Here is a 115343-nt window from a genome sequence, read left to right as displayed (position 1 = left end):
CCATGCCGCTCGGGGAATGGTCCGCGATCCACCGCGCCGCCACCGGCCTGCCGGCGGCCGATCTGCCGCCCAGCCTCGTCGGCAGCAGCGGCCCCTCGCACCCCGTCTACGTTGCGGCCCTGCTCGCCCCCTTTACCCTGCTCTCCGCACAAGCGCCGCGCTTCGTCACCCTCATGGTCGGCCTTGCCGGCCTCGTCGCGGTCCACCGCCTCTGCCGCCTCGCGGCCGGGCCCCGGGCCGCCATCCTCACCACCCTCGTCGCGGCCCTCACGGTGCCGCTCATGCCCTACCTCCACCTCTTCTACATGGAGGCCTGGATCTTCGCCCTCGCCGCCTTCGCCTGGTGGCGGGTGCAGCCCGCGGGCGCGGGCCTCCGAGCGGACCTGCTGACCGCGATCGTCATCACCGCCATCCCCTTTGCCCATATGCGCGGCTCGGTCGTCGCCGCCGCCCTCTACGCCTTCCTCCTCTGGCCGGCGGTGCGCGCGGGGGAATGGCGGCGCGCGGCCCTTCTCCTCCTGCCCGGCATCGCCGGTCTGGCGCTGCTGGTCGCCCTGAACCTCGCCATCCACGGCAGCATCACCGGCCCGGTGAACAGCGCCCGCCCGCCCCTTCCCTGGGCCTGGGCGGAAGTGCTGCCGATGCAGCTCTTCAATGTCCGCCACGGCCTGCTCGCCTATGCCCCAATCTGGATCCTCGGCATGGCGGGCCTGGCCGCCGGCGCCTGGAAGGACGCCCCCCTCGCCCGCCAGGGCCTCGCCCTCCTGCTGGTCGCCGCCGTCACCGGCGTCGGCGTGAACCCCGGGGAGGGCTGGCCCGCCCGCTTCTGGGTCCTCTCCATGCCGATGCTCGCGGTAGGCCTCGCCCACTGGATCGGGAAGGAGAGGGGGATCGCCATGCGCCTCCCCGGCGCCCTCCTCCTGCTCCTCACTGCCATCAACACCGTCCTGTTCTTCGCCGGCCCCAACAACTTCCTGGAAAACCGGCAGACCACGATGAGCTACGGCGTGGTCTTCGACCGCGTCCTCCCCCTTCACTTCGGCCTCCTCCTCCCGGTGGAGCTGGACGACCCCACCCAGCGCGCCGCCCTCGCCCGCCTGCTCCTCGGCTTCGGCGCCCTGTTCCTCCTCGGCATCGGCGCGATGCTGCGGCCGGGCTGGCGCTTCGCCCTGCCCATGACTCTCGTCATCCTCGGCGGCGTGGACCTCGCCCGCGTCACGAACCTCCCGCGGGAGGCCTTCACCCTGGAAACCGGAAACGGCGCCGCCCGCGTTACCCTGCCCACCCCCCGCCCCCTGGTCGCCCTGCAATTCGGCGACGGCCGGGAGATGTGGTCCTACGAGACTGACAACCGCCTGGACCTGCAGGTCACCCGCGCGGATGGAACGGTGATCCGCCAGTCCCACCTCGTCGCGCGGCAGGTGCTGCCCCTGCGTTGCCTCGGCAGCATTGCAGCCATCACCGTCACCAGCCCCACGGGGCTGGACGTGGCGGGCGCCGCGGCCTACCGCCTGCGCCTCTACGCCCCCGCCTCCGCGGTGGAACGCCTGGCGACGCGCTTCCGGATCGGCTGCGGCGACCGCCCCGAGGAGATCCAGCCATGATCCCGCGACCGCCCCATGCCGGCATCATCGCCGCCCTGGACACGGGCAGCCCGCAGCGGGCGGAAGCCCTGGCGGAGGCGCTGGCGCCCCATGTCGGCTGCCTCAAGCTCGGCCTGGAATACTTCGTCGCCAACGGTCCCGCCGCCATTGCCCGCATCGCGGCCAGGGCGCCGATCTTCCTGGACCTGAAGTTCCACGACATCCCCAACACCGTCGCCGGTGCCGTCCGATCCGCCTGCGCCCTCCGCCCGGCCATGCTCACGATCCATGCCGCCGGAGGCCCCGCCATGGTGGAAGCCGCCCGCCGCGCCGCGGAGGAAGCCGGCCCGGACCGTCCCGCGATCCTCGCCGTCACTGTCCTCACCAGCACCGATGCCGCCACCCTCGCCAGCACCGGCATCTCCGGCGGCCCCGCCCAGCAGGTCCTCCGCCTCGCCCGCCTGGCCCTCGATGCCGGCGCCGACGGCCTCGTCTGCTCCCCCCGCGAGGTCCCGATGATCCGCGCCGCCCACGGCGCAGGCCCCCTGCTCGTCGTCCCGGGCATCCGCCCCGCCGGCAGCGCCGCGGACGACCAGTCCCGCATCGCCACCCCCGAGGAAACGGCGGATGCCGGCGCCGACTGGCTGGTGATCGGCCGCCCCATCACCGCCGCCCCGGACCCCGCAGCCGCCGCCGCCGCCATCGCGGGATCCCTGCGCCGATGACCCTCGCCAAGATCTGCGGCCTGAACGACGCCGCTGGCCTCGACGCCGCCATCGCCGGCGGCGCCGACATGATCGGCCTCAACTTCTTCCCCCCTTCCCCGCGCTTCCTCTCGCCCGAGGCCGCCGCCGCCCTCTCCGCCCAGATGCCCGCGCAGGAGGACGGCGCGCCCCTCCGCGTCGGCCTCTTCGTGGACGCCACCGACGACGCCATCGCCGCCGTCCTGGCCGCCACGGAGCTGGACATGCTCCAGCTCCACGGCGCCGAAACCCCGGAACGCGCCGCCGCCCTGCGCCAGCGCTTTGCCCTGCCCGTCATGAAGGTCCTGGGCATCGCCACCCCCGCCGACCTCGACGCGCTGGACGCCTTCGCCCCCGTCGCCGACGCCTTCCTGCTGGACGCCAAGCCCCCGCCCGGCGCTACCCTGCCCGGCGGCAACGCGGTCCGTTTCGACTGGTCCCTGCTCGCCGGCCGCCCCATTCCCCGCCCCTGGCTCCTCGCCGGCGGCCTGACGCCGGAGAACGTGGCGGAGGCCGTGCGCGCCACGGGCGCGCCGGGCGTCGACGTCTCCTCCGGCGTGGAGCGGGCGCGCGGCGTGAAGGACCCGGCCCGCATCGCCGACTTCCTGCGCGCAGCGCGTGGGGCGTGATGATCGCCCTTGCCCTCGGGAGGCTCCGCCTACCGAACCCTCCGCTGGGAGAAGAAGGAATTCTTCCCCCAGGCCCCCATCATCTTTTTCTATCACTCGGTCTCCGTGGGGCATGGCCCGCGCCGAGGCTCATGGAGGCTCGGCGAACCGACAGATCCGCATTCCCCGGCAGTCTCCCAAAAGAAGATGAGGGGTGGGGTTCCAGGGGAGGGGAGAATTCCTTCTCCCCTCCCCTGGGGCAGCCCGCGTGAAGCCCGCCCACATCGCCCTCGCGCTTCTGACCACCGCGCTCTGGGGCTTCAACTTCGTCATGATCCGGATCGCGCTGGATTCCGGCATGCCGCCGCTGCTGATGGCGGCGCTGCGCTTCGTGATCGCCGCCATTCCCGTGCTGTGGCTACCCCGGCCGGCGATCTCCACGGGGCGGCTGCTGGCGATCGGGGCCTTCCTCTTCGTCGGGCAATTCGCGCTGCTCTTCACGGGGATGGCGGCGGGAATGCCGCCGGGGCTGGCCTCCGTCACCCAGCAGTCCCAGGCCTTCATGACCGGGCTGATCGCGGCGGCGTTGCTACGGGAGAGGCCGACGCCGCGCGCCATCGCCGGGATGGCGGTGGCCTTCGCCGGGCTGGTGCTGATCGGGACGACGGTGGGCGGCAACGGGGTGACGGCGCTCGGGCTGGGGCTCTGTCTCGGCAGCGCGGCGTGCTGGGCGATGGGGAACGTGCTGCTCCGCGGCGCCGGGCGGACCGGGGATGCGCTGGCGCTGATGTCCTGGATGGCCCTGGTGCCGATCCTGCCCCTGCTGGCCATGTCCCTGGCGCTGGAGGGGCCGGGCACGGTGGCCCATGCGCTGACCCACCTGCGATGGGGCGGGGTGGCGGGGGTGCTCTACGTGGCGGTCGCCGCCACCTCCATCGGCTACGGCATCTGGGGGTTCCTGATGGCCCGCTATCCCGCCACCACGGTCGCGCCCTTCGCGCTGCTGGTGCCGATCACCGGCGCCGCTTCGGCGGCGCTGGTGGTGGGGGAGAGCTTCGGGACGGCGCGGCTGGCGGGGATGGCGCTGGTGCTGGCGGGATTGGGAATTGGGGTGCTGCGATGGCGGCGTGACCCCGCCCCCGCCTCAGGCTAAGACCCTCCTCGCCCGCGCCTTTCGGGCCAACCACGCACGGGAGACTGCCGCCGTGAACAAGCCCCTCCCCAACGCCTCCCGCCCCAACTCCCTGCGGAGTGGCCCGGACGCCCGCGGCCGCTTCGGCGATTTCGGCGGCCGCTTCGTGGCCGAGACGCTGATGCCGAACATCACGGAGGTGCAGGAAGCCTACGACGCGGCGCGGAAGGACCCGGAATTCGACCGGGAGTGGCGGCGGCTGCTGAAGGACTATGTGGGCCGCCCCTCCCCGCTCTGGTTCGCGGAGCGGCTGACGAACCACCTGGGCGGCGCGAAGGTCTACCTGAAGCGCGAGGAGCTGAACCACACCGGCGCGCACAAGATCAACGCGGTGCTGGCGCAGATCATGCTCGCCCGCCGCATGGGCAAGACCCGCATCATCGCGGAGACCGGTGCGGGCCAGCACGGCGTGGCCACCGCCACGGCCTGCGCCCTGTTCGACCTGCCCTGCACCGTCTTCATGGGCGCGACGGACGTGGAACGGCAAAAGCCCAACGTGTTCCGCATGAAGCTGCTGGGCGCGGAGGTGAACGCCGTGACCTCCGGCTCCGCCACGCTGAAGGACGCGATGAACGAGGCCCTGCGCTACTGGGTCGCGAACGTGCAGGACACCTACTACTGCATCGGCACCGTCGCCGGCCCTGCGCCCTACCCGCAAATGGTGCGGGACTTCCAGTCCGTGATCGGGGACGAGACGCGGGAGCAGTGCCTGGCGATCGAGGGGCGCCTGCCGGACGTGGTGGTCTGCGCCGTCGGCGGCGGGTCGTCGGCCATGGGCATCTTCCACCCCTTCCTCGACGATTCCGAGGTAAAGCTGGTGGGCGTGGAAGCCGCCGGGCACGGGATCGAGTCCGGCGCCCATGCCGCGGCCATCAACGGCGGATCGCCGGGCGTGCTGCACGGGAACAAGACCTACCTGCTGCAGGACCGGCACGGGCAGATCACGGAGGCCCACTCCATCTCCGCCGGCCTGGACTACCCGGGCATCGGCCCCGAGCATTCCTGGCTGCACGAGATCGGGCGCGTGGAGTACACGGCGGCCACCGACAGCGAGGCGCTGGAGGCCTTCCAGCTCTGCTCCAAGCTGGAGGGGATCATCCCCGCCCTGGAATCCGCCCATGGCCTGGCCGAGGTGATCAAGCGCGCCCCGACCATGCCGAAGGAGAGCATCATCGTCCTCAACCTCTCCGGCCGCGGCGACAAGGACATCTTCACGGTGGCCCACCACATGGGGGTGGAGATCTGATGGGCGAGACACTCCCCACCGCGGAGGGCTGCATCGAGCCGGTGCCGGGCGGCCGCATCGCCCGGCGCTTCGCCAAGCTGCGCGCCGAGGGCCGCGGCGCGCTCATGCCCTTCCTGGAAGCCTACGACCCCGATCCCGCGACGAGCATGGCCATCCTGCGCGGCATGCCCGGCGCGGGGGCGGACCTGATCGAGATCGGCGTGCCCTTCACCGATCCCGCCGCCGATGGCCCGACCGTGCAGAAGGCCGGGCAGCGCGCGCTGAAGGCCGGCGGCACGCTCGCCGGCGCGCTCGCCATGGTCAGGGACTTCCGGCGCGACGACGAGAGCACGCCGCTGGTGCTGATGGGCTACCTGAACCCCATCCTCGCCTATGGCCCGGAGCGCTTCTGCGAGGATTGCCGCTGCTCCGGCGTGGACGGCCTCATCATCGTGGACATGCCACCGGAGGAGGCGGACGAGGTGCAGCCCTTCGCGCAAGGGCTGGACATGATCCGCCTGGTGGCGCCCACCACGCTGGAATCACGCCTTCCCACCGTGCTCGATGGCGCCAGCGGCTTCATTTACTACGTTGCCATCACCGGCATCACCGGCACGCGCTCCGCCGACGCGGCGGACCTCGCCGCCGCCATCCCCCGCATCCGGGCGGCGACCGACCTGCCCGTCGCGATCGGCTTCGGCGTGCGCACCCCGCAGCAGGCCGCGGAAGCGGTGCAGGTGGCGGACGGCGCCGTCGTCGCCTCCTCCCTCATCGAGATCCTCGTCGGAACGCTGGACGAGGAGGGCCGCGCCACCCCCGGCACGGTGCGCGCCGTGCTGGACGGGGTACGGGCCCTGGCGGAAGGCGTGCGCGGCGCGCGGGACTAGCCGCCGCCCTAGATCTCCGTGCGGCGGAGCAGGTAGTCCAGCCCGCCCACGCGGAACCAGCGGTAGCCGTAGGGCTCCATCAGGATGCGGTGGTGCTTCCCGTCCGCCGGCTGGCTGTGATCCTCCGAGAGGAGGTTGATCAGCAGGCTGTCATGCGACCCTGAGGCGCCGGGATCGACCTCGATCTCCTGCGGCTCCGCGCTCAGGTTGTGCACCGCCAGCACGGAGTTGCCGCGCCAGTCGTAGCGGATGGCCAGGATGTCGTCCCGGCCCGTGGGCACCACCTCGAAGTCGCCCCACCCGATCTCCGGGATCTCCTTGCGCATCCGGATCACGCGCTCCGTCCAGTTGAGGAGGGAGGAGGGATCGCGGCGCTGGGCCGCGACGTTCACGTGCTCGTAGCCGTAGGGCCCGCCGGAGATGACGGGGTTGGGCGGCTCGTCGTGCTTGGTGAAGCCGCCATGCGGCTCGGTGGACCACTGCATCGGCGTGCGCGCGCATTCCCGCTCCGGCAACGAAAGGTCGTCCCCCATGCCGATCTCGTCGCCGTAGCGGATCACCGGCGTGCCGGGCAGGGTGAGCATCAGGCTCGTCGCCAGCTCGTAGCGGCGCCGGTCCCCGTGCAGCATCGGCGCGAGGCGGCGGCGGATGCCGCGGTCGTAGAGCTGCATGGACTTGTCCGGCCCGAAGGCGGCGAACACGGCCTGGCGCTGCCGCTCCGTCAGCCGCCCGAGGTCCAGCTCATCATGGTTACGCAGGAACAGGCCCCATTGCGCGCTGGCCGGGCGCCCGCGCGTGGCCTCCAGCGCCTTGGCCAGCGGGCGGGAATCCCCCGCGGCCAGGGCGTAGAACAGGTTCTGGTTGACTTGGAAGTTGAACATCATCTGCATGCGGTCGCCGTCATCCCCGAAGTACTCCATGTCGGTCTTCGGCAGCACGTTGGCTTCGGCGAGGATGATGGCGTCGCCCTTGCGCCACTGCAGGAACTCCCGCAGGTCGCGCAGCATGTCGTAGCGCTCCACGGGCTTCACGACATCCGCGCCCTTCTTCGCGATCACGAAGGGCACCGCATCCATGCGGAAGCCGGAGACGCCGAGCTGCAGCCAGAAGCCCATGATCTTCAGGATCTCGGCCTGCACATGGGGGTTCTCGGTGTTGAGGTCCGGCTGGAACTCGTAGAAGCGATGGAAGTAGTAGAGCTTCGCCTCCGCGTCGCGCGTCCAGGTCGTCTTCTGCACGCCGGGAAAGACGATCCCCTCCTCCGCATTCGCCGGCCGCTTGTCCGACCACACGTACCAGTCCCGGTACTTGGAGTGCGGATCGCGCCGCGCCTCCTGGAACCACGGGTGCTGGTCCGAGGTGTGGTTGACGACGAGGTCGATGATCACCCGCATCCCGCGCTGATGGCAGCCATGGGTGAACTCCACGAAGTCGCCGAGCGTGCCGTAGCGCGGATCGACGCCGTAGTAGTCCGAGATGTCGTAGCCATTGTCTTTCTGCGGGGAAGGCTGGAACGGCATGAGCCAGATGCAGGTGGCGCCCAGGCCCTGGATGTAGTCCAGCCGCCGCGTGAGCCCCTCGAAGTCGCCGACGCCGTCGCCATTGGCGTCCATGTAACTCTCGACAGAGAGGCAGTAGACCACCGCGTTCTTGTACCAGAGGTCACTGATCATCCGCGCCGCCCTGCCTGCCAGGGTCGGAAACCGCCTCTCCGCTCCGTGGTTTCCGCGCGCGTTCCGTCCCGGGAAGCGGGAAGGCCCCCTCACCGGCCGCGGAGGCATGAGGAAGGTTCCACATAAAAACGTGCATCCTTCCTAGGATGGTACCTATATGAGGGCCTGCTCGCCGGGGTACCCGCATTGGACGCACTGCGCCTGCTGATCGAACTGGCCGGGGAGGCCGCGCTCCTCCTCTTCGGCCTGCACCTCGTCCAGCGGGGCGTGCAGCGCGCCTTCGGGCCGAATCTCCGCCGCGCGGTCCGCGTCGCCCTCGGCTCCCGCCTCCGCGCTTTCCTCGCCGGGCTCGGCGTCACCGCGGCCCTGCAGAGCAGCACCGCCGCCGCCCTCATGGTGGGCGGGCTGGCGGCCACGGGCACGCTCGGGCTGGAACCGGCGCTGGCCGCGATGCTCGGCGCCAATGTCGGCACCGCCCTCATCGTCCAGCTTCTCTCCTTCGACGTGCGGGCGGTCTTCCCCGCCCTCCTCCTCCTGGGCTGGGCCGCCTATCGCCGCCCCGGCACCCGCCAGCGTGAGGCCGGGCGCGCCGTCTTCGGCCTCGGCCTCATGCTCGCCGCGCTGCACCTGATGCTGGACAGCATGGCCCCCCTCCAGACCTCCCCCGTCTTCCGGGAGGCGCTGCACCTCCTCGCCGGCTATCCCGTGCTGAACCTCGTCGCCGCCGCGATGCTTGCCTGGGCCATGCACTCCTCCGTCGCGGCGGTCCTGCTCGTCGGCTCGCTCGCCGGCGCCGGGGTGCTCGGTCCCCAGGCCGCGGTCGCCATGGTGGTGGGCGCCAATCTCGGCAGCGCCGTCACCCCCGTCCTCGCCGCCCGGAACGGCGCGCAGGACCTCTCGCGCCTCCGGATGCCGCTCGGCAACCTCGTGAACCGCCTGGCCGGCGCCCTCCTCGCCCTCGCCCTGCTCGCGCCCCTCACCGAAGCCCTGGGCGCGCTGGACCCGGCCCCTGCCCGGCTGGTCGCCAATGCCCATCTCGGCTTCAACCTGGTCCTCGCGATCGTCACCCTGCCGCTTCTCGGGCCCTTCGCCCGCCTGCTCACCCGCCTGCTGCCGGCGCCACCCGCCGCCGCGGACGCCGCCGCCCCCCGCTACCTGGACCCGGACGCCGTCTCCACCCCTGCCGTCGCCCTCGCCAACGCCTCGCGCGAGGTGCTCCGCATCGCGGACGAGGTGGAGGCGATGCTGCGCGATGCCGCCGCCGCCCTCCGCCGCGGCGACGTGGACCGCGCCCGCGCCACCGCCCGCCGCGACGACGTGGTGGACGGCCTCCACCGTGCCGTCCACGCCTACCTCGCCAACCTCCCGCGCGAATCCCTCACCGCCGCCGAGGCCACCCGGCTGGAGGAGATCCACAGCGCCGCCATCATCCTGGAGCATGTGGGCGACATGGTGGAGCGCGGCCTGGCCCGCCACGCCACCCGGGCCGCCCGCCGCGGCACCGCCCTGCCGCCCGCCCTGGCCGGGGAGCTCGCGGCGCTGCACGGCCGCGCCATCGCCCAGCTCCGCCTGGCCATCGCGGTCTTCATGGGCGGGGATCCTGCCGCCGCCCGGCAGCTCGTGCTGGACAAGGAGGCCTGGCGCGAGGCCGAGCGGGAGGCCGCCAGCCGCCTCGGCCATTGCGCGGACGATGCCTCCGCGGCCACCGCCCGCCTTGCCCTGGACGTCACCCGCGACCTCAAGGGCATCGCCGGCCACCTCGCCGCCATCGCCCACCCGCTGCTGGAGCGCGAGGGCCTGCTCCGCGTCAGCCGCCTCCGCTCCGTCCCCGCCGCCTGACGGAACAGAGGGCCGCCGGCATCCCGGCAGCCCCCTTCGATTCATCCCGCCCCGGGGCGGAAGCCTTACTGGTGCTGGCCGGCGCCGCCCGTCGCGCCGCTCGCCTCCAGCAGGTTCAGCGCGGCCCTCCCCGCATCACGCGTCGTCACCGGGTGGCGCGGCCCCAGCAGGCCCCGCTCGGCGGAATCATAGGCGCCATAGGCGGAGGCACCCTCCTTGGGGGAGGAGCCCTCGGCGGCCATCGCCCCATGGGCCAGCCCGGCCCCGGCCAGCACGGCAGCGAGGCCGAGGGCCCGGAACGTCTTGAAAGCGAACATGATACATATTCCGTGTGAATGCCGGCGGCGTTTATTGCCGTCCGATGGCAGCCTTATGTTCCGGCGCCCCGGCCTCTCCAGCCCGGTTTGACGAATAGCTACCATTCACCCCATGGATGCTATACGCCTTGACACCCGCCCAGCCAGAGTCGCCCCATGTCGCAGCGCAGCATCGAAACCGGTCTCCGCAAGTTCGACCTGAACCTCCTGCCGGTCTTCTGGACGCTGATGAAGACCCGCAGCGTCACCCGCACGGGGGAGGCCCTGTTCCTCTCCCAGCCCGCCACCTCCGCCGCCCTCGCCCGCCTCCGCGCCTCCTTCAAGGACGACCTCTTCGTCCGCCAGGGCCGCACCCTGGAACCCACTCCGAAGGCGGAGGCGCTGATGGAGCAGCTCGGCCCCCTGATGCAGGGCGTGGCCGGCGCACTCGGCGAATCCATCCCCTTCAATCCCGCGACGGACGCCCGCACCTTCCGCATCGGCATGGCCGAGGACGTGGCCATGGCCGTGATGCCCGCCCTGCCCGCCATCCGGGAGGCCGCCCCGCACTGCCGCCTCATCAGCCGCGCCGCCAGCTACCGCACCATTCCCGAGATGTTCGCCACCCGCGAGATCAGCCTCTTCATCGGCCATGTGGAGGAACTGCCCGCCAGCTCGAAGCAGCGCGTCATCCGCCGCACCGGCTGGGTGGTGCTGCGCGACTCCGCCTCTCCCGGCCCGGTGGACCTCGACACCTACTGCGCCCGCCCGCACCTGCTGGTCACGCCGCGCGGCGACCTCACCGGCATCGCGGACGAGATCCTGGCGGGCATGGGCCGCCAGCGCGAGGTGGTGCTGGGCCTGCCGGACTACGCCCTCATTCCCCGCGCCCTGCTCGGCACGAACCTGCTCTGCCTCGTCAGCGAGGCGGTCTTCGACGCCCTCTCGATCCTGGACGACAAGCGCCGGCTGGCGGCCGACCCGCCGCCCTTCCCCTGCCCGGAATCCGTCACCTACATGGCCTGGCGCGGCGCCGTGGACCACGATCCCGGCGAGATGTGGCTTCGCGCCCAGCTCATTCAGGCGCTCACGCAGCACGAGCCGAAGGGCATGGCCCCGCCGCTCCGCCCCTCCTGAGGGGTGGCGCGGTTGATCGGCGTGCCGCGTGGCCGGTAAGGCGGCGGCATGACCAGGAGCCGCCCATGCGCCGCCTTCTCCTCCTCGCCCTGCTGACGACCCATGCCGTCGCCGGGGGGGCGGCCACGCCGGAAGCCGGGAACGGGGCCGGCGACCGCCTCATCCCCCTCGTCTCGCCCCCCGCCCCGAACGGCGCCGCCCCCACCCAGGCCTGCACCGCCGACAGGCGCTGGTGCGTCCTCCTGACCGAACCCGACGAGGGCGGCGCGGTCCGGCCCTTGGTTCGCGCCGGCAACGCGGCCCGGACGGCACCGCCCCCACCGGCCGAGGACTCGTCCTCCGAGGAGACCTTCGGCGTCTGGCCCGCGCTCCTCCCGCTGAAGGATGGCGGCTTCCTGGCCGGGGTCGAGGTGCGGACGGGCACCTCCTATTCCGGCGGCGGGGGAAGCGCGACGGAGCTGCGCCTGTTCCACCTCTCCGCGAACGGGACGGCCGGGACCGAGCCCGTGCTCACCGCGCCGCTGGGGGCATCCCTGATGATCCGGGCCTGCTTCAGCGAGAGCGACATGCGCAGGCGCCGGGGCGCGTGCCACGACGAGTACGGCTTCTCCGGCCGAATCGCGCTGGCGCCCGGTGCCGCGGCCGAACGCCCGGCCCTGACCTACAGGACGGAGGCCTGGGCCTTCCCGCGCGGCGTCTCCCGCTCCGGCGACTCCACGACGATGAGGCCGCTGGGGCGGGGCGACCTCGTGCGGCAGCGCGACGCGCGCTGCAGCTTCACCCGGCGGTTCCGCTTCGATGCCGCGGCGGGCGCCTACCGCCCCGAGGCGCCGCTGCCCGACTGCTCCGACTACACCGTTCCCTGAGGGCGGGCGGCGGCGGGCCGTCCTACCCCGCCACCTTCTCCTGCGCCGGCCCGCGCCGCTCCCGGAAGAAGGAGAGGCGCCGCTCCGCCGCCCAGTCCACCAGCTCGAAGCGCCCGTCGGCGTGCTCCACCAGCGCGGTGCAGCTCTCCACCCAGTCGCCGTCATTCATGTAGGTCACGCCGCCGATGTCGCGCATCTCGGCGTGGTGGATGTGGCCGCAGACCACGCCGTCGAAGCCGCGGCGCCGCGCCTCGTGCGCCAGGGCCTCCTCGAAGCGGTCGATCGCCTTCACCGCCCCCTTCACCTGCCGCTTCAGCCACATGGAGAGCGACCAGTAGGGATAGCCGAAGCGCCGCCGCGCCAGGTTGAACAGCCGGTTCATCTCCAGCGCCGCGTCATAGGCCCAGTCGCCCATCAGCGCGATGAACTTGGCGTAGCGGACCACGCTGTCGAAGGCATCGCCGTGGATCACCAGCAGCCGCCGCCCGTCCGGCGTCACGTGCTCCGCCTCGGCCGCCAGCCGCACGCCGGCGATCTCCAGCCCCAGCCAGTCGCGGAAGGCCTCGTCGTGGTTGCCGGGGATGTAGACCACCTCCGTGCCGTGCCGCGCCATGCGCAGAACCAGCCGGATCACCTCGTCGTGGTGCGGGTCCCAGAACCAGGACTTCCGCAGCCGCCACCCGTCCACGATGTCGCCGACGAGGTAGAGCCGCTCGCATTCCAGCCCGCGGAGGAAGTCCGCCAGGAAATCCGCCCGGCATCCCCGCGTGCCCAGGTGCACGTCCGAGAGGAACACGCTGCGATACCGCCGCGCCGTCTCGCTCTGGTGCATCGGGCCCTCATCGTTCCGCACGCCCCGGCCTTACCCGCCGCGCCGGGGCGTTCCCGTGACGGCGGCGTGACCGTCCTGCGAAAGCGTCATCCGGGTGCCGGGAAAGCGGGGCGCGGCGGAAACCCGTCACGCCCCCATTCACCCATCCGGCACCGGTGCGCCCGCAACGGCGTCACGAACCGGGCAGCCCCGGGCCGCGCCAAGGTCGTTCCGGCCGGGTCTGGTCCCTGCCGGATGCCCGCAGCAACCGCCCTCCCACCGGCTCCTGGCCATGGCCACGGCCCCGCCTTCCCGGCAGATTGCCGCATCGCAGGAAAAAGGCCGGAACGACCCGATGCAGGAACCGCCGGGGCAGGCACCCCGCCCCATCACCCCGCGGCACCGCGCCCTCCGCCCTCTTGCCATCCCTCTCGCTGCCCTTCTCGCGGGGCCTTTCGCATCCCGAGGCGCGACCGCCCAGCCCGTCATCCTGCCGCCCGTGGAGGTCACGGAAACCGCCCCCGCCCCCGCCGCCAGCGCGCTGGAGATCCCCCGCGCCCACCTCCTCGCCCGCCCCGTCGCCCGCACGGGCGAGGTGCTGGAGGCAGCGCCCGGCCTGATCGTCACGCAGCACAGCGGGGAGGGAAAGGCGAACCAGTACTTCCTCCGCGGCTTCAACCTGGACCACGGCACCGACCTCGCCATCAGCCTCGACGGCATGCCCGTGAACATGCCGACCCACGCCCACGGCCAGGGCTACGCCGACACCAACTTCCTCATCCCCGAGCTGCTGGACGGAATGCAGGTCCGCAAGGGCCCCTACTTCGCCGATGACGGCGACTTCGCCACCGCCGGCGCCCTCCGCCTCGGCCTGGTGAACACCCTCCGCCCCTTCGCGCAGGTCACGGGCGGCAGCTTCGGCTACTGGCGCGGCCTCGCGGCCGGTTCCGTCAACCTCGGCGCCGGCAACCTCCTCGCCGCGGTCGAGGCCACCGCCTACGACGGTCCCTGGGACCGCCCGGACGCCCTGCGCCGCCGCAACGCCCTGCTCCGCTACAGCGAGGGCACGGAGCGGGAGGGCTTCTCCCTCACCGCCATGACCTATTCCGGCCGCTGGCACGCCACGGACCAGATCCCCGCCCGCGCCGTGTCCGAGGGGCTGATCTCCCGCTTCGGCACGCTGGACCCCACCGATGGCGGCAGGGCCGAGCGCCACAGCCTCTCCGCCCGCTGGGCCACCACCGGCCCCTACGGCACCACCCGCGCCAGCGCCTACGGCATCCGCTCCACCCTCGACCTCTACAACAACTTCACCTTCCTCCTCGACGACCCGGAGAACGGGGACGGGTTCCTTCAGCGCGACCGCCGCTGGACCTATGGCGGGGAGGTCTCGCACAGCCTTCCCTGGCAGGCCTTCGGCCGCCCCGCCGAGACCCGCATCGGGCTGCAGGCGCGGGGGGACAGCATCCGCCTCGGCCTCCTCCACACCACCGCGCGCGAGATCCTCTCCACCACCCGCGCGGACCGCGTGACACAGGGAACGGCCGGCCTCTTCACCGACACCACGATCCGCCCCCTCCCCTGGCTCCGCCTGACGGGCGGCCTGCGCGCCGACTGGGCCGGCGGCACCGTCCGGGCCGACACGCCGGAGAATTCCGGCGGCACGGGCGCCTGGATCGCCAGCCCCAAGGCAGGCCTCGTCCTCGGCCCCTGGTGGCAAACGGAACTCTTCCTCAACGCCGGCAGCGGCTTCCACAGCAACGACCTGCGCGGCACCACCATCACCGTGGATCCCGCGGACCGCGCCACGCCCCTCCCGCGCGTCCCCCTCCTCGTCCGCGCCAGGGGCGCCGAGATCGGCCTGGCCACCCGCGCCATCCCCGGCCTGGAGAGCCGCCTCGCCCTCTTCGTCCTCGACCTCGCCTCCGAGATTCTCTTCGTGGGCGACGCCGGCACCACGGAACCCAGCCGCCCCAGCCGCCGCACCGGCGTGGAGTGGACGAACGACTGGCGCCCCCGCCCCTGGCTGAACCTGGACCTCGACCTCGCCGCCACCCGCGCCCGCTTCACGGACCGTGCGCCAGAAGGGGCACCGGAGGGCCGCCGCATCCCCGGCGCCCCGGACCTCGTCCTCTCCGCCGGCCTCACCCTCGGCGAGGAGTTGGGATGGTTCGGCACCGCCCGCCTCCGCCTTTTCGGCCCCCGCCCGCTGGTGGAGGACAACAGCGCCCGCTCCAGCCCCACCGCCCTCGTCAACGCCCGCCTCGGCTACCGCTTCGCCCGCGGCCTCACCGCCTCGCTGGACGCCCTCAACCTCCTCGACACCAAGGCGAGCGGGATCGACTACTTCTACCCCTCCCGTCTGCCCGGAGAGCCGGCGGGGGGCATCGCCGACCGCCACTTCCACCCCGTGGAACCCCGCGCCTTCCGCGTCACCCTCGCCGCAAGCCTCTAAGGCCAAACCCACCCCCACCCCTCGGCGTTTCCCCATCCCAAACGGGAGAACCCGACCATGTCCGACGTCTTTCCCACCGGCACCGACAACACCATCCGCCCGGAAAGCCCCCACCGCCTCATCTCCGCCGACAAGGTGGAGGGCACCGCCGTCTACGACCGCGCCGGAGAGCGTCTCGGCACGGTCGAGGACCTGATGATCGACAAGGTCTCCGGCCGCGTCGCCTTCGCGGTGATGTCCTTCGGCGGCTTCCTCGGCCTCGGCGAGAACCACCACCCCCTCCCCTGGTCCGTCCTCACCTACGACACGACCAAGGGCGGCTACGTGGTGGACCTGACCCGCGAGCAACTGGAGGGCGCGCCCGCCTACGCCGCGACGGAGAACATGGACATCTCCGACACCAACAGCCGCCGCGTCTACGACTATTATAAGGCCCAGCCCTTCTGGCTCGAGGTGTCGTAACGCCCCCGCGCCCCTTCCCCCGCCCCGCAATCCCAAGCAAAACGCGGGGACCACGGGCGGAAGGGAAAGGGCGCATGGCCTCTATCGGCATCCTCGGAATCACCGGCCGCATGGGCCGCCTCCTCGTCGAGGAGGTGGCCGCGGCCGGCGCCGCCCTCGCCGGCGGCACCGCCCGCCGCGGCGACCAGTGGCCCACGGATCCCGCCGCCCTCGCCCGCACCGCCGATGTCCTCATCGACTTCACCACCGCGGACGCCGCCATCCCCCACATCGCCGCCGCCGAGGCCGCCCGGAAGCCCCTGATCCTCGGCACCTCCGGCCTCAACGCCGCGCAGGAAGCCCGTCTGGCCGAGGCCGCGCGCCACATCCCGATCGTCTACGCCGCTAACTTCTCCCCCGGCGTGAACCTGCTGCTCGCCGCCGCCGAGCGCCTTGCCTCCGCCCTCCCCGCCGAGGCCTACGACGCGGAGATCACCGAAACCCACCACCGCCAGAAGGTGGACGCCCCCTCCGGCACCGCCCTCGCCCTCGGCCACGCCGTGGCCAAGGGCCGCAGCACCACCCTGGAGGCCGCCGGCATCGAATCCGGCCGCGACGGCCACACCGGCCCCCGCAAGACCGGCGCCATCGGCTTCGCCTCCCTCCGCGCCGGCCAGGTGGTGGGCGAACACACCCTCCTCTTCGCCGCGGGCACGGAGCACATCGCCCTCACCCACCGCTCCTTCGACCGCCGCGTCTACGCCACCGGCGCCGTCCGCGCCGCCCTCTGGGCCCTCGGTAAGTCCCCCGGCCTCTACGGCATGGGCCACGTCCTCGGCATGGCCTGACGCAGGGCATGGCAGAAGCGATGGAAGCGGCGGCCCGCTTCGCCGCCCGCTTCCCCACGCTCTTCCACGTCACGGACCCGGAGGCCCTGCCCGGCATCGCCACGAACGGCCTGCTCTCAGCGGCGGCCCTCGTCGCCCTCTACGAAGTCCGGGAACCCGACCGCCCCGCCTTGCTCGAGCACAACCGCGGCCGCGGCAACTTCACCCGTCTGCACCGCGAAGGCCTCCCCGGCGCCACCCTCCGCGACCAGTGGATGCCCGACGCCCCCCTCGCCCAAACCCTCCACGGCACCTACGCGAACGACCCCACGGCCTGGCGCCGCCACATCAACGCCCATGTCTTCTTCTGGCTCAACAAACCGCAGGCCGAACGCCTCGCCCGCGTGAACCGCGCCCGCGCGCAGACACTCCTCGCCTTCGACACGGCCCGCCTCCTGGCAGCCCACGCCGACCACGCCTTCACCACGCCCATCAACACCGGCATCGCCCAGGGCCTCTACGGCCGCCCCGGCTCTCCGCGTGACGAGCACACCTTCCAGCCCATCGCGTCCTACCCACGGCCGGACCGCCGCGCCCCGAAGGAACTCGCCATCCGGGACGGCATCCCGGACGCCATGGCCTATCTCATTCAATCCTGAAAGGGCCGGAAGAGCACCGCCCCCCCGGCCCCGAACTCAACTCACATCCCGCCGCGCCCGAACAGCAGGTAAACGATCAGCACGATCACCAGCAGCCCGAGGATGCCGCCAAACCCGCCACCCCCGTAATACCCGCTCCGATACCCGTAATACCCGCCCCCGCCGAACAGCAAGAACAGCACGATGATGATCAGGATCAGCGTCATCGGCCCATCTCCATTTTTCCTGGCGCAGGACGCGCCGCAGTTCCTCAACGCAGGAACTCACCTTTCGTACCGCCACCCCCTTGCACTTCGCACATCGCCCACCACCCGGCATCCAAAGCCCCGCAAGGCGCGTTTCCCAACCGCCCCGCCGGCCCATCCCCCCCGGCCCAACCTCCGGCCCAAAGGAGCCCCACGATGCCCGCGCCCACCCGCCGCGCCCTGACCACACGCCTCCTCCCCGCCGCGGCCGCGGCCCTCGCCGCCCCCACAATCCTCCGCCCCACCCCCGCGCAGGCCGCCACCGCCGCCGAGATCACCGCCGAGGTCAACGCCGCCCTCGTCTCCCTCCGGGAGCGCGCCGAAACCCGCAACCTCTTCGCCCAGGCCCGCGCCACCCTCATCTTCCCCCGCATCATCCAGGGCGGCTTCGTCGTCGGCGGCCAGTACGGCGAAGGCGCCGCCCTCCGCGGCAACACCATCCAGGGCTACTACAACATCGCCGGCGCCTCCTTCGGCCTCCTCATCGGCGCCCAGGCCGCCGGCCTCGCCATGTTCTTCATGACCGACGAAGCCCTCGGCGCCCTCATGCGCGCCGACGGCTGGGAAATCGGCACCGGCCCCTCCGTCGTGGTGCTGGACCGCGGAGACCAGGTGAACTTCACCGCCACCACCCTCCGCGAACCCGTCTACGCCATCACCTTCAACCAACAGGGCCTCATGGCCTCCATCTCCCTCAACGGCACCAAGATCTCCCGCATCAACCCGTCCTAAGTCCTGACGGGGCCGGCCTAGGGAGCGCCGCCCCCTAGATCCCCCGCCGGGGGGTGGACGCACCCCCCGGACCCCGCGATCTAATAGCGGGATGCCCGACACCATCCTCGTCCCCGCCGAAACCCTCCACCGCCAGCTCACCGCGGTCTTCGCGGCCTGGGGAATGAGCGGGGAGCACGCCAACACCGCCGCCATGATCATGGTGGACACCGATCTGACGGGCATCGACTCCCACGGCGTCGGCATGCTCCCCCACTACCAGCGCCTCTTCCGCGAAGGCCGCCTGGACCCGAAGGCCACCCCCACGATCGCGCGGGACCACGGCCCCGGCGTCCTCATCGACGGCCACGCCGCCATCGGCCACGTCCCCGCCCACCTCGCCACCACCACCGCGATCGAGAAGGCCCGGGAATTCGGCATCGGCGTCGCCGCCGTCACCAACTCCAACCACTACGGCGCCGCCGGCTGGTACGCCCGCCTCGCCGCCGAACAGGGAATGATCGCCCTCTCCCTCACCAACTCCTCCCACCTCATGGTCCCCCTCCGCGGCACCCAACCCGCGCTCGGCACCAACCCCATCGCCTTCTCCGCCCCCACGCGCGACCCCGCCCGCCCCGTCCTGCTGGACATGGCCACCACCACCGTCGCCTACGGAAAAATCTCCATCGCCCGCCGCGCCGGAAAACCCCTCCCCCCCGGCTGGGCCCTGGATGAGAACGGCGAGCCGGAACTGGACAGCGCCCGCGCCTCGGACGCCCGTCGCCTCGCCCCCCTCGGCGGCACCCGCGAACAGGGCGCCCACAAGGGCTACGGCCTGGCCCTGATGGTCGAGATCCTCTGCGCCACCCTCACCGGCGCCGGCTCCGCCCAACTCCACACCGGCCACTTCTTCCTCGTCCTGAACCCCACCGCCTTCCGGGACCGGGAAGGCTTCCAAGCCGACCTGGACGACCTCCTCACCCGCCTGCGCGACAACCCGCCCGCCGACCCCGCCGCCCCCGTCCTCATCCCCGGCGACCCCGAGCACGACACCACAGTCGAGCGGCGGCGGGACGGGATTCCGATGGTGCAGACGCTGGTGGAGGAGGTGCGGGTGGTGTGCGAGGAGAGTGGGGCAGCGTTTTTGCTTTGATCATCTTAAGAACCTTGGAGCATAAAAGACCCTTAATCCGGAAGGCCGCCGGAGAAATACGGCGCAAGATTTGCAAATTCACAATTTTCAGCAGCCGAGATATTCATGATCAGAAGCGTTACACTCACTAACTTCAAACGCTTTAGCTCGTCTACATTCAATTTATCTCCTCAAGGCATCTCCTTTCTTGCCGGAGCGAACAATTCGGGAAAATCAACCCTTCTGCAAGCCATCGCAGTGTGGGAGTTCTGTCGCTCTGTCTTGGAAATCGAACGAGGAAGAGATAGCTTACTATCCGGTTATAGAGGACAAGGATTGGGACTTTCAGATGATGAGTTTTCTCCAATTGCAGTTGCTAGCCTGAAGCACCTCTGGACTAATCTCAAAGCTCAACTTCCAGGCAGTGATGGCTACTCTCTCTCAATCGAAAGCCACTGGCTTGATGGTACAGGCAATGACAAGCATCTGAAATTAGCCCTAGCACTCACAAACGACCGCCTCTTCATCAAGCAGACATCATCCAACTTAGCAGCATCTGATGCTTTACCTATGGTCGCATATTTGCCGCCATTTGCTGGAATTGGAAGTAGAGAGAACCAGATGTCGGGAGCCGAGCGGCGGGCCATGATCGGCCGCGGCTTGGCCGGGGGAATTATTAGGAACTTATTGCATGACATGTTTCAGGACAATGAGAAAGAGCGTGCTCGACTGAAATCGGGACGAACCAAGATTAAGAATTCCGACCTGGAGAGGCTTCGAAACGAAGATCCGTGGGAGATTCTTCAATCAACGATGGCTCGCGTCTTCGGCGTGCAGTTTGTCGTAGAACCCTTTAACTCTCTTTATCACAGCTATATTAAAGTGATGTGTGCAAAAGGCAAAATGGACGGAAAGGCGTTCAAGAGGTTTCCTAATTACAACGCCCGGGATTTGATGGCGGAAGGGAGCGGCTTATTGCAATGGTTGAGTGTGTATGCACTCGCCCTTAGTCCTACCGTCAACACATTACTTCTAGACGAACCTGACGCGCACCTTCATCCATCTTTGCAGGCCCAATTGGTGGAAGCGTTAGAAGGTATTGTGCAATCTTCTGGCAAACAGATACTTATGGCGACACACAGTACCGAGATACTGAGGTGGGCTGAGCATTCCAAGGTTTTTGCATTCAAAGGCGCCTCCGCTAAATATCTAGAGGACGAGCGCAATAAAATTCCTTTGTTCCTCGGTCTTGGAAGCGACTACGCGCCCAAGATTGATCCTCTCAGGCAATCTAAGAGGATGCTGATCGTTGAGAATCATAGTGATGCCAACATGCTAAAGGCGTGGGCTACCCAGCTAGGTGTCGAGTGGCCCAAGAAGCTAGTTGTCTGGCCATGGACAGGCGGCAGTAGCGAACGGAAGCAACTATTTCTTCAGTTGAAGCATGAGATTCCGGACCTTATTGCAGTTAGTATCCGAGATAGAGATGATCACGAGCTCGGTCAGGTAGATCCAGTCAGTCTTCGAGACAAATCCGTCGCGGATTCGGAGATTAACCTTCATTTGAAGGTTTGGAGGCGCAGACACATCGAGAACTATGTTCTTTGCCCAGCTGCGATCGCACGCGCATCAAGCAGAGATATGGCTGACATTATTTCCTTCATGGCGGACAATGCGCTAATTGTGCCTGCAAACTTTGCAGCACGAGATGTTGCAGAGGCTATGCTTGACGCACGTGGAAAAGAGTTAACTCAAGTAGGCCCTAACTGCATCAAAACAAAATTTGGATGTAGTCCCTTGAGCATCGCGAAAGCAATGATGCCCGACGAAATCCCTGACGATGTGAAGGGTATCATCGAGTTGCTGAAAACCCTCTGCGAACAGTAGGAATAAAAGGCTTGACTGTTGGGGCATATTTTCCTTAGAAAGGGTCGTCGACTAGGAGCCCCCGCATGCCCCACTCCCGCCCCTGGTCCCCCCTCACCGACGCCGAGTGGTCCGCCCTCTCCCCCCACCTCCCCCTCACGGGCGCGGGCCGCCCCATCCCCAACCCCCGCGCCCGGCTGGACGCCATCTTCCAGCTCGTCACCACAACCCTCCCCTGGTGCCACTCCGGCTCCACGGCCGCCCCGGCCGATACCCTCCACCGCCAGTTCCGCCGCTGGGCCCGCGCGGGCGTCTGGTCCCGCCTCCTCCGCCTCGCCGCCCGCAAGCGCGCGCCCAAACCCCTCCGCGCCCTGCTGGATTGGCTCTGCGCCGCCCACCGTCGCACCTACCGCCTGCTCGGCATCCCCGTCCTCACCCTCGCCCGCCGCCTGAACCTCCCCCGCGCCCTCCCCGGCCCCTCCTGGCTCCTGCCGGATCCCTCCCTCGCCGCCCTCGTCCACCGCGCGGTGCGTCACTTCCTCACCACACCCCTCACCCGCGCCGCCGTCCCATACCTCCGCAACCTCCGCGCCCTCCTCCGCACCGCGGCAGGCCGCCGCCGCATCCCTGCCTGTCTCCAACCGTCATAGTCGGTCTTCTTGACCCCCCCTCTCGCGCCTGCGAAACCCGCCCGCCGCCGGAATCCCCCGGAATCGGCTTCCACTCACGCGACAAGAGGCCGAACCAAGCCATGCGCGACACGGGCGAATACCTTTTCACATCCGAATCGGTCTCCGAAGGCCACCCAGACAAGGTGGCGGACCGCATCTCGGACACGGTGCTCGACACCTTCCTGGAAGCCGATCCCTACGCCCGCGTGGCCTGTGAGACGCTGGTCACCACCAACCGCATCGTCATCGCCGGCGAAACCCGCGGCCCCGGCGACATCACGGCCGAACTCCTGGCCCACAAGGCCCGCCTCGCCGTGCACGACATCGGCTACGACCAGGAAGGCTTCTCCTGGAAGAACGCGGACGTCTCCGTCTACCTCCACGCCCAGTCCGCCCACATCGCCCAGGGCGTCGATGCCGCCGGGAACAAGGATGAAGGCGCCGGCGACCAGGGCATCATGTTCGGCTACGCCTGCCGTGAGACGCCGGATCTCATGCCGGCCCCCCTCTACTACGCCCACCTGATCCTCCGCCGCATCAGCGAAGGCCGCCGCAACCAGGACATCGCCGCGAAGGGCCTCCTGCCCGACGCCAAGTCCCAGGTCACGCTGAAGTACGTCGATGGCAAGCCCGTCGGCGCCACCTCCGTCGTCGTCTCCACCCAGCATGAGGATGGGATGACGCAGGACGACGTGAAGCGCCTCGTCCTCCCCTTCATCGAGACCTCGCTCCCCCCGGGCTGGATGCCCTCGGCCGACGAGATCTACGTCAACCCCACCGGCACCTTCGTCATCGGCGGGCCTGACGGCGATTGCGGCCTCACCGGCCGCAAGATCATCGTGGACACCTACGGCGGCGCGGCCCCCCACGGCGGCGGCGCCTTCTCCGGCAAGGACCCCACGAAGGTGGACCGCTCCGCCGCCTATGCCGCCCGCTACGTCGCCAAGAACGTCGTCGCCGCCGGCCTGGCCGATCGCTGCACCATGCAGGTCAGCTACGCCATCGGCGTCGCCAAGCCCCTCTCCGTCTACTTCGACCTCCACGGCACCGGGCATGACGTGGATGAGGCCAAGCTGGTCCAGGTCGTCTCCGACCTGGTGAACCTCTCCCCCCGCGGCATCCGCGAGCATCTGCACCTCAACCGCCCGATCTACGTCCCCACCTCCTCCTACGGCCATTTCGGCCGCACCCCGGACGCGGAGAAGGGCACCTTCACCTGGGAGCGTACCGACCTCGCGGCGGAGCTGAAGCGCGCCTTCAACCGCTGAGACGGCCTGGGGGTTAACGAATCGGTTGCCATTTTGTTCCCCCTAGCCTAGCTTCCCTCCCACGGGATCCCCCAGCCCGTCCGGCCCCCCAGCCGGCACAAAGGGCCCGCCTCGAACCCCCTTCGAGGCGGGCCCTTTCTCTTTCAACCGCGCATCCGTCCCTCGCCCCCCCCCTCGCGGGACCGCCCCGGCCTTTTGTCCGAAACCCGAATTCCCAGCGGCCGGGTTCTGCCCTAACTCCCGCCGCAATGGCCTACGACACCACCCGCCCCTCGCCCCCCGCTGAGGGCATCCCGGACCGCCTCTACGGCCGCCGCCGCGGCCACCCGCTGCGCCCCCGCCAGCAACGCCTGCTGGAGGAAACCCTCCCCCGCATCACCCTCCCCGCGCCGGAAGCCCCGCGCGAAGCCTTCCCCGGCCTGACCGGCCCCCTCTGGCTTGAAGTCGGCTTCGGCGGCGGTGAGCACGCCCTCGAGCTCGCCCGCACCAACCCCGGCACTGCCCTCATCGCCTCGGAAGTCTTCGAGAACGGCCTCTGCTCCCTCCTTACCCACCTCGTGCCCGAGGGTGAGGAAGCCACCGCCCCCCTGCCGCCGAACCTCCGCCTCTGGCCAAAGGACGCCCGCCACCTCCTCCAGGCCCTGCCGGACGGCGCGCTGGATCGCCTCTACCTCATGTTCCCCGACCCCTGGCCGAAGTCCCGCCACGCCAAGCGCCGCTTCGTCCACCCCGCTCTGCTCCTCCTGCTCGCGCAGAAGCTGAAGCCCGGCGCCGAATGGCGAATCGCCAGCGACGACCCCACCTACCAGGCCTGGGTGGACGAGGTGATGGCGGATCAGCCCCACTTCACCCTCGCCGCCCACCACGATGCCCCGCCGGCCGACTGGCCCCGCACCCGCTACGAGGCCAAGGCCCTGCGCGAAGGCCGCCACCCCCGCTACTGGATCTGGCAGCGCCGCTGAGCCGCAGCCCACGAAGATGCTTGCCCCGTCCCTTTCGCGGCCCTATATCCCCTCGCAACAAGACAATCCGCCTTTTGGGGGGTGGCCTTAACGGGCCGCCTTTTTTGTTTTTGAGCGACGACACACCACAGCACGAAGGGCTCGAAGCCCGGATCGCCGCCGCGATCACCCCCGCCCTCGGCCAGATGGGCTACGAGATCGTGCGCGTGCAGGTCCAGGGCAAGGAACGCCCGACGGTCCAGATCATGGCCGACCGCGCCGATGGCAGCCTCATCAACGTCGAGGACTGCGAGGCCATCTCCCACACCGTCAGCGCCGTGCTGGACGTGGACGACCCCTTCCCCGGCGAGTGGAACCTTGAAGTCTCCTCCGCCGGCATCGACCGCCCGCTGACCCGCACGAAGGACTGGGTCCGCTTCGCCAGCCAGGTCGCGACGGTGGAGCTGAACATGCCGCAGGAGGGCCGCCGCCGCTTCCGCGGCCGCATCCTGGCGGCCGACGAGAACGAGGTCCGCCTCAAGCTCGACGAGGGCGGAGAGATCACCCTGCCGCGCGGCAACATCCGCCGCGCGAAGCTGGTGCTGACGGACGAGCTGATCGCCGCCACCGCCCAGCCCGAACCTGACGACGCAGAAGGCGAGCCGGCCCCGAAGAAGGCCCCCCGCCGCTGGCGTCCCCCTTCCGAGAGGAACTGAAGACCATGGCCGTCGATGTCGCGATCGCCCGCCCCGAGCTTCTCCAGGTGGCCGATGCGGTCGCCCGGGAGAAGATGATCGAGCGCGAGGAAGTGCTCGAGGCGATGGAACAGGCCATGTCCAAGGCCGGCCGCGCCAAGTACGGCCAGGAAAAGGACATCCGCGCCACCATCGACCGCCGCAACGGCGAGGTCCGCCTCTCCCGCTGGACCGAGGTGGTGGAGCAGGAGCCGGTCGAGAACGAGGACACGCAGATCCCCCACCGGATCGCGGAGAAGATCAAGCCCGGCATCTCCGTCGGCGAGTTCATCGTCGATCCCCTGCCCCCGATCGACTTCGGCCGCATCGCAGCGCAGACCGCCAAGCAGGTGATCGTGCAGCGCGTGCGCGAGGTGGAGCGCAAGAAGCAGTTCGACGAGTACAAGGACCGCGTCGGCGAGATCATCAACGGCGTGGTGAAGCGCACCGAGTACGGCAACCTCATGGTCGATCTCGGCCGCGCCGAGGCCCTGCTGCGCCGCGACGAGACCATCCCGCGCGAGGCCTTCCGCAACGGCGACCGCGTGCGCGCCTACATCTACGACGTGCGCGAGGAGCAGCGCGGGCCGCAGATCTTCCTCTCCCGCACCCATCCCGGCTTTCTGGCGAAGCTCTTCGCCCAGGAGGTGCCGGAGATCTATGACGGCATCATCGAGATCAAGGCGGTGGCCCGCGACCCCGGCAGCCGCGCCAAGATGGCCGTGATCTCCCGCGACAGCTCCATCGACCCCGTCGGCGCCTGCGTCGGCATGCGCGGGTCCCGCGTGCAGGCCGTGGTGGCGGAGCTGCAGGGCGAGAAGATCGACATCATTCCCTGGTCCAACGACCAGCCGACCTTCATCGTGAACTCCCTCGCCCCCGCCGAGGTGACGAAGGTGGTGCTGGACGACGAGGGCCGCCGCGTCGAGGTCGTGGTGCCGGACGACCAGCTCAGCCTCGCCATCGGCCGCCGCGGCCAGAACGTGCGCCTGGCCTCCCAGCTCACCCGCTACGACGTGGACATCCTGACGGAGGCCGAGGAGAGCGAGCGGCGCCAGGCCGATTTTGGCAAGCGCACCTCCCTCTTCGTCGAGGGGCTGGACGTGGACGACATGATCGCCAGCCTGCTGGTCACCGAAGGCTTCTCCACGCTCGAGGAGATCCTGGAGACGGACGACGAGGAGCTCGCGGAGATCGAGGGCTTCGACGAGAACGTGGCCGCTGAGCTGAAGCGCCGCGCCCAGGCCAGTCTGGACCGCCGCGACGAGGAGCTGGACACGAAGCGCCGCGAGATGGGCGTGGACGACAAGGTCGGCGAGACCGGCGGCTTCACCCCCGCCATGATGGTTTCGCTCGGCGAAAAGGGCGTGAAGACGCTCGACGACCTCGGCGACCTGGCCGCGGACGAGCTGATCGAGATCCTCGGCACGGATAGCGTGGACGAGGAAACGGCGAACGCCATCATCATGGCCGCCCGCCAGCGCGCCGGCTGGTTTGGCGAAGAGGAGCAGGCCGCGGCCGAGGCCGCCGCCGCCGAAGCCGCCGCGGCAGCCGCGGCCGCCTATGAGGAGACCGGCGACGAGCTGACGGAGGAGGCCGGCGAGGAGCTGGCCGAGGAGTCCACGGACGAGGCCGGCGAGCAGCCGGCGGCCGAGGATGGCGCCGGGACGGATGCCAAGGACGAGGGGGAGAACGGCGACGCCCGCGCCTGATCCTGAATCCCGGCGAACCGCCGATGGCGGTTCTGCCGAGGGGCCGCAGTGCGCCCCCGGCCAGCCCGAGGCCGTGACCGGCCCTGCCGGTCCGCCCGAGGCAAAGGCCGGCGAGCCCGGCCTGTCCGAGGGTATGACCGGTTCCGCCGGTCAACCCGACCCTGAGGAGAAGGGACCCCGACGTCGCTGCGTGGCGACCCGGGAGTCCCTGCCGAAGGAGGCGATGATCCGTTTCGTGCTCGGCCCGGACCGCGTCCTGGTGCCGGACCTCTCCGGGCGCATGCCCGGGCGGGGAATGTGGTTGAGCGCGCGCGGCGATGTGCTAGAACGCGCCCTGACCCGCGGGGCCTTCATGAAGGCGGCTCGCGGCCCGGTTCACCCCATCCCCGACCTTCGTGACACGATCGTCGACGGACTTCGGCGGCGCATCCGGGACGCGGTCGGGCTCGCGCGGCGCGCGGGCCAGGCCGTGGTGGGCTTCCAGCAGGCGCGCGAATGGCTGCAAAACGGCCGCGCCGCCCTGCTGGTTGAAGCGTCGGATGGAAGCGCCCCGGAGCGGGCGAGGCTGGTCGGGCATCACGGTGTCCCGGTCGTCTCGGTGCTTGGGGCGGCGGAGCTGGGTTCGGTGTTCGGTCGCGATCACGCGGTGCATGTGGCGGTGGCGCCTGGCCGGCTGGCCGAGGGCATCCTGGCCGAGGCCGGGCGGCTCTCCGGCATGCTGTCCACGGCGCCCGCGCCGGATGCGCCCGGTGGGCGCGGCGGCCGGAAGCAGGGCAGGGATGCGGGGCGCAAGGCTGGTGCCGGCGCCCCTTCATTGCCAAATGAGGCCTCGCCAGATTCGGCGGAGAAGGCAGGGCCCCGCGGGGCCGGCCAGGATGGGGCACCCCGGCGGGGTGCTGACAGGAAGGCGCCCCAGGGGGGCGCTGGAGGCCCGGCGCCCCGGAAGGGCGGCAGGCAGGGAACGCGCCCTCGGCGCGGAGGGGAGCCGGCCGTGCCAGTGACGCAAGAGCGATGAGCCGCTAGTCGGCCGGATGGCGAAGGGGCGAGAGGGAGTGATCCCCGCCGCCCCGGGGGACGCGCGGATGGCGCGGCCCGGGATCTCGCGCCCCTTCAGGCGCGATAAGGACATGACGGGTCGCGAGAAGCGGCCGGCACCGGAGGCCGGAGGGGATCATACCCACGGCGGGTGCGCTGGAGATCAGTGTGGCGGATAGCAAGCTCGATACGGACGGCCAGGGCAAAGACCCGGGCGCAGGCGGAAACATGAGCGACGACAACGGACAGGACCAGAACAAGGGGCGCCTCTCGCTGCGTCCCGGCGGACGGATGGAACTCGGCAAGACCGAGCAGGCTGGCAGCGTGCGCCAGTCCTTCAGCCATGGCCGCAGCAAGACCGTGCAGGTCGAAGTGGTGAAGAAGCGCGCCGGTGGCCCGGGTGGGGCCCCTGCCCCGGCCGCGGGCCCCGCCAAGCCTTCCGGCCCGCAGGCCGGTGGCCCGCGTGCGGGCGGCCCGCCGCGCGCCGGTGGCCCCCGTGCCTCCGGCCCCGCGCCCACGCCCGGCCGTCCCCTGACCCAGGGCGAGCAGGCCAACCGCCTGCGCGTGCTGGAGGAGATGCGCCGCCAGGAGGCGGATCGCCAGCGCCAGGAGCGCGAGCAGCAGGCGCTGATGGTGCGCTCCGCCGCCGAGGAGGCCGCGCGCCGCGAGGCCGACAACCGCGCCGCGGCGGAGGATGCCGAGCGCGCCGAGGCCGCGTCCCGCCGCGAGGCGGAGGCCGCCGCGCGCCGTGAGGCCGAGGCTGCCCGTGCGGCCGAGGCCCAGCGCCCCGAAGCTCCGCGTCCCGAGCCTGAGCGCACGGTCGAGGCGCCCCGCCCGGCCCAGCCCGCACCCCGGACGGAGACCGCTCCCCCGGCGCCGCGCCCCGAGCCGGCCCCCGTGGCCGCCCGCCCGGCGCCCGCGCCGCGCGAGGAGGCTCCTCGCCCGGCCCCGTCCGTTCGCCCCTCCTATGACCGGAGTGCCGACCGCGCCGGCTATGCCCCGCGCCCGGCCGCTGCGCCTGGCGGCGATCGCGGCGGTGAGCGCGGCTACGTCATGCGCACGCCGAGCGGCCCCGGTGGGGATCGCGGTGGCGACCGCGCCGGCTACGCCCCGCGTCCGGCCGGTGGTCCCGGCGGCGATCGTGGTGGTGAGCGCGGCTATGTCATGCGCACGCCGAGCGGCCCCGGTGGGGATCGCGGCGGCGACCGTGGCGGCTACGCCCCGCGTCCGGCCGGTGGTCCCGGCGGCGATCGTGGTGGTGAGCGCGGCTATGTCATGCGCACGCCGAGCGGCCCCGGTGGGGATCGCGGCGGCGACCGTGGCGGCTACGCGCCGCGCCCCAGCGGTCCCGGTGGGGATCGCGGCGGCTACGCGCCGCGCCCGGCCGGTGGCCCTGGCGGCTATGGCCCGCGCGCGGGCGGCCCGGGTGGTGGTGGTGGCTATGGCGACCGCTCCGGCGGGCCCGGTGCCCCGCTCGCGGCCCGTCGTCCCGGCCCCGTGCCGAGCGGCGTCGGCGCGCCTGGTGGCGGCAAGCTCTCCCTGCGTCCTCGCCCCGGCGAGGGTCCGGCCCCCGGCTCGCTGGAGGATGAGAACCGTCGTCCGCCGCCGCGCCGCCTGGGCGGTGCTGCCCCGGCCGGTGCGCGCAAGCCGGTTCCCGCCCCCGCGAAGAAGGGCATGGGCCCGGTCGACCGCCGGCGCGAGGGCCGCATCGACGTGGCCGCGGCGATCGAGGGTGACGACGATCGTGGGCGTTCCCTCGCCTCCGTCCGCCGCGCCCGCGAGCGCGAGCGGCGGCAGGCCGAGCTCGCCCGCCTGCGCTCCGGCCAGGAGCGCGTGGTGCGCGACGTGGTCATCCCCGACCTCATCACCGTGCAGGAGCTGGCCAACCGTATGGCGGCCCGCGCCGGCGAGGTGGTGAAGGCGCTGTTCCGCATGGGCGTGATGGCGACCATCACCCAGTCCATCGACGCCGACACGGCGGAGCTGGTGGCGACCGAGTTCGGTCACCGCGTGCGCCGTGTCTCCGAGAGCGACGTGGAGCAGGGCCTCGAGGGCGAGGTGGACACCGAGGAGAACCTCGAGCCGCGTCCCCCCGTGGTCACCATCATGGGCCACGTGGACCACGGCAAGACGAGCCTTCTCGACGCGCTGCGGAAGACGGACGTTGCGGGCCGCGAGGCGGGTGGCATCACCCAGCACATCGGCGCCTACATGATCCAGATCCCGTCGGGCGACCGCGTGACCTTCATCGACACCCCGGGCCACGAGGCCTTCACGGCCATGCGCGCCCGCGGTGCCTCGGTGACGGACATGGTGGTGCTGGTGGTGGCGGCGGACGACGGCGTGATGCCGCAGACGATCGAGGCCATCAAGCACGCCCAGGCGGCCAATGTTCCGATGATCGTGGCCGTCAACAAGATCGACAAGCCGGGGGTGAACCTCGACCGCGTGCGCAACGAGTTGCTGCAGCACGAGGTCGTGGTGGAGTCCCTGGGTGGCGACACGCAGGAAATCCAGGTTTCCGCGCTGAAGGGCACGAACCTCGACAAGCTGCTGGAGGCCATCATCCTCCAGGCCGAGGTGCTGGACCTGAAGGCCAACCCGAACCGGGCGGCCGAGGGGACGGTCATCGAGAGCAAGCTGGACAAGGGCCGTGGCCCCGTGGCGACGGTGCTGGTCCAGAAGGGCACGCTGAACCAGGGCGATATCGTGGTGGCCGGCGCCGAATGGGGCCGGGTGCGCGCGATCATCGACGACATGGGCATCCCGCTGACCGGCGCCGAGCCCTCCGAGCCGGTGGAGATCCTCGGCCTGACGGGCGTTCCGTCGGCCGGCGAGACCTTCGTCGCGGTGGAGGACGAGACCCGGGCGCGCGAGATCACCGAGTTCCGTCAGCGCAAGGCGCGCGAGAAGGTGGCCGCGGCCGCCGGCGCCGCCCGCGGCACGCTGAACGACATGCTGGCCCGCATCCAGGCGGGTGAGCAGAAGGAGGTGGCGGTCGTCGTCAAGGCCGACGTGCAGGGTTCCTCCGAGGCGCTCGGCGTCACCCTCGGCAAGCTGTCCCGCGAGGAGGTGCGCGTCCGCGTGCTCCACTCCGCGGTCGGCCAGATCACCGAGAGCGACATCCAGCTCGCCAAGGCGTCCAACGCCGTGGTCGTCGCCTTCAACGTCCGGGCCACCACCCAGGCGCGCGAGATGGCGAACCGGGACGGCGTGGAGATCCGCTACTACTCGATCATCTACGAGGTGGCCGACGACATCGAGAAGCTGGTCAAGGGCAAGCTCGCCCCCATCCAGCGCGAGAAATTCCTGGGCTACGCGCAGATCCTGCAGGTGTTCGAGGTCAAGCGCCTCGGCAACATCGCCGGCTGCCGCGTGACGGAGGGCGTGGTGAAGCGCGGTGCGGGCGTCCGCCTGCTGCGCGACGGCGTCGTCATCCACCAGGGCACCCTCTCCACGCTGCGTCGCTTCAAGGACGACGCGCGCGAGGTCGCCAACGGCTACGAGTGCGGCATGTCCTTCTACAACTACAACGACATCCGCGTCGGCGATCAGATCGAGTGCTACGAGACGGAGACGGTGGCGGCGGACTGATCCGCCTCCCCTTCCTCCGGGTTTGACGATCCCGCCGCGCCCCGTGAAAGCGGGGCGCGGCGGATGCTTTTAGGGTACGGGAAACATGGCCAGGGATGCCAAGAACCAGGGGGGCGCCGGCGCCCCCTCTCAGCGGATGCTCCGCGTGGCGGAGGAGGTGCGGCACGCGCTCGCGGCCGTCTTCGCGCGCGGGGACGTCAGCGACCCCGATCTCGCGGATTCGCGGGTGACGGTGACGGAGGTTCGGGCATCCCCCGACCTCAAGCACATGACGGTCTTCGTCTCCCGCCTCGGCACCGCGGCCGATCCGGCGCTGTTGAAGCTGCTGAGGGACAACCAGCCGGAACTGCGCAAGCAGGTGGCACGGTCCGTGCGTCTGAAGTTCGCCCCGCAGCTGCACTTCCAGGCGGACACCGCGCTCGACTACGCCATGCAGATCGATGCGGTGATGCGCCGGCCGGAGGTGGCGAGGGACCTTGCTCCGCCCGCGGCGGCGCGCCCCGAAGCCGACCAGGACGACGACGAGACGTGAACGAGCCGCACCTGCCGCCCGAGATGGCGCCGATGATCCGCACCATCGCCATGCCCGGGGATACCAACCCGGCGGGCGACATCTTCGGTGGCTGGCTGATGGGGCAGATGGACCTGGCGGCGGGGAATGCCGCCGCCCGCCGGGCGCGCGGGCGCTGCGCGACGGTGGCGGTGGAGGCGATGACCTTCCACAAGGCGGTTCATGTGGGGGATGAGGTGAGCCTCTATGCCCGCATCCTCTCCGTCGGGCGCACCTCGATCCGTATCCAGGTGGAGGCCTGGCGGCGGGAGCGGCATTCCGACCTGCGGGAGCGGGTGACGGAGGCCGCCTTCACCTTCGTGGCGCTGGACGAGACCGGGCGCCCGCGCCCCGTGCCGGCCGAGGGAAGCTGAGGGACCCGGCGTGGGGCTGTTCCTCTATGTCCTGGTCAGGGACGCCCCCTTCTGGCTTCCGAGCTTCCTGGCCTGGTACTTCATCATTCGCGGCGGGGCCGCCCGGCGCCGCTGGGCCGCGGTCCTCTGGGTGCCGGCCGTCCTTCTCGTCTCCCTCGGTCCCTGGGCGGCGGGGCGGGACGCCGAAGACCTGATCGTCATGGTCCTCGTCGCCTGCGCGCTGGGCGGGCTGATGGGATTCTGGCAGCGGCGCATCAACCCGCTCTGATCCCGGGCGAACCATGGCCCGCATCGGCCGTTCCCCCGGGATGGAACGCCGTATCGCCTGGGTCTGCCAGTGGCTCGACCCCTCCCTGCCCGTCAAGGAGCAGGCCGCGCTGAACCTGCGCGACACCACCGTGACCTACCTGTCCAAGCTGCCGCAGAAGGATGCGATCGCGAAGCTGATCGGCCTTGTGCAGACGAATGGCGAGACGCTGCTGGCCCAGATCTCCCGCACCGCCCGCCTGCCGCCCGGCCAGCGCGCCATGCGGATGGGCAGCAACGTGCTGCCGGTCTACAGCCACCCGGCCGTGCGGCCCCTCTACGACGATCCCGCCCTGAAGCGGGTGGTGGAGACCAGCCTGGCCCCCGCCGCCCGCGCCGCACGGGACGGGGGCGTGCGCCTCTCCATGCACCCCGGGCAATACACGGTCTTGGCGACGGAGAAGGACCACACCCGCACCGCCGCCGTGGCGGATATCGAGTACCACACGGATGTCATGCGCCATCTTGGCCAAGCCGGTGGCTGGCACCCGAACGGCGCCCACATCAACGTCCATGCCGGCGGCCGCGCGGCAGGGATCGAGGCCTTCCGCTCCGGCCTTTCCCTCCTCTCCGAGGACGCGCGCAACCTGCTGACGGTGGAGAACGAGGAAACCGCCTACGGGCTGGACGACCTGTTGCCGCTGGCCGACAGCCTGCCGATCGTGCTGGACCTGCACCACCACTGGGTCGTTACCGGCGAGTACCTGGAGCCGGAGGACCCGCGCATCGCCCGAGTGATCGAATCCTGGCGCGGCGTGCGGCCGATCATGCACATCAGCGCCCCCAAGCCCGACCTGATTCCCGGCCAGGACCCGGAGGTGCTGCCGGACCGAGCGGCCCTCATCGCCGCGGGGATCTCCGCCCGCGACCTGCGCGCCCACTCCGCCCGGCTGTGGAACCGGCCCCACGCGGCCTGGGCGGCGCGGCACCTGGCCTGGGGGGATATCGAGGTGGAGGCGAAGGAGAAGAATTTGGCGAGCGCGGCGTTCGCGGAGGTCTGCTTTCCCGTGGTGGCGGCCTGAGCGGCCCCAGGGGGAAGACTTCCTTCTTCCCCCTGGCTGGGGACAAACGGTCCGCGCCGGATCAGAGCTCCGTCGTCGCGACCGGCATCCCGCCCACGGGCTGCCGGGGCGGGCCTTCCTGGGCGGTCAGGGCGCGGTCCAGGTAGTGGGCGGCGCTGATGAGGGCGAGGTGGGTGAAGGCCTGGGGGAAGTTGCCGAGGTGCTCTCCGGCGGGGCCGAGTTCCTCGGCGTAGAGGCCGAGGTGGTTGGCGTAGCCGAGCATCTTCTCGAAGAGGAAGCGGGCCATCTTCACGTCGCCGGCGCGGGCCAGGCACTCCACGTACCAGAAGGAGCACATGTTGAAGCTGCCCTCGACGCCGTCGAGGCCGTCGATGCCCGCATCCTCGTAGCGGCGGACGAGGCTGTCATCGACCAAGCGCTCGCCGACGGCTTTGAGGGTGGAGAGCCAGCGCGGGTCGGTGGGGCTGATGAAGCGCATCAGCGGCATGAGAAGGCAGGCGGCGTCCAGGCACTCGCCGTGCTTGCTCTGCACGAAAGCGCCGATGCGCTCGTTCCAGAAGTTGGCGTGGATGTCCTCGTAGATGGCGTCGCGCACGGCGAGCCATTCGGCCACGGGCGCGGGCAGCGAGCGTTTGAGGGAGAGGCGGATGGCGCGGTCCAGGGCGACCCAGCACATGAGGCGGGAGTGGAGGAAGTGGCGGCGGCCGCCGCGCACCTCCCAGATGCCCTCGTCCGGCTGCTCCCAGTTCGCGGCCACCCAGTTCATGGAGCGGGTGATGCCCTGCCAGGCCTCGTGGGAGATCTGCTCCCCGTGCTCGTCGGAGAGGTAGGCGGCGTCCATCAGTTCGCCGTAGATGTCGAGCTGCAGCTGGCCTTCCGCCCCGTTGCCGATGCGGACGGGGCTGGAATTCGCGTAGCCGGACAGGTGCGGGAGGACCGTCTCGGTCAGCTCGCGGTGGCCGTCCAGGCCGTACATCAGCTCCAGCTTTCCGTCCGTGCACTCCTTCTCCCGCGCGGCGAGCCAGCGCATGAAGGCATTGGCCTCCGCCGTGTGGCCCAGGCGCAGGAAGGCGTAGACGGTGAAGGCGGCGTCGCGGATCCAGGTGAAGCGGTAGTCCCAGTTGCGAACCCCGCCGATCGTCTCGGGCAGGCCGAAGGTGGGGGCGGCGACGATGGAGCCGTGCTCGGCCGAGGTCATCAGCTTCAGCGCGAGGGCGGAGCGGTTCACCGTGTCGCGCCAGCGGCCGCGATAGGTGGAGCGGGCGGTCCATTCCCGCCAGGAATCCGCGGTGTGCTTGAAGCACTCCGCCACCTCCGACGGGTCGGCGGGGCAGGCGTTGCCGTGGGCGGCGTCCTCCAGCACGAAGGCGGCGGATTCGTTCGGGGCGAGGGTGAACTCGGCGATGGCGTCGCCGCCCTCGATCCGCAGCGGCACGGTGGCGCGCAGTCGCAGCACCTGGGCCGGGCCGCGGAAGACGATCGTGCCGTCCTCCTCCTGCACGGTCTGCTCGGCACGGGCATAATCCAGGCGCGGGGCGCAGCGCATGCGGAAGTCGCGGGGGGTGCGGATGGCCTTGGCGCGCCGCACCAGGCGCTGGGTGGGGCCGAGAGCCATATAGTCCGAGATCTCGGCCACCCCCTCCCCCGAGAGGAAGCGGGTGAGGAGCACGTTGGTGTCGGGCAGATAGAGCTGGCGGTGGCGGGCGCCGTTCAGCACGGGGGCCAGGGCGAAACTCCCGCCCTTCTCGTCATCGAGGAGGGAGGCGAAGACGCTCGGGCTGTCGAAGCGGGGCCAGCAAAGGAAATCGACGGTGCCGTCCAGTCCGATCAGGGCGGCGGTTCGGAGGTCGCCGACGATGCCGTGGTTCTCGATCGGCTGACCCATCCAGGACCCTCTCCGCTCACATGCGTTAATCGCGTCGGCTGTGAACAGTGGAGGGCCGGCCCCGTTTGCCCCGGGACCGCTTCACGCTTCCGGGTGCGACCCTCAGCCGTTGTCGACGAAGCCGGGGTAGAGGCTCATCCCGCCATCAACGAAGAGGGTGGTGCCGGTGACGTACTCGGCCTCGTCGGAGAGGAGCCAGGTGACGGCGCGGGCCACGTCCGCCGGCTCGCCGATGCGGCCATAGGGGATCAGGCGCAGCAGCTTCTCCAGCGCCTCGTCCGTGCCCCAGGCCTCCTTGTTGATGGGGGTGCGGATGGCGCCGGGGGCGACGGCGTTCACCCGGATGCGCTCCGGCGCCAGTTCCTGCGCCAGGGTCTGCATCATCATGTGGATGCCGCCCTTGGAGGCCGCGTAGTTCACATGGCCGGCCCAGGGGATGATCTCGTGGACGGAGGACATGCAGACGATGCTGGCGCGGGCATGGCCGGGGCGGTCCGGGCCGGCGCGGAAGGCGCGCACCGCTTCCCGGCAGCAGAGGAACTGGCCGGTGAGGTTCACGGCGATCACGGCCTGCCAGTCCTTCAGCGTCATCTCGCCGAGCTTGGCATCCTTCTGGATGCCGGAATTGGACACCAGCAGGTCGAGGCCGCCGAACTCGGCCACGGTTTCGTTCACCAGCCGGACCGCTTCCGCCTCCTCCGACACGTCGGCGCCGATGGCGACCGCCTTGCCGCCGGCGGCGCGGATCTCCTCAACCAGCTTTTCCGCCGGTTCCCGGCTGGAATGGTAGTTCACGGCCACGGCTGCCCCGGCCTCCGCGAGAGTGCGCGCCACGGCGAATCCGATGCCGGAGGAAGCCCCCGTGACGAGGGCACGCCGGCCGGCAAGAAGGGGGCGGATCGCGGGTTCGGACATCGGCACCTCGGCTGGTCGGGCAGGCTGGCCCGGCGAGGGGAACGCCCCCGGAAGCCCGGGGTTGACCGGGTGCAGTGCAACCGGGTGTTCCCCCGCCGCGCTGGCGGCAGCCGAACACATGCCGAACTCCGCCGGCGGGAAAGCGCGCCAAATCAGGGGAGTGATCCGAGTCGCGCGAACGAATCGCTGACGCGCGTTCACGGGCCCCGCGCCACAACATATTGTAGGGTCCCCCGCCCGGTCCCTACAAACCGATTCATGGTTTGTTCCCCCATCGCCGGGACCTGATCGGGCATCACGGCAGCCCCGCGCCCGTTTCGCCTTCCGTCCGGCGCCCGCCCGCGCTATCCGCCCCGGCCATGGCCTCCCTCCCCATCCGACGCGCCCTCCTCTCCGTCTCCGACAAGACGGGGTTGGTGGAGTTCGCCCGCACCCTCGCCGCCCAGGGGGCGGAGATCCTCTCCACCGGCGGCACGGCCAAGGCGCTGCGGGAGGCCGGGATCGCCGTGAAGGAGCTCTCCGACCACACCGGCTTCCCGGAGATCCTGGACGGGCGGGTGAAAACTCTCGTGCCGGGCGTGCATGGCGGGCTGCTGTTCCGGCGGGACGTGCCGGAGCACGTGGCGCAGGTGGAGAGGCACGGGATCGCGCCGATCGACCTGGTCCTCGTGAACCTCTACCCCTTCGAGGCCACGGTCGCGCGCGGCGCCAGCTACGAAGACTGCGTCGAGAACATCGACATCGGCGGGCCGGCGATGATCCGCAGCGCCGCCAAGAACCACGCCCATGTGGCCGTGCTGACCGAGCCGGAGCAGCTGGTGACGGTGGGGCAGGAGATCGCGGAGACGGGCGGGACGAGCCTGGAAACCCGCAGGACCTTGGCCGCCGCGGCCTATGCCCGCACGGCGGCCTATGACGCCGCCATTTCCCGTTGGTTCGCCGGGCAGCTGGAGCAGGACTTCCCGCCGCGCCTCTCCATCCCCGGGATGCTGAAGCAGACGCTTCGCTACGGCGAGAATCCCCACCAGAAGGCCGCCTTCTACGTGGACGGCACGCACCGCCCGGGCATCGCGACCGCCGAGCAGGTGCAGGGCAAGGAGCTATCCTACAACAACCTCAACGACACGGACGCGGCCTTCGAGGCGGTGGCGGAGTTCGAGGAGCCGGCCATCGTCATCGTCAAGCACGCCAATCCCTGCGGCGTGGCGGTGGCGGGCGACCTGAACGCGGCCTGGGACGCGGCGCTGCGCTGCGACCCCGTCTCCGCCTTCGGCGGAATCATCGCGGCCAACCGCCCCCTGACCGCCGAGGCCGCGGAGCGCATTACCGCCCTGTTCACCGAGGTGGTGATCGCGCCGGACGCGGATGACGCGGCGCGCGCCATCTTCGCCCGGAAAAAGAACCTGCGCCTGCTGCTGACGGGCGGCCTACCCGATGTCTCCGCACCGGGGATGGTCTTCCGCAGCGTCGGCGGCGGCTTCCTGGCGCAGGGCCGGGACAATGGCCGGGTGGCCGCGGCCGGGCTGAAGGTGGTGACGAAGCGCCAGCCGACCGCGCAGGAGATGCAGGACCTGATCTTCGCCTTCCGGGTCTGCAAGCACGTGAAGTCGAACGCCATCGTCTATGCCAAGGGCGGCGCGACCGTGGGCATCGGCGCGGGGCAGATGAGCCGGGTGGACAGCGCCCGCATCGCCGCCTGGAAGTCCGCCGAGGCCGCGAAGGCCGCCGGGCTGGACACGCCGCTGGCGCAGGGCTCCGTCGTGGCCTCCGACGCCTTCTTCCCCTTCGCGGACGGGTTGCAGGCCGCGGCGGCAGCGGGCGCGACGGCCGTGATCCAGCCCGGCGGCTCCATGCGCGACAACGAGGTGATCGCGGCCGCCGACGAGGCGGGGCTGGCGATGGTCCTCACGGGGATGCGGCACTTCCGGCACTGAAGGGTGTCCGGGGAAGACACCGCCCTTCCCCGTGCCCCAGACCGCCAGGGAACCGGGTTCCCTGGACCCTCCATCCGTTCAAGCGCCCTCGGCGTGAGGGGCCCTTCTCGGGGCCCCTCACGCCGAGGGCATTCTTTTACAGACGGGAGGTGCAGGGACCTCAGGTTCCTGCCGGATGGGGCACGGGGGAAGGCAGGGCCTTCCCCCGAAAGCACTCTCAGCGCCGCGGAGGCCGCCGCGGCCCGCGGGCGACGGGGATCGCCTGCATCGGCTCGACGCGGATGTGGGCGTCCTCGCCGCCGGGGCGGCGGACATTGGCCGCGAAGTGGGCGGCGGCGTAGGGGGCGATCTCCACCTGGCTCTCGCTGCCCTGGATGCGGATACGGCCGATCTCCGCGCGGGAGACGTCGCCGCGCTTGCAGAGGAAGGGGAGCATCCAGCGCGGATCCGCCTGGCCGTCGCGGCCGACGGAAACGCGGAACCACACGCCCTCGGAGGAGGACGAGGGCGGGCCGCCGGCGCCACGGGGGGCGTCGTACTCGCCCGGGGCGCGGCGGGGGCGGTCGGTGACCGAGGTGAGTTCTTCCGGCGCCGGGAGAGGGGCGCGGAGGAGCTTCACGAGGGCGGCGGCGAGGGCCAGGGGATCGACGCCCGTCGGGGCGGCGTCGGACTGGCTCCAGGCCGCCGTGTCGTCCTTCGGGGTGCCCTGGAGGCCGGTGAGGGTGCGGGCGATGGCCAGATCCTCCTCGGCGATCTCCTCACCCAGGATTTCGGTGGCTCGGGCGGCGATGCGCTCGGCGTCCCGGGCGCGCACCTGCTCGGCGGAGGGGGCGGGACCCCACTCGGCCTGGACGCGGGCGGCCTGGATCAGGCGCTCCGCGATGCGGCGGCGGGAGGGGGGGACGATGAGGAGGCTGGTGCCCTTGCGCCCGGCCCGGCCGGTGCGGCCGGAACGGTGGAGGAGGGTTTCCGGATCGCGCGGGAGCTCGGCATGGATCACCAGGCCCAGCTCGGGCAGGTCGATACCGCGGGCGGCCACGTCCGTGGCCACGCAGATGCGGGCCTTGCCGTCGCGCAGGGATTGCAGGGCCCGCGTGCGCTCGGCCTGGGACAGCTCGCCAGAGAGGGCCACCGTCTCGAAGCCGCGCTCCGTCAGGTTCCCGTGGAACCGGTTCACCGCCGCGCGGGTGGAGCAGAACACCATGGAGATCGGCGAATCCTCCAGGCGGAGGGCGTTCACCACGGCCCGCTCCACGTCGCCGGGGGAGACGAGGGCGGCGCGGTAAGTGATGTCGCCGTGCGGCTCGTCCTTCGAGGACACCTCGAGGCGCACCGCGTCGCGCTGGAACTCCTTCGCCATGCGGGCGATGGGCGCGGGGACGGTGGCGGAGAAGAGGAGGGTGCGGCGCTCGGCCGGCAGGGCGCCGAGGATGGCCTCCAGCTCCTCGCGGAAGCCGAGGTCCAGCATCTCGTCCGCCTCGTCCAGCACCACGACGCGGACGGCGTCGGTGCGGAGGTTGTTGCGCTCGATGTGGTCACGCACGCGGCCGGGGGTGCCCACCGCGATATGGGCGCCGTTCTGGAGCGCGCGGCGCTCCGCCACCGGGTCCATTCCGCCGACGCAGGAGACGACGCGGCCGCCGGAGGGGCCGTAGAGCCAGGTCAGCTCCGTCTTCACCTGCAGGGCGAGTTCACGGGTGGGGGCGACGATGAGGGCGAGGGGCGCGCCGGGCGCGGGAAGGCGGGTCCCCTCCCCCAGCAGGTCGGTCGCCATGGCGAGGCCATAGGCGACGGTCTTGCCGGAGCCGGTGCGGGCGGAGACGAGAAGGTCGCGCCCGGCCGTCTCCTCCGCCAGGACGGCGGCCTGGACGGGGGTGGCGGTGGCGTAGCCGCGGGTGGCCAGGGCATCGCGCAGGGGCGCGGGAAGGGCGTCGAAGGGCATAGGAGAAGGGCGTCCGATGGTTTGGGGCGCCTGGACGCGGCAGCCCTCCTCCGTGGAGGGGCGTGGCGCGGGGAAGCGGCGCGAAGGGGGTGAGGCTGCGGCCTCACGACACGCCGCATATCGGCGCTGGACCGGCCTGCCGCAACCGGTGGCTTCGCATCCCAGCCCTGCGCCGCGGCGGCGCGGCTACCCCGCGATGGTGATCTCCGTCTCCAGCAGCGCCCCGGCTTCCAGCAGGATGTCCTCGCGGTACCGGCCGGCGACGAGCTGGACGCCGAGGGGGGCGGGGCCGGAGAGGTCGGTTGTGACGGTCAGGCCGGGCAGGCTCATCAGGGGCAGGCCCACCTGGGGGAGGAGACCCTCGATCACCCGGTCGAAGGCCTCGGGCGATTCCAGGTCCAGCAGGTCGGGGAAGGGCGGCTCGGCGGAGACGGGCATGAGGGCCACGGGGTAGCGCTCCAGGAAGAGGCTCCATTCCCGCAGGAAGCCGGCGCGGGCCTGGAGGGCATCCTGGAAGGCGTTCATGTCGGGCTCGGGGCAGAGGCGCTCCATCTGGGCGAAGACGAAATTGGCGTCGGGGTCGTTCTCCTCGGCCAAGGCCTTCTTGAGGCCGCGGCGGCTCTCGGCCAGCCAGAGCAGGGCCTGGAGGCGGGCGGGCTCCCGCATGGGCGGGACCGGGGTCTCAGCGACCGTCCAGCCGGCGTCCTGGAGCTTGCGGCCGGCGGCGCGCAGGGCCTCCTCCACCGCCGGCGTGGTGGCCATGCCTTCCGGGCGCACGCAGAGGGCGGCGCGCTTTGGAAAGGGTGCGCCCTGCAGGGGGGCGGGCACCCACCAGGGGTCTCGGGCATCCGGGGCGGCCATGGCCTGGAGCGCCAGGCGGATATCGGCGATGGAGCGGGCGAGCGGACCGGAGACGGCCATGAGCTGGGCGCCGATCGCGCGCTCCGGGCCGGCCGGGTTCCAGGCGGGGATGCGGCCGATGGTCGGGCGCAGCCCGTGGATGCCGCAGGCATAGGCGGGGTAGCGGACGGAACCGCCGATGTCTGTCCCGTGCCCGATAGCGCCGATCCCCGCCGCGGTGGCGGAGGCCGCGCCGCCGGAGGAGCCGCCGGGGGTGAGGGCGGGATTCCGGGAGTTCCGCGTGTGCCCGTGCAGCGAGTTGCGGGTGAACCAGTGCAGCGAGAAGGCGGGGGTGTTGGTGCGGCCGATGATGACGGCGCCCGCCTTGCGCAGGTTGGAGACCACGGGGTTGTCCGCCCCTGCGATCAGGTCCTTCTGGATCCGCAGGCCGTTGGTGGTGGCGTGGCCTTTCTGGTCCACGTTCACCTTCGTGGTCACGGGCACGCCGGCCAGGGGGCCGGGGTCCTCGCCGCGCGCGATGGCGGCGTCCACGGCGCGGGCAGCGGCCAGGGCCTCCTCCGGCATGAACTGCACCACGGCGTTGATGGCGGGGTTGGCGGCGTCCAGCCGGGCCAGGGCGTCACGCGCCGCCTCCTCCGCCGAGAGGTCGCGGGCGCGGATGCGGGATGCCAGCTCGCTCGCGGAGAGGCGCCAGGAATCGGTCATGCCCGGCATTCCAGACCGAGTGGGCGGGCTTGTCCAATCGTCGACCCCGGCAAGGCACCTCACGTCTTCGCGCCATACCGCAGCGCAGCAATTCCCTCTAAGGGCTGGCGGATGGACCGATCCGCGCAGGGCGTGCTGCTCGCCTTCCTCGCCTATGCCGCCTACGCGGTCAGCGACGCCTCCGTGAAGCTGCTGCACGGCTCGATCAGCGCCTATGAGGCGGTGTTCTTCGGCGCCCTCCTGGGCGCCGCCGCCCTTCCCTTCATCCGCGATCCCGGCGAGGGGCTGGTTGGCGTGTTTCGCGCGCGGAACCGCGCCATGTGGTTCCTGCGCGCCGCGACGGCCTTCACCGGCAGCCTCGGCAGCGTGACGGCCTTCACGCACCTCTCGATGGCCGAGGCCTTCTCCCTTCTGTTCCTGATGCCGACCTTCGTGACAATCCTCTCCGTGCTCTTCCTGGGGGAGGAGGTGAGGTGGCGCCGCTGGGGAGCGGTGCTGCTGGGCTTCGTGGGCGTGCTGGTGGTGCTGCGGCCCGGCTTCCGCGAGCTGAACGTCGGCCATCTCGGCGCCGTGGTCGGCGGGCTCTCCGGCGCCGTGACCGTCGTCATGCTGCGTGCCCTGGGGAGGTCGGAGACGCGGCTCTCCCTCTACGGCGCCGGCCTCATCGGCCCCATCGTCGGCGCAGGGCTGCTGATGCTGCCGGAATTCACCCTGCCCACGCCGATGCAGTGGCTCTGGCTCCTGGGCTACGGCCTGCTGATGGCGCTGGCCAACGTCATGGTGATGATGGCGTCCAACCGCATCCAGGCGAGCCTGGTGGCGCCCGCGCAGTACAGCCAGATGATCTGGGCGATTCTGTTCGGCTACACGATCTTCGGCGACGGGCTGGACGCGATGATGGGCCTCGGCGTCGCCATCATCATTCTCTCCGGCGTCTTCACCTTCATGCGGGAGCGTGTTCGTCGGCCGCGCGGATGGCGGCGGGCGCCGCCGGTGCATCCGCAGTGATGGGGTGCGGGTGGCCCCAGGGAGGCGCCGCCTCCCTGGACCCTCCGCCAGGGGCCTGAGGCCCCTGGACCCCCGTCCGGCTGCCGCCGTCGCCGTCCTGACACGGTGTTTCTGCTTGGGGGTCTGATCCTGCCCTTGCAGTCGCCTGAGGTCATCGACCTCAGGCGCACCGCCGGTAGCGTTCAGACCAACTTGAAAAAGAAGATGAAGGAGAGGGGTCCGGGGAGAGGAAGAGTTCCTTCTTCCTCTCCCTGGCCACAGACCGCCCTATCCGCGCATGGCCAGGGCGGTGACGGGATCGTCGCTGGTGAAGACGTCCACGCCGAGCTCGAGGACGCGGCGGATATCCTCGCGCTCCTTCAGCCCCCAGGCGCCGGGGGAGAGGCCCGCGCCGCGCACCGCCTCCAGCACGCCGGTGTCGAGGATGGAGTGGTGCAGGCCCAGGCCTTGCGCGCCCCGGCCGCGTGCGACGCCGAGCGCGCCCTTCAGGCCGATGTCGTGCCAGGTGGGCAGGGCGCAGAGCCAGATGGCCTCGCCGGTGAAGCCGGCCTCGCGCAGCGCGGTGATCGTCTCGGCCTGGAAGGCGGTGATCACGGTGCCGTCCAGCATCCCGGCCTCGGCCAGCACGGCGAGGACGCGCGGCGCGATGCCGGGGTAGAGGCGGCGCTCCGCGTCCGCCTTGATATCCAGGCGCAGGCGGACCGGCGTGCCGCGGAAGATCGCGGCCACCTCGGCGAGGGTCGGGATCGTCTCCCCGTGCGCGCCGCGAATGCGGATGGCGCGCAGCTCCGCCAGGGTGCGGGCGCGGACGGGGCCGCGGGCTTCCGTCGTGCGGTCCAGCAGGGCGTCGTGGACCACCACGCAGGCGTCGTCGGCGGAGAGGTGGACGTCGAACTCCACCTGATCGACCGCGAGCTTCGCCGTCTCGCGGAAGGCGGTCGGGCTGTTCTCCGGCCAGATGTAGCTGCCGCCGCGGTGGGAGGCGATGAGGGGACGGGCCGGCACGGGCCTCAGACCTCCATGTCCGCCGTCTTCAGCAGGGTGGCGAAGGCGAGCTGCATGTCGTGCAAGGTCTGCCCCGGCTCCACGTCCACCCACTCATCCAGCGTGTGCGCGCCCGCGCCGGCGCCGGCGCTGAGCGCGATGCCGGGGATGCCCATGGAGATGGGGATGCTGGCATCGGTGGAGCTGGCCACGGTCTTGGGCGCGAAGCCCAGGGCCTTCGCGGCGGCGGTGGCGTTCGCGACGAGGGCGCTGTCGCGGTCGATGGCGCCGGCGGGGCGGTCCCCGATCTTCTTCCACTCCACGGTGACCGCGCCCTTGGCGGTGCTGCGGGCTGCGTTCTCCGCGTCCACGGCCTTGCCGACGACCGACTTGAAGGCGGCGTCGATGCGGGCGAGCTCCTGCGCGGAATCCGAGCGCAGGTCCACTTCCAGCCAGACCTCGTTCGGGATGGAGTTCACGGAGGTGCCGCCGCCGATCACGCTGGCGCTGAAGGTGGTGCGCGGCGAGGCGGGGACCGGAAGGCGGGAGAGGCCGGCCATCGCCTCGGCGAGGGCGAAGGAGGGGCTGACGATCCCGAAATCCATGAAGCTGTGCCCGCCCGGCCCGCGGAAGGTGACGCGGTAGCGGAGCGAGCCCGTGGCGCCGGAGACGACGGTGCCCATGCCCATCGGCCCTTCCACGGAGATGAAGGCGGCGATGCGCCCGGCGTAGCGGCCGTGCTGGAACAGGAAGCGGATGCCGCGCAGGTCGCCCAGCCCTTCCTCGCCGACATTGCCGACGAAGAGGATGTCGTGCCGGGTCTGGATACCGGCGGCGTCCATGGCGCGGAGGAAGGCGAGGTTCATCGCCAGGCTGCGCGTGTCGTCGCCGATGCCGGGAGCGTAGAGGCGGGTGCCTTCACGCCGCACCTTCAGGTCCGTGCCGGGGGGGAAGACCGTGTCGAGATGCGCGGCGACAACGATGAGCTGTCCGTTGCCGAGGCCGCGGCGCAGGCCCATCACGTTGCCCTCCGCGTCCGTCTCGCACTCCTCCAGCCCGGCTTCCCGCAGCATCTCCAGGTAGGCGCGGCCGCGCTCCTCCTCCCCGAAGAAGGGGGCGGGGATTTCAGTGAGGCGGATGGTCTCCTCGACGAAGCGCGCGTGGTTCGCCGCCAGGTGGCGCAGCGCCTCCTGGTAGGCGGGGCTCTTCATCACGCTCTCGACCATCAGCCGTATCCCCTTGCGGAACGGCATGCCATGCGACGCGCGGGCGGGGATGTCCAGAGAGGGCCCGGCGGTTATGGCAGGCGGAGGATTAGGCATAGGACGCGCGGCCCGGCGCGGCGCTAGCCTCCCGTCCCGGCCCGCCCGCAAGAGGCGGCACGAGGAGCGCCTTGCATGACCACCCTCACCCGCCGCCTGCTGCTCGGCGCGCTGTCCGCCCCGGCCCTCCTCCGCGCCGCGCGGGCGGAGGGCGTAGAGATCCACGTCCTCTCCTCCGGCAGCTTCACCGCGGCCTATCAGCGCCTGGGCCCGGAGTTCGAGCGGCGGAGGGGGCACCGGCTGGTCAGTGCCTATGGCGCCTCCTTCGGCCCGGCGCCGGACGCGCTGCCGCAGCGGCTTGCGCGCGGGGATGCGGCGGATGTCGTGCTGGCGCTGGGGGACGCGCTGGAGGCGCTGGCGGCCGCGGGCCATGTGGACCTTTCCACCCGCAGGGACCTCGCCGAGACGCGCGTGGCCTTCGCCGTGCGGGCCGGAACGCCGAGGCCCGACATGTCCAGCGTGGAGGCCCTGCGCGCCGCCCTGCTCGCGGCGCCGAGCATCGCCTATTCCCCCAGCGGTTCCGGCCTGTTCTTCGAGCGCGAGCTGGTGCAGCGCCTGGGCATCGCGGACCGGGTACTGCCGAAGTCCCGCCGCTGGTTCCCCGACCGCATCGGCGCGGTTGTGGCGCGGGGCGACGCGGCGCTGGGGCTGCAGCAGATCTCCGAGCTCATGCCCATCCCCGGGATCGAGATCATCCGCATTCCCGAGGAGGTTCAGAAGGTCTCCCTTGCCGCCGCGGCCCTGACGGTACGCGCCCGGCAGCCCGAGGCCGCGCGGGAGCTGATCGCCTTCCTTGGCGCGCCGGAGGCGGCGGAGGCGATCGCGGCGACGGGGCTGGATCCGATCCGGCGTTAAGGCGCGGCGTCGAGGCCTGCCCAGACCGGGTCCTTCAGCTTACCGACGAAGGCGGCGTGACGCTCCATCTCCTCCGCCGTGTTGACGATGGGGCGCGGCGTGCGGGCGACCGGCCCGGCGGTGGCGGCCAAGCCGCTGCGGGAGCCGCCGAGGGTGGTGGCCAGCGCCAGCCCGGGCTGCTTGCCGCCCATCAGCTCCAGGTAGACCTGGCCGAGGAGCTGCACGTCCAACAGGGCGTTGTGGGTGGTGCGGGCGGAGAGGTCGATGCCGAAGCGGCGGCAGAGGGCGTCCAGGCTGTTGGGCAGGCCGGGAAAGCGCTTCTTCGCCATCTCCAGCGTGTCCACCATGCGGCTGCGCGGGATGCGCGGGGTTCCGCAGCGGTCGAACTCGTAGTCCAGGAACTTGAAGTCGAAGGGGGCGTTGTGGGCGATAACGGGATCGTCGCCCAAAAACTCCAGCAGCTCCGGCAGGATGGCGGCGAAGAGGGGCTTGTCCGCCAGCATGGAGGCGGTGAAGCCGTGCACCTTCGAGGCCTCGGGCGGCACGTCGCGCTCGGGGTTGATCAGGCGGTGGAAGTGCCGCCCGGTCGGCATGAGATTCACCACCTCGATCGCCGCCACCTCCAGCACGCGGTCGCCGGTTGCGGGGTCGAGGCCAGTGGTCTCGGTATCGAGGATGAGGGCGCGGGACATACGGTGGATATAGCTCCGCCGGGCCGCGCAACCCAGGGGAAGCGGTGGGGGAGGGCCGCGAAGCCCTCCCCCGTTCCGGTCAGGCCGCGGCCTTGATGGCGGCCTTCTTCACGTCCTCGCTGACGGCGCCGGCGAAGGTCTCGAAGTTCTTCTCGAACAGGCCCTGCAGCTTCTTCGCCGTCGCGTCGTAGGCCGCCTTGTCGGCCCAGCTGCCGCGGGGGTTCAGCACCTCGGCGGGCACGCCCTCGAGCGCCTTCGGGATGGAGAGGCCGAAGAAGGGCTCCGTCTCGAACTCGACCTTCGCCAGGCTGCCGTCCAGCGCGGCGCGCAGCAGGGCGCGGGTGTGCTTGATCGACATGCGGTGGCCGGTGCCGTAGGCGCCGCCGGTCCAGCCAGTGTTCACCAGCCACACCTGGGCGCCGTCGCGCTCGATCAGCTCGGCGAGCATCTTGCCGTAGACCTCGGGGTGGCGCGGCAGGAAGGGGGCGCCGAAGCAGGTGGAGAAGGTCGCCTGCGGCTCCTTGCCCAGGCCCTTCTCCGTGCCCGCCACCTTCGCGGTGTAGCCGGACATGAAGTGGTACATGGCCTGCGCCGGGGTCAGCTTGCTGATCGGGGGCAGCACGCCGAAGGCGTCGGCCGTCAGCATCACCACGTTCTTCGGCAGGCCAGCCTGGCCGCCCGGGACCGTGTTCGGGATGAACTCGATCGGGTAGCAGGAGCGGGTGTTCTCGGTGAGGGAGCCGTTCTCGAGGTCGAGGTTGCCGCGCTCGTCGCCGATCACGTTCTCCAGCACCGCGCCGAAGCGGTGGGAGGCGTCCCAGATCTGCGGCTCGGCCTCCTTGGAGAGCTTGATGACCTTGGCGTAGCAGCCGCCCTCGAAGTTGAAGACGCCCGTCTTCGTCCAGCCGTGCTCGTCATCGCCGATCAGCGCGCGCTCGGGGTCGGAGGAGAGGGTGGTCTTGCCGGTGCCGGACAGGCCGAAGAACAGCGCCGTGTCGCCCGCCTTGCCCACGTTGGCGGAGCAGTGCATCGGCAGCACGCCCTGCGCGGGCAGCAGCCAGTTCATCACGGTGAAGATGCTCTTCTTGATCTCGCCGGCGTAGCTGGTGCCGGCGATCGCGATGATCTTCTTGGCGAAGGAGAGGGCGATGAGGGTGGTGGAGTTCGGGCGGCCGCCGTGCTCGGGCTTCGCGTCCATCTCGGGCGCGTGCAGGATCACGTAGTCCGGCTCGAAGCCGGCCAGCTCCTCCACCGGAGGGCGGATGAACATGTTGCGGGCAAACAGGGCGTGCCAGGCATTCGTCGTCACCAGCCGCACCTTGATGCGGTAGGCAGGGTCGGCGCCGGCGTAGAGATCCTCGGTGAAGAGTTCGGGCTGCTTGCCGAGATAGGAGCGGACCTCGGCGGTGAAGGCCTCGAACTTCGCGGGGTCGAGCTTCTGGTTGACCTTGCCCCACCAGATCTCCTTCGTCGCCTCCGGGTCATCGGCCACGAACTTGTCGGCCACGGACCGGCCGGTGTGCACGCCCGTCACGCCCATGAAGGCGCCGTCGGCGGAGAGGCGGCCCTCGCCGCGCCGCATGGCGTGCTGCACCAGACCCGGGGCGGTCAGGTTGGCGTGGATCGCGGCCGTGGCCGTGACGCCGGTGCCGGACAGGGCCCGGGAATGGCTGATCTCGTTCATTGCTAAGTACGTGCCTCTGGATGGCCCGGTTCTCCTCTCGCCGGAGAACCGCGTGGAACTGGGCGTATAATCGCGCAGCTCCGGCGCAAAATTAAGGCCGGATGCAGACCCCGGCAAAAATAACCGTCCAGTTACTTAGCAAGCGCAGCATCACGGAAGTGTGAGACCGCTTACGCCTCCCCTGGCTCCGGCCGCAGGGCCTCGGCTTTGAGCCGGTGCGCCCGGCCGAAACCGAGGACGAGCAGCGCGCCCCCAGGGCTCATCCGCCACAGCCCGAAATCCGCGAAGCCGGCATAGGGCTCGGCATAGGGGTGGCGGGCCAGCCAGACGTCCTTCAGCTCCCGATCCTCCACCGGCTCTGCCAGCCCCGTCACGCTCACCCGCGGCGTCGTCTGCGGGTTCGGGCCGTCCGGCGCGCCCTGGAACAGCAGGGCGCAGCGGCCGTCGCGGCGCAGCTGGCGCGTGTGCTCGGACAGGGCGGAGAGGAAAAGCAGCACCGACCCGTCCGGCGCCACGGCGGGGGTGACGAGGGAGGCGAAGGGCTGTCCGCCCTCCCCCACGGTCGCCAGGGTGGCGGCGGCGGCGGCGCGCATCAGGCGGCGCGCCTCCAGGGCCGGATCGGCATCCGCCTCTCCCGGTTCTTCCCCCGCCATGGCATCTTCACTCCATCCGGCCGCCACAATCGGCTGCCATCTTCCCGCGTCGCCGCCGCGACCAGGCCTTCAGGGACGCCCGATGCCCCATACCATCGCCCTCGTCGACGACGACCGCAACATCCTCACCTCCGTCTCCATGACGCTGGAGCAGGAGGGCTTCACCGTCCGCACCTACACCGACGGGGAGAGCGCGCTGCAGGGCCTGATGGCGCGCCCCGTCGATCTCGCCGTGCTGGACATCAAGATGCCCCGGATGGACGGGATGGAGCTGCTGCAGCGCCTGCGCCAGCGCAGCGGCATGCCCGTGATCTTCCTCACCTCGAAGGATGACGAGCTGGACGAGCTGATGGGCCTGCGCCTTGGCGCGGACGACTACATCACCAAGCCCTTCTCCCAGCGCCTGCTGCTGGAGCGCATCCGCACCCTGCTGCGCCGGAACGAGGCGAGCCGGGCGGAGGGGTCGGGCACCCCCCAGGGCGGCGTGATCGCCCGTGGCGACCTGGTGCTGGACGAGACGAAGCACACCTGCACCTGGAAGGGAAAGCCGGTGCAGCTGACCGTGACCGAGTTCCTGCTGGTGAAGGCGCTGGCCGTGCGCCCGGGCATGGTGAAGAACCGCGACCAGCTGATCGACGCCGCCTATGGCGAGAACATCTACGTGGACGACCGGACCATCGACAGCCACGTGAAGCGCGTGCGCAAGAAGTTCCGCGCGGTGGATGAGGGCTTCGGACAGATCGAAACGCTCTACGGCATCGGGTATCGCTACAAGGAAGCGTGAGAATCCATCCAGGCCGTGGATAGCCGAAATCCATCCCCTGCGTTGGAGTTCCCGTCCGGCCGGGCGCATCTAGGGGTCAACGCGGGGCGGCACATTGCCGCTCCATCGACCCAGGACATGACGCCATGACGACCATCCGCAACATCGCCCTTGCCGCCGCCCTCATCGGCGGCGCCCTGGCCTCCGCCCCCGCCTTCGCCGATCAGGACCGCGTGCCCGAGGGCGCCACCGCCTCCGGCCGCTGGGTGGGGGCCGACAGCCGCACGCCGCTGGCCAGCAACCTCGCCACTGCCCAGCAGAACGCGCTCGAGGCGAGCGGCGCCACGGGCGGCGCCGGCCAGCACAGCTGAGCCGTCGCTCCGCACCGCGGAGCGTGAGGAAAGGGCCGCCGGAGAGATCCGGCGGCCCTTTTTTCGTGCGGAATTTTCCGTGGGCGCCCCGGGAATGCCACGCCCCGGCCTCACCCTCGGCCATGGAACTGTCGTAGGCTACGCCCCATGCCGGACGCGAGCGGCCCGATCCTGACCGATATCCACCCCGCCGTTCCGCTGGAGCGGCGCGGGCGGAACCGGCGCGTGTCGCCGCTGCTGCGGCGCATCCTGCTGGTGAACATGCTGCCGCCCTTCCTGCTGGCTGCCACCCTTCTCTACCTGGACCAGTACCAGGACGGGCTCCTGGCCGCGGAGGTCCAGGGCCTCCGGACCCAGGCCCGCATCTACGCCAACGGCATCGCCGAGGCCGGGGTGCGGATCCAGGATGACCGCGCGACCCTGGTGCCGGACACCGCCCGCCCCCTGCTGCGTCGCCTGACGGAGCCGAGCCCGGGCACCCAGGCGAAGCTTTTCGACAACAACGGGCTGCTGGTGGCCGACAGCCGCGTGCGGGAAGGACCGGGCGGCGCCATCGTTACCGAGCCCCTGCCCCCGCCGGAGCAGCCGGGCCCGGTGGCCGGGCTGATCGGCCGCGTCTACGAGAGGGTGCTGGGCTGGTTCCCCCGCCCCCGCGTGCGGGGCCCCGCCGTGGTGGTGGACGAGAGCGCGGACGCCCCCTCCTTCGACTGGCAGCCCGACCTCGGCCCGGACCGGCGGGAGGAGCTGCGCCTGGCGCTGGAGGGCGGGGTGAACCCCTATGTCCGCCGCACCGCGGACGGCCGCCTTCTGGTCTCGGTCGCCGAGCCCGCGCGCCGCGCCAACCAGCCCGTGGGCATCGTGCTGCTGACCCGCGAGGCACGGGAGGTGGATGAGCGGGTGATGGAGATCCGCGGCTCCGTCCTCGCCCTTTTCGCCATGGCGCTGGCTCTGACCGTCGCCCTCTCGGTCTATCTCGCCCGCACGCTCGCCTCGCCGATGCTGGAACTCGCGGCCTCCGCCGCCTCCATGCGGCAGGGCAAGGGGCGCGGCGGGTCGGTGCCCGCGCCGCTGATGGGGCGGCAGGACGAGATCGGCACGCTGGCCCGCGCGCTGCAATCCGGCGCTAATGCCCTCTGGGCGCGGGTGGACGCGAATGAGGGCTTCGCGGCCGATGTGGCGCACGAGCTGCGCAACCCCCTCACCTCCGTCCGCTCCGCCATCGAGACGCTGCGCCGCGTGGAGAACCCGGAGCAGCAGAAGCGCCTCCTCGCCATCATCGCGGAGGACGCGGTGCGGATGGACCGCCTGATCGGCGACATCGCCGACAGCTCCCGCGTCGATGCGGAACTGTCTCGCTCCGTCGCCGAGCCCGTGGATGTCGGCCCCATCCTCGCCACGCTGGTGGAACTGCACGGCGCCACCCGCGGCGAGGGCGATCCCGCGATGGAGATCGACGCGCCCGCCCACCTCGTCGTGCGCGGGGTGGAGGGGCGGCTGGTGCAGGTGTTCCGCAACCTGCTGGGCAACGCCCTCTCCTTCTCCCCCCGGAACGGCGCCGTCCGGGTCCGTGCCAGGACCACGGGGGCCATGGCGGAGATCGCGATCGAGGACGAGGGCCCCGGCATCCCGGAAGCCAAGCTCGAAGGCATCTTCGACCGCTTCTACACGGAGCGCCCGAGCGGCGAGCGCTTCGGCCAGCACTCGGGCCTCGGCCTCTCCATCTCCCGCCAGATCGTCGAAGGGCTGGGCGGCCGCATCTCGGCCGAGAACCGGCGGAACCCGGATGGGTCGGTCGCCGGCGCGCGCTTCGTCGTGCGGCTGCCGGTGGCCTGAGGGTCCTTGCGGGTTCGGGGTCCTGCCCTCGTCCTTCGGTGACGGCCTGTCCCGGGGAGAGGAAGAAAGAATTCTTCCTCTCCCCGGCCCCCTCTCCATCATCTTTTTCTTCGAGTTGGTCTTGCTGGACTGACAGTGCGCCTCGGCTCGTGGAGCCGAGGCGACGGCAAAGGCAGGATCAGTTCCGATCGCAGGAGGACGGTAGCTCAAGTCAGTCTCGCGGCAGCCCGATGCAGGTCCAGGGTTGGACCTATAGGTCCAACCAGCCTCCTGCCTCGGGACAAACGCTTCGCGTTTGCCCGGGGGGATCCAGGAGGCGGCGCCCCCTGATCCCGGGCAGCCGGCGCCGCGCACAAACGCCCCGCTCGGCGACCGGAAATACAGCGTTGCAATTCAGCCAGTGATCCCCGGGGGCGGAGCGCCGTTTGGAGCGGGAGCGCTCGGCCGATGGGGCGGGTCGGTTCCGCGGGAGAGGGTTTGGGCGTGGTGGCGGATGGTTCGGTGAAGGGGGCGGGAACCGGGGCGGGCGGGGGTGCCGCGCCACTGCTGGCGGCCTGTGCCCTGACGGCGCTGGCGGGATGGGTGGATGCGCTGGTCGTGCTGCGCGGGGGCGAGATCCTGCCGGTCTACATGACCGGGAACTCGGCGCGGGTGGCGGAGTCCCTGGCGGACGGGGCCTGGGCCAAGGCCTGGCCGCTGGGTGCCGTGATCCTGGCTTTCCTGGCGAGTTCCACCCTGGCGGCGCGGCTTGCCCGGGCCGGGAAGGCGCCGCGCCCGGCCCCTGCCCTGCTGCTGACCGGTGGGATGCTGCTGCTGGGGCTGCTGCTCGGGCTCGGCACGCCGGAGGGGCGTTGGCCGCTGGCGGTGCTTCTCGCGGTCGCCGCGGGGATGGGGGCGGTGAATCAGGTCTTCTCCGGCGATCCTGGGGTGACCTTCATCACCGGCGCGCTGGTCCGCACGGCCCGCGCCCTGGCGGCCGGCGAGATGGCGCGGGCCGGCCGGGATATCCTGCGCTGGGCGTCGCTGCTCCTGGGGGCGGCGGTTTCCGCGCTGACCCATGGCCTTGCCGGCCCTTATTCGCTGGCCCTGCCGGCCGCCGCGACCCTGCTGGCGGGCGCCGTACTGGCGCTGCGCCCGAACCCGACCACCGAGGAGCAACCGGCTTGAGCGACACCGAGCACCCGATCCGCCCCACCGGCCCCGGCACGCCGGAGGGCCCGGCCCTGCCCGCGGCCGCGCCCGCCGCGCTTCCCCCGCCCTCCTCCATCGACCGCGGCGGGGTGGAGGACGGGGCCGTGGTCTTCGAGAACTGGAGGGGCGAGGCGGACAAGCCGGCGCCGCCGCCGCCCGCGCCGATGCCGCCCGGGAAGCGCGTGGGCTTCGCGATCATGGGGCTGGGCCGCCTGACGCTGGAGGAGGTCCTGCCGGCCTTCGCGGCGTGCAAGGCGGCGCGCCCCGTCGCCCTCGTCTCCGGCAGCCCGGAGAAGGCGCGGGTGGTGGCCGCGCAGTACGGCATCGCGGCGGAGAGCGTGTACGGCTACCACGAGGTGGAGCGCCTCTCGGAGAACCCTGAGGTGCAGGCGGTCTATGTCGTGACGCCCAACGGGCTGCACCGCGACCACGTGCTGGCCGTGGCGAAGGCGGGCAAGCACGTGCTCTGCGAGAAGCCGATGGCCAATACCTCCGCCGAGGCGCGGGAGATGGTGGAGGCGTGCCGCGCGGCGGGCGTGCGGCTGATGATCGCCTATCGCTGCCAGTACGAGCCCTTCAACCGCGAGCTGGTTCGCCTCGTCCGCTCCGGCGAGCTCGGCCGCCCGCGGATCCTGGAGGCGACGAACACCCAGGTGCAGGGGCCGGCCGACCAGTGGCGGCTGAAGGCGCCGCTGGCGGGCGGCGGGGCGCTGCCGGATATCGGCCTCTACTGCCTCAACGGCGTGCGCGCCGTGCTGGGCGAGGAGCCTGTGGAGGTCTTCGCGCGGATCGTGAACCCCGAGGGCGACGGGCGCTACGGCGACATCGACGAGACGACGGTGTTCATGCTGCGCTTTCCATCGGGTGCCATCGCCAACTGCGCCACGAGCTACGGCGCGCACGAGAGCAAGGATCTTCGAGTCCGGCTGGAGCGCGGCTGGATCGACCTGGAGAACGCCTTCGCCTATCGCGGTCAGCGGATGCGGGTCGCGCGCCGCAAGGGCGACAACGAGGCGGTGGAGGAGATGCGGCTGGGCGCGAAGGACCAGTTCGCGCTGGAGATCGACCACTTCGCCGAGTGCATCCTGGAGGGCCGCGAGCCCCGCACGCCGGGCGAGGAGGGCGTGCAGGACCAGCTGCTGATGGAGGCGATCTACCGGTCCGCGCGCGAGGGCGTGCCGGTGGCGATCCCGCCCGTGAAAGGGATCGACGCCTTCCGTGGCCGGGAAACCGGCTGAGGGCGGGCATGCCGGCCGGTCAGGCGCGGACGGCGTTCGCCCGGCCGGCACGGGATCCCCTGAACCGCCCCGGCCACGACGCGTTGACGGCCTGCGGCAGCATCGGGACAGGTCATGCAACAACCGGAGCAGCTCACCACCAGCAAGCTGCAGAGCATGGTCGAGGGCTTCTTCTGGGTCCTGCCCAATATCGGGATCGGCCTGGCCGTGATGGCGGGGTTCTGGATCGGCGGGCTGGCCGCGCGGCGGGCCGTGCTCTTCGCCTTCGCGCGCCGGCGCCGCACGGATCTGGGCCAGCTGCTGGGTGGCTTCGCCCGCTGGTCCCTGATCTTCACGGGCTTCCTCGTCTTCGCGACGATCGTCTTCCCCTCGATCAAGCCCTCGGACCTGCTCGCCACACTCGGCGTGGGGTCGCTCGCGGTCGGGCTGGCCTTCCGCGACATCCTGCAGAACTGGTTTTCCGGGGTGATGATCCTGTACAGCCAGCCCTTCCGCGCGGGGGACCAGATCGTCTCCGGCGCGCATGAGGGAACGGTGGAGCAGGTCGAGGCCCGCGCCACCATCATCAAGACCTATGACGGGCAGCGCGTGCTGATCCCCAACAGCAACCTCTACACGCGCAGCATCATCGTGCGGACGCATTTCCCCACCCGCCGCAGCGAGGCCGACGTGACCATCGGCTACAACGAGGATCCCGACGCCGTGGCGGAGGCCGCCGTGCGCGCCCTCTCGGCCGTCGACGGCATCGCGAAGGACCCGCCGCCCGATGCCTGCGCCTGGGAGTTCAGCGAGGCGGGCGTGACGCTGCGCGTACGCTGGTGGACGGACAGCGTACGGAACAAGGTCGTGACCGGGCAGGGGCGCGCCATCGCGGCGATCCGCAGGGCGCTGCGGGATGCCGGGGTAGAACTGGCCTTCCCCACGCGCATCGTGATGCTCCAGGACGGGACCGGCGAAGATCCCCGCCGAGGCGCGGAGGAACCGGCCCCGGGGCGTGCGAACGGCGCAGCGCGGGACGGCGCTTGAGGCCCGGCGACACAAGTGGCCCGCAGGAAGTTAGGGCCCGTCCTGGACCTGTCCGGGACCAGGGAGCTCCGCCCCCTGGAACCCCCGCCAAGGGCCTGAGGCCCTTGGAACCCCGTCTGGCTGCCGCGGAACTGACCTGAGCTGTTGCCCTCTACGACGAGCCGAAACGCGCCGTCAGCGGAGCAGGACCAATTCCTGGAAGAAGATGATGGTGAGGAGGTCGGGGAGAGGAAGAATTCCTGCTTCCTCTCCCAGGGACAGATCGTCAGGCCAGGCCGATATCCTTCAGCACCGCCGTCGTGGACTCCACGTCCTTCTTCAGGAATTCCTCGAAGGCCGGGCCGTCCACGTAGGCGTCGTCCCATTCCCGCGTCTTCAGCAGCTCCTTCCAGGCCGGCAGGGCATGCAGGTCGGCCGCGAAGCGCTGGTGCGTCTCCCGCACCTGCTGGCTGATGCCCGGCGGCGCGAAGAGCCCGCGCCAGTTGCCCAGCACGATGTCGATCCCGCTCTCCTTCAGGGTCGGGATGTTCGGGTCGATCCGCTGCTCGCTGGTGGTGGCCAGGGCCCGCATCCGCCCCGCCTTGATCTGCTCGGCGAACTCGGAGAGGCCGGAGATGCCCGCCTTGACCTGCCCGCCGAGGATCGCCGCCTGGGCCGGCCCGCCGCCGGCGAAGCCGACATAGGAGGCCTCGCGCGCGTTGCCTCCGACCGACTTGATCAGCAGCCCCAGCAGGATGTGGTCGATGCCGCCGGCCGAGCCGCCGCCGACGGAGACCGCCCGCGGGCCGGCCTTCAGCGCGTCCATCAGGCCCTTGATGTCGCGGATGTCGGAATTGGCGGGCACGACGATGACGCTCGCCTCGTCCGTCAGCTTCGCGATCGGCGTCACGTCCTTGATGCCGACGGGGCTCTTGTTGGTGATGGTGGAGCCGACCATGACGGCCCCTGCCACCATCAGCGCGTCCGGCCGCCCGCGGCGCTGGCCGACGAAGCGCGGCAGGCCCACGGCGCCGCCGGCACCGCCCACGTTCTCGAACTGCATGGAGCCGACGAGGCCGGCGGCGCGCGCCACCTGCTCGATAGCGCGGCCCAGCCCGTCCCAGCCGCCGCCGGGTGCGGCGGGGATGAACATGCTGGGGTTGCCGTAGCGGGGCGCGCCCTGGGCACGGGCCGTGGCGCCGGGAAAGGCGGCCAGGGCAGGCAGGGTGGCGGCCCCGGCCAGAAGGCCGCGGCGGGTGGTCGTGTGGATCATCGGGTCGGTCCTCCCATGGACTCGTGGCCCCGATCCTAGACCGGACTGCGCGCCGCGCAGAATCCGCCCGGCCGGGTTTTCTGCCCTGTCCGCCCTGCTCGCGTCGGCGTGAAGCCACCGGCGGCCAGAACGGCGAACGGGCATGCCACCTGTGTCTTTCCTGCAATTGCGCCGTGGCTTTCGGGCGACGATCCTGGCGATGCGGCGGAGTGGGATCGGGGTTGCGGATGCGGGGGAACTTGGCGGGGCCCTGGATTGGGCCACGGGCAGTCGTGCTGGCGGGGCTGGCCCTGACGGCGCTCCTCGCCGCCTCGCCCGCCGGCGCCCAGCCCCGCCCCGCCGCCGAGCGGGAGGCGGTGGTCGCGAACGAGACGGGCCTAGCGGTGCGCGAGCTCTACCTTGCGCCGATGACGGAGACGGATCCGGGCCAGGACCGGCTGGGGGCGGATACGCTGCCCTCCGGCGGCAGCCTGCGCCTTCGCCTCGGCCGGAATCAGCCCTGCGCCTGGCAGCTCCGCGCCGTGCTGGCGGATGAGAGCGTGGAGGAGCGGCGCAACCTCGATCTCTGTCGCTCCAGCCGCGTGCTCCTCGGCGACGCCTCCGCGTCGGCGCGGGAAGTGACGGTCAACAACGACACCGACCTCGACCTGCGGGAGCTCTACGCCGCCCTTCCCGGCGCGGCGGGGCGCGGGCCGGACCGGCTCGGGGCGGAGCTCATCCCGGCCGGGCGCACCTACCGCCTGCGCCTGGGCCGGCGGCGGGACTGCGTGTTCGACATCACGGCCGTCATGGCGGACGGCTCCACCGTCGCCCGTCCCCGGGTGGATGCCTGCCGCAACGCGCGCGTCAGCCTCTCCGACCCCGGGCTGGTCTGGCGCGACGTGACGGTGACCAATCGCGCCGGCCGCGCGCTGCAGGCGTTGCACGTGGTCCCGGCCGGGCGGGGCGGCGAGCTGGGGGCCGACGAGGGCTGGGGCGTGGACCGCATGGGCACGGAAACGGCGCCCGACGGCAGCACCTTCCGCCTGCGCCTCCGCCTGCCGGGCTGCGAGGCCGACCTGCGCGCCACCTATGAGGACGGGGCGGCGGAGGCGAAGCGCGGCGTGAATGTCTGCACGGGCCCCGTGACCTTCGACGGCAGCGGCATCCCCCGCCCCCCGGAGCGCCAGCTCACCCTCGTGAACCGCCACCTCGCCAAGATCGACGAGATCTACGTCTCCTCCTCCGCCGAGGGCGACTGGGGGCCTGAGCGCCTGCCCGACGGGCTGAACCGCGGGGACCGCCAGACCCTCTCCGTGCCCGTGGATTGCGTGGCCGACCTCCGCATCGTCTTCCCCTCCGGCGGGGCGGAGGAGCGGCGCGAGGTCAACATCTGCGAGAACCCCTCCATCACCCTCCGCCCGGGCTGGGCCGCCACCGCCGGGCTTGAGGACGGCGAGGAGGCGGATGCCGCCCCCCGCCCCGGCAGCGTGCGGCTGCGGAACACCTCCCGCCTGCCGATCGTGGAGCTCTACATCGACGCCCCCGGCGCCCCGCGCGGGGAGGACCGGCTGGGCGCCACCGTGCTCGGCGCCAACGAGACGCTGGACGTCGCCCCGCCCGAGGGCGCGGCCTGCCCCGCCCGCCTGACCGCCGTGTTCCGTGACGGGCAGGAGGCGACGCGCGACCCGCTGGACCTCTGCGCCGGGATCGAGGTGCCCCTGCCATGACCTTCCGCCTTCTCCCCGCCGGCCTTCTCGCCGGCCTGATGCTGCTGGCCGCCCCGGCCGCCATCACAAGTGCCCGGGCACAGGAGGCGGCCATCCCCGCCGCCCTGGGCGGCGCCTGGTTCCAGGGCGGCTGCGCCGCGCCGACAGCCATGCTCGCCCTCTCCGCCCGCGGCGCCGCCCGCATCCCGGCCGGGGAGACCGGCCGGTTGCTGCGCTTCACCGAGGCCCGCGCGCTGCCCTCCGGCTGGACCATGGCCACCGCCCGCGGCCCGGAGGCCCCGCGCCTGATGCTTCGCGCGGCGAAGGTCGAGGGCGGGGACGGGCTGGAGACTGCCGAGCCCGCCAACAAGACCCGCGACGACCGCCTGCCCGGCGATGCCCCCGTCACCGCCTGGCACCGCTGCCCGGCCACCCCCCTGCCCTTCGCGGCCCAGGGCGAGGGCCTGGCCTTCCTCGGCGCCATCGAGGTGCTGGAGGCCGCCTGCGGCCCCGGCACCGGGGGCGTGGCGGATTGCGCCGCCGCCCTCATCCGCGTCGGCGACGTCTCGGGCGACAAGCTCCTCGGCCCGGCGGAGCTGGCGCGGCTGTTCCGCGGCGCCTCCTGGCTCCTCTCCCTGCAAGCGGAGGTCTCGCCGGAGCTGTCGGGACTGGCAGGCGCCGCGGGGGCGCTGGGCGCCGTGGCGGGCGCGCGGCTGATGGTGGAGAGCCTGGACTATGACGGCGACGGCCGCCTCTCCGCCCGAGAACTGGTGCAGGACCGCGCCGTTCTCGCCACCGGCGGCGAGGCCCGTGGCCGCCCGCTGGCGCTGGAACGCCTCTCCGAGGGCGTGGCGCTGATGCGCGGGATCGTCGAGGGGCTCATGGGCGGGGAGGAGTAGGCGGCGCCGGAGATTTCCGGCCCCGCGAAGCCCCGGCCGGGCCGGCCTGCGTAGAGGGATATCCCGGGCAGGGGATGCTTCACGCCGCCCCATCCGTCCGCTAAGGGGAGCGCATGTTCGTTACCGGCCCCCGATGATCTATTCCGAGATCGCTGTCCTGGTCCCCTGCCACAACGAAGAGGTGGCCATCGCGGGCGTTGTTGCCGGCTTCCGGGAGGCTCTCCCCGGGGCAGTGGTCTATGTCTACGACAACAACTCGACCGACGGCACGCGGGAGGCGGCAGCCGCGGCTGGCGCCGTCGTGCGGGGCGAGCCCCTGCAGGGCAAGGGCAACGTGGTCCGGCGCATGTTCGCCGACATCGAGGCCGAGGTGTACGTGCTCGTGGATGGCGACGGCACCTATGAGCCCGGTGCGGCCCCCGCCATGGTCCAGGCCCTCCTCAGTGAACGCCTGGACATGGTCACGGGGGTTCGCGTGACCGACGCGCAGGCCGCCTACCGCCCCGGCCACCGGCTCGGCAACCAGGTGCTGACCGGCGTGGTGCGGCAGGTCTTCGGCAACCGCGTCAGCGATATGCTCTCGGGTTACCGCTGCTTCTCCCGCCGCTTCGTCAAATCCTTCCCCGCGCTCGCCAAGGGCTTCGAGACCGAGACCGAATTCACCGTCCACGCCCTCGAGCTGCGGATGCCGGTCGCCGAGGTCCGCACCGCCTATAGCGAGCGCCCGGAAGGCTCGACCTCCAAGCTGCGGACCTACCATGACGGGTTCCGGATCCTGCGCATGATCCTCGCCCTCGTGCAGCGCGAGCGTCCCCGGCTCTTCTTCGGCATCGTCGCGACTGTTCTCGCCCTGGTTTCCGCCGCCCTCTTCATCCCGGTCCTGGAAACCTACGTGGAGACCGGCCTCGTGCCGCGCCTTCCGACCTTCGTCGCATCCACGCTGGCGATCATGCTCTCCTTCCTCTCCCTCGTCTGCGGCCTCATCCTCGACACCGTCACCCGCGGCCGCATCGAGGCCAAGCGCATCGCCTACCTCGCCCACCCGGCGCCGGGTGAAAGGGCGAAGAGCGTCTGACGCGGCCCCGGCGGGGGCCCGACCATCGAGGGGCCTGACGTGAGCGCCCTGCCGTTCACGATGCGCCCCGGTTCCATAGCTGGCCGCAGGGGTAGCGCTCTCCGCTCATGACTCCCGATACCCGATCCGACCATCAGGCCGCCGCGCCCGGCACCACCCTCCGGGTCGCCGCCGTTGCGCTCGTGACGGCGGTGGGCCTTCTCATCGCCTTCTGGCCCCAGTTCTCCAGCGGCTTCGCCTATTTCACCGGCGATCGGCTGGACGGCATCATCGCCGCGGCCGTGCATGAGCACTGGTACGCCTTCTTCTCCGGCCAGGCGGGCGCCTGGAACAAGACCTTCTATTTCCATCCCTGGCCGAACACCCTGGCCCTGAACGACGGCTACCTGCTGCATGGCATGCTGCACGCCGCCCTGCGCGCCACCGGCCTGCCGCCGCTCCTCTCGGCCGATATCGCCGGCATCATCCTTAAGGCGATGCTCGCCCCCGCCGCCTATCTCCTGGCGCGTCGCCACCTCTCCATGTCCGTCGCGCCGTCGCTGCTGGCTGGGCTGCTGACGCTCGGGGCCGGCAACCTCGCCATGGCGACCGGCCATGCCCAGTTCTTCGCGGCCGGGCCCGCGCTGGTCGCCGCCCTCCTCACGCTGGAAGCCTGCCGCGCCCTGCGCGAAGGCCGCGCCCGCCATGCCCTGGCCACCGGCATTCCCGCCGCGGTGATCGCGGGCCTGCTGCTGCTCACCTCCTTCTACGTCGCCTATGTGCTGCTGCTCGCCATCCCCCTCACCCTCGGCTGGGACCTGGTGCTGCGCGCCCTGGCGCGGCAGCCCGTCCTGCCGCAGGGCCGCGCCTGGATCGTGCCCCTGCTCGTCATCGGAGCCGTGGGCGTCGTTTCCCTCATCCCCGCCCTGATCCTCTACCTGCCGCAGATCCGCAGCGGCCTGCACGACATCGGCGCCGCCCGTGCCCATGCCATGACGCCGATCGGCCTCCTGGATCCGGGCATCCGCAGCATCCTCTGGTCCTGGGCCAATCCTGGCCCCACCACCACGCCCGACGGCCCGCACGGCTACGGCCCCCTGGTGCTGCTGGCCGCGTTCCTCGGCACGGTCACGGCGGTCATCCGTGCCTTTCGCCCCGGCCCCGGGCAGGCCTCGGCCCGCCTGATCGCCGCACTCGGCCTCGTTGCCCTCGGGCTGATGGTGCTGATCACCGCATGGCCCAAGGTCTGGCTCTGGTCCCTGGTCTGGCGCGTGGTGCCGGGCATGGGGGCCTTCCGCGTCACCTCACGCTGGTCCCTGCTGCTTGCCCCGGCCGTGATGCTGGTCGCGGCCTGGTGGGTGGCCTCCCTGCGCGCCCGCTTCGGCCGCCTCCTGCCCGCTCTGCTCGGCCTTCTTCTCGTCGTCGAGCAGATCGTCCCCTTGCATGTCGGCGCCAACCGGCGGGAGGAGGAGGCACGCCTCGCCGCCATCCCCAGCCCGCCCGCCGATTGCCGCGTCTTCATCGCCACCCGCCCGCGGGAGGGCGTGACGGACAGCTTCATCCTCAAGATCTACAGCCACAACGTGGATGCGATGATAGCGGCCAACGTGCTGCGCCTGCCCACCATCAACGGCTTCTCCACCTTCAACCCGCCGGGCTGGGATCTGGCCGACACGAGCGGCCGCCGTTACGCCGATCGCGCCCGGGCCGAGGCCGAGCGGCACAATCTCAACCCCTGCGGCCTGAACTTCGAGACGCTGCGCTGGAGCCCGACCGGCGATCCCTTCCGGGATGTCCCGCCCCCGCCGCCGCCGGCGCTGCGCCTGCAGCGCGGCGTCTCCCTGACGGTCACGGGCGCCAATACCGAGCTTGCCGAGACGCTGATCGACGGCTGGTCCGTGATCGAGAGCAATGGCGTTTGGTCCCTCGGTCCCCGCGCGCGCATTCTGCTTCCCCTGCAAGACGGCGTGACGGAGGGCAGGTTGCGCCTTACCGGCCGGGGCTTCGCCCGCGGCGCAGCGGATCAGGGCGTGCGGCCCGTCCTCCTCTCCGGCCCGCAGAACCCGGTCCGGGTGCCCGTGCAGGAGGACATCTCCATCGACATCCCCTTCACCGCCGCGGATCTGCGGGAAGGCGCGCTGGACGTGACCCTGGAAATCGAGAACCCGACCGCGCCCGCCGAGCCCGGCCAGCGCGGGGACCAGCGTCCGCTCGGTCTCTTCCTCAAGAGCATCATGGTCCAGTGACCGGCTAGGTGCGGCCCGGTGCTGCGGAGGCTTGCCCGTCCCGGGATGGGCATCCTGGGAGGGCCGCGCCCCGGCACGATCTGCCTTCCGGCCTCAAGGACCTGAGCCTGGGCATTCCGCTCCAGGCTCAGCCTTGCGCCCTGGGGGCCTAGTCGATCCGCGCGCCGGAGGCCTTCACGATCCCCGGCCAGCGGGCTGCCTCGGCCTTCACCAGCGCCGCGAACTCATCCCGGCTGCCCGTGGCCAGGTCGAAGCCCTGGGCGCGCAGGTTGTCCGCCACCTCCGGAGTGGCCATCGCCTTGCGGGTCTCGGCGTGCAGGCGCTCCAGCACCGGCTCGGGTGTGCCGGCGGGGGCGAGGAGGCCCTGCCAGGTCACCACCTCGAAGCCGGGATAGCCGCTTTCGGCCACGGTCGGCACATCGGGGAGGGAGGCGGCGCGGGCGGAGCCGGTGACGGCGAGCGCCCGGATGCGGCCGCCGCGGATGTGCTCGATGGCGGCGGGCAGGGTGACGAGGAGGCTGTCGATGTGCCCGGCCACCAGGTCCACCACGGCGGGGCCGCCGCCGCGATAGGGGACGTGGGTGGAGTTGAAGCCGAGGGTCTGGCCGAGGAGGATGCCGCCGAGATGGCCGATGCTGCCATTGCCCTGGCTGGCGAGGGTGAGCTTGCCCTCCGCCTCCTGCGCCAGCCGGCGGTAGTCGGCGAGGCTCCTCGCCTCCAGCCCGTTCTTCACCACCAGCACCTGCGGGGCGCGGACCAGCTCGGCGATCGGGGCGAAATCCTTGACGGGATCGAAGCCGAGCTTCGGGTAGAGCGCGGGGTTGATGGCCAGCGGGTCGGAGCCGACGAGGATCGTCAGCCCGTCCGGCCGGGCGCGGGCCACCAGCTCGAAGGCGATGTTGCTGCCAGCGCCGGTGTGGTTCTCCACCACCACGGGCTGGCCGAGCGGACCGGTCAGGGCACGGGCGACGCTGCGGCCGAGGATGTCCAGGCTGCCGCCGGGGGCCACGGGGACGATGACTCGCAGGGCGCGGTCCGGCCAGGGGGCGGCGGGGGCCTCGCTGGCCTGCGCGAAGGCCGGGCGGGCGACGGCTGGGCGCGCCAGGGCCAGGGGGGTGGGAAGCGCCGTCGCCAGGGCGAGGAAATGGCGGCGGGAGAGGTCGCGCATCGGTCGTGGCACCAGGAGCAAAGACAGGGGGAGATGTTTTTTCTCCGACAAGGCTCAAAATTCCGCAACTGAAAGATTTATTTGCTATGATTGGTCCTTGCCGCGGAAGGATTTGGCATGTGGCGGACATCCCGGAGTTGGACTCCACCGACCGTGCGATTCTCCGCCTGATTCAGCGGGACGCGGCCCTCTCCCTGGCCGCCATCGCGGAGTCGGTGGGCCTCACCCCGACCCCGTGCTGGAAGCGCATCCGGCGGATGGAGGCGGCGGGCGTCATCACCGGCCGTGCCACCCTGCTGGACCCGGCCAGGGTGGGATTGCCGCTCTCCGTCTTCGTGTCTCTGGAGATTGGGGACCATTCGGCCGGCTGGATCGAGGCCTTCGCGCGCAGCGTCTCCGCCATGCCGGAGGTGCTGGAGTGCTGGCGGATGGGCGGGGACGTGGACTACCTGCTGCGCGTGGCCGTGGCGGACATGGCGGCCTACGACGCCTTCTACCGCCGCCTGACCGCGGAGGTGCCGGGACTGCGCAACGTGACCAGCCGCTTCGCGATGGAACGGGTGAAGTCCACCACCGCCCTGCCTCTGTAACGGCCCTTGCCGTGTTGATGCCCCCGGTTGCCTGCCGCATAACGGCCCCGTGACACGCGCAGCATCCCAACCCGTCCTGATCGCGCCCTCTCTCCTGGCCGCGGACTTCACGCGCCTGGCGGAGGAGGTGGCCGCCATCGAGGCTGCCGGCGCCGACTGGCTTCACCTCGACATCATGGACGGCCACTTCGTGCCGAACATCTCCTTCGGACCGGCGATCGTGAAGGCGCTGCGGCCCCTGACACGCATGCCCTTCGACGTTCACCTGATGATCTCGCCCGCCGATCCGTATCTGGCCGCCTTCGCGGAGGCCGGGGCCGACCTGATCTCCCTGCACCCGGAGGCGGGGCCGCACCTGCACCGCTCCCTCCAGACCATCCGGGGGCTGGGGAAGAAGGCGGGGGTGGTGCTGAATCCCGGGACACCGGTGGAGGCCGTGGCGCCGGTGCTGGACCTGCTGGACCTGATCCTCGTGATGTCCGTGAACCCCGGCTTCGGCGGGCAGTCCTTCATCGAGAGCCAGGTGGAGAAGATCGCGGCGCTGCGGACCATGATCGACCGCTCCGGCCGCGACATCCGGCTACAGGTGGATGGCGGGGTGACGACCAAGACCGCCCCGATGTGCATCGCGGCGGGGGCGGACGTGCTGGTGGCCGGCACCGCCGTGTTCGGCGCCGCCGACCGTGCGGCCGCCATCACCGCCATTCGCGGCACGGCCGGCGCCGTCCGCAACTCTGAGGATGCCTGGGCATGAGCGGCTGGCTGCGCGGCGCGCGCCGCACCATCTCCGGCCTCAAGCCCATCCGCGTGCCGGATGCCCCGTCCCGCGCCTTCCGCGACCTCTGGCCGGGCGACGTGACCCGGGCGGGCAAGCTCATGGAGGGCGAGCTGGACGTGGCGGGCACGGTGCGGCCGCTGCCCGACGATCCCTCCGCCTTCGGCCCCGGCGCGGGCAGCCCGGCCTGGCGCGCGGCGCTGCACGGCTTCGCCTGGCTGCGCGACCTGCGCGCCCTGGGCACGGATGCCGCCCGGATGCACGCGCGGGACATCAGCCGCCTTTGGCTGGAATCCGGCACCACGGACCCCGTGGCCTCCGCGCCGGAGGTGGTGGGGGCGCGGCTCTCCGCCTGGCTGGGCCACTGGGACTTCCTGGCCGCGACCGCGGAGGACGGGCTGCGGCGTGCCCTGATGGCGCGGCTGGCCGCCGATGCGCGCGGGTTGGTGGCCGGCCTGCCGGCCGAGGCGCGGCACCGCGGGGCGCTGGTGGCCCTCAAGGGCGCCCTGGCAGCGGCGGTGGCGCTGGAGGAGGAGCCCTGGCTCACCCGCTGCCTCAAGCTGCTGCCCGCCGAGATCGACCGCCAGATCCTGCCGGACGGCGCCCAGGTGGAGCGCAGCCCCGGCATCCTGCTGCTGGCGCTGCAGGACCTGATCGAGATCCGCAACCTCCTCCACGGCGCTGGGATCGAGGCGCCGCCGCACCTCGCCCATGCCCTGGACCGCGCCGCCCCGGCGCTGCGCCTGTTCCGCCACGGCGATGGCGGCCTGGCCGCCTTCAACGGCACGCGGGAGGAGGCGGCGAGCCTGCTGGACCTCGTGCTGACCCAGGCGCAGGCGCGCGGCCGGGCGCCGCTGATCCTCGGCGATGCCGGGTTCCAGCGCCTGCAGGCCGGGCGGACGCTGGTGATCGCGGATTGTGGCACCCCGCCCCCGCGCAACGGCGCGGCGGCCCCGGGCGGCCTGCCGCGCGGCGCGGACCGGCTGCACCATGCCGGCACCCTGTCCTTCGAGATGTCGATCGGGCGCGACCGCCTGATTATCAACTGCGGCGCGGCCCCGGCGGCCGAGGGCGCCTGGCGCGACGCGCTGCGCGCCACGGCCGCCCATTCCACGCTGACCCTAGCCGACACCAACAGCAGCGAGCTGACCGAGGACGGCCTGGGCCGCCGCCCCGAGAACGTGGAGGCCGAGCGCCACGAGGCCAGCGGCGCCCAGTGGCTGGAAGCCACCCATGACGGCTGGAAGAAGGGCTTCAACGCCATCCACCGCCGCCGCCTCTATCTGGCGGAATCCGGCGACGACCTGCGCGGCGAGGACATCGTGGAGGCGGAGGACCTGCCCGCCTTCACCGTGCGCTTCCACCTGCACCCCGCCGTGACGGCAACCCTGGCGGAGGATGGCGGCTCGGTGCTGCTGCGCCTTCCCTCCGGCAACGCCTGGCGCCTGCGCGCGCGGGGCGGGCGCGTCTCGGTGGAGGACAGCGTGCAGGTCTTCGGCGAGGCGCAAGCGACGACCCAGGTGGCGGTCGCCGCCGAGGCCGGGTCCGGGCAGGTGCAGTGGGCCATCGGGCGGGTGGCGGCGACGGAGGGGTAATCCCCAGGAGAATCCGCCCCCTGGCCCCCTGGGCCAACGCAAAGCGCTTGTCCCGAGCCAAGGGCCTGCGGCCCTTGATACCTCGTCTGGCGGCCGCGGGACTGGTTTGAGCCGCCAGCCCTCCACGACAGGGTTCGATCCTGGCCTTGCCGGCGCCTTGGCTCGGTGAGCCGAGGCGCACCGTCGGCCGGGCGACTCCACCCCGAAGAAAGAGATGATGGCGAGGGGTCCGGGGAGAGGAAGAATTCTTTCTTCCTCTCCCCGGGGCAGACCGAACCGCCAATCACCGACACCACAGGACAACCCGCGCCCTCTCTCCACGTTTCCAACCCCGCGAGCCGCCGCATGGCGCCGCGGCCCAGCGGGTCTTCCCCAGGGATTTCGAGGAGAGAGACTATGGACAGCGATCGGATCATCGGCGCCGGCAAGCAGGCGGCGGGCGAGGTGCAGGAAGGTGTGGGCAGCCTGATCGGCGACAACCGCACCCAGGCCCAGGGCAAGGCGAACCAGGCCAAGGGCGAGGTTCAGAACCAGGTCGGCCAGCTCGAGGACTACATCCGCGACCAGCCGCTGACGGCCGCCGCGATCGCGGTGGGCTTCGGCTGGCTGCTGGGCCGCCTGCGGATCATCTGACCGCGGCGAGGCCTCGGCTTTCCAAGGCGGCGCGTCGGTCCCCGTGGCCGGCGCGCCGTTTCGTTTGCGGGACGGCGCGTAACGGATCATGGCGGGATCTTCGGGAAGGGTTTCCCTTCCCCATCTCCGCCGGATGATGCTTTTGCCACGCCGGGTTCTGATCGGCCTTTCCCTCGGTGCCCTGGCGCAGCCGGCCCTCTCCCAACCGGCCGGGAGCGCGCTCGGGGATGTGCTTCGGGCAGCTGCCGCCGGCCTGCCGCGGCTGCACAGCGTGACGGTCTCGCAGCAGGGCCGGATCCTCGCGGAGATGCATCTGCGCGGGCCGGCGCTGGACGTTCCGCACAAGATCAAGTCCGCTTCCAAGACCCTGCTCGCGGCGCTGGTGGGGATCGCCATCGCGCGCGGCGTGCTGCGCGGGGTGGACCAGCCGGTGCTGCCGCTGCTCGGCCCGCCCCCGCGCGGGCTCGACCCGCGGGTGGAAGGCATCACCATCGGCCACCTGCTGACCATGCGGGCGGGGCTGGAGCGGACCTCCGGCGCGAACTATGGCGGCTGGGCGGCGGCGCGCGATCCGGTGGCCTATGCGCTGACCCGGCCCTTCGTGGACGAGCCGGGCGGGGAGATGCAGTACTCCACCGGCTCCACCCACATCCTCGGCGCGGCGCTGGCCCGCGCGGCGGGGCGGCCGCTGCTGGATCTGGCGCGGGACTGGCTAGGGGAGCCGCTGGGCATCGCCGTTCCGCCCTGGCCGCGCGACCCGCAGGGCCGTTACTACGGCGGCAACGACATGCGCCTGACGCCCCGCGCCCTGCTGCGCTTCGGCGAGTGCTGTCGCCTGGGCGGGTCCTGGAACGGGGCGCAGGTGGTGCCCGCGGCCTGGCTGGCGGAGAGCTGGGTGCCCCGCACCCGGTCCGCCTGGAGCGGGCAGTCCTACGGCTATGGCTGGTGGATCGCGGCGGCGCGCGGGATGCCCGTGTATTTTGCCTGGGGCTATGGCGGGCAGATGCTCTACCTCGTGCCGGGCCTGGCGCTGAGCGCCGTGATGATGTCGGACCCCGCCGCGCCGCGGGACCCCGAGCATATGGCGGGGCTGCACGCGCTGTTGACGGAGACGATCATGCCGGCCCTGGGCGCCGCGGGCTGAGCCCCTTGGCCGACGCCCCCGGCCTGCCCCAGGATCGCCCGCCCCGGCCGGAGTCCGCGCATGATCACCATCCACCACCTGAACAACTCGCGCTCCCAGAGGGTGCTCTGGCTGCTGGAGGAGCTGGAGGTTCCCTACGAGATCCGGCGCTACCAGCGCGATCCCGCCACCATGCTGGCACCGCCGGAGCTGCGGGCGGTGCATCCGCTGGGCAAGTCGCCGGTGCTGACGGAGGACGGGCTGACGCTCGCCGAGACAGGGGCGATCGTGGAGTACATCCTGAAGCGCCATGGCGGAGGGCGCCTGGTACCGGCGGAGGATTCCCCGCATTTCTGGGCCTATCGCCACTGGATGCATCACGCGGAGGGCTCGGCCATGCCGCCGCTGGTGATGGCGCTGCTGTTCAACGCCATGGGCAAGCGCGCGCCGCCGGAGGCGCAGCCGATGGCGGAGAAGCTGGCCCAGGGCATGAAGGGCGCCATGGTGGAGCCGAACCTGGAGCGGCTGAAGGATTACTGGAACGCGGCCCTGGCGGAAACGGGCTGGTTCGCGGGGCCGGAGATGACGGCGGCCGACATCATGATGAGCTTCCCGCTTGAGGCCGCCTCCTCCCGCTCCCCCTTCGGCGACCGGCCGCATCCCCCGGCCTTCCTGGCGCGCATCCATGAGCGCCCGGCCTATCGGCGGGGGGTGGAGAAGGGCGGGGAATACGCCTACGCCCGATAGGGCTGCCGCTTGATCCGGATCGACGGGGCGGTGAAGCGGGACCCGGTGCGGCGCTGGGCCCTGCCGGACCGTGCCTTCTTCGCCGCCGGGGCCTGCCACATCCTGGCCCATGCCTTCCTCGATCGGCATGGCCGGCCGGGGATGCGGGCGCTGTGGATCAGGCCGGCGCCGGGCTTCACCATGAACCACATCGTGGTGGATGGCGGCGCCTGGATCTTCGACTGGCGGGGCTATGCCCGGCGGGATGCCTTCCTGGCCCATACCTGGCGCAAGGCGCGGCGCTGGTGGCCGGGCTGGGACGCTGCACTGGTGGAACTGCTGCGCGAGGTGCTTGTCTCGGAACCGCTGTCCCGCACCCATGAGGGGCTCTGGCTGCGGGAGCCCGGGGATTTCCTGCACGACGCCGGCATGCGGGCCAGGGCCTATCTGGACCGGTTTCCGGCGCCGCCTTCGGAGGCGTGAACAGGCCCGCGCAAGTAACGCTTCCCGCCCGGCCCCGCCGACCCCAAAATAAGCGGATGGCCTCCCCGCTTCCCGTCCCGCACGACACGCCGGACCCCGACTTCGCCGACCTTCTCGCCCGGCGCCCGCACCTGAAAGCGCACGCGCTGGACGGGCTGGTGATGGATGACGTGCCCCTGGCGCAGATCGCGCGGCAGGTCGGCACCCCCACCTGGGTCTATTCCGCGGCCACGCTGCGCCGCCGTTACGGCACCCTGCGGGATGCGCTGGAGGGGGCAGGGCTGACCGCCTCCGTCCACTTCGCGGCGAAGGCGAATGACAGCCTGGCCGTGCTGCGCGTGCTGGGCGCCGAGGGCGCCGGCGCCGATGTGGTGAGCGAGGGCGAGCTTCTCGCCGCCCGCGCCGCCGGCATTCCCGCCCGACGGATCGTCTTCTCCGGCGTCGGCAAGACGGAGCGGGAGATCGCGCTGGCCCTGCGCGAGGGCATCCTGCAGATCAACGCCGAGAGCGCGGAGGAGATCGAGCGCATCTCCTCCGTCGCGGACGCCATGGGCCTGACCGCCCCCGTCTCGCTCCGCATCAACCCGGACGTGGATGCGCGCACCCACGCGAAGATCTCCACCGGGCTGGCCGAGAACAAGTTCGGCATTCCCTACACCGACGCCCCGGCCCTTTATGCCCGCATGGCCTCCCTGCCCGGCATCCGGCCGGTGGGGCTGGCCGTGCATATCGGCAGCCAGATCACCGAGGGCATGGCGGGCTTCCGCGCCGCCTATGCCCGCGTGGCGGAGATGGCGCAGGCGCTGATGGGCCGCGGCCTGCCGGTGGAGCGGCTGGATTGCGGCGGGGGCCTCGGCATCTCCTACCGGGACGAGGCGCCGCCCTCCCCGGCCGCGCTGGCGGGGGCGATCAAGGCGACCCTCGGCCCGCTGGGCCTGCCCGTGATGCTGGAGCCGGGGCGCTGGATCGCGGCGCCGGCCGGCGTGCTGCTGGCCTCCGTGGTGCTGCAGAAGCGCGGGGCAAACCGGCGCTTCGTGATCCTGGATGCCGCCATGAACGACCTGGTGCGTCCGGCCATGTACGAGGCCTGGCACGGCATCCTGCCCGTGGCGCCGGACGCGCTGCACGCCCCCGCCTCCCCCGCCGACGTGGTGGGGCCGGTCTGCGAGACGGGCGACACCTTCGCGCGCGGGCGGGCCCTGCCGGACCTGCCGCCGGGGGCGCTGGTGGCCTTCCTCGACGCCGGGGCCTACGGCGCGACCATGTCCTCCACCTACAACGCCCGGCCCCTCGCGGCGGAGGTGCTGGTAGACGGGCACCGATGGGCCGTGACCCGGCCGCGCCAGCCGCTTGAGGCGTTGTTGGCGCATCAGGTCGTGCCGGACTGGCTGGGGACCACGGCTTGAGCGGGCCTGGCCCCCGCCAGACCGACATCAAGTCCCCCGGCAGGGCAGGGGCGGGCGGCCCCGTGCCGCGCCGCCTCGGCCGCCTCCGCGCCAGGGCAAGGCTCGCCCTGCTCTGGGAATCCCTCTGGCCCCGCGCCTGGCCGGCGCTGGGGGTGACGGGGGTCTTCCTCGTCCTCGCCCTCTCGGGCTTCTTCCTTCTTCTCTCGCCGCTGGCGCATCTGGTGCTGCTGGCGGTGCTGATCGCGGCGCTGGTGCTGGCGCTGATGCGCGGTGCGCGCGGCTTCGCTCGCCCTGGCGACGAGGCGGCCGACCGGCGGCTGGAGCGCAGTTCCGGCCTCGCCCACCGCCCCCTCACGGCGCTGCTGGACCGGCCCGCCGGGGGCGATGCCGCCGCACAGGCCCTCTGGCGCGCCCATCAGGCGCGGGAGGCGGCGCGGATCCGCTCCTTGCGCGTCGGCCTTCCCCGCCCGGGGCTGGCTGCACGCGATCCCCGCGCCCTGCGGACGGGCCTAGCCATTGCCCTCCTCGCCTCGGTCGTGGTGGCGGGGGCGGAGGCGCCGGAACGGCTGCGGCGTGCCCTCTGGCCCGCAGGCCCGGTCGCCGCCCCGCCGCTGGCCGCGAAGCTGGAGGCCTGGGTGACGCCGCCCGCCTATACCGGTGCCCCGCCGGTCTTCCTCGATCCCGCGGGTGGCAGCGTGACGGTGCCGGCGGGCAGCCGCCTGCGCGCCGTGCTCTCCGGCGGCCCCGCGGTCGGCACGGCGCCGGAGCTGCTGCGGGACGGCACGCCGATCGCCGCCTTCCAGCCGCTCGGCCCCGGCAGCCACAGCACGGAGGCGGTGCTGGACGCGGGCGGCCGGCTGATCATCCGCCAGGGCGGGGGAGAGGTGGCGGGCTGGACCGTGGCGGTGCAGGCGGATGCTCCGCCGCGCATCGCCTTCGCCGAGCCCCCGGCGGCGGCCGCGCGGGGCCTGGCCACGCGCATCCCCTTCCGCGCCGAGGACGACTGGGGCGTGGCCTCCGCCGTCGCCGAGATCCGCCTTGCCGCCCGGCCGGAGGCGCCGCCCCTTTCCATCGACCTTCCCCTGCCGCCCGGCGCGCCGAAGGCGCCCCGCGGCGTGGCGCAGCCCGACCTTTCCGCCCATCCCTGGGCCGGGCTGGCCGTGCGCCTGCGGCTCGTGGCGCGCGACGGCGCCGGGCAGGAGGGGCGGTCCGAGGAGGCCGCGCTGACCCTGCCAGAGCGGAGCTTCAACCACCCGGTGGCGCGCGGGCTGGTGCTGCTCCGCAAGGGCCTCTCGCTCGACCCCAATGCGCGCGGGCGGGCCATGGAGGGACTGGACCGGCTCTCCGAGCAGCCCCAGGCCTTCGAGAACGACACCGCTACGGCCCTGGCCCTGCGCTCCGCCCGCGGCAGGCTGGAGGACGCGCGGCCGGAGGCGGTGGGCGAGGCCCAGCAGACGATGTGGGACACCGCACTGGCCCTGGAGGAGGGCCGCGCAGACCGCACCTCCCGCGCCCTGGCCGAGACCCGCGAGCGCCTGCGCGAGGCCCTGCGCGAGCGCGAGCGGCAGGAGCGCGAGCGTGCGGAGAGCCAGCGGCAGGAGCAGGAGGCCCGGCGGGAGGCCGAGCGGCAGGAGGAAGCCCGGCGGCAGGCCGAGGCCAATTCCCGGAACGAGAACCAGCCTCCGGGCGAGAACCGGGATCAGGCGGCCCGCCAGCAGGAGCAGCAGCAGGCGCAGCGCGAGGCCGAGGCCCAGCAGCGGGAGGCCGCGCGCGACGCCCAGCGCCAGGAGACGGACCGCCGCATCCAGGAGCTGCGCGAGGCCGTGCGGCGCCACCTGGACGCCCTGGCGGAGCGGCTGCAGCGGGAGAACGGCGAGGACCCCGCCGCACCCCGCCCCCGCGCCCGCCAGCAGGAGCAGCGCGAGGCCGAGCGCCGCACCGACCGCATGCGCGAGCAGAACCGCCAGGACCGCCCCGAGGAGGCCGAGCGCGAGCTGGCCGAGTTGGAGAAGATGCTGGAGGACCTGGAGAACGGCCGCATGGCCGAGAACCAGCGCGAGGAGCGCCGCCAGCGGCGCGAGCGCGGCCAGCAGCAGATGGGCGTGATCCAGGACATGGTCCGCCGCGAATCCCGCCTTCTGGACGGCGCGCACCAGCGATCCGAATCTGACGCCGCCCGGCGGGAGCAGGCCCGCCGCCCCGCCTATCCCTGGAACCGCAACCAGCCGCCGCCCGAGCCCCCCGCCGCCGCGCCGCCCCCCACTGCCGATGCCCGCACCCAGCGCGCCCTGCGCCGCGCCCTGGGCGAGCTGATGCAGCAGCAGGGCGACCTGACCGGCGACGTGCCCGCCCCGCTCGGCCGCGCCGACCAGGCCATGCGCGAGAGCGCCGAGGCCCTTTCCGGCGGCGGCGACCCCCGCCCACACCAGGAGCGTGCGATCCGCGAACTCTCCGAGGGCGGTCGCCAGATGGCCCAGCGCATGCAGCGCCAGTTCGGCCGCCCCGACCAGGGCGAGCCCGGCGAGGGCCAGGAGGGCGAAGGCCAGGGCGATGCCATGGCCGAGGGTGGCGAGCAGGGCGGCGAGGGCCAAGACCAGATGGCCCAGAACGGTGAGGGCCGCGACCCGCTCGGCCGCCGCCTGCGCGAGGGCACGGGCACGGCCGAGGAGGGCGGCGACACCCGCGTGCCCGACGAGGCGGAAATCCTACGCACCCGCCGCCTGCAGGAGGAGCTGCGACGCCGGCTGGCGGAGCGCGAGCGATCGACGACGGAGCTGGACTATATCGACCGGCTGTTGCGGCTGTTCTGACGGGTTCGGGACCAGGGGGCGCCGCCCCCTGGAACCCCCGCCAAGGACCTGAGGCCCTTGGATCCACATCTGGCTGCCGCCGCGCCGTCCTGACACAGGGTTTCGGCGATAAGGGATTGATCTTACCCCTGTAGTCGCCTGAGGTCATCGACCTCAGGCGCACCGTCAGCCGAGTAAGCCCAAAGCCCAGAAAAAGATGATGGTGAGGGGTCCGGGGAGAGGAAGAATTCCTTCTTCCTCTCCCCGGGACAGACCAACGTCCCAGGATCAGCCCGCCGTCTGGAATCCCTGTTCCCGCAGCAGGGCCGCAGCGATCGCGCGGGCCTCTGCGGAGCCTTGCTCGCTCTGGCGGCTGATGGGACCGCTCACCACCAGGGCGCCGAGGAAGGCGCCGTCGGCATCGCGGACCGGGAGGGCGATGGAGGCGAGGCCGGGGTCGCGCTCTCCGGCGGTGGAGAGCCAGCCCTGGTGCTGGAGGGTCTCGGCCAGGGGCGTGGGGCTGCCGGTGCCGGCCAGCAGCACATGGGCGGCCGCGCCTCCAGCGGAGAGGGGCAGGCGTTCCCCGGTTTCCACCTGGTGGCGCAGGGCGCGGGGGGCGTTGGCGCGGCAGAGGCAGAGGCGGTCGTCGCCGTCGCGCTCGTAGAAGGCGGCGCTCTCGCCGGTTCGCTCCATCACGGCCTGGAGGATGGGGGTGAGGCGGGCGATGAGGTCGTGCGTGGCGCCGTAGAGCGCGGCGAGGCGGAGCGGCGCCGGGCCAGGGGCATAGCGCCCATCCGCCTGCCGCCGCAGATAGCCGTGCGCGACATAGGTCGCGAGGATGCGGAGGAGGGTGGCCTTGTCGAGCCCGCTGAGGGCGGCCAGCTCGCGCAGGTGCAGCCGTGGATGGCGTTCCGAGAAGCAGGCGAGGACGAGGAGGGCGCGGTCCAGCACACCCGAAGGTGGCTTGGTGGCCGGGGCCGGCTTGGCCATGATGGCGGATGCTTTCTGTGCGGGTCTTGTCTTGACGCTACCTGGCGCGTCCCAGAGAGTTCATTCAGTAAAATTCATTTCATTCAATGAAGCAAGGTGCGGGGCCGCCCCTCCCCCGCCGGAAGAGGCAGCCCGATGAGCGAAACCCCGGAGACGACAGCGCTGCGCAACCACAGCGCCCATTGGGGGGTGTTCCGCGCGGGCTGGGCCGATGGGCGGCTGGTGGTGCAGCCCCATCCCGGCGATCCGGATCCCTCCCCCATCCTGAAGAACTTTCCTGATGCCTTGCACCACCGCGCCCGCATCGCGCGGCCCATGGTGCGGCGGGGCTGGCTGGAGAGGGGCCCGGGGCCGGACCGGCGCCGCGGGCGGGACGAGTTCGTGGAGATGGGCTGGGACGAGGTGCTGGACCTGCTGGCCGGGGAGCTTCGCCGGGTGAAGGAGGCGCACGGGGCGGAGGCGGTGTTCGGCGGGTCCTATGGCTGGTCCTCCGCGGGGCGCTTCCACCACGCGCAGAGCCAGGTGCACCGGTTCCTGAACACCTCGATCGGCGGCTACGTGCGATCCGTGAATTCCTACAGCGCCGGGGCCTCCGCGGTGATCATGCCGCACTTCATCGGGCCGTTCGATGCGGTGGCGCGGCGCGGCGTGACCTGGACGCAGGTGGTGGCGCATACGGACACGGTGCTGGCCTTTGGGGGCATGGCGCTGAAGAACTCGGCGGTGGCCAGCGGCGGCGTCAGCAAGCACATCGAGCGGGATTCGATGCGCCGCGCGCGCGAGCGGGGCGCGCGCTTCATCAACATTTCCCCGTTGCGGAGCGACCTGCCGGAGGAGGCGGGGGCGGAGTGGCTGCCGGTGGTGCCGGGCACGGACACGGCGCTGATGCTGGGCATGGCGCATACGCTGGTGAGGGAGGGGCTGCACGACACGGGCTTCCTTGACCGCTTCTGCGTGGGCTTCCCGCAGTTCGAGCACTACCTGATGGGCACCTCGGACGGGCAGCCCAAGGATGCGGCCTGGGCGGCCTCCATCTGCGGCGTTCCCGCGGACACGATCGTGGCGCTCGCCCGCCGCGCGGCGCAGGGGCGCACGCTGGTGGCGATGGCGCATGCGCTGCAGCGCGCGGAGCACGGCGAGCAGCCCGTGTGGATGGGCGCGGTGCTGGCGGCCATGCTCGGGCAGATCGGGCTGCCGGGCGGGGGCTATGCCTATGCGCTCGGGGCGCTGGCGCATTACGGGAAGCAGCAGAACGCGGTGCCGATCCCGACGCTGCCGCAGGGGGTGAACGGGGTGAAGAACTTCATCCCCGTGGCGCGGATCAGCGACATGCTGCTGAACCCCGGCGCTCCCTTCGACTACAACGGCAAGCGGATGCACTACGCCGACATCAAGCTCGTCTACTGGGCCGGCGGAAATCCTTTCCACCACCACCAGGACCTGAACCGTCTGCGCGAGGCCTTCGCGAGGGTAGACACGCTGGTGGTGCACGAGACCGCCTGGACCGCCACCGCCCGCCACGCCGACATCGTGCTGCCCTGCACGATGACGCTGGAGCGCGAGGATATCGGCGCCGCCGCGACCGACCCGCTGATGGTGGCGATGCACCGGCTGGCCGAGCCTTTCGGAGAGGCGCGGGACGACTACGCGATCTTCGCCGGGCTGGCGCGGCGCCTGGGGGCGGAGGAGGCCTTCACCGAGGGGCGCGACGCCGCGGGCTGGCTGCGACACCTGTATGCGCGCACGCAGAATGCGCTGGAGGCGAAGGGGCTCTACGCTCCGGACTTCGATACCTTCTTCCGAGAGGGCGAGCTGACCCTGCCGCAGGAAGAGGACGATGGCGGCATCGTCGGGCGTTTCCGGCGTGACCCGGACGGTGCGCCCCTGCCGACGCCGAGCGGGAAGGTGGAGATCTGCTCCGAGACCGTCGCGGGCTTCGGCTATGACGACTGCCCCGGCCATCCTGCCTGGCTGCCGCCGGAGGAGGTGCCGGATGCGCGCCACTCGCTGCGGCTGGTGGCGAACCAGCCCTATACGAAGCTGCACAGCCAGCTCGATTTCGGCGCCTACAGCGCGGGCGAGAAGCGGCGCGGGCGCGAGGTGGCGCGGCTGCATCCGGCGGAGGCCGCCGCGCGCGGCATCGCGGATGGCGACATCGTCAGGCTGTTCAACGACCGCGGCGCCTGCCTGGCGAGCGCGGCACTGACGGAGGACGTGATGCCCGGCGTGGTGCAGTTGCCGACCGGCGCCTGGTACGACCCGGCCGACGCTTCCGAGGAGCGGCCGCTCTGCGTCCACGGGAATCCGAACGTGCTGACGCGGGACGTTGGCACTTCCCGCCTTGCCCAGGGCTGCACGGGGCAGCTGACGGTGGTGGAGGTGGAGCGCTTCGAGGGGAACCTGCCGCCGATCCAGGCCTTCGAGCCGCCCGTTCCCGCGGTGCGCGCGTGAGCCTCTACCGCGGCATGGACGCCGCCACCCTGGACGTGGAGTACAACGCCCGCGCCACGACGCCGGAGATGCCGGCGATCGTGGAGGGCTACCGCACCCGCACCGGCGCGGCCAGGGCAGCGCTGGCGTGGTCCACCCACGCCTACGGGCCAACGGAGCCGGAGCGGCTGGACGTGTACCCGGCCGGGGCGAATGCCCCCGTGCTCGTCTTCATCCATGGCGGCTACTGGCGGGCGCTGGATTCCGCCGATGGCGGCTCCATGGCGCCGGCCTTCGTGGCGGCAGGGGCCTGCGTGGTGTCGGTGAACTACACGCTGGCACCGGCCGCCTCCCTGGACAGGATCGTGGACGAGTGCCGGCGCGCCCTGGCCTGGGTACACGCCAACATCGCGCGCTTCGGCGGCGATCCCGCGCGCATCCACGTCTGCGGCAGCAGCGCGGGCGGGCATCTGGCGGGGATGCTGCTCGTCTCCGGCTGGCAGGCGGGGTTGGGCCTGCCGGAGCGCGCCGTGAGCGGCGCCACGCTCCTCTCCGGACTGTTCGACCTGACGCCCCTGCCCCATACCCACATCAACGCCTGGATGAGCCTGGACACCGCCTCCGTCGCGCGGAACAGCCCGGCGCTTCTGCCCCTGCCCTCCGGCCTTCCGGTGGTGCTGGCCTATGGCGACACGGAGACCGCGGAGTTCAAGCGGCAGACGATCGACTTCGCTTCGGCCCTGCGCGACGCGGGCTGCGACACGGTGCTGCTGCCGGCGCGGCCGGGGTCGAACCACTTCGACATCGTGTTCGACCTGGGAGAGCCGGGGAACCCGCTGTTCGAGGCGACGCGGCGGGCGATGGGAATCTGAGCGGCGCGGCAGAGAAGGATTTTTATCTTCTCTCATTCCCAGATCTTTTCGTCGCGCCACCAAAGATTGTTTTTCTTGCGCCGAGGGTTTCGACCGGTGATCGGTATCCTTAAGACTTCTCCATACATCGGCTCGTCATCAGACGGTCACGACGGGCGTCGCCGACCCGGACGTAGCGTCGCGCCGACCGAAGGAGAAGTCGGATGTCGGACGCAATCATGGCCGCACCGGCCGGGGTGGGGGGCGACCGCCCGCACCGTCCCCAGCTGGACAGCAAGCCCCACTTCGCCACCGGAGTAATCTTCTTCGCCATCCTGCTCGGCGGGCTCGCCTTCACCATCCACAGCCTGCGGTCGGACATGGCGGAGACGGGGGCCGAGCCGCTGGCAATCGGGGCCTTCGTCCTGCTCGGCGTGGCGCTGCTGGTCGCGCTGGCCTTCGAGTTCGTGAACGGCTTCCACGACACGGCCAATGCGGTGGCCACCGTGATCTACACGCACAGCCTGCCGCCCACCGTCGCGGTGATCTGGTCCGGCTTCTTCAACTTCCTGGGCGTGCTGCTCTCGGCCGGCGGGGTCGCCTTCGGCATCATCAACCTGCTGCCGGTGGAACTGATCCTGCAGGTGGGCAGCGGCGCGGGCTTCGCGATGATCTTCGCCCTCCTGATCGCGGCCATCATCTGGAACCTCGGCACCTGGGCGCTGGGGCTGCCCGCCTCCTCCTCCCATACGCTGATCGGCTCCATCATCGGCGTCGGGCTGGCGAACCAGCTCCTGGCGCCGGCGGGCACGGCGACGTCGGGCGTGGACTGGACCCAGGCCACCAGCACCTTCGAGGCGCTGCTGCTCAGCCCCCTGGTCGGCTTCCTCGCCGCCGCCGGCCTGCTGCTGACCATGCGCGCGCTGGTGCGGCGGCGGGACCTGTACGAGGCGCCGACGGCGGATTCCAAGCCGCCGGTGTGGATCCGCGGGCTGCTGATCCTGACCTGCACGGGCGTCTCCTTCGCCCACGGCTCCAATGACGGGCAGAAGGGCATGGGGCTGATCATGCTCATCCTCATCGGCGCCCTGCCCACCGCCTATGCCCTGAACCGCGCGGTGCCGGAGAGTGCGACCCCCGCCTTCCTGCAGACCGCCTCCGAGGCGCGGCAAGTCTTCGACACCCGCGCCGGCGGGCCGCTGCCGCCCGCCGCCGGGGCCCGCGAGGCGACGGCTGCCGCGCTGCGCGACCGGACGCCCGCGAGCCCGGCGGGCTTCGCCGCCCTGTCGGCCCTGACGGAGGATGTCAGCCGGCAGGTTCGGGATTACGGCTCCATCCAGCGCATTCCTGCCGCTGCCACGCAGAACGTGCGCAACGACATGTACCTGGTGTCCGATACCATCCGCGGCCTCAAGAAGCAGGGCGTGGCCTTCGATGCGGCGGAGACGGCGCGGCTGACGGCCTACCAGCGCGCGCTGGACGACGCGACGAAGTTCATCCCGACCTGGGTGAAGATTTCCGTCGCCCTCGCGCTCGGCCTCGGCACCATGGTCGGGTGGAAGCGCATCGTCGTCACGGTCGGCGAGAAGATCGGCAAGACGCACATGACCTACGCCCAGGGCGCCTCCGCCGAGATGGTGGCGGCGATCACCATCGCGGCGGCCGACATGTACCACCTGCCCGTCTCCACCACCCATGTCCTCTCCTCCGGCGTGGCGGGGACGATGGCGGCGAACGGGTCCGGGCTGCAGTGGTCCACGGTGCGCAGCCTGCTGATGGCCTGGGTGCTGACCCTGCCGGCCGCCATCCTGCTCGCCGGCTGCCTCTACGCCCTGCTGCGCCAGGTGATGTAGCCGGGCGCGGCGGGGGCACCTCTCCCCCGCCCGCCTCGCGATCCTCAGGTGTCATCGAACCGACATTGCAGGGCGGGCCGTTCCCGTGATGAAGACGGCGCGGACCCGGAGGGATGCGGATGCAGGCCGAAGAGAGCGACTCCTCATGGCTCAAGCTGGAACTTGAGGACGACTTCGACGAGGAGCTGGAGCAGGAGGTGGACGATGCCCGCCTGCCGCCGGAGCTGCGGGAACTGCACCAGCACCGGAAGAAGAGCGGGATCGATCGCGGCCTGTATTTCCGCGAGCTGATGCGCCTGCAGGGCGAGCTGGTGAAGCTGCAGGACTGGGTGGTCCACAAGGGGCTGAAGGTCGTCGTCCTGTTCGAGGGACGTGACAGCGCCGGCAAGGGCGGCGTGATCAAGCGCATCACCCAGCGCGTGAACCCCCGCACCTGCCGCGTGGTGGCCCTGCCCGCCCCATCGGACCGCGAGCGGACGCAGTGGTACTTCCAGCGCTACGTCTCCCACCTGCCGGCCGCCGGCGAGATCGTGCTGTTCGACCGCAGCTGGTACAACCGCGCGGGCGTGGAGCGCGTGATGGGCTTCGCCGATGACGGGCAGGTGGAGGACTTCTTCCGCGACGTGCCGGACTTCGAGCGCATGCTCGTGCGCTCCGGCATCCTCGTGGTGAAATACTGGTTCTCCATCACGGACGAGGAGCAGCAGCTGCGCTTCATGATGCGGATCCACGATCCCATCAAGCAGTGGAAGCTCTCCCCCATGGACCTGCAGTCCCGCGTCCGCTGGGAGAGGTACACCCGCGCCAAGGAGGAGATGTTCGAGCGCACGAACATCGAGGAGGCGCCCTGGTACATCGTCGAGGGCAACGACAAGAAGCGGGCGCGGCTGAACTGCATCGCGCACCTCCTCTCCCTCATTCCCTACGAGGAGATCCCGCGGGAGACGGTGCTGCTGCCGGAGCGCGTGTTCAACCCGGACTACGAGCGGCGGACCCTGCCGCCGGAGCTCTACGTGCCCGAGGCCTACTGAGGGCGCGTTCCCCGGCGCCGGCGGCCCTGCCCCGGGCAGGCGGGGGGCGTCCGTGCCGTTCCGGGGTGCAGGGGCCACCCCGGACGGCGCGGCCGGGCCGCCGCAGGGCGGTGCCAAGGCCGGCAAGAGTTTGATGTCCGTTAGAGACGAACCGTCAACAATGACGGTTACCGAATCCCTGATGAGGCGATATCCTCGCCGCAGGTGAGCGCCAGGCCGTCATGACATCCGGGGATCCGCCCCTTTCCGCGGTGCTTCGCGCGATCGGGAAGCGACTGGAAGCCGGTCGCCACGCCTCGCGCGAAGGTCCCCACGCGACCGATATCGCCAGGCTGGACGAGCTGGTCGAGCGGATGGCCCAGCTTCGCGGGTGCCTGGTCTCCCTTCTCGGGGACGCGCTGGTTCCGGCATTGCCCCCGCATCCCGGCGCGGCGGCAGCGACCCGGGACGGGGCCGATGCGGCCGAGGCAGCCCTGGCCGTCGCTGAGTCCTATGCCGGCGATGCAAATCGCCGCAGGGCGCGCGGCGTGACGCTGATGATGTCGGGAGACCTGTCGGCGCTCGACCGTGTCGCCGCCTTTCGCGACGAGGCCATGGCCTGCGCCAGCGCGGGGCTCCAGGAATGGCAGCGCGCCGTGGCCATGCTCGCCGGCACCCCGCCCGAAGGGGTTCCCGCCCCGCCGGAGCCGCCGCCCCTGGCCATTGCCGCCGTGGAAGCCGAGGAGGCGGAGGACGCGACGGTGCGTCCGCCCGTCCGCTCGCCGGAGCCCATCCTCCCCGCTGCCCTCCCCACCCCTGCAGTTCGCCAGGACGAGGGAACCGCGATTCCTTCGGGGCTGCGGCGGATCCTCTCCAACGATTTCAGGTTCGGCGAGGACCGGCTCGTCCTGGCCGGCCGGTACGAGCTTCGCGACCTGATCGGCCGGGGCAGCTTCGGCATCGTCCTGGAAGCCTTCGACCAGGCCCTGGGGCGCCTGGTCGCGGTGAAGGTCATGGATATCCCGCAGGGCGACGCGCCGGAAACGCTGGAGCTGCACGAGCGATTCCGCCGGGAGGCCCGCGCGGTCGGCCGGCTCTCGCATCCGGGAATCGTGCCCGTCTACGACTTCGGCGAGGGCTCGGACACCGCCTGGATCGTGATGGAGCTCGTCATCGGAGAGACCCTGCAGGCCGTGCTGCGGCGCGACGGGGCGGTTTCGCCACCGGAGGCAACCCGCATCGCGATCGAGCTGCTGGACGCCCTGGCCTTCGCCCATGGCCGCGGGATCGTCCATCGCGACGTGAAGGCGGCGAATGTCCTGCTGGCGGCAACCACCGATCACGATCACGGCGCCGTAAGGCTGGTCGATTTCGGCGTCGCCCGCCTCGGGGACAGCCAGGCGACCGTCTTCGGCGAGATGATCGGGACGCTCAGCACCATGTCGCCGGAACAGGTGAGAGGCGAGGCGGTGGACCACCGGGCCGATCTCTGGGCCGTCGGCGTCGTGCTCTACCAGATGCTGACGGGGACGCGGCCCTTCGGCGGCGAAGCCGCCGCCGTGATGAACGCCATCCTCACCAGGGATCCCGAACCGCCCTCGCGGCACCTCGCCGCGGTCCCGGTCGCCTATGACGCCGTGATCCAGCGGGCCCTCGCGAAATCGCCCGACCAGCGCTTCTCCGATGCGGCCGAGTTCATAATGGCCTTGCGGAAGGCCGGCAGCCCTCCGCCCGAGGAGCCGGCGCGCCCGAGCGCGTTCCTTTTCCCGGGCGGACATCTCGCACGGACGCTCCAGCGCCGCTTCGCCCGCACACCCTGAGACCCGAACAGCCGAGCGGGCGCGCGCGGAGGCAAGGCCGTGGGCGTCCCGAGGCGTTCAGAAGGAGAGGTTCGTCCTCAGGCTGAAGACCGAGGCGGGCCCGCGCGCGGCGTTGTGGCCCGGCGCGGCGATGAGCTGGTAATCGACGGTCAGGGCCGCGCCAGGGGCGACCTGCACGGCGTAATAGGCTTCCAGCACCTTCTCCGGCCGGTATTGCAGCGCGCCGTCGCCGAGGACGCTGCCCGTGCCGCCAGCGGCGAGGTAGCGGCGGTGGCCCGGCGAGAGGCCGGCGATGCCGGCGCCGAGCCCCAGCATGTCGTCGAACCGCCCCCAGGCGTTGCCGGCGATGGACAGCCCGGCGGAGGCGGACCAGTCGGCTTCCGTGAACATCCAGTTCCGGACCTGCGCGCCGTTCCAGGCGGTGCGGGCGAAGATGCCGACGGCATCCGTCACCGCCTGCTCCGCATTGGCCGCGGCCATGGGCTGGCTGCGCGCGCGCGCCGCGGGTTCCGGCGCCTCGTCCAGCAGGGCGCGGGTCAGCTCGTCCCAGCGCCGGGTGCTGAAGCGCGTGAGGCCGCCGACGAGGCGGACGGCGCCGGGGCGCTGGCCCGCCCACCAGAAGCGGTCCGCCTCCGCCACCACCTGCTGGTGCTTCAGGGGCTGCGGGTCGAGCGAGCCCGCCGCGATGTCGCGGGAGACCTGGAAGGCGCCGAGGCGCAGGGCCCAGCGCCGGTTCTCGTACTCCGCCACCACGCCGTTCGTGCCGCCGCGCGGGTCGGCAGCGCTGGGGAACGCGGCGGAGGCGAAGAGGCCCCCGTTCAGGAACTGGCTGCCGGGGTCGACGGCGTAGCGGTTGGTGTCGAAGAAATCGAGGACGGAGACGCGGCCGGCGGTGAGGGTGATGCGCTCCGCCGCCAGAGGTCCGGCGAAGCGGGTCGGGTCGCTGTCTCCGCCGAAGGCGTCGTAGGACAGGTCGATCGTCTGGCGGATGAAGGCGTGGCTGACATAGGCGTCCCACACGCGGTCGCGGCTCGCGGCGAGCCCGTTCGTGTACTGGGCGACACCCAGCGCGTTGGACAGGCCATGGCCCCGCAGCAGGCTGGGGATGACGATCAGCTCCGCGCCCTTCCAGAGGCGGCGGCCGAGGACGAGGTCCAGCTCCTCCGTATCGGCCGTGGCGGGGCCGGGGCGGAAGCTGTTCGGGCCGTTGATGCGGGCGTGGAAGCCCGGGCTGACCTGGACCACGGAGGTCAGGCTGCCGCGCAGGAGCCAGCCGGCCTGCTCCAGCGCGTCCAGCGCGGAGGTCAGGCCGCCGACCGCGGCATCCAGGTTGTCCTGGTAGATGGGCGCGCCCGTGCCATAGACGCTGTTGGCGCGCTGGGCGGCGGCCCGACCCGCCGGCAGCAGGGCGAGCAGGATGCCGAGCGCGGCGCCGGCCGCCCGGCCGCGCCGCGATTTCTTGCAGCCGGGCCTCACCGGCGGCCGGGGCGCCACGGCCGCGCGGGCCCCCTCTCCTGGCGTTTCGTCATTCACCGGCTCTAGCCTATGCGCCGCCGGCGCTGCGTGAAGAGGGCATGACGGGCCGGGCTTCGAGCCGGTGGGCGGATAGCCGCCCCCCCGGGCCGGGTTCAGGCCGGCGTCGGGGGGGCGGGGTTGCGCGCGCTCCATTCCCCGAAGATGCGCTCCAGCAGCTCCACCTTCTTGCAGTCCTGCGCCGCGGCCGCCCGCTTGAAGGCGCGGCGGAACTCCGGGGTGACGCGGAAGTTCAGCGGCTCGGTCCGCTCCTTGGGCGGCTTTGGCGCCTTCGCCTTCTCGGGGGCCGCGGATGGGCTCGCCGACGCCGTGACGGCAGCCACCTCCTCGGGCGGCGGGACCGCGGCGGTGGCCGGCTTCAGGATCGCGGGCTTCGCGGCCTTGCGGGGCACCGGCTTCGCGGTCTCCTCGGCGGGCTTCCTGGCCTTGGGGCCGCCCGCCTTGGTGGCGGCGGGCCGCCGGGCCGCGGGCTGGGCGGTGGGCTTCGCGGTACCGCGCCTGGTCGGACCCTGCATGTCCTGATGTCCTTGCATGCCGGGGCTCTGCCGGTGAAGTTTCGATGTCAGGCGGAGGCTATGGCCCGCACTGCTGGCGTGCAAGCGTGCAAACGTGCAAGAGGATTTCCGGGATCGGTGCGGGAGGCGGCGGCTTGGAGGAGCAGGGACTGGTGGTCCGGTCGGGGCATGTCTCGGCCCTCCGGCTCTTCGACCTCGCCTACGAGATCGACCTGCGGCGCGCCGAGGAGCTCTGGGCGCAGCGGACCGCCGGCGCCACCGCGCGCGCCCGGCTGGCCGGCACGCCCTCCAAGGCCGTGTCCTTCGGCGTGCCGCCGCTCGCCCTCGCACTCGGGCCCGTGCCGGTCGCTCTCGGCGCCAGCACGGTCCAGGCCGAGGCCAGCGTGCGGCTCTATGACTTCGGCATCGCCGCCATCGCGCTTCACCTGCCGGCGCAGGACCTCTCCTGGTCGGCCTTCACGGCGCTGGTGAACCGGACGGACGGAGCGGTCGGCCCCGCCGCCGGCACGGAGGTATGGGACGGGCTGCTGGCCCGGCTGCGCGACGTGCTCGGCGAGGCGCTGGACCGCCCGACCGCGACGCCGCTGCAGGAGGACTACCTCATCGCCGTGGTGAACGCCTTCGGCGAGCCGATCACCGCGGAGACGCTGCAGCAGCGTGTGGACCTCGTGCCGCTGCTGTCCGGCGAGGAGAGGCCGCTGTCGGAGGGCGCGCGGCGCGACCTGCTGGCGCAGCGCTTCTCCTACCACCCGGACGACCTGGCGGTGATCACCTGGGACCGCGCCTTCATCCTGGAGCCAAGGCGCGAGACGGACGTGGCCGACGTGCTGGAGATGGCCAATGCCCAGCTGCTGGAGCTGCGCAGCTACGACGAGATGCTGGACGACGAGCTGCCGCGCATGCGGGCCCTGGTGGAGGCGGCGCGCAGCCGCACCAACCTCCTCGCCTCCCGCCGCTACGCGCGCCTGGCCCGGCAGCTGCACACGCTGGTTGCGGAGGTGACGGAACTGGCGGAGCGCGTGGACAACGCCCTGCAGGTGACGGAGGATGTGTACCTCGCGCGCGTCTATGCTGCGGCCATGGGCCTGTTCCGCGTTCCCCAGGTGAGCGCCGCGGTGGACCGCAAGCTGGAGATCATCCGCCAGACCTACACGGCCCTGCACGGCGAAGCGGCCGGGGGCCGTGCCGAGCTGCTGGAGATCGCCATCCTGCTGCTCATCGCCGTGGAGATCGTGCTCTCGCTGATCCGGCACTGACCGGGCAAGGCAAGGCCCCTTAACCCGGGAGCAGCCCCATGCTCCCGGGCCATGCCGCCCCGCGGCAATCTGCTCTAGAGGGAGATGGGAGGGGCAGCCGCCCCGGACCGCGCCACCATCCCAAGGAGCCCCCATGCCATTGCTCGGCTGCATCGCCGACAGCATCGCCGGCGCCACGGAAGTGGCCGGCGCGCTTGCCAAGGCCGGGATGGACACCGTGCAGGTGATCGGCCCGCCGGAGGCAGCGCTGCCCGAGGCCGAGGCCGCCGTCGTCGCGCTGGAGATCCGCACCGGCCCGGCCGCAGCGGCGGTGGCCGGGGCTCTCGCCGCCTGCGAGGCCCTGCAGGGGGCGGCCAGCCGGCAGATCCTGTTCCACCACGCCGCCACCTTCGATTCCACGCCGGCCGGCAATATCGGCCCGGTGGCGGACGCGCTGGTCCGCCGCCTCGGCACCGGCTTCGCGCCGGTCTGCCCGGCCTTCCCCGCGGCGGGACGCACCGTCTACCAGGGCCATCTCTTCGTCGGCGCGTCGCTGCTGAGCGAGAGCGGGATGGAGCGCCATCCGCTGACGCCGATGCGCGACGCCAGCCTGCCCCGCCTGCTCGGCGCCCAGACGGACGGCGCCGTGGCCCTTGTCCCGGTCACCGTCGTGGAAGCCGGCGCCGCCGCGATCCGCCGCGCCCTGACGGGGCTGAAGGAATCCGGCCGCCGCTACGCCGTGCTCGACGCTTTCACGGAAGCGCATCTCCTGGCGATCGCCGCCGCGACCGCCGGCCAGGCGCTGGTCCTCGGCAGCACGGGCATCGCGCCCGGCCTCGCCGCCATCCTGCGCGGGGATGCGCCGCCTCGTCCCTCGGTGACGCCATGGGTGCCGCCCCCGCAGGGGCGCGCCGCCGTGCTCGCCGGCGCCCTCACCCGCGCCACCTTCGCCCAGATCGGCTTCGCGCGGGACCGCATGCCGACGCTGGAACTGGACCCGCTCGCCACGCCCGACGCCGCCGCCCTGGCGCGCCAGGCCCTGGACTGGGCGGCGGAGCAGCCGCCCGAATGGCCCCTCCTTATCGCCGCCTCCGCCCCGCCGGACCGGGTCGCCGCCCTCCGGGCCCGCCTCGGCCCGGCCGCCGGCCCGCTGGTGGAGGCCGCGCTGGCCGAGACGGCCGCGGGGCTGGCCGCCGCCGGGCTGGGGCGGCTGATGGTGGCCGGCAGCGAGACCGCCGCCGCCGTGCTCGCCCGCCTGGATGTCCGGACCCTTCGCATCGGCGCGGAGATCGACCCGGGCGTGCACTGGAGCTTCGCGGAGGCGCCCGGGCTTCACCTGGCGCTCAAGCCGGGGGCCTCGGGCTCGCTCGACGTCTTCCTGAAGGCCTTCGACGACTGACGCCCCACCCCGGAGAGAGCGCAGCTAGAGCCACTTCGCCCGCCGGAAGCGGAGGTAGAGCGTTACGCAGAGAACGGCGATGACCGAGAGGACGACGAAGTAGCCATAGGTCGTCTTCAGCTCCGGCATGTTCTCGAAGTTCATGCCGTAGATGCCCGCGATGGCCGTGGGAACGGCCAGGATCGCGGCCCAGGCCGCCAGCTGCCGCGTGATCTCGCCCTGGCGCTGCTGCTCCAGCAGCGCGCTGACCTCGAAGACCGAGGTGAGGACTTCCCGCAGCCCGTCCACCATGGCCTGGACGCGCCGGACATGGTCCAGGACGTCGCTGAAGTAGGGCCGTGCCTCGACGTCGACGCAGGGCATGTCGAGCCGGGCGAGCTTGCTGCAGACCTCGCTCATCGGGCCCAGGATGCGCTGGAAGCGAAGCATCTCGCGCCGGAGCCGGAAGATCCGTGCCACCTGGTCGCGCGCGAGGGAGGTGTTCAGCGCCTGCTGCTCCATCGCGAGCACTTCCTCCTCGATCGCCTCAACGATCGGCAGGTAGCCGTCCACGACGAAGTCCAGCACCCCGTGGAGCACGTAGTCCACGCCCTGGGACAGCAGGGCCGGGGAGGCCTCCAGCTGGCGGCGCAGTTCCTTGTGGGCGCGGGCCGAGCCGTGCCGGACGCTGATGATGTGGTGCTTGCCGACGAAGACCGCGGTCTCGCCGTAGCGGATGCTGTCCTGCTCGAGATGGGCCGTGCGGACAACGACGAAGAGCTGGTCGCCATAGACGTCCACCTTGGGAAGCTGGTGGGCCTTGAAGGCGTCCTCGACCGCGAGGGGATGCAGGCCGTACTTGTCCTGCAGCACCAGCAGCTCCTGCTCGGTCGGGTCGAGCAGGCCAATCCAGACGAATTCCGAGCGGTCGCCGATGCAGGGCGTCGGCTCGTCGATGGCGACGGGCCGCACCCGGCTTCCGTTCTGGTAGAGGTAGGCGGCGACGACGCTCATCAGGGCCTCGGGAAAGCTTGCGCCAGGGTCTCAGCAAGTGGCCCCGGCGCCAAGCCTTGCCGGATCCCTAGAAAGCCACCCGCGCCCGCAGCGCGAAGAGCGTCACCGGTCCCCGGTCCCGGTTATAGGCGGGGTTGAAGACCTGCTGCACGTCGAGGGCAAGATTCACGCCCGGGGCGACGGCCGCGTCGTAGAAGGCCTCGATCGCGTATTCCGGCCCGCCGCGCAGGGCGCCGTCGCCGGTGATGAAGCCGATGCCGCCGGAGGAGAGATACTGGCGCCGGCCGGCGGAGGCCCAGCCGATATTGGTGCCGAGGCCCACCGTGTCCTCCTTCCGGCCCCAGCGGCCGCCCTTGAGGGAGAGGCCGCCGGAGACGGCGCGGTCCATCTCCGTGAACATCCAGTTCTGCGTGCGGCCGTCGTTCCAGGACAGGCGGGCGAAGGCGCCGAGGTCGTCGGCGATCTCCTGCTCCAGGTTCAGGGCCAGCATGGCCTTGGTGCGGTAGGCGCGCGGGTTCAGCTCGAAGTCCACGGGGGAGACGGGGTCGAGCAGCTCGCCCCAGCTGGACTGGCGGGTGCGGGAGAGGCCGGCGATGACGCGCACGGCGCCGGGGCGGTCGCCGATGCGGGTGAAGCGATCCACCTCGCCCAGCACCTGCCAGGCGCGGGTGATGGAGGGATCGAGGAAGAGGCCGTTCACCCGGCGCGAGACCTGGAAGGCGCCGGCGCGCAGGCCCCAGGTGCCGTCCTCCCACTCCGCCGCGGCGCCGATGGTCCAGCCGCGCGCGTCGGCGGCGTAGTCCACGGCGCCCGAGCCGACGAGGGCCCAGTTCAGGAACTGGGTGCGGGCATCGTGGGAGTAGCTGTTACGGTCGAAGATGTCCCAGACCGACATCTTGCCGATGGTGAGGGTCAGCCGCTCCCGCGGCAGGGCGCCATCGAAGCGCAGCGGGTCGTCCTCGCCCTCCACCGTGTCGGCGGAGAGGCCGATCGTCTGCCGGAAGAAGGCGCGGGGGACGAAGATCGTCGGCTCGGAGGAGCCGAGGCGGAAGGCCTCGTTGTTGGGGAAGGCCGCGATGCCGGTGGAGTTGGAAAGGCCGAAGCCGCGGGTGACGGAAACGTCCACCACCGCCTCCGCCCCGTGCCAGAGGCGGCGGCCTATGATGAGGTCGGAGGAGAAAGTATTGGCGGCCGAGGCTTCCGGCTTCAGGCTGCCCGGGCCCTGGTAGGGGGAGCGGAAGCGCGGATGGCCCTGCAGGACGAAGGTCGCCTGGCCGTGGATCAGCCAGCCATCCTCCTGCAGCGCCCTCAGTTCGCGCGCGATGCCCGGGAAGATCGCCATCTCGCCCTCCCCGCTGCCGGGGGAGCCGCCCTGTTGGGCGGCGGCAGGGGCTGCGAGGCCCAGCAGGAGCAAGGCGCTGCGCAGCAGGCGTCCCGGCGACGGGCAGGCGGGGCGACGGGTCATGCAGGGCTCCGTTCTGTCACGCCAAGACATGAAGAGGTGTTCATGTCATGATCTATGCAGTAATTGTTTAATAATTTCAGTGGTTTAGTTTGTTACCGCGCCCTCGTTCCGGCCGCAAGCCGGGCCGGACACGCAGGAGGTGGTGGATTGACGCGGGATGGGGCGCCGCTCACATCCCGGGGATCATGCGCACCCTCCCCCTCGCCTCGGCCCTCGCCCTGGCACTGTTCCTACCCTCCTCTCCCGCCGTGCGGGCCCAAGGCGCAGCCCAGGGCGCCCCGCCCACCGCCACCCAGGCGGAGGAAGGATTCCGCGTGGTCAACCGCACGGGGCAGGAGGCGCGGACGCTGAACGCCGTGCGCGCCGGGCGGCCGGACTGGGCGGGCAACCTGCTGCCCCGGCCGCTGGCGGATGGCGCCACCTACCGCCTGCGCCCTAACCCCCAGGCCGGTTGCCGCTTCGACATCCGCCTGGTGCTGGCGGATGGGCGGGAGGCGGTGAAGCGCGACCAGGAGATCTGCACGCAGCGGGAGATCGCGCTGGATGCCTCCACCGTGGTCGCTGCGGGCAGCGCCGCCCGCCCCCCTTCGCCGGAGACGCCACCCTCGCCCCAGGCCATCCCGCGCCCCGGCGTGCGCGCGGCCACGGGCACGGGCTTCCTCGTGGCCGGGGAGCGGGTGCTGACCAACCGGCACGTGGTGGATGGCTGCGACCGCGTGCTGGTGCGCGGGCCGGATGGCCGCAACCACGCCGCCGTGCCGCCCGCGCGCACGGATGCCAACCTCGACCTCGCCCTGCTGGCCGTGCCGGGCCTCACCGGCCCCGTGCTCTCCTTCCGACAGGACCCGCCGCTGCGGCGCGGCGAGGGGGTGGTGGCCTTCGGCTACCCGCTGACCGGCCTGCTCTCCTCCGACGCCAAGCTGACGCGCGGCGAGATCAACGGGCTGGCGGGGCTGCGGGACAATCAGGACCAGATCCAGATCAGCGCCCCGGTGCAGCCCGGCAATTCCGGCGGGCCGTTGCTGGACATGCAGGGCAACGTGGTGGGCGTCGTCGTCTCCAAGCTGAACGCGCAGGCGGTGGCGGGGCGCACGGGCGACATCGCGCAGAACATCAACTTCGCCGTGCGGGGGGAACGGGCGGCCGCCTTCCTGCGCGCCGCCGGCGTCACCCCCGCCGCGGCGCGCAGCAACGGCGCGGATCGCAGCGCGGCCGATGTGGGCGAGATCGCGGAGCGGGCGACGATGTTCATCCGCTGCGAGCGGTAGGGCCCCTTTTCACAGGGCTGGCGGCGGCCTCACACTGCCGTGATGCGCCGCCTGCTCCTCCTCCTGCCCCTTCTCGCCACGCCCACCCTTGCTCCCGCCCAGGCGGCGGAGCGGGGCAGTGCATGGCGCATCGTGAACCGCACGGGGCAGCAGGCCGTGGCGCTCGTCGCGACGGAGGCGGACGTCACGGGGGCACGCGGCCGGAATCGCCTGCGCGAGCCCGTGGCGGACGGGGCGGAGAAAGGGTTCCGCCGCCGGGCCGATTCCTCCTGCCGCCTGGACGTGCGGCTGACGCTGGCCGATGGGCGGGAGGCGGTGGCGCGCGGCCACGATGTCTGCGCCCAGCCCCTGGTGAGCTTCGAGGCGGCCTCCGTGCAGGCCGCCGCCCCGGCGCTGCCGGCTCCTGGCCGCGGGCGTGGACGGGCCGAGAGGACGGGGGGCAAGGAGGCGGTCCTCACTGGCACCGGCTTTCTCGTCGCGCCGGAACGGGTGATGACGAACCAGCACGTGGTGGATGGCTGCGCCCGGATCATGCTGCGCGCCCCCAGCGGCTTCCGCTACGAGGCCGTGCCCCCCGTTCAGTCCAACCGGGACCTGGACCTGGCCGTGCTGCGCGTGCCGGGCATCCCCGGCCCACCCCTGGGCTTCCGGGAGGAGTTGCCGCGGCGCGGCGAGGGGGTGGTGGCCTACGGCTTTCCCCTCAACGACCTCCTCTCCTCCGATGCCAAGCTGACGCGCGGCGAGGTGAACGGGCTGGCCGGCATCCGCGACAACCCCAACCAGATCCAGATCAGCGCGCCCCTGCAGCCCGGCAATTCCGGCGGCCCGCTGCTGGACATGCGCGGGCGTCTGGTGGGCGTCAGCACGGCCGTCCTGCGGCAACAAGGGCGCATGCCCCCGCAGAACGTCAACTTCGCGGTCCGCGCGGACCGCGCCCTGGCCTTCCTGCGCGCGGCCGGCGTGGCCCCTCGCCTGGCGGCGGAAGGACCGGAGTTGGGCGCGGTGGAGGTGGGGGAAATCGCCGGCCGGTCGGTGTTCCTGATCCGGTGCGAGAGAAGTTCTAATCCCCCCCTTTAGGTCAGGCCCGGCCTGACGGCCGCCGCCCGCCAGACCCACGCAACGGATCACTAGAACAAATAGGGGGTAAACGCTAAGTTCCTTCTCCCCCGGCGACCTCTCCCCGGCTCCCAACCGAGGATTCACCCATGGCCCAATCCCCCGCCCGTTCCTCCCTTCAGCAGGAGGTCGCGACCCGCATCACCCGCCTGATGCAGAAGGAGCCCACACCGGCCCGCTGCGTGCTGGAGGTGGAGAACATCGTCGCCGGCATGCGCCGCGATGGCGACGCCGAGCAGGTGCAGACCTGGCTGGAGGATCTGCGCGACGGCTTCGCGGAGGCGACGGAGCAGGCCGCCGAGGCCGTGGACGAGGTGGAGGCGACAGCGAAGGCCGAGCGCCGCAAGGCCGAGAACGCCGTGGTCTGCCTGCGCGAGATCAGCGCGGCGTTCGGCCGCGCGCTGGAGGAGCCTGTCCTGGCATGATCCGCTGGCCCTCCCGCTCGTCCGCCGCCCTGCGTGAGGCGGTGGGGCGGGCCTATCGAGAGGCGGGCGGCCGCGGCGCCGACGAGAACGGGCGTCTCAGCGCCGGGGTGGAGGCCTTCCTGGACGCCGGCGGCGTGGCTGCGGTGCCGCGCGAGGCCGTCGAGGCCATCATCTGGGACCTCTCGCGGGACAGGCTGGACTGGCTGCTGGAGCCGGCGGAGCAATGGGCGCTGCGGCGGCACCGGCGGCCCCTGGACTGCCGCCTGCGATGGCGGCGCCGGTTCCGATGGCGAGGCACTGACCTCCGGACCACGGGAACATATCCCAGTTCCCCGGCGGGATCTGGATGACGATCGACGGCGACGAGCTGCCCGATGCCCGGCAGGCCAGGAGGCATGACGGGAACGGCAGCCGGCGCAAGAGCGTCGGACATGGAAGGCTCCGGTTTGCCGCGGTGCCGAGGTGCCGCCGAGCGCGGGTTGACCGATCGCAGCCGCGCCTGCCAACGACCAACCCAGGTTGTCGCGACCGATGCAGGCCGCCGCAGGCGGTTGGCAGGCCGGCAAGGAGCATGGCGTCGATCTCTTCGGCGCCCGGGCGAGGCCTGTCGTTTCTTTAGGCCCCCACTCCACATTCTCTGCCAACGCGGCCGGAATAAGCGCAAGAGTGGCGGGTTGTGCCTCGCCAACAATCGGCAGAAATTCGATGATCATGGGGGCGCCGTCATGAGTGCCGTTGGAAGGATCCTGGATCCGCTCCGGCGCCTCTTCCATCCGATCCAGTCCCTGCTCGGTCGGGACATGTACGCTTCCGCCGGATTGTTCGCCGCTGCCTCTGGCCTGTCGGCGCTGCTCCATCGCGATTGGGCGACCCTGATTCTGGGATGGCGGCCGGGGTTACGCTGATGTGTCAGGCGGAAGCGAACCTGCCCGAGCCGCCGCACACCCGTCTGTCCGAGCCAAGCACTGCCTGATCTGTCAGAGGTTCGAGGCGGGACGATATCGGCCGACCTTTCTAGCGTCAGGCTTGCAGGAGGCCGGGTGAAGTCAGACAGAACCGGTAACGCCATCCCGAACCGCTGGCTGTGGCCGCTATTCAGATACGCATGTCTGAGCCAGGCGACATGACCGGCGATGACGTATCGGCTCAGGCCCTGGCCCTCATCGTGCGCGCGACCGCGGAGGCCTTGATCCAGGCCATCGAGGACGCGGTCCATCTCGGGCTCGACGTTCAGATCGGGGTGGCCCAGGTCGTGGACGGCGGCCTGATGCCGCAGATCCGTGTCGAGGCGCGGCCGAAGCCCGAGGAGGGCTAGGCCGCACCGGGCGGCCCGGCCTAGTGCGCCTCCGCCCAGGAATGCCCCGTGCCGACCTCCACCGCCAGCGGCACGGAAAGGGCGGCGACGCCTTCCATCACGCTCTTCACCACGGGCGTCGTCGCCTCCACCTCCGCCTCCGGCACCTCGAAGAGCAGCTCGTCATGGACCTGCAGCAGCATGCGGGCGGCGAGGCCCTCCGCCTTCAGCACGGCGGGCAGACGCACCATGGCGCGCTTGATGATCTCGGCGGCGCCGCCCTGGAAGGGGGCGTTGATCGCCGCGCGCTCGGCATTGCCGCGCAGGCCCTGGTTCTTGGAGGCGATCTCCGGGATCCAGAGCTTCCGGCCGAAGGGCGTCTGGACGTAGCCGTTGGTGCGGGCATCCTCCTTGAAACGCTCCATGGCGTCGCGGATGCCGGGATACTGGGCGAAATAGGCGTCGATGATCCCGCGCGCCTCCGCCGCGCCGATGCCGAGGCGGCCGGCGAGGCCGAAGGCGGACATGCCGTAGATGATGCCGAAGTTGATGGTCTTGGCGCGGCGCCGCGCCTCGCGGTCCACCTTGTCCAGCGGGATCTTGTAGATGTCCGACGCCGTGCGGGCGTGGATGTCCTGGCCGGTGGCGAAGGCCTCCAGCAGGGAGGGCACCTGCGCGACATGGGCCAGCAGCCGCAGCTCGATCTGGGAGTAGTCGGCGGCCAGCAGCCTGTGCCCGTGCTCCGCCACGAAGGCGCGGCGGATGCGCGCGCCCTCCTCCGTGCGGATGGGGATGTTCTGCAGGTTCGGCTCGGTCGATGACAGGCGGCCGGTGCTGGTGATCGCCATGGAGAAGTCGGTGTGCACGCGGCCATCCGCCGCGAGCTGGGCCTGCAGCCCCTCCACATAGGTGGAGTTCAGCTTCGAGAGCTGGCGCCAGTCCAGCACCTTGCGCGGCAGGGGGTGGCCGGTGCTGGCGGCCAGCTCCTCCAGCGTCGCGGCATCGGTGGAATAGGCGCCGGACTTGCCCTTCTTGCCGCCCTGCATCCCCAGCTTGCCGAAGAGGATGTCGCCGAGCTGCTTCGGCGATCCCACCGCGAAAGCCTCGCCGGCGATCTCGTGGATCTCCTTCTCCAGCGCCGCCATGCGCTCGATGAACTCGGCGCCGGTCTGCTTCAGGGCGGGGCCGTCCACCTTCACGCCCGCCACCTCCATGTCGCGCAGCACCGTGATCATGCGGCGCTCCACGTTCTCATAGAGGGCCAGCGCCTTCTCCTCGCGCAGCTTCGGACGCAGCGCGTGCCACAGGCGCAGCGTCACGTCCGCGTCCTCGGCGGCGTAGCGGGTCGCCTCGTCCAGCGGTACGAGCGCGAAGGGCTTGCGCCCGCGGCCTGTGCCGGTGACCTCGTCATAGGTGATGGGCTGGTGGGAGAGGTGGCGGCGCGACAGCTCGTCCATGCCGTGCCCATGGCGCCCGGCGTCGAGGCTGTAGGAGATGAGCATGGTGTCGTCCACGGGCGCCACCTCCAGGCCCCCGTTCACGTCGCGGCCCAGCACCTCCAGGTCGTATTTCGCGTTGTGCAGCACCTTCAGCACGGCGGGATCGGCCAGCAGGGGGCGCAGCACCGCCATCGCCAGGTCGAAGGGCACCTGTTCCGGCGCGGGGGTCAGCATATCCCCGCCCTCGTGCCGCAGCGGCAGGTAGGCGGCCTTCCCCGGGGCATGCGCCATGCAGACGCCGACGAGGGAAGCGTTGAGCGCGTCGAGGCTCGTCGTCTCCGTGTCCAGCGCCATCACCCCGGCCGCGCGCGCGGCATCGGCGAAGTCGCGCAGGGCGTCGATCGTGGTGATGGTCTCATAGGGGCCGAAACCCGCGCCCTCCGCGGGCAGGGAGAGGGCGACGGGGGCCGGGGCGGGGCCGGCGGGGCGGGATTTCGGCAGGTCGCCGCTGGCATCCAGGCCCAGGCGGTGCTGCACGCTGCGGAAGCCGTGCAGCTTCAGGAAGGCCAGCATCCGCCCCGTCTCCGGCGCGCGGGTGGCCAGTTCCTCGATCGGGCAGGGCAGCGGGGCGTTGCGGTCCAGCTCCACCAGACGGCGGGAGATGCGGGCCAGCTCCGCGTTCTCCTCCAGCGCCTGGCGGCGCTTGGGCTGCTTGATCTCGGAGAGGCGGGAGAGGAGCGTCTCCACGTCGCCGTACTGCTCGATCAGCCCGGCGGCGGTCTTGATGCCGATGCCCGGCACGCCCGGCACGTTGTCCGTGGAATCGCCGGCCAGGGCCTGCACCTCCACCACCTTGTCCGGCATCACGCCGAATTTCTCCATCACCTCGGCCGCGTGGATCGGCTTGTTCTTGATGGGGTCCAGCATGCGGATGCCGCCGCCGACCAGCTGCATCAGGTCCTTGTCGGATGAGACGATCGTCACCTGCCCGCCCTCGGCCGCGAACTTCGTCGCGTAGGCCGCGATCAGGTCGTCGGCCTCGTAGCCGTCCAGCTCCACGCGGGCGACGCAGAAGGCGTCCGTCGCCTCCCGGATCAGGCCGAACTGGGGCTTTAGCTCCTCCGGCGCTTCCGGGCGCTGGGCCTTGTACTGATCGTAGATCTGGTTGCGGAAGGTGGCGCGGGAGGCGTCGAAGACCACCGCGATGTGGCTGCCCGCGTGCTTGGAGAGGAAGTTCGCCAGCATCTGCGTGAAGCCGAATACGGCGTTCACAGGCACCCCCGCCGGGTTGGTCATCGGCGGCAGGGCGTGGAAGGCGCGAAAGATGTAGCCGGAGCCGTCCACCAGGATCAGGTGGCGCTCCGTGTTCACCTCGTCCGTCACGGGGTCGGGCACGGGGGCCTTGTCCGCCGCCTCGTCCGCGTTCTCGCGCTCTGCCATGCCATGCCCCGGATCGGCGGCGCCGGTTGCCCAGCGGCCGCCCTGCTACAGTGGAGAAAAGGCCGGGCCTCGGCCCGGCCGGCCCTCAGTGGTGGCCGTCATCCCCCGCGCCGGGCGCGAGGTGATAGGTGCGGGAGCAGTAGGGGCAGGTGATCTCCTCCCCCTCGATGTGCAGCCACACCCGCGGATGGCCCAGCGTGCCGCCGCCCCCGTCGCAGGGAACGTTGCGGGCGGTGACGGTGATCACCTCCTCCGGCGTCATGCCGGGGACCCGGTTGGGGGCGTAGTTGGTGTATTCAGGGTCGCGCATCGGGCCTGTACGTCCAGGGAGAACCAGGCCCGATAGATAGGGCCGGGGGCGCGATCCGGCCAGCACCCGCCGTATGCCGGTATCCTATGTGACGAAGTGCGGCGGGCCGCGTTCCCCTGGGGTAAGTTCCCGCAGGGAGACGATGTCCGAGCCCGCCACCCGCCCGGCCCCGCCGCGGCCCGCCACTCTCTCCGCCTCCAGCCTCTCCAACGGGGTGGCCGCTGCCGGGGCGCCCGAGGCAGGGCCGGGCATGCTCTATGCCGGGATCGCCCTGGTCGCCGTGCTCTACTTCACGCGGGAGCTGCTGGTGCCGCTGGCGCTCGCCGTGCTGCTGGCCTTCGTGCTGGCCCCGGTCGTCAGGGCCTTCCGCAAGTTCCGCGTACCCAGGGTGGCGGCGGAGCTGCTGGGAGTTCTGCTGGCGGTGGGCGTCATCTCCGGCATCGGCATCCTCATGGGCCGGCAGTTGGCGGACCTCGCGAACGAGCTGCCCTTCTACCAGGCCACCGTGGTGCAGAAGCTGAACGGGCTGATGGGCGACCACGGGCTGATCGGCCGCATCACCGACATGATGCAGGACCTCGGCCGCAACCTGGCGCCGCGGCCGGAGGAGGCCCCTTCCTCCCCCGCCGCCACGCCGCAGTCCGGCCTGCCGCCCCTGCCCGTGGAGGTGCGGGAGCCGACGCCGGGCATCCTCACGGTGATGCAGCGCGTGGTCGGGCCCCTGCTGGGCCCCGTGGCCACCACGGGCATCGTGATCGTCTTCGTCGTCTTCCTGCTGCTCTACCGGGAGGACCTGCGGGACCGGCTCATCAAGCTGATGGGCTCGCGCGACCTGCAGCGCACCACGGCGGCGCTGAACGAGGCCGCCTCCCGCCTCTCCCGCTACTTCCTGGCGCAGACGGCGCTAAACGCCGGCTTCGGCGTGATGATCTCCGTCGGCCTCTGGGCCATCGGCATCCCCAACCCGCTGCTCTGGGGCGTGATCGCGGGGATGATGCGCTTCGTGCCCTTCATCGGCGGCTTCATCGCGGCCGCCTTCCCTGTGCTGCTGGCCGTTGCCGTCGATCCCGGCTGGACGATGCTGATCTGGGTCGTCGTTCTCTTCGGCGTGCTGGAGCCCGTGATGGGGCAGGTGTTCGAGCCGCTGGTCTATGGCCATTCCACCGGCCTCTCCCCCGTCGCGGTGCTGCTCGCCACCGCCTTCTGGGCCTGGCTCTGGGGTCCGGTGGGGCTGCTGCTGGCCACGCCGCTGACGGTCGGGCTGGTGGTGATGGGCCGCCATGTGGACCGGCTGGAGTTCCTGGACGTGCTGCTGGGTGACCGCGCCGCCCTTGCCCCGCCCGAGGCCTTCTACCAGCGGGCGCTGGCCGGGGACGGGGACGGGCTGGCGGAGCAGGCGGAACTGCAGCTCCGCACCCTGCCGCTGCACGGCTACTACGACACGGTGGCGCTGCCCGGCCTCACCCTCGCCCAGGGGGACGCCACCCGTGGCGCGCTGGACAAGGCGCGGCTTGACGTGCTGCGGGCCCGGGTGGACGGGCTGCTGGACGATCTCTCGGAGCACGAGGATCCCGAGCCCACCGCCCTGGTTACGGACGGCCCCGTGGACCGCGACGACGCCGCCGCGGCCCCGCTGCCCCCCGCCCCGCCCGGCTGGGATTCGCCGGGCAGCGTGCTCTGCGTGGCCGGGCGCGGCCGGCTGGACGGGCAGGCCACCGCCATGCTCGCCCAGGTGCTGGCACTGGCCGGCTACGGCGTGCAGGCCCTCTCCACCGAGACGCTGCGGCATGCCGAGCCGCCGCCGCAGGGCGTGCGCGCCGTGGTGCTCTCCGCCCTCGATGGCGGCAGCGGCGCGGCCAGCACGCGCTACGCCGTCCGCCGCCTGCGCCGGCGCTTCCCCGAGGCCCTGCTGGTCGCCGGCGTCTGGGGCGCGGACCGCGACAGCGCCGTGTTGGCGGCCCTGCGGGAGGAGAGCAACGGCGCCTGCGAGGCCCGTTCCCTGCGGGACGCGCTGGCCTGCCTCGGCAGCCCCCGCGGTACCTGACCGCGCATCCCCCGGCGGGCCATGGCGTTCCCCCGCCATGCCCGATGTCACCATCCTGCCCGTGGACGGCGCCCTGAACGGGGAAAGCCCGGCCTGGTGCGCCCGCACCCGCCGCCTGCTCTGGATCGATTCGCGCGAGCCCGCGCTGCACCGCTTCGATCCCGCCACGGGCCAGGACGAGCGCTGGGCCATGCCCGCCTGGATCGGCGCCTGCGCCCCAACCCCGCGCGGCGCCCTTCTGCCCCTCCGCACGGGCCTGCACCACCTGGACCTCTCGACCGGCGCGCTGGACTTCCTCGCCCCCGCCCCCTGCGACGCCCGCCGCTTCGTGCTGAACGACGGCCGCTGCGACCCCGCCGGCCGTTTCCTGGTCGGCGCCATGTACGAGCCCCTAGGGCCCGGCGAGATGTCCGATGCTCCGAAGGCCGCCCCCCTCTGGCGCTACACGGGTGGCGGCTGGACCGCCCTGACCGATCCCGTGGCCACCAGCAACGGCCTGGCCTGGAGCCCGGACGGGCGGACCATGTACCACGCCGATACCCCCGCCCGCGTGATCCGCGCCTATGACTACGACCCCGCCACCGGGGACATATCGAACCCCCGCCTCTTCGCCCGGGTGGAGGAAGGCGAGGGGCCGGACGGCGCCTCGGTGGACCGTGACGGCTTCTACTGGTCCGCGATCTACGGCGGCGGCTGCCTGCTGCGCTTCGACCCCGCCGGCAAGCTGGAACGTCGTGTGGACCTGCCCGTGCGCTGGCCCACCATGCCCGCCTTTGGGAGCGACGACCTCGGCACGATCTTCGTTACCTCCGCCAACAAGGACCTGCCGCCCGGGGAACGCGCGGGGCGGCCGGACGGGAAGCTGCTCGCGATGTCGGCGCCGGTTCCGGGGCTGCCGACGATCGAGGCGGGCGGTTTCTAAGGGCGGCGTGCTGGCCTTGTGGTGGCGGTCTGTCCCGGGGGGGAGGAAGAAGGAATTCTTCCTCCCCTCAGACCCCTCACCATCATCTTTTTCTAGGCTTTGAGCTTGCTCGGCTGACGGTGCGCCTCGGGTCTATGACCCGAGACGACTGAAAGGGCGGGCTCAGGCCCGTTGAGCGGAAACTCCGCGTCGGAACGGCGCCGCGGTAGCCCGATGCAGGTCCAGGGTTGGACCTCTAGGTCCAACCAGCCTTCTCACCCCAGCATCTTCCCGGGATTCAGCAGCCGCCCCGGGTCCAGCGCGTCGCGCAACCGGTGCATCAGGTCCATCTCCACCGGGTCCTTGTAGCGGCGCAGTTCGCCAGCCTTCAGCAGTCCGATGCCGTGCTCGGCGGAGATGGAGCCGCCGAGTTCCACCACGATATCGTGGACGATCGCGTTCATCCGTTCCCACTGCGCCAGGAACGCCGCCTTCTCCATGCCCATGGGCTGGGTGAGGTTGTAGTGGATGTTGCCGTCGCCGAGATGGCCGAAGGCGCAGACCCGCACGCCGGGCAGGGCTTCCGCGGCCGCCTCGCCCGCGCGGCGCAGGAAAGCGGGGATGCGGGAGACGGGCACGGAGACGTCGTGCTTGATGCTGCCGCCCTCCTTCTTCTGCGCCTCGGGGATGCCCTCGCGCAGGCGCCAGAGGGCGGCGTACTGGGCGCTGCTCTCGGCCAGCACGGCGTCGGCGAGGGTGCCGCGCTCGAAGGCCTCCTCCAGGATGCCCTCCAGCACGGGGCGCAGCGTGCCGTCATGGCCGGAGCCGGCGAGCTCGATGAGGGCGTACCAGGGATGGCGCTCCCGCATCGGGTCCTGGCCGCCGGCGTGGCGCTGCACGATTTCCACCGTCAGTTCCGACATCAGCTCGAAGGCCGTCACCGCCTCCCCGGCGCGGTCGCGGGCCAGGGAGAGGAGGGTCAGCGCGTCGGCGGGGTCTCGCAGCGCGCAGAAGGCCACCACCCGGTCGGTCAGGCGCGGGAAGAGCTTCAGCACGGCGCGGGTGATGATCCCCAGCGTGCCCTCGCTGCCCACGAAGAGGTGCTTCAGCGCGTAGCCCGTGTTGTCCTTGTGCAGGGCGCGCAGGCCGTTCCAGACGCGGCCATCGGCCAGCACCACTTCCAGGCCGAGGACGAGGTCGCGGGCGTTGCCGTAGCGCAGCACGTTGATGCCGCCGGCATTGCTGGCGAGGTTGCCGCCGATCTGCGCGCTGCCCTGGGCGCCGAGGGAAAGGGGAAAAAGGCGGCCGGCGCGCTCCGCCGCCTGCTGGATGTCGGCGAGGATGCAGCCGGCCCCCACGGTCATGGTGAAGTTCAGCGGATCGACCTCCTCGATCCCGTTCATCCGGCCGAGGGAGAGAAGCACCTCGTGCGCGGCGGTGACGGTGCCGCCGACAAGGCCGGTATTGCCGCCCTGGGGCACGATCGGCGCGCCCGCCTCCGCGCAGACGCGGACGGCGGCCGCCACCTCCCCGGTGGAGCGCGGCCGCAGCACGATCGGGGCCTGGCCGCGGTAGAGGCTTCGCTCCTCCAGCAGATAGGCCTCGCGGTCGGTGGCTTCCGTCAGCACGGTGCCTTCGGGCAGCGCGGCGCGCAGCCGGTCGGCCAGGTCCGCGGGAAGGGCACGGGCTGGGGGACGGATCTCGTTCATGCCGCGCGCTCCGGCGCTGTCCCGGCACGGAAGAAGGGGGCGGCGCCCCGGTCCAGCGCCGGGTCCGCGGCCCCGAAGGCGCGGCACCACGCCACCACCGCCTCCCGCGCCGCCGGGTTGCGCATGGCGAGGCCGGCAATGCCCTGGAAGCGCTCCACCAGGGGCTCCCACTCCCAGGGCGCCTCGGGGTCGCCGCGGCGAAAGCTCCGCTCCTCCGACAGCGCGCGGCCATTCCCCGTCGTCACGGTGATGCGGGCCGGGCGCTCCCTCGGGTAGCGGGCGGAGAATTCCGGGATGGCCTGCACCTCGATCCGGTCCGCCAGGGCCTGCACCGCCTCGTCCCGCACGGCACGGCCATCGAAGCCGGTGAAGGAGAGGTCGCCGCCGGAGAGCATCAGGGCCAGGCAGAAGCTCGTGGAGAACTTCGCGTCGCCCGTGTTCGCGGGGCGGCGGAGGCCGGCCACGTCCAGCAGGGCCTGGGGGGCTTCCGCCCTCACGGTGGCGATCTCCTCCGCCCGCAGCCCTGCTTTCCGCACCAGGTCTTGCGTGGCGTCCAGCAGGCTGTGCATCTGGCCGCAGACGGGCCAGCCCTTGATAGTGGCGGTCAGGATCATTGGCGGCCCTTCCGGCGCCAGGGATGCGCCGGGCTCCGGCGTCAGCTTCCAGGCCGCCAGCATCCCTCGCCTGCCCTCCAGCACATGTGCGGCACCGGGAATGCCGGCCTCGGCCAGCATCGCGGCCGTGACGCCGTTGCGGACGGCGGCGGCGGGGTGGACCGCCTTCGCCTCCGTCGCGCCGTCCTCCAGGAACTGCCAGAGACCCGCGGCCTGGGTGCCGGTATGGCCGAAGGCGGAGAGGGTGGCGGCGGCATCCAGCCGCAGCAGGCGCGCGGCGGCGGCGGCCGCGCCGAAGGTGCCGGCGGTGGCCGTCACGTGGTTCGTCGCCGCATGCGCCTTGCCGAGATGCGCGCCGATGCGCAGCCCGGCCTCGTAGCCCGCCAGCACGGCGGCGCGCATATCCGCCACCGTCACGCCCGGCCGTGCCTGGGCCAGCGCGACCACGGCGGGCCAGACGGTGATGCCGGGATGCATCATCGCGGCGCGGTGGCTGTCGTCGAACTCCCAGAGATGGCTGATCGCGGCATTGGCGGCGGCGGCCTCCACCGGCGCCCAGCCGCGTACATCGCCGGCCACGGCGCAGCCCACGGCGCCCGGCGCGGCCATTGCCGCGAAGGCGGCGATGTAGCGCGGGTAGAGGTCATGCGCGGTGCCCGCGATCAGCGCGCCCGCCCAGTCCAGCGCGGAGCAGGCCAGGGCGGATTCCACCACCCCGTCCCCCGCCGCGCCGTCCGCCGCCGCCACCCACTCGGCCAAGTCCTGCAGCGCGGGTGCGGTCATCGCTTCGTCTCCTCCTGCGCGACCACGCCGCGCCCGGCCACGGGGATGCGCAGGAAGGTCACGCCTCTCCCCTCCCCGGCCGGGAAGCGGCCCGCGCGGATGTTCACCTGGATGGAGGGCAGCAGAAGCGCGGGGGCGGAGAGGGTCGCGTCCCGCTTCGTGCGGAGCGCCACGAAGGCCTCCTCGTCCCGCCCTTCGCCGACATGGATGTTGCGCGCGCGCTGCTCCGCCACCGTGGTCTCCCAGGCGAAGCTGTCGCGGCCCGGGGCCTTGTAGTCGTGGCAGATGAAGACGCGGGTCTCCGGCGGCAGGGCCAGGATGCGCCCGATGGAGCGGTAGAGCTGCCGCGCGTCGCCGCCCGGGAAGTCCGCCCGCGCCGTGCCTGCATCCGGCATGAACAGCGTGTCGCCGACGAAGACGGCGTCGCCGATCCGGTAGGCCACGTCCGCCGGCGTATGGCCGGGCACGTGCAGCACCTCCACCGCGATCCCGCCCAGGGGGAAGGTCTCGCCATCCGCGAAAAGCCGGTCGAAGTCGCCGCCGCCCGGGCGCAGGTCCCGCGCATCGAAGACCGGGCGGAAGATGGCCTGCACCTCCGTGATCCGCGCCCCGATTCCCACGGGCGCGCCGGTCTTCTGCTTGATGTAGGGCGCGGCGGTCAGGTGGTCGGCATGGGCGTGGGTCTCCAGCACCCATTCCAGGCGCAGGCCCTTCTTCGCCGCCGCCTCCAGCATGGCGTCGGCGGAGTGCGTGTCCGCCTCCCCCGCCGCGTTGTTCCAGTCCAGCACGGGGTCGATCACCGCCGCCGCCCGCGTCGCCTCGTCCCAGACGAGGTAGGAGACGGTGTTGGTGGCGGGGTCAAAGAATGCCTGGACGGCAGGGGCGTTGCTCATGACGGAATCCTCTGCTGGAAGGACGGCCCGCCCCCGGGCGGCGCCCCTTACCCGACGTCGATGCGGACCTTGCTCTTCAGCTCCAACCAGCCCCGGATCTCCTTGTCCAGGATATCCGCCAGGGCCTGGCGCGGGCCGGGCACGAAGGTCACGCCGTCCTCGCGGAAGCGGGACCGCAGCGCCTCGTTGGAGATGGCCTTGTTCAGCCCGGCGTTCAGCTCCTCCAGCACCGCCACCGGGGTGGCGGCGGGCGCGAAGAGGCCGTTCCAGCTGTAGACGTCGAAGCCCGGGATCGTCTCCGCGATGGCCGGCACCTCCGGCAGGATCGGCGCGCGCTCCTTCGTGCTGACCGCGAGAAGCTTCGCGCCCTGGCTCCGCAGCGCCAGCGCGTCGGAGAGCTGGGCGAAGATCCCGTGCACCCGGCCGGAGAGCAGGTCGGTGGCGACCACGCCGCTGCCGCGATAGGGCACGGGCGTGATCTCCGTGCCGATCTGCAGCCCCAGCAGCTCCCCGGCCAGGCGCGTGGCCGTCATCTGGCCGGTGTTGGCGAGCAGGAACTCGCCGCGATGCGCCTTGGTCCAGGCGGCGAAGCCCGCGAAGTCGTCCGCCGGGAAGCCCTTCGTCACCGTCAGCACGTAGGGCTGCGTCGCCAGCCGGCCGACGGGCGCCAGGAACTGCCGGGGATCGCCGGGCAGGAGCTGCGGCTGGAAGGCGGCGGTGATGGAGGTGCCGGGGGTGGCGATGAACAGCGTGTGCCCGTCCGGATCCGCCCGCCCGACAGAGGCCGCGGCGATGGCGCCCGAGGCGCCGGGACGGTTGTCCACGACCACCGCGCGGCCGAGGGCGGCCGACATCGGCTCCGCCACGGCCCTAGCGATGATGTCCACCGCGCCACCGGGCGCGAAGGGCACGGCAAGCAGGACGGGGCGATTGGCGAGCCCGCCGGCCGTCCCCTGGGCGCGGGCCAGGCGCGGGGCGGCGAGCGCGGCCGCGCCCCCGGCCATCATCGCCAGGAGGCGGCGCCGCTCGGGGCTGGGGAGCGGGAAAACGGCGTCGGGCACGGTGTGTTCCTCCAAGGGCGCCGATCCCTGCCGGTTCGTCCGGCTTATGTCCAGTTCGGCGCGTGAATCACAAAATTCACCCTATTGCATAGTTGATTGCCGGTTTACCCTTCCAGCCAGGCGGCGCTGCGGGCCAGCACCCGGTCCACCGAAGCGCCGGCCTCGCCGAGATAGCCGCGCGGATCGGTCATGCCGGTGATCTCGGCATCTGTGGAAACCTTGGAGATCTCGGGGTGGCGTCGCATGGCGTCCGCGAAGTCCAGCCGGTTCTCGAGGCCGTGCATGGAGGCCTCGTAGATCCACTCATGGGCGTTCTGCTTGCCCACCTTCTCCCCGAGCTCGAGCATCACCCGCTCGGAGAGGAGATAGCCGCGCATCCGGTCCAGGTTCTCCATCATGCGCGCCTTGTCCACGCGCAGGCCCTTGAGGAGGGAGGCGCACTGGAACAGCAGGGCGCCGGCCATGAGGCAGCACTCCGGCACCGCCTTCCACTCGGTCTTCCAGCCGATGCCGTCGCGCTCCCCCTCCGCCACCATCGCTTCCATCATGAGGCCGGCGGAGGCGCGCAGGCCGCGGGCGACGCAGGGCAGGTTCTCCGCGAAGACCGGGTTGCGCTTGTGCGGCATGGTGGAGGAGCCGAGCTTGCCCTCCGTGAACCCCTCCTCCACCTCGGCGAACTCGTTGCGCTGCATGTTGAACAGCTCGTTGCCGATCTTGCCGATCGTGCCTCCGATCATGTTCAGGATGGACAGGTATTCCGCGAAGCGGTCCCGCGCCGGGGCCCAGGAGATGTCGGGCACGCCGAGGCCGAGCACGGCCATGGTCCCCTCCTCCACCTGCCGCGCCATCGGGCCGAGGGAGGCCTGGGTGCCCACCGCGCCGACCAGCTCGCCGACGAAGAGGCGGGGCTCGCATTCCCTGAGCCGCTGGTGGTGGCGGCCGATCTCGTCCAGCCAGATGGCGCATTTGTGCCCGAAGGTGATGGGCAGGGCGAGGACGCCGTGGGTGCGCCCGGCCATGATCGTGTCCCGGTGCTCCCGCGCCAGCCGCGCCAGCTCCCGCCCCACCGCCTTGATGTCGCGCAGGAACAGGGCGTGGCAGTCGCGGACCTGCAGCACCATGCCCGTGTCGATCACGTCCTGCGTGGTCGCGCCGTAATGGACCCACTGCCCGGCCTCCGGCGTGCAGGCGGCCTGGAGCTGCTTGATGGCCGGGACCAGCGCGTGCTTCACGCGGCGGATCTCGGCGGCCATCTTCGGGATGTCGATCGTGCTGCCCTTGGCATGGGCCACGATGTCGTCGGCGGCCGCCTGCGGGATGATGCCGAGCCGGGCCTGGGCCGTGGCAAGGGCCGCCTCCACCTCCATCCATTTCTGGACGCGCATCGTCTCGTCGAAGATCGCCCGCGTCTCGTCCGTGCTCCAGTTGTGCTGGAGGGCCTGCATGTCGAAGACCGAAATGCCCATGGGTTCCTCGCGGCCGGACGCCTTGCCGGCATTTCATTAATTGAAATCAGTTTTGTTGTTTGAAATTTAGCCATGGCATGTCCGCTTCCGCAAGACGCCTTGCCAGGGTTGCGGCGATGGGACGCCCTCGCTGTCCAGGAATGTAAAAATTTAGTGATGAAAACGGTTACACCCGCTTCACATCACGAGACATCGAGCTAGGATGGATGGAGACTCAACAACTTGTGGTTGATTTCTCAAAATTAGCTGCACGCTTGGGTGAAGGAAGTTTTCTGTTAACTATCATCACTTGTTGCGTTCCATTGAGGCCTGTTTCCGCGGCAGCGAGCCCAAGGGTGGGCCGCACCGCTTTAGCGCAGAGGGGGATACATGCCGTCTCACGCCGCCGTCGAAGCTGTCGAAGACCTCGCCCGATACGCGCGCGCGCATGCACTGGATGACGCGGACTCGGTCCTGATGGAAATCATGGCCCTGCTGCTGCGCCCGTCGCGATGGCGCGTGGTGATCCGCTTCCGGGACAGTTACCCGGTCTCCGTGCGGATCGGCTCCGACGCCCCGACCGCCATGCGGGTCTCCATCCAGCGCCTGCGCCGGCACCGGCAAGCCCGGAGGCGGTTGGGCCTCCCAACGGGAGATCAGTCCGGCAGGCTTCCGTTGGCCTTCAGCACCTCGCCCGCCAAGTAGAGGCTGCCGCAGACCAGCACGCGGGCGGGTTCCCCCCCCTCCCGCGCCAGGGCCGCCAGCGCGTCCGCCACCCGCGGGCCAGGGCGCGCGAGGCCGCCTGAGGCGGCAACGATCTCCTCCGGCGGCACGGCCAGGTGCTGGCCGGGTTCCGCCACGGCCCAGGTCGTGGCGGCCAGCGGTAGCAGCGGGGCGAGGAAGTCCCCCACGGCCTTGGACTTCTTCATTCCCACCACGAGGTGAACCGGCCGGTCCTGCCAGGCGCGCAGCTGCGCGGCCAGGGCCACCCCCGCCCCGGGATTGTGCCCGCCGTCCAGCCACAGCTCCCAGTCCGGCGGCAGGATGTCGGCGAGCGCCCCCTGCAGGCGCTGCAGCCGCGCTGGCCAGCGCGCCGCTTCCAGACCCCGCGCGATCGCCGCCATCGTCAGCCAGGGCGGGTTCCAGGCCCGCAGGGCGGCGATGGCGATTCCGGCATTCTCCGCCTGGTGCGGGCCGGGAAGCGCGGGGCGGGGCAGGTCCAGCGCCCCGGCCGCGTCGCGCCAGCGCAGCCCGCCCCCGGACGGTTCCACCCACCAGTCGCGGTCCCGCGCCAGCAGGGGGGCGCCCAGCGCGGCCGCCTCGGCCTCCAGCACCGCCATGGCCTCGGGCGGCTGGTGGCCCGTGGCGGCGGGGATGCCGGGTTTAATGATGCCGGCCTTCTCCCCGGCGATCTTCGCCAGCGTGTCGCCCAGGAAATCCGTATGGTCCATGGAGATGGAGGCGATGCAGCAGGCCACCGGGCGTTCCACCACGTTGGTGGCGTCGAAACGGCCACCCAGCCCCACCTCCAACACCAGCAGCTCCGCCGGCACCCGGCTGAACAGCAGGATGGCCGCGGCGGTGGTGATCTCGAAGACGGTGATGGGGCGGCCGGCATTCGCCGCCTCCACCTCCTCCAGCGCGGCGGCGAAGGCCTCGTCCGTCACCAGGGTTCCGGCCAGGCGGATCCGCTCGTGGAAGCGCACGAGGTGGGGGGAGGTGTAGACGTGCACCCGCTGCCCGGCCGCCTCCGCGATCGCGCGCAGGAAGGCGCAGGTGCTGCCCTTGCCGTTGGTGCCGGCCACGTGGACCACGGGTGGCAGGCGCCGCTCCGGATGGTCCAGGGCGGCGAGGCAGACCTCCAGCCGGTCGAGGCTGAGGTCGATGAGCTTCGGGTGCAGCGCGTGCAGCCGGTCGATGATCCGCTCGGACCGCCCGGCCTCCGCCCCCGGGGCCAGGCGCAGCCCGGCGGGGGCGCCCGGGAGGTATTCGGGCGGGGCGGGATCGGCCATGGCGGGTGGACCTTACTCGGCCGGGGCGGGGGCGACCGGCTCGGGCAGCAGCACCTCGGCCGGCGCGGCCGGGCGCAGGAAGCCGATCAGGCGCGAGAGCGTCGACTTCATCGCCCCGCGGGGCACGACCATGTCGAGGATGCCGTGCTCCAGCAGGTACTCCGCCCGCTGGAAGCCCTCCGGCAGCTTCTCCCGCACGGTCTGCTCGATCACGCGGGCGCCTGCGAAGCCGATCAGGGCGTTGGGCTCGGCGATCTGGATGTCGCCCAGCATGGCGAAGCTCGCCGTCACGCCGCCAGTGGTGGGATCGCAGAGCACCACGATGAAGGGCAGCCCCGCCTCCTTCACCATCCGCGTCGCGATGATGGTGCGCGGCATCTGCATCAGCGAGACCGCGCCCTCCTGCATCCGCGCCCCGCCGGAGGCGGTGAAGACGATCAGCGGCGCGTCCTGCAGAACGGCCAGCCGGGCCGCGGTCACGATTCCCTCGCCGACGCCCGCGCCCATGGAGCCGCCCATGAAGCCGAACTCGAAGGCCGCGGCCACGGCCGGGCGGCCCTCGATCGTGCCGTGGGCCACCGCGATGGCGTCATCCATCCCGGCCTTCTGCTGCGCCTCCCGAAGGCGGTCGCCGTAGCGGCGGCTGTCGCGGAAGCGCAGGGGATCGGCCGGGGCGCGGGGCAGCTCGATCCGCTGCCAGCCGGCATCGAAGGTGTAGTCCAGGCGGCGCTGGGCGGAGATCCGCATGTGGTGCCCGCATTTCGGGCAGACGTGCAGGCCCCGCTCAAGGTCCTGGTGGAAGACCATCTCCCCGCAATGCGGGCACTTGATCCAGAGATTTTCCGGCACGTCGCGCTTGGTGCCGAAGAGCGTCTGTATCTTGGGCAGCGCCCAGTCGGAGATCCAGTTCATCGCCGCCTCAATCCGGGCCGACGCCCCTCGCCACGGGATCGTGGGGCGGGAGGACCGGCGGGGGGAGGTAGTCGCGGCGGGCCGTGCCGCGCAAGGGGCCGGCCGATTCCCGGGTCATTGCCGCCGATTCCACACGTCCTTGCGCCGGTTATGGACCGATCACGCCGCTTCGGCGTTACTCTGCCGATATGCCCCCGGACGATTCCCGCACCACCGATCCCTACAAGGTCCTGGGCGTCGGCCGCACGGCCGGCCCGGACGAAATCCGCAAGGCGTTCCGCCGGATCGCCAAGGCCAACCACCCCGACCTCAACCCCGGCGACAGCGCCGCGGAGGAGCGGTTCAAGGCGGCCAATGCCGCGCACGACCTCCTCTCCGACCCCGCGCGCCGCGCCCGCTACGACCGGGGTGAGATCGACGCCGCCGGGCAGGAGGTGCCCCCGCGCGGCTACTACCGCGACCATGCGGAGGGGCCGCAGGGCGCCCGCTACGCCGGCCGCGGGTCCGGCCGGGGCGATCCCTTCGCCGGCATGGGAATGGGCGGCGGGAACCTCGACCCCGACGACCTGGAAAGCATCCTCGGCATGTTCCGGAGCGGCGACGGGGCCGGCTTTCGCGCCGGCCCGCGCCGGGGGCGCGACGCGAACTACCGCCTGGCCGTGGACTTCCTGGACGCCGTGAACGGCGCGACCACCCGCCTGACCCTGCCCGATGGCGGCACGCTCGACGTGCGCATCCCCCCGGGCCTGGAGGACGGCCAGGTGCTGCGCCTGCGCGGCAAGGGCGCCCCGGGCGCGGAGGGCGGGGCGGCCGGCGACGCGCTGATCGAGGTCGCGGTCGGCCCCCACCCCTTCTACGAGCGCCAGGGCCGCGACCTGCTGCTGGAATTGCCTGTGACAATGCGGGAGGCGGTGCTTGGCGCGAAGGTGCCGGTGCCGACGCCGCGCGGAGAGGTGACATTGACGGTGCCGCCGCGATCCGATTCCGGCGCGCAGCTTCGCCTGCGCGGCCGCGGCGTGGCGGCCGGTGGACAGGGCAGCGGCGCCGAGCCCGCCGGCGACCTGCTGGTGACGCTGCGCCTCGTTCTCGGCCCCGTGGATGCCCGGTTGGAGGAGTTCCTGCGCGACTGGACACCGGAGGCCGCCGTCGACCCGCGCGAGGAGATGAGGAGGAAGGCATGATCGCCTTCGAGACCGTGGTGGCGCGCGTCACCGGCCTGGACCCCGCCCGGCTGGAAGCCTGGATCGCCGAGGGCTGGATCCGCCCCGTCCGGCAGGAGGGCCGCCCCGTCTTCGAGGAGATCGACCTGGCCCGCTGCCGCCTCATCCTCGAGTTGCAGGAGGAGATGGAGGTGGGCGATTCCGCCATGCCCGTCGTCCTCGGCCTGCTGGATCGCCTGCACCGCACCCGCCGCCAGCTTCGCCTCCTGGCGGAGGCGCTGGAACGGAGCCGCCATGAGAATGCCGCCGGGAATGGTCCGGGAAACAGCCATGGCTGACCCGGACCTTTCGGGCAGCGTCGGCGCGCTCAGCGCCGCAGTGCTTGGCGCCGCGCTGGAGATGGCGGGGCTGGCCGTCATCATCACCGATGCGGCGCTGGACCGGCCCGGCCCGGTGATCCGCTACGCCAACGCCCATATGGAAGCGGTGACAGGCTACACCGCGGCGGAGCTGATCGGCCGTTCCCCCCGCATCCTCCAGGGCCCGAAGACCAGCCGGACGGAGCTGGACCGCCTGCGCCGCGCCCTGCAGGCCGAGCGCCATTTCGTCGGGTCCACCTTCAACTACCGCAAGGACGGGACGCTCTACCTGAACGAGTGGGTCGTCACCGCCATCCTGGGCCCGGACGGCGAGGTGACCCACTGGCTCTCCATCCAGCGCGACGTCACCGCCGAGGGCCGGAACCACCCCGGCGCGGAGGAACTTCGGCGGCGCACCGAATCCATCCTCTCCACCCTGCGCCAGATCGCCGCCCGCAGCCCCGCCCCGCCCGAAGGGCAGGCCCTGGAGGACCGCCTCGCTGCCCTCGGCCGTGCCCAGGGCGAGACCGCGCTGGACTCGCTCCTCCGCGCCGAACTGGCGCCCTGGCCCGCCCGGGCGGTGCTGGATGGCCCGCCGGTCACGCTCGGCCCCGGCCTTGCCGGTCCCCTCGCCCTGGCCCTGCACGAGCTGGCCGCGCATGCCGCCCGCCGCGGCGCCCTGGCCACGCCCGCCGGCCGCCTGGCCGTCCGCTGGCATGTCGAGGACAGCCGCCTCGTCATCGCCTGGGAGGAGAGCGGCGTGCCCGACCCGGACGACAGCGTCCTTCGCAGCGGCTACGCCCGCCAGGTGCTGGAAGAGGCCCTGGCCTTCGCCCTGGGCGGCGAGACCCGGCTGGAACGGCGGCCGGACGGGCTGGCCTGCAGGATTTCCGTGCCCCTGGAGGGGTGACACGGGGAGAGGCCTCGCCTCTCCCGCTCAACGCCCCGGGTCGTGGACCCGAGACGTGCGGCCTGCGAAGCCGTCCCGAATTTCCAGAAGAAGATGATGGTGAGGGGTCAGAGGAGAGGAAGAACTCCTCCTTCCTCTCCCGGAGGCAGCCCGCCATGCCCGGCCTGGAACCTGCATGGGCGCGGCCGGCATGACGGTACGGGTCTCGCAAGGGCGCGGCGGCGCTCACGGGAAAGTGGACGGCCAGCGCGAAAGTATTTTAGGCTTCAACGAAACGACATGGAGGCTTCCCAATGATCCTGAACCGACGCGGCCTGCTGGCCTCTGGCGCAGCCCTCGGGCTCGGCGCCTCCTCCCTCGCGCGTCCGGCGCTGGCGCAGGGTGCGCCGCTGAAGATCGGGATGATCACCACGCTCTCCGGCGCGGGCGGCTATATCGGGCAGGACATCCGCGACGCCTTCATGCTGGCGATCGAGATGGAGGGCGGGAAGCTCGGCGGCGCCAACGTGCAGGTGCTGGTGGAGGATGACGGCTTCCGCCCCGGCCAGGGCAAGCAGGTGGCCGAGAAGTTCATCAAGAACGAGCGGATCAAGCTGCTGACGGGGATCATCTTCTCCAACATCCTCGGCGCCGTGGTGGGCGACGTGCTGGATGCCGGCGGGATCTACGTGTCGCCGAATGCCTCGCCCTCCAACCTCGCGGGGAAGGAGTGCCACAAGAACTTCTGGTCCATCGCCTGGCAGAACGACAGCCTGCACGAGAGCGCGGGGCAGCTGGCCACGAATCTCGGCCAGAAGAAGATGTTCATCCTGGCGCCGAACTACCAGGCCGGGCGCGACGCGCTGACGGGCTTCAAACGGCTCTACAAGGGGCAGATCGCGGGCGAGGTCTACACGCGCCTCGACCAGACGGACTACGCAGCCGAGATGGCGCAGATCCGCGCGGCGGCGCCGGACGGCGTGTACCAGTTCCATCCCGGCGGGCTGGGGATCACCTTCCTTCGGCAGTACGTGCAGGCCGGGCTTCTCTCCAACGTGCCGATGACGCTGGCCGCGCCTTCCATGGACGCGACGACCCTGGCGGCGGTGGGCGACGCGGCGGTCGGCATCAATCTGACGAGCCACTGGAACAGCGACTTCGACAATGCGGCGAGCAAGCGCTTCGTCGCGGCCTTCCAGCAGAAGTACAACCGGATGCCGACCTACTACGCGCAGCAGAGCTTCGACGCCGCGCTGGCGATCGGCGCGGCGCTGAAGGGCACGGGCGGCAAGGTGGACGATGCGGAGGCTTTCTACCGCGCCATGAAGCCCGCGGGTTTCGAGAGCACGCGCGGCAAGTTCTCCTTCGGCTCCAATAACCACCCGATCCAGGACTGGTACGCGCTGAAGGTGGAGAGCGTCTCCGGCAAGCCCGCGCTGGTGACGAAGGACAAGGTGCTGACGAATCACGGGGACGTCTACGCGGCGCAATGCACATTCTGATCTGCACATTCTGATCTGGGGAGTAGGCGGCGTGGCGCTTCTGCTGGAGCAGTTGCTGAACGGGGTCCAGCTTGGCGTCACGCTGTTCCTGCTGGCGGCGGGGCTGACGCTGGTCTTCGGGATCATGGGCGTGATCAACCTTGCCCATGGTTCGCTCTACATGGTCGGCGCCTATGCGGCGGCGGTGGCGGCCTCCGCCACAGGCTCCGCGATCGTCGCGCTGCTGGCGGGACTGGCGGCGGCGGCGGCCGTGGGAATGGTGGTGGAGTATGTGGTGCTGCGCCGGCTCTATGCGCGGGACCACCTGGACCAGGTTCTCGCCACCTTCGGGCTGATCCTGTTCTTCAATGAGGGGATCGTGCTGCTTCTCGGCCGGCAGCCGCTCTTCGTGAACGTGCCGGAGGCGCTTCGGGGCACGGTGCGGGTGCTGCCGGGCGTGGACTACCCGGTCTATCGCGTGGCGATCATCGCGGTGGGGCTTCTGGTGGCGCTCGGCCTTTACGTGCTGATCCAGCGGACGCGGGTGGGGATGCTGGTGCGCGCCGGCGCGACGCACCGGGAAATGGTGCGCGCGCTCGGCGTGGATGTGCGGCTTCTCTACACGATGGTCTTCGGGTTGGGGGCGCTGCTGGCGGGGCTGGCGGGGGTGATGACGGGGCCGATCCTCTCCGTGCAGGTGGGCATGGGGGAGCAGATCCTGATCCAGACCTTCGTGGTCGTCGTCATCGGCGGGATCGGGTCGGTGCGGGGCGCGCTGTTCGGCGCGGTGCTGGTCGGGCTGGTGGACACGGTGCTGCGGGCCTACGTGCCGGGACTGCTGCGCCAGGTAATGGCGGGGTCCGAGGCGGACGCGCTCGGCGCGGGCCTCGCCTCGATGGGGGTATATCTGCTGATGGCGCTGGTGCTTCTGGTGAAGCCGCGCGGGCTGTTCCCCGCCCATGCGTAACCTGTTGCGGGACGAGCGGGCCTGGGTGGTGGCGTTGCTGGCGCTGGCCGCATTCATTCCCGTTCTGGCGCCGATGCTGGACAGCCCGGCGACGGTGGGGCTGGCCACGCGGATCGTGATCTACGCGATCGCCGCCTCCTCGCTGAACCTCATCCTCGGCCATGCCGGGCTCGTCTCCTTCGGGCACGCGGCCTATTTCGGGCTGGGCGGCTATGCGGTGGGGATCCTCTACGCCCATTACGGTTCCGGCGAGCCGTTCCTGGGCTTCATCCCCGGCTCGAACAGCCTGCTGGTGACGCTGCCCGCCGCGATCCTCGTCGGCGGCATCGGGGCGGCGATCATCGGCGCGCTCTCGCTCCGCACGGCGGGGGTGCAGTTCATCATGATCACCCTCGCCTTCGCGCAGATGCTCTACTTCCTCTTCGTCTCGCTGAAGGCCTATGGCGGGGACGACGGGCTGGCGATCCGGCGCGTGGCGCCGGTGCTCGGCATGAACCTGCGGGACGCGGCGACGCTGTTCTGGCTCTGCCTCGGGCTGCTGGCGGTGTGGCTCTTCCTGATGGACCGCATCGCGCGCTCCCGCTTCGGGCGGGTGCTGGCGGGGGTGCGGCAGGGGGAGCGGCGCATGGCCGCGCTCGGCGTGCGGACCTACTTCTACAAGCTCGTCGCCTTCGTCATCGCCGGCATGGGGGCCGCGATGGCCGGGGCGCTGATGGTGAACTACCTGCGCTTCGTCTCGCCGGACATGATGGCCTGGACCAAGTCCGGGGAGCTGATGATCATGGTCATCCTCGGCGGTCTGGGCACGCTGCTCGGGCCGGTGATCGGCGCGGGCGTGCTGGTGGCGCTGGAATACACCCTCTCCGGCATCACGGAGCACTGGCAGTTCATCGAAGGGCCGATCCTGCTGCTGGTCGTGCTCTTCGCGCGCGGCGGGCTGATGGGCGCGGTGCGGCAATTGGCGGGGCGTCGCGCGCCGGCGCCCGAAGCCGTACCAGCGGGCGAACTGCCGCCGCGCGACGCGCTGCCGGAGAC

General features: G+C 71.7%; 98 protein-coding genes (2 of these 98 running past the window's edge). 69 read left to right on the top strand and 29 right to left on the bottom strand.

The features are described from left to right. From J5Y10_RS13730 to trpA, 6 genes are all read left to right on the top strand, one after another. A protein-coding gene (locus J5Y10_RS13730) for a hypothetical protein (protein ID WP_209374456.1) crosses the window boundary here: on the top strand, positions 1-1604 show its 3' portion. 163 nt of this gene lie to the left of the window's left edge; the window shows 1604 of its 1767 coding nt (coding positions 164-1767); its start codon lies off the left edge, out of view; its stop codon occupies positions 1602-1604. Next, a complete protein-coding gene (pyrF, locus tag J5Y10_RS13725) occupies positions 1601-2308 on the top strand; it encodes an orotidine-5'-phosphate decarboxylase (RefSeq protein WP_209374454.1) in 708 nt (235 codons plus the stop codon). The genes J5Y10_RS13730 and pyrF overlap by 4 nt, the downstream gene beginning before the upstream one ends. After that, a complete protein-coding gene (locus J5Y10_RS13720) occupies positions 2305-2955 on the top strand; it encodes a phosphoribosylanthranilate isomerase (RefSeq protein WP_209374452.1) in 651 nt (216 codons plus the stop codon). The genes pyrF and J5Y10_RS13720 overlap by 4 nt, the downstream gene beginning before the upstream one ends. A 247-nt stretch (positions 2956-3202) precedes the next feature. Beyond that, positions 3203-4087, top strand: a complete 885-nt coding sequence (locus J5Y10_RS28740) for an EamA family transporter (protein ID WP_209374450.1) — start codon at positions 3203-3205, stop codon at positions 4085-4087. Positions 4088-4139: 52 nt separating this feature from the next. Beyond that, positions 4140-5372, top strand: coding sequence for a tryptophan synthase subunit beta (trpB, locus tag J5Y10_RS13710; RefSeq protein WP_209374443.1), 1233 nt, complete (start codon positions 4140-4142; stop codon positions 5370-5372). Next, positions 5372-6238, top strand: a complete 867-nt coding sequence (trpA, locus tag J5Y10_RS13705; RefSeq protein WP_209374441.1) for a tryptophan synthase subunit alpha — start codon at positions 5372-5374, stop codon at positions 6236-6238. Before trpB ends, trpA begins: the two co-directional genes overlap by 1 nt. Positions 6239-6246: 8 nt before the next feature. Here the strand turns inward: trpA and J5Y10_RS13700 are convergent, their stop codons facing one another. Continuing rightward, entirely contained in the window at positions 6247-7911 is a 1665-nt protein-coding gene (locus J5Y10_RS13700) for an alpha-amylase family protein (protein ID WP_209374439.1), read from the bottom strand. A gap of 186 nt (positions 7912-8097) precedes the next feature. On the opposite strand from J5Y10_RS13700, the gene J5Y10_RS13695 reads away from it, so the two are divergent. Continuing rightward, positions 8098-9750: a Na/Pi cotransporter family protein gene (locus J5Y10_RS13695; protein WP_209374437.1), complete on the top strand. Its 1653-nt coding sequence runs from the start codon at positions 8098-8100 to the stop codon at positions 9748-9750. Positions 9751-9815: 65 nt separating this feature from the next. On the opposite strand, the gene J5Y10_RS13690 is transcribed toward J5Y10_RS13695, so the two are convergent. Further along, positions 9816-10067, bottom strand: coding sequence for a hypothetical protein (locus J5Y10_RS13690; protein ID WP_209374435.1), 252 nt, complete (start codon positions 10065-10067; stop codon positions 9816-9818). Between the two features lie 156 nt (positions 10068-10223). On the opposite strand from J5Y10_RS13690, the gene J5Y10_RS13685 reads away from it, so the two are divergent. Together J5Y10_RS13685 and J5Y10_RS13680 are read left to right on the top strand one after the other, a co-directional pair. Then, complete coding sequence (locus tag J5Y10_RS13685; protein ID WP_209374433.1) at positions 10224-11183, top strand: LysR family transcriptional regulator; 960 nt, start codon at positions 10224-10226, stop codon at positions 11181-11183. 65 nt (positions 11184-11248) lie between these two features. Next, positions 11249-12049 carry a hypothetical protein gene (locus tag J5Y10_RS13680; protein WP_209374425.1) on the top strand — a complete coding sequence of 267 codons (801 nt, stop codon included), beginning with the start codon at positions 11249-11251 and terminating at the stop codon, positions 12047-12049. A 22-nt stretch (positions 12050-12071) separates the two neighbouring features. Here J5Y10_RS13680 and J5Y10_RS13675 read toward each other — a convergent pair whose 3' ends face one another. Continuing rightward, positions 12072-12881 (bottom strand): UDP-2,3-diacylglucosamine diphosphatase, encoded by an 810-nt coding sequence (locus tag J5Y10_RS13675; protein WP_209374423.1) that lies wholly within the window; start codon positions 12879-12881, stop codon positions 12072-12074. A gap of 334 nt (positions 12882-13215) precedes the next feature. Here J5Y10_RS13675 and J5Y10_RS13670 point away from each other — a divergent pair, with 334 nt between their 5' ends. The 4 genes from J5Y10_RS13670 to J5Y10_RS13655 all read left to right on the top strand — a co-directional run bounded on the left by J5Y10_RS13670 (position 13216) and on the right by J5Y10_RS13655 (position 17242). Beyond that, the gene (locus J5Y10_RS13670; RefSeq protein ID WP_209374421.1) at positions 13216-15315 is read left to right on the top strand and encodes a TonB-dependent receptor; all 2100 of its coding nucleotides are present in this window, start codon (positions 13216-13218) and stop codon (positions 15313-15315) included. A 57-nt stretch (positions 15316-15372) separates the two neighbouring features. Continuing rightward, a complete protein-coding gene (locus J5Y10_RS13665) occupies positions 15373-15777 on the top strand; it encodes a PRC-barrel domain-containing protein (RefSeq protein WP_209374419.1) in 405 nt (134 codons plus the stop codon). A 74-nt stretch (positions 15778-15851) separates the two neighbouring features. Continuing rightward, positions 15852-16604 carry a 4-hydroxy-tetrahydrodipicolinate reductase gene (gene dapB, locus J5Y10_RS13660; RefSeq protein ID WP_209374417.1) on the top strand — a complete coding sequence of 251 codons (753 nt, stop codon included), beginning with the start codon at positions 15852-15854 and terminating at the stop codon, positions 16602-16604. An 8-nt stretch (positions 16605-16612) separates the two neighbouring features. After that, positions 16613-17242: a DUF7002 family protein gene (locus J5Y10_RS13655; protein WP_209374415.1), complete on the top strand. Its 630-nt coding sequence runs from the start codon at positions 16613-16615 to the stop codon at positions 17240-17242. A gap of 41 nt (positions 17243-17283) precedes the next feature. Here the strand turns inward: J5Y10_RS13655 and J5Y10_RS13650 are convergent, their stop codons facing one another. Beyond that, positions 17284-17448, bottom strand: coding sequence for a DUF3309 family protein (locus J5Y10_RS13650; protein WP_209374403.1), 165 nt, complete (start codon positions 17446-17448; stop codon positions 17284-17286). Between the two features lie 195 nt (positions 17449-17643). Between J5Y10_RS13650 and J5Y10_RS13645 the strand changes: the two genes are divergently transcribed. The 14 genes from J5Y10_RS13645 to J5Y10_RS13575 all read left to right on the top strand — a co-directional run bounded on the left by J5Y10_RS13645 (position 17644) and on the right by J5Y10_RS13575 (position 33403). Then, entirely contained in the window at positions 17644-18219 is a 576-nt protein-coding gene (locus J5Y10_RS13645; RefSeq protein ID WP_209374401.1) for a lipid-binding SYLF domain-containing protein, read from the top strand. 91 nt (positions 18220-18310) lie between these two features. After that, complete coding sequence (locus J5Y10_RS13640) at positions 18311-19351, top strand: Ldh family oxidoreductase (RefSeq protein WP_209374399.1); 1041 nt, start codon at positions 18311-18313, stop codon at positions 19349-19351. 105 nt (positions 19352-19456) lie between these two features. Beyond that, entirely contained in the window at positions 19457-21217 is a 1761-nt protein-coding gene (locus J5Y10_RS13635) for an AAA family ATPase (RefSeq protein WP_209374397.1), read from the top strand. Between the two features lie 65 nt (positions 21218-21282). Then, the gene (locus tag J5Y10_RS13630; RefSeq protein ID WP_209374395.1) at positions 21283-21846 is read left to right on the top strand and encodes a transposase; all 564 of its coding nucleotides are present in this window, start codon (positions 21283-21285) and stop codon (positions 21844-21846) included. A 101-nt stretch (positions 21847-21947) separates the two neighbouring features. Further along, complete coding sequence (gene metK, locus J5Y10_RS13625; protein ID WP_209374394.1) at positions 21948-23135, top strand: methionine adenosyltransferase; 1188 nt, start codon at positions 21948-21950, stop codon at positions 23133-23135. Positions 23136-23383: 248 nt separating this feature from the next. Next, positions 23384-24097: a tRNA (guanine(46)-N(7))-methyltransferase TrmB gene (gene trmB / locus J5Y10_RS13620; RefSeq protein WP_209374392.1), complete on the top strand. Its 714-nt coding sequence runs from the start codon at positions 23384-23386 to the stop codon at positions 24095-24097. Between the two features lie 110 nt (positions 24098-24207). Continuing rightward, positions 24208-24792 (top strand): ribosome maturation factor RimP, encoded by a 585-nt coding sequence (gene rimP / locus J5Y10_RS13615; protein ID WP_408901582.1) that lies wholly within the window; start codon positions 24208-24210, stop codon positions 24790-24792. A gap of 5 nt (positions 24793-24797) precedes the next feature. After that, positions 24798-26522, top strand: a complete 1725-nt coding sequence (gene nusA / locus J5Y10_RS13610) for a transcription termination factor NusA (protein WP_209374388.1) — start codon at positions 24798-24800, stop codon at positions 26520-26522. Then, on the top strand, positions 26467-27537 hold the full coding sequence (locus tag J5Y10_RS13605; protein ID WP_342452911.1) for an RNA-binding protein: 1071 nt from the start codon (positions 26467-26469) through the stop codon (positions 27535-27537). The genes nusA and J5Y10_RS13605 overlap by 56 nt, the downstream gene beginning before the upstream one ends. A gap of 248 nt (positions 27538-27785) precedes the next feature. Beyond that, positions 27786-31151: a translation initiation factor IF-2 gene (gene infB / locus J5Y10_RS27880; protein WP_245214678.1), complete on the top strand. Its 3366-nt coding sequence runs from the start codon at positions 27786-27788 to the stop codon at positions 31149-31151. A gap of 85 nt (positions 31152-31236) precedes the next feature. Beyond that, the gene (rbfA, locus tag J5Y10_RS13590; protein ID WP_209374386.1) at positions 31237-31683 is read left to right on the top strand and encodes a 30S ribosome-binding factor RbfA; all 447 of its coding nucleotides are present in this window, start codon (positions 31237-31239) and stop codon (positions 31681-31683) included. A 23-nt stretch (positions 31684-31706) separates the two neighbouring features. Then, positions 31707-32075, top strand: coding sequence for an acyl-CoA thioesterase (locus tag J5Y10_RS13585; protein WP_209374594.1), 369 nt, complete (start codon positions 31707-31709; stop codon positions 32073-32075). 10 nt (positions 32076-32085) lie between these two features. Continuing rightward, positions 32086-32343: a hypothetical protein gene (locus J5Y10_RS13580; RefSeq protein WP_209374384.1), complete on the top strand. Its 258-nt coding sequence runs from the start codon at positions 32086-32088 to the stop codon at positions 32341-32343. A 13-nt stretch (positions 32344-32356) separates the two neighbouring features. Then, a complete protein-coding gene (locus J5Y10_RS13575; RefSeq protein ID WP_209374382.1) occupies positions 32357-33403 on the top strand; it encodes an apurinic/apyrimidinic endonuclease family protein in 1047 nt (348 codons plus the stop codon). A gap of 61 nt (positions 33404-33464) precedes the next feature. Here J5Y10_RS13575 and J5Y10_RS13570 read toward each other — a convergent pair whose 3' ends face one another. Further along, positions 33465-35288 carry a glycoside hydrolase family 15 protein gene (locus J5Y10_RS13570; protein WP_209374380.1) on the bottom strand — a complete coding sequence of 608 codons (1824 nt, stop codon included), beginning with the start codon at positions 35286-35288 and terminating at the stop codon, positions 33465-33467. A 102-nt stretch (positions 35289-35390) separates the two neighbouring features. Beyond that, entirely contained in the window at positions 35391-36203 is an 813-nt protein-coding gene (locus tag J5Y10_RS13565) for an SDR family oxidoreductase (RefSeq protein ID WP_209374378.1), read from the bottom strand. 359 nt (positions 36204-36562) lie between these two features. Here J5Y10_RS13565 and purH point away from each other — a divergent pair, with 359 nt between their 5' ends. Continuing rightward, entirely contained in the window at positions 36563-38137 is a 1575-nt protein-coding gene (gene purH / locus J5Y10_RS13560; protein WP_209374376.1) for a bifunctional phosphoribosylaminoimidazolecarboxamide formyltransferase/IMP cyclohydrolase, read from the top strand. A gap of 217 nt (positions 38138-38354) precedes the next feature. Here the strand turns inward: purH and J5Y10_RS13555 are convergent, their stop codons facing one another. Beyond that, positions 38355-40079 (bottom strand): DEAD/DEAH box helicase, encoded by a 1725-nt coding sequence (locus J5Y10_RS13555; protein WP_209374374.1) that lies wholly within the window; start codon positions 40077-40079, stop codon positions 38355-38357. Between the two features lie 186 nt (positions 40080-40265). Then, positions 40266-41645 (bottom strand): amidase family protein, encoded by a 1380-nt coding sequence (locus J5Y10_RS13550; protein WP_209374372.1) that lies wholly within the window; start codon positions 41643-41645, stop codon positions 40266-40268. Between the two features lie 111 nt (positions 41646-41756). On the opposite strand from J5Y10_RS13550, the gene J5Y10_RS13545 reads away from it, so the two are divergent. After that, positions 41757-42653, top strand: coding sequence for a DMT family transporter (locus J5Y10_RS13545; protein WP_209374370.1), 897 nt, complete (start codon positions 41757-41759; stop codon positions 42651-42653). Between the two features lie 267 nt (positions 42654-42920). On the opposite strand, the gene J5Y10_RS13540 is transcribed toward J5Y10_RS13545, so the two are convergent. Together J5Y10_RS13540 and J5Y10_RS13535 are read right to left on the bottom strand one after the other, a co-directional pair. Beyond that, complete coding sequence (locus J5Y10_RS13540; RefSeq protein WP_209374368.1) at positions 42921-43658, bottom strand: glycerophosphodiester phosphodiesterase; 738 nt, start codon at positions 43656-43658, stop codon at positions 42921-42923. A gap of 5 nt (positions 43659-43663) precedes the next feature. After that, positions 43664-44863 carry a M20/M25/M40 family metallo-hydrolase gene (locus J5Y10_RS13535; RefSeq protein WP_209374366.1) on the bottom strand — a complete coding sequence of 400 codons (1200 nt, stop codon included), beginning with the start codon at positions 44861-44863 and terminating at the stop codon, positions 43664-43666. Positions 44864-45034: 171 nt separating this feature from the next. Here J5Y10_RS13535 and J5Y10_RS13530 point away from each other — a divergent pair, with 171 nt between their 5' ends. Continuing rightward, positions 45035-45814: a substrate-binding domain-containing protein gene (locus tag J5Y10_RS13530; RefSeq protein WP_209374364.1), complete on the top strand. Its 780-nt coding sequence runs from the start codon at positions 45035-45037 to the stop codon at positions 45812-45814. Here J5Y10_RS13530 and dnaQ read toward each other — a convergent pair. The 3 genes from dnaQ to J5Y10_RS13515 all read right to left on the bottom strand — a co-directional run bounded on the left by dnaQ (position 45811) and on the right by J5Y10_RS13515 (position 48843). Then, the gene (dnaQ, locus tag J5Y10_RS13525; protein WP_209374362.1) at positions 45811-46506 is read right to left on the bottom strand and encodes a DNA polymerase III subunit epsilon; all 696 of its coding nucleotides are present in this window, start codon (positions 46504-46506) and stop codon (positions 45811-45813) included. The genes J5Y10_RS13530 and dnaQ overlap by 4 nt on opposite strands. 79 nt (positions 46507-46585) lie before the next feature. Beyond that, on the bottom strand, positions 46586-48190 hold the full coding sequence (gene pckA, locus J5Y10_RS13520) for a phosphoenolpyruvate carboxykinase (ATP) (protein WP_209374360.1): 1605 nt from the start codon (positions 48188-48190) through the stop codon (positions 46586-46588). A 170-nt stretch (positions 48191-48360) separates the two neighbouring features. Further along, on the bottom strand, positions 48361-48843 hold the full coding sequence (locus J5Y10_RS13515) for a pyridoxamine 5'-phosphate oxidase family protein (protein WP_209374358.1): 483 nt from the start codon (positions 48841-48843) through the stop codon (positions 48361-48363). 82 nt (positions 48844-48925) lie between these two features. Between J5Y10_RS13515 and J5Y10_RS13510 the strand changes: the two genes are divergently transcribed. The 6 genes from J5Y10_RS13510 to J5Y10_RS13485 all read left to right on the top strand — a co-directional run bounded on the left by J5Y10_RS13510 (position 48926) and on the right by J5Y10_RS13485 (position 55265). Then, the gene (locus J5Y10_RS13510) at positions 48926-49627 is read left to right on the top strand and encodes a response regulator transcription factor (protein WP_209374356.1); all 702 of its coding nucleotides are present in this window, start codon (positions 48926-48928) and stop codon (positions 49625-49627) included. 125 nt (positions 49628-49752) lie between these two features. Beyond that, the gene (locus J5Y10_RS13505) at positions 49753-49977 is read left to right on the top strand and encodes a hypothetical protein (protein WP_209374354.1); all 225 of its coding nucleotides are present in this window, start codon (positions 49753-49755) and stop codon (positions 49975-49977) included. Between the two features lie 147 nt (positions 49978-50124). Then, positions 50125-51810, top strand: a complete 1686-nt coding sequence (locus tag J5Y10_RS13500; RefSeq protein WP_209374352.1) for a sensor histidine kinase — start codon at positions 50125-50127, stop codon at positions 51808-51810. Positions 51811-52296: 486 nt separating this feature from the next. Further along, positions 52297-52977 (top strand): DUF1275 family protein, encoded by a 681-nt coding sequence (locus J5Y10_RS13495; protein WP_209374350.1) that lies wholly within the window; start codon positions 52297-52299, stop codon positions 52975-52977. Further along, entirely contained in the window at positions 52974-54239 is a 1266-nt protein-coding gene (locus tag J5Y10_RS13490; protein WP_245214676.1) for a Gfo/Idh/MocA family protein, read from the top strand. Before J5Y10_RS13495 ends, J5Y10_RS13490 begins: the two co-directional genes overlap by 4 nt. A 114-nt stretch (positions 54240-54353) precedes the next feature. After that, positions 54354-55265, top strand: coding sequence for a mechanosensitive ion channel family protein (locus J5Y10_RS13485; RefSeq protein ID WP_209374348.1), 912 nt, complete (start codon positions 54354-54356; stop codon positions 55263-55265). Between the two features lie 265 nt (positions 55266-55530). Here the strand turns inward: J5Y10_RS13485 and J5Y10_RS13480 are convergent, their stop codons facing one another. Further along, a complete protein-coding gene (locus J5Y10_RS13480) occupies positions 55531-56517 on the bottom strand; it encodes a Bug family tripartite tricarboxylate transporter substrate binding protein (RefSeq protein WP_209374346.1) in 987 nt (328 codons plus the stop codon). Positions 56518-56756: 239 nt separating this feature from the next. Here J5Y10_RS13480 and J5Y10_RS13475 point away from each other — a divergent pair, with 239 nt between their 5' ends. The 4 genes from J5Y10_RS13475 (at position 56757) to J5Y10_RS13460 (ending at position 62404) form a co-directional block, all read left to right on the top strand. Then, on the top strand, positions 56757-58226 hold the full coding sequence (locus J5Y10_RS13475; RefSeq protein WP_209374344.1) for a hypothetical protein: 1470 nt from the start codon (positions 56757-56759) through the stop codon (positions 58224-58226). Then, entirely contained in the window at positions 58223-59104 is an 882-nt protein-coding gene (locus J5Y10_RS13470; protein ID WP_209374342.1) for a hypothetical protein, read from the top strand. The genes J5Y10_RS13475 and J5Y10_RS13470 overlap by 4 nt, the downstream gene beginning before the upstream one ends. Positions 59105-59237: 133 nt before the next feature. Continuing rightward, positions 59238-60179, top strand: coding sequence for a glycosyltransferase (locus tag J5Y10_RS13465; protein ID WP_209374340.1), 942 nt, complete (start codon positions 59238-59240; stop codon positions 60177-60179). 107 nt (positions 60180-60286) lie between these two features. Continuing rightward, positions 60287-62404 carry a hypothetical protein gene (locus J5Y10_RS13460; RefSeq protein ID WP_209374338.1) on the top strand — a complete coding sequence of 706 codons (2118 nt, stop codon included), beginning with the start codon at positions 60287-60289 and terminating at the stop codon, positions 62402-62404. 148 nt (positions 62405-62552) lie between these two features. Here J5Y10_RS13460 and J5Y10_RS13455 read toward each other — a convergent pair whose 3' ends face one another. Then, positions 62553-63572 carry a Bug family tripartite tricarboxylate transporter substrate binding protein gene (locus J5Y10_RS13455; protein WP_209374337.1) on the bottom strand — a complete coding sequence of 340 codons (1020 nt, stop codon included), beginning with the start codon at positions 63570-63572 and terminating at the stop codon, positions 62553-62555. Positions 63573-63691: 119 nt separating this feature from the next. On the opposite strand from J5Y10_RS13455, the gene J5Y10_RS13450 reads away from it, so the two are divergent. From J5Y10_RS13450 to J5Y10_RS13410, 9 genes are all read left to right on the top strand, one after another. Continuing rightward, positions 63692-64162: an Lrp/AsnC family transcriptional regulator gene (locus tag J5Y10_RS13450; RefSeq protein WP_408901581.1), complete on the top strand. Its 471-nt coding sequence runs from the start codon at positions 63692-63694 to the stop codon at positions 64160-64162. Positions 64163-64211: 49 nt separating this feature from the next. Then, positions 64212-64916, top strand: a complete 705-nt coding sequence (rpe, locus tag J5Y10_RS13445) for a ribulose-phosphate 3-epimerase (protein WP_209374335.1) — start codon at positions 64212-64214, stop codon at positions 64914-64916. Further along, positions 64913-66532 (top strand): heparinase II/III family protein, encoded by a 1620-nt coding sequence (locus tag J5Y10_RS13440; protein ID WP_209374334.1) that lies wholly within the window; start codon positions 64913-64915, stop codon positions 66530-66532. The genes rpe and J5Y10_RS13440 overlap by 4 nt, the downstream gene beginning before the upstream one ends. Before the next feature lie 396 nt (positions 66533-66928). After that, a complete protein-coding gene (locus J5Y10_RS13435; protein WP_209374333.1) occupies positions 66929-67165 on the top strand; it encodes a CsbD family protein in 237 nt (78 codons plus the stop codon). A gap of 136 nt (positions 67166-67301) precedes the next feature. Next, positions 67302-68309 carry a serine hydrolase domain-containing protein gene (locus J5Y10_RS13430; protein ID WP_245214675.1) on the top strand — a complete coding sequence of 336 codons (1008 nt, stop codon included), beginning with the start codon at positions 67302-67304 and terminating at the stop codon, positions 68307-68309. A 60-nt stretch (positions 68310-68369) separates the two neighbouring features. Further along, a complete protein-coding gene (locus J5Y10_RS13425; RefSeq protein ID WP_209374331.1) occupies positions 68370-69035 on the top strand; it encodes a glutathione S-transferase family protein in 666 nt (221 codons plus the stop codon). A 9-nt stretch (positions 69036-69044) separates the two neighbouring features. Next, the gene (locus tag J5Y10_RS13420; RefSeq protein ID WP_245214673.1) at positions 69045-69497 is read left to right on the top strand and encodes a hypothetical protein; all 453 of its coding nucleotides are present in this window, start codon (positions 69045-69047) and stop codon (positions 69495-69497) included. 56 nt (positions 69498-69553) lie between these two features. After that, positions 69554-70903 carry a diaminopimelate decarboxylase gene (gene lysA, locus J5Y10_RS13415; RefSeq protein ID WP_209374329.1) on the top strand — a complete coding sequence of 450 codons (1350 nt, stop codon included), beginning with the start codon at positions 69554-69556 and terminating at the stop codon, positions 70901-70903. Continuing rightward, entirely contained in the window at positions 70900-73713 is a 2814-nt protein-coding gene (locus J5Y10_RS13410) for a DUF4175 domain-containing protein (RefSeq protein ID WP_209374327.1), read from the top strand. Before lysA ends, J5Y10_RS13410 begins: the two co-directional genes overlap by 4 nt. A gap of 267 nt (positions 73714-73980) precedes the next feature. On the opposite strand, the gene J5Y10_RS13405 is transcribed toward J5Y10_RS13410, so the two are convergent. Then, entirely contained in the window at positions 73981-74682 is a 702-nt protein-coding gene (locus J5Y10_RS13405) for an IclR family transcriptional regulator (RefSeq protein ID WP_209374325.1), read from the bottom strand. Positions 74683-74817: 135 nt separating this feature from the next. On the opposite strand from J5Y10_RS13405, the gene J5Y10_RS13400 reads away from it, so the two are divergent. From J5Y10_RS13400 to J5Y10_RS13380, 5 genes are all read left to right on the top strand, one after another. Beyond that, positions 74818-77133, top strand: a complete 2316-nt coding sequence (locus tag J5Y10_RS13400; protein ID WP_209374323.1) for a molybdopterin guanine dinucleotide-containing S/N-oxide reductase — start codon at positions 74818-74820, stop codon at positions 77131-77133. Continuing rightward, entirely contained in the window at positions 77130-77984 is an 855-nt protein-coding gene (locus J5Y10_RS13395; RefSeq protein WP_342452910.1) for an alpha/beta hydrolase, read from the top strand. The genes J5Y10_RS13400 and J5Y10_RS13395 overlap by 4 nt, the downstream gene beginning before the upstream one ends. A 203-nt stretch (positions 77985-78187) precedes the next feature. Further along, entirely contained in the window at positions 78188-79816 is a 1629-nt protein-coding gene (locus tag J5Y10_RS13390) for an inorganic phosphate transporter (RefSeq protein ID WP_209374321.1), read from the top strand. A 119-nt stretch (positions 79817-79935) separates the two neighbouring features. Further along, positions 79936-80847 (top strand): polyphosphate kinase 2, encoded by a 912-nt coding sequence (ppk2, locus tag J5Y10_RS13385; RefSeq protein ID WP_245214671.1) that lies wholly within the window; start codon positions 79936-79938, stop codon positions 80845-80847. A gap of 251 nt (positions 80848-81098) precedes the next feature. Then, complete coding sequence (locus J5Y10_RS13380) at positions 81099-82646, top strand: serine/threonine-protein kinase (RefSeq protein ID WP_209374317.1); 1548 nt, start codon at positions 81099-81101, stop codon at positions 82644-82646. A gap of 57 nt (positions 82647-82703) precedes the next feature. On the opposite strand, the gene J5Y10_RS13375 is transcribed toward J5Y10_RS13380, so the two are convergent. Continuing rightward, positions 82704-84179, bottom strand: coding sequence for a carbohydrate porin (locus J5Y10_RS13375; RefSeq protein ID WP_209374315.1), 1476 nt, complete (start codon positions 84177-84179; stop codon positions 82704-82706). Between the two features lie 95 nt (positions 84180-84274). After that, positions 84275-84694, bottom strand: a complete 420-nt coding sequence (locus J5Y10_RS13370) for a hypothetical protein (protein ID WP_209374313.1) — start codon at positions 84692-84694, stop codon at positions 84275-84277. Positions 84695-84828: 134 nt separating this feature from the next. On the opposite strand from J5Y10_RS13370, the gene J5Y10_RS13365 reads away from it, so the two are divergent. After that, positions 84829-85950 (top strand): hypothetical protein, encoded by a 1122-nt coding sequence (locus J5Y10_RS13365; protein WP_209374311.1) that lies wholly within the window; start codon positions 84829-84831, stop codon positions 85948-85950. Between the two features lie 133 nt (positions 85951-86083). After that, the gene (gene otnK, locus J5Y10_RS13360; protein WP_209374309.1) at positions 86084-87328 is read left to right on the top strand and encodes a 3-oxo-tetronate kinase; all 1245 of its coding nucleotides are present in this window, start codon (positions 86084-86086) and stop codon (positions 87326-87328) included. A 24-nt stretch (positions 87329-87352) separates the two neighbouring features. Here the strand turns inward: otnK and corA are convergent, their stop codons facing one another. After that, positions 87353-88321 (bottom strand): magnesium/cobalt transporter CorA, encoded by a 969-nt coding sequence (corA, locus tag J5Y10_RS13355; RefSeq protein ID WP_209374307.1) that lies wholly within the window; start codon positions 88319-88321, stop codon positions 87353-87355. Between the two features lie 67 nt (positions 88322-88388). Beyond that, positions 88389-89786: a carbohydrate porin gene (locus J5Y10_RS13350; protein ID WP_209374306.1), complete on the bottom strand. Its 1398-nt coding sequence runs from the start codon at positions 89784-89786 to the stop codon at positions 88389-88391. 185 nt (positions 89787-89971) lie between these two features. Between J5Y10_RS13350 and J5Y10_RS13345 the strand changes: the two genes are divergently transcribed. The 5 genes from J5Y10_RS13345 (at position 89972) to J5Y10_RS13325 (ending at position 93910) form a co-directional block, all read left to right on the top strand. Then, positions 89972-91054, top strand: a complete 1083-nt coding sequence (locus tag J5Y10_RS13345) for a S1C family serine protease (protein WP_209374304.1) — start codon at positions 89972-89974, stop codon at positions 91052-91054. Between the two features lie 42 nt (positions 91055-91096). Continuing rightward, positions 91097-92131 carry a S1C family serine protease gene (locus J5Y10_RS13340; protein WP_209374302.1) on the top strand — a complete coding sequence of 345 codons (1035 nt, stop codon included), beginning with the start codon at positions 91097-91099 and terminating at the stop codon, positions 92129-92131. 128 nt (positions 92132-92259) lie between these two features. Further along, the gene (locus J5Y10_RS13335) at positions 92260-92595 is read left to right on the top strand and encodes a hypothetical protein (RefSeq protein WP_209374300.1); all 336 of its coding nucleotides are present in this window, start codon (positions 92260-92262) and stop codon (positions 92593-92595) included. Then, complete coding sequence (locus J5Y10_RS13330) at positions 92592-92945, top strand: hypothetical protein (protein ID WP_209374298.1); 354 nt, start codon at positions 92592-92594, stop codon at positions 92943-92945. The genes J5Y10_RS13335 and J5Y10_RS13330 overlap by 4 nt, the downstream gene beginning before the upstream one ends. 773 nt (positions 92946-93718) lie before the next feature. Next, positions 93719-93910: a hypothetical protein gene (locus tag J5Y10_RS13325; RefSeq protein ID WP_209374296.1), complete on the top strand. Its 192-nt coding sequence runs from the start codon at positions 93719-93721 to the stop codon at positions 93908-93910. Between the two features lie 20 nt (positions 93911-93930). On the opposite strand, the gene polA is transcribed toward J5Y10_RS13325, so the two are convergent. Further along, the gene (polA, locus tag J5Y10_RS13320) at positions 93931-96699 is read right to left on the bottom strand and encodes a DNA polymerase I (protein WP_408901583.1); all 2769 of its coding nucleotides are present in this window, start codon (positions 96697-96699) and stop codon (positions 93931-93933) included. Positions 96700-96853: 154 nt separating this feature from the next. Then, positions 96854-97078 (bottom strand): zinc-finger domain-containing protein, encoded by a 225-nt coding sequence (locus J5Y10_RS13315; RefSeq protein WP_209374292.1) that lies wholly within the window; start codon positions 97076-97078, stop codon positions 96854-96856. 142 nt (positions 97079-97220) lie between these two features. On the opposite strand from J5Y10_RS13315, the gene J5Y10_RS13310 reads away from it, so the two are divergent. Both J5Y10_RS13310 and J5Y10_RS13305 read left to right on the top strand, forming a co-directional pair. Next, on the top strand, positions 97221-99122 hold the full coding sequence (locus J5Y10_RS13310) for an AI-2E family transporter (protein ID WP_209374290.1): 1902 nt from the start codon (positions 97221-97223) through the stop codon (positions 99120-99122). A gap of 37 nt (positions 99123-99159) precedes the next feature. Continuing rightward, positions 99160-100044, top strand: coding sequence for an SMP-30/gluconolactonase/LRE family protein (locus tag J5Y10_RS13305; protein WP_209374288.1), 885 nt, complete (start codon positions 99160-99162; stop codon positions 100042-100044). Between the two features lie 254 nt (positions 100045-100298). Here J5Y10_RS13305 and J5Y10_RS13300 read toward each other — a convergent pair whose 3' ends face one another. From J5Y10_RS13300 to accD, 7 genes are all read right to left on the bottom strand, one after another. Continuing rightward, on the bottom strand, positions 100299-101732 hold the full coding sequence (locus J5Y10_RS13300; protein WP_209374286.1) for an FAD-binding oxidoreductase: 1434 nt from the start codon (positions 101730-101732) through the stop codon (positions 100299-100301). Continuing rightward, entirely contained in the window at positions 101729-103129 is a 1401-nt protein-coding gene (locus J5Y10_RS13295) for an MmgE/PrpD family protein (RefSeq protein WP_209374284.1), read from the bottom strand. Before J5Y10_RS13295 ends, J5Y10_RS13300 begins: the two co-directional genes overlap by 4 nt. After that, complete coding sequence (locus tag J5Y10_RS13290; protein ID WP_209374282.1) at positions 103126-104022, bottom strand: MBL fold metallo-hydrolase; 897 nt, start codon at positions 104020-104022, stop codon at positions 103126-103128. Before J5Y10_RS13290 ends, J5Y10_RS13295 begins: the two co-directional genes overlap by 4 nt. A gap of 47 nt (positions 104023-104069) precedes the next feature. After that, on the bottom strand, positions 104070-105083 hold the full coding sequence (locus J5Y10_RS13285) for a tripartite tricarboxylate transporter substrate-binding protein (protein ID WP_209374281.1): 1014 nt from the start codon (positions 105081-105083) through the stop codon (positions 104070-104072). Between the two features lie 104 nt (positions 105084-105187). Beyond that, positions 105188-106549, bottom strand: a complete 1362-nt coding sequence (gene purB, locus J5Y10_RS13280; protein WP_209374279.1) for an adenylosuccinate lyase — start codon at positions 106547-106549, stop codon at positions 105188-105190. Between the two features lie 635 nt (positions 106550-107184). Continuing rightward, positions 107185-108540 (bottom strand): bifunctional folylpolyglutamate synthase/dihydrofolate synthase, encoded by a 1356-nt coding sequence (locus tag J5Y10_RS13275; protein ID WP_209374277.1) that lies wholly within the window; start codon positions 108538-108540, stop codon positions 107185-107187. Between the two features lie 12 nt (positions 108541-108552). Continuing rightward, a complete protein-coding gene (gene accD / locus J5Y10_RS13270; RefSeq protein ID WP_209374275.1) occupies positions 108553-109452 on the bottom strand; it encodes an acetyl-CoA carboxylase, carboxyltransferase subunit beta in 900 nt (299 codons plus the stop codon). A 188-nt stretch (positions 109453-109640) separates the two neighbouring features. Between accD and J5Y10_RS13265 the strand changes: the two genes are divergently transcribed. The 6 genes from J5Y10_RS13265 to J5Y10_RS13240 form a co-directional block, all read left to right on the top strand. Next, on the top strand, positions 109641-110633 hold the full coding sequence (locus J5Y10_RS13265; RefSeq protein WP_209374273.1) for a DnaJ C-terminal domain-containing protein: 993 nt from the start codon (positions 109641-109643) through the stop codon (positions 110631-110633). Continuing rightward, positions 110630-110950: a chaperone modulator CbpM gene (locus tag J5Y10_RS13260; protein ID WP_209374271.1), complete on the top strand. Its 321-nt coding sequence runs from the start codon at positions 110630-110632 to the stop codon at positions 110948-110950. The genes J5Y10_RS13265 and J5Y10_RS13260 overlap by 4 nt, the downstream gene beginning before the upstream one ends. Beyond that, positions 110943-111881, top strand: a complete 939-nt coding sequence (locus J5Y10_RS13255) for a PAS domain S-box protein (RefSeq protein ID WP_209374270.1) — start codon at positions 110943-110945, stop codon at positions 111879-111881. The genes J5Y10_RS13260 and J5Y10_RS13255 overlap by 8 nt, the downstream gene beginning before the upstream one ends. A gap of 293 nt (positions 111882-112174) precedes the next feature. Then, positions 112175-113362 (top strand): ABC transporter substrate-binding protein, encoded by a 1188-nt coding sequence (locus tag J5Y10_RS13250; protein ID WP_209374268.1) that lies wholly within the window; start codon positions 112175-112177, stop codon positions 113360-113362. Between the two features lie 31 nt (positions 113363-113393). Continuing rightward, entirely contained in the window at positions 113394-114308 is a 915-nt protein-coding gene (locus tag J5Y10_RS13245; RefSeq protein ID WP_209374266.1) for a branched-chain amino acid ABC transporter permease, read from the top strand. Then, a protein-coding gene (locus J5Y10_RS13240) for a branched-chain amino acid ABC transporter permease (RefSeq protein ID WP_209374264.1) crosses the window boundary here: on the top strand, positions 114301-115343 show its 5' portion. The gene runs 16 nt beyond the window's last position; only the first 1043 of its 1059 coding nucleotides appear in the window; the start codon lies at positions 114301-114303; its stop codon lies off the right edge, out of view. The genes J5Y10_RS13245 and J5Y10_RS13240 overlap by 8 nt, the downstream gene beginning before the upstream one ends.

It is taken from the genome of Roseomonas indoligenes (assembly GCF_017813365.1).
GTDB classification, from domain to species: domain Bacteria; phylum Pseudomonadota; class Alphaproteobacteria; order Acetobacterales; family Acetobacteraceae; genus Roseomonas; species Roseomonas indoligenes.
This window is presented reverse-complemented; position numbering and strand designations above follow the sequence as displayed.

Coding starts and splice junctions, on each gene's coding strand:
- pyrF (WP_209374454.1), top strand. CDS start 1,601: ATGATCCCGCGACCGCCCCATGCCGGCATCATCGCCGCCCTGGACACG.
- J5Y10_RS13720 (WP_209374452.1), top strand. CDS start 2,305: ATGACCCTCGCCAAGATCTGCGGCCTGAACGACGCCGCTGGCCTCGAC.
- trpA (WP_209374441.1), top strand. CDS start 5,372: ATGGGCGAGACACTCCCCACCGCGGAGGGCTGCATCGAGCCGGTGCCG.
- J5Y10_RS13700 (WP_209374439.1), bottom strand. CDS start 7,911: ATGATCAGTGACCTCTGGTACAAGAACGCGGTGGTCTACTGCCTCTCT.
- J5Y10_RS13690 (WP_209374435.1), bottom strand. CDS start 10,067: ATGTTCGCTTTCAAGACGTTCCGGGCCCTCGGCCTCGCTGCCGTGCTG.
- J5Y10_RS13685 (WP_209374433.1), top strand. CDS start 10,224: ATGTCGCAGCGCAGCATCGAAACCGGTCTCCGCAAGTTCGACCTGAAC.
- J5Y10_RS13680 (WP_209374425.1), top strand. CDS start 11,249: ATGCGCCGCCTTCTCCTCCTCGCCCTGCTGACGACCCATGCCGTCGCC.
- J5Y10_RS13675 (WP_209374423.1), bottom strand. CDS start 12,881: ATGCACCAGAGCGAGACGGCGCGGCGGTATCGCAGCGTGTTCCTCTCG.
- J5Y10_RS13670 (WP_209374421.1), top strand. CDS start 13,216: ATGCAGGAACCGCCGGGGCAGGCACCCCGCCCCATCACCCCGCGGCAC.
- J5Y10_RS13665 (WP_209374419.1), top strand. CDS start 15,373: ATGTCCGACGTCTTTCCCACCGGCACCGACAACACCATCCGCCCGGAA.
- dapB (WP_209374417.1), top strand. CDS start 15,852: ATGGCCTCTATCGGCATCCTCGGAATCACCGGCCGCATGGGCCGCCTC.
- J5Y10_RS13655 (WP_209374415.1), top strand. CDS start 16,613: ATGGCAGAAGCGATGGAAGCGGCGGCCCGCTTCGCCGCCCGCTTCCCC.
- J5Y10_RS13650 (WP_209374403.1), bottom strand. CDS start 17,448: ATGACGCTGATCCTGATCATCATCGTGCTGTTCTTGCTGTTCGGCGGG.
- J5Y10_RS13645 (WP_209374401.1), top strand. CDS start 17,644: ATGCCCGCGCCCACCCGCCGCGCCCTGACCACACGCCTCCTCCCCGCC.
- J5Y10_RS13640 (WP_209374399.1), top strand. CDS start 18,311: ATGCCCGACACCATCCTCGTCCCCGCCGAAACCCTCCACCGCCAGCTC.
- J5Y10_RS13635 (WP_209374397.1), top strand. CDS start 19,457: ATGATCAGAAGCGTTACACTCACTAACTTCAAACGCTTTAGCTCGTCT.
- J5Y10_RS13630 (WP_209374395.1), top strand. CDS start 21,283: ATGCCCCACTCCCGCCCCTGGTCCCCCCTCACCGACGCCGAGTGGTCC.
- metK (WP_209374394.1), top strand. CDS start 21,948: ATGCGCGACACGGGCGAATACCTTTTCACATCCGAATCGGTCTCCGAA.
- trmB (WP_209374392.1), top strand. CDS start 23,384: ATGGCCTACGACACCACCCGCCCCTCGCCCCCCGCTGAGGGCATCCCG.
- nusA (WP_209374388.1), top strand. CDS start 24,798: ATGGCCGTCGATGTCGCGATCGCCCGCCCCGAGCTTCTCCAGGTGGCC.
- J5Y10_RS13605 (WP_342452911.1), top strand. CDS start 26,467: ATGGCGCCGGGACGGATGCCAAGGACGAGGGGGAGAACGGCGACGCCC.
- infB (WP_245214678.1), top strand. CDS start 27,786: ATGAGCGACGACAACGGACAGGACCAGAACAAGGGGCGCCTCTCGCTG.
- rbfA (WP_209374386.1), top strand. CDS start 31,237: ATGGCCAGGGATGCCAAGAACCAGGGGGGCGCCGGCGCCCCCTCTCAG.
- J5Y10_RS13585 (WP_209374594.1), top strand. CDS start 31,707: ATGGCGCCGATGATCCGCACCATCGCCATGCCCGGGGATACCAACCCG.
- J5Y10_RS13575 (WP_209374382.1), top strand. CDS start 32,357: ATGGCCCGCATCGGCCGTTCCCCCGGGATGGAACGCCGTATCGCCTGG.
- J5Y10_RS13570 (WP_209374380.1), bottom strand. CDS start 35,288: ATGGGTCAGCCGATCGAGAACCACGGCATCGTCGGCGACCTCCGAACC.
- J5Y10_RS13565 (WP_209374378.1), bottom strand. CDS start 36,203: ATGTCCGAACCCGCGATCCGCCCCCTTCTTGCCGGCCGGCGTGCCCTC.
- purH (WP_209374376.1), top strand. CDS start 36,563: ATGGCCTCCCTCCCCATCCGACGCGCCCTCCTCTCCGTCTCCGACAAG.
- J5Y10_RS13555 (WP_209374374.1), bottom strand. CDS start 40,079: ATGCCCTTCGACGCCCTTCCCGCGCCCCTGCGCGATGCCCTGGCCACC.
- J5Y10_RS13550 (WP_209374372.1), bottom strand. CDS start 41,645: ATGACCGATTCCTGGCGCCTCTCCGCGAGCGAGCTGGCATCCCGCATC.
- J5Y10_RS13545 (WP_209374370.1), top strand. CDS start 41,757: ATGGACCGATCCGCGCAGGGCGTGCTGCTCGCCTTCCTCGCCTATGCC.
- J5Y10_RS13535 (WP_209374366.1), bottom strand. CDS start 44,863: ATGGTCGAGAGCGTGATGAAGAGCCCCGCCTACCAGGAGGCGCTGCGC.
- J5Y10_RS13530 (WP_209374364.1), top strand. CDS start 45,035: ATGACCACCCTCACCCGCCGCCTGCTGCTCGGCGCGCTGTCCGCCCCG.
- dnaQ (WP_209374362.1), bottom strand. CDS start 46,506: ATGTCCCGCGCCCTCATCCTCGATACCGAGACCACTGGCCTCGACCCC.
- pckA (WP_209374360.1), bottom strand. CDS start 48,190: ATGAACGAGATCAGCCATTCCCGGGCCCTGTCCGGCACCGGCGTCACG.
- J5Y10_RS13515 (WP_209374358.1), bottom strand. CDS start 48,843: ATGGCGGGGGAAGAACCGGGAGAGGCGGATGCCGATCCGGCCCTGGAG.
- J5Y10_RS13510 (WP_209374356.1), top strand. CDS start 48,926: ATGCCCCATACCATCGCCCTCGTCGACGACGACCGCAACATCCTCACC.
- J5Y10_RS13505 (WP_209374354.1), top strand. CDS start 49,753: ATGACGACCATCCGCAACATCGCCCTTGCCGCCGCCCTCATCGGCGGC.
- J5Y10_RS13500 (WP_209374352.1), top strand. CDS start 50,125: ATGCCGGACGCGAGCGGCCCGATCCTGACCGATATCCACCCCGCCGTT.
- J5Y10_RS13485 (WP_209374348.1), top strand. CDS start 54,354: ATGCAACAACCGGAGCAGCTCACCACCAGCAAGCTGCAGAGCATGGTC.
- J5Y10_RS13480 (WP_209374346.1), bottom strand. CDS start 56,517: ATGATCCACACGACCACCCGCCGCGGCCTTCTGGCCGGGGCCGCCACC.
- J5Y10_RS13470 (WP_209374342.1), top strand. CDS start 58,223: ATGACCTTCCGCCTTCTCCCCGCCGGCCTTCTCGCCGGCCTGATGCTG.
- J5Y10_RS13465 (WP_209374340.1), top strand. CDS start 59,238: ATGATCTATTCCGAGATCGCTGTCCTGGTCCCCTGCCACAACGAAGAG.
- J5Y10_RS13460 (WP_209374338.1), top strand. CDS start 60,287: ATGACTCCCGATACCCGATCCGACCATCAGGCCGCCGCGCCCGGCACC.
- J5Y10_RS13455 (WP_209374337.1), bottom strand. CDS start 63,572: ATGCGCGACCTCTCCCGCCGCCATTTCCTCGCCCTGGCGACGGCGCTT.
- J5Y10_RS13440 (WP_209374334.1), top strand. CDS start 64,913: ATGAGCGGCTGGCTGCGCGGCGCGCGCCGCACCATCTCCGGCCTCAAG.
- J5Y10_RS13435 (WP_209374333.1), top strand. CDS start 66,929: ATGGACAGCGATCGGATCATCGGCGCCGGCAAGCAGGCGGCGGGCGAG.
- J5Y10_RS13430 (WP_245214675.1), top strand. CDS start 67,302: ATGCTTTTGCCACGCCGGGTTCTGATCGGCCTTTCCCTCGGTGCCCTG.
- J5Y10_RS13425 (WP_209374331.1), top strand. CDS start 68,370: ATGATCACCATCCACCACCTGAACAACTCGCGCTCCCAGAGGGTGCTC.
- lysA (WP_209374329.1), top strand. CDS start 69,554: ATGGCCTCCCCGCTTCCCGTCCCGCACGACACGCCGGACCCCGACTTC.
- J5Y10_RS13405 (WP_209374325.1), bottom strand. CDS start 74,682: ATGGCCAAGCCGGCCCCGGCCACCAAGCCACCTTCGGGTGTGCTGGAC.
- J5Y10_RS13400 (WP_209374323.1), top strand. CDS start 74,818: ATGAGCGAAACCCCGGAGACGACAGCGCTGCGCAACCACAGCGCCCAT.
- J5Y10_RS13390 (WP_209374321.1), top strand. CDS start 78,188: ATGTCGGACGCAATCATGGCCGCACCGGCCGGGGTGGGGGGCGACCGC.
- ppk2 (WP_245214671.1), top strand. CDS start 79,936: ATGCAGGCCGAAGAGAGCGACTCCTCATGGCTCAAGCTGGAACTTGAG.
- J5Y10_RS13370 (WP_209374313.1), bottom strand. CDS start 84,694: ATGCAGGGTCCGACCAGGCGCGGTACCGCGAAGCCCACCGCCCAGCCC.
- otnK (WP_209374309.1), top strand. CDS start 86,084: ATGCCATTGCTCGGCTGCATCGCCGACAGCATCGCCGGCGCCACGGAA.
- corA (WP_209374307.1), bottom strand. CDS start 88,321: ATGAGCGTCGTCGCCGCCTACCTCTACCAGAACGGAAGCCGGGTGCGG.
- J5Y10_RS13350 (WP_209374306.1), bottom strand. CDS start 89,786: ATGACCCGTCGCCCCGCCTGCCCGTCGCCGGGACGCCTGCTGCGCAGC.
- J5Y10_RS13345 (WP_209374304.1), top strand. CDS start 89,972: ATGCGCACCCTCCCCCTCGCCTCGGCCCTCGCCCTGGCACTGTTCCTA.
- J5Y10_RS13340 (WP_209374302.1), top strand. CDS start 91,097: ATGCGCCGCCTGCTCCTCCTCCTGCCCCTTCTCGCCACGCCCACCCTT.
- J5Y10_RS13335 (WP_209374300.1), top strand. CDS start 92,260: ATGGCCCAATCCCCCGCCCGTTCCTCCCTTCAGCAGGAGGTCGCGACC.
- J5Y10_RS13330 (WP_209374298.1), top strand. CDS start 92,592: ATGATCCGCTGGCCCTCCCGCTCGTCCGCCGCCCTGCGTGAGGCGGTG.
- J5Y10_RS13325 (WP_209374296.1), top strand. CDS start 93,719: ATGACCGGCGATGACGTATCGGCTCAGGCCCTGGCCCTCATCGTGCGC.
- J5Y10_RS13315 (WP_209374292.1), bottom strand. CDS start 97,078: ATGCGCGACCCTGAATACACCAACTACGCCCCCAACCGGGTCCCCGGC.
- J5Y10_RS13310 (WP_209374290.1), top strand. CDS start 97,221: ATGTCCGAGCCCGCCACCCGCCCGGCCCCGCCGCGGCCCGCCACTCTC.
- J5Y10_RS13305 (WP_209374288.1), top strand. CDS start 99,160: ATGCCCGATGTCACCATCCTGCCCGTGGACGGCGCCCTGAACGGGGAA.
- J5Y10_RS13300 (WP_209374286.1), bottom strand. CDS start 101,732: ATGAACGAGATCCGTCCCCCAGCCCGTGCCCTTCCCGCGGACCTGGCC.
- J5Y10_RS13295 (WP_209374284.1), bottom strand. CDS start 103,129: ATGACCGCACCCGCGCTGCAGGACTTGGCCGAGTGGGTGGCGGCGGCG.
- J5Y10_RS13290 (WP_209374282.1), bottom strand. CDS start 104,022: ATGAGCAACGCCCCTGCCGTCCAGGCATTCTTTGACCCCGCCACCAAC.
- purB (WP_209374279.1), bottom strand. CDS start 106,549: ATGGGCATTTCGGTCTTCGACATGCAGGCCCTCCAGCACAACTGGAGC.
- J5Y10_RS13275 (WP_209374277.1), bottom strand. CDS start 108,540: ATGGCCGATCCCGCCCCGCCCGAATACCTCCCGGGCGCCCCCGCCGGG.
- accD (WP_209374275.1), bottom strand. CDS start 109,452: ATGAACTGGATCTCCGACTGGGCGCTGCCCAAGATACAGACGCTCTTC.
- J5Y10_RS13265 (WP_209374273.1), top strand. CDS start 109,641: ATGCCCCCGGACGATTCCCGCACCACCGATCCCTACAAGGTCCTGGGC.
- J5Y10_RS13260 (WP_209374271.1), top strand. CDS start 110,630: ATGATCGCCTTCGAGACCGTGGTGGCGCGCGTCACCGGCCTGGACCCC.
- J5Y10_RS13255 (WP_209374270.1), top strand. CDS start 110,943: ATGGCTGACCCGGACCTTTCGGGCAGCGTCGGCGCGCTCAGCGCCGCA.
- J5Y10_RS13250 (WP_209374268.1), top strand. CDS start 112,175: ATGATCCTGAACCGACGCGGCCTGCTGGCCTCTGGCGCAGCCCTCGGG.